Raw genomic sequence first — 115343 nt, 5'->3', positions numbered from 1 at the left:
GGCGCGCGAAGATCCGCAGGAGTTTCAGGAATTGGCCATCTCGGCCGGTGCCGATACCGTTGCGTTTATCAACGTGCCGCGTCATCGGCCTTCGGCCAAGTATCTGATCGGCTCTGGCAAGGTCGAAGAGCTTCGCGATCAGGTCAAGGCCGAACAGGCCGATCTGGTCATCTTCAATCACACCCTCACGCCCAGTCAGGAACGCAACCTCGAACGCGTTTTCGAGTGTCGTGTGCTTGATCGCACCGGTCTGATTCTCGATATCTTTGCGCAACGGGCGCGTACTCACGAAGGCAAGCTTCAGGTCGAACTGGCCCAGCTTGAGCACATGAGTACCCGTCTGGTCCGTGGCTGGACCCACCTTGAGCGACAGAAAGGTGGTATCGGCCTGCGCGGTCCGGGTGAAACCCAGCTCGAAACCGACCGACGTCTATTGCGGGTTCGCCTGCGGCAGATCAAGGGACGGCTGGAGAAGGTTCGCAGCCAGCGTGATCAGGCCCGTCGCGGGCGTCGTCGCGCGGATATTCCATCGGTTTCACTGGTGGGGTATACCAACGCCGGCAAATCGACCCTGTTCAACTCGGTAACCGATTCGGATGTGTTTGCGGCAGACCAGTTGTTCGCCACACTCGATCCGACCCTGCGTCGTCTGCAACTCGATGACCTGGGCCCTATCGTGCTGGCCGATACCGTGGGCTTCATTCGCCACCTGCCGCACAAGCTGGTCGAGGCTTTCCGTGCGACGCTTGAAGAATCGAGCAACTCCGATTTACTCCTGCACGTGATCGACTCCCACGAGCCGGATCGCATGTCGCAGATCGAGCAGGTCATGGCGGTGCTTGGCGAGATCGGCGCCGAGGGCTTGCCGATCCTCGAGGTCTATAACAAACTCGATCTGCTTGAAGGCGTAGAGCCTCAGATACAGCGCGATGCCGATGGCAAGCCGCAGCGTGTCTGGGTTTCTGCCCGTGATGGTCGAGGGCTTGATCTGCTCAAACAGGCTATCGCCGAATTGCTCGGCGACGACCTGTTCGTCGGCACGCTGCTTCTGCCTCAGAGTCTTGCCCGGCTGCGTGCCCAGTTCTTTGAGCTGGGTGCGGTGCAGAGCGAAACGCATGATGAGGAAGGTGCCAGTGTGCTGGCCGTACGACTGCCGCGCGTTGAACTCAATCGACTGGTGAGTCGCGAAGGATTGCAGCCGCTGGAGTTCATCGAGCAACACACTTTGCAATAAAAGCACGAGAAAGCCGTTGTACGGCTTTCCCGAGCATTCTGTAGCATTGGTCGGCGCGCCGCGGGCGCGTCTTTGCTTTATCAGATGGAGAGCGCTATGGCTTGGAATGAGCCGGGTGGCAACTCGAATAATCAAGATCCCTGGGGTGGCAAACGCCGTGGCGGCGACCGCAAGGGACCACCTGATCTCGACGAGGCCTTCCGTAAGCTGCAGGAAAGCCTGAAGGGGTTGTTCGGCGGCGGTAACAAACGCGGCAGCGATGGCGGCGGCAGTGGCAATGGCGGCGGTTCAGGCAAGGGCGGCGGCTTCGGCCTGCTCGGCATCGGGCTTGTCGTGCTCGTCGCTTTCTGGCTTTACAGCGCTATCTATGTGGTTGACGAGCAAGAGCAGGCTGTCGTGCTGCGTTTCGGTCAGTACCACGAGACCGTGGGCCCGGGTCTTAACATCTACTTCCCGCCGTTCGATCGCAAGTACATGGAGAACGTGACTCGCGAGCGTGCCTACAGCAAGCAGGGCCAGATGCTCACCGAAGACGAGAACATCGTCGAAGTGCCGCTGACCGTGCAATACAAGATCAGCGATCTTCAGGCCTTCGTGCTGAACGTCGATCAGCCTGAAATCAGCCTGCAGCACGCGACTGAAAGTGCGTTGCGCCATGTCGTGGGTTCCACGGCGATGGATCAGGTGCTGACTGAAGGCCGCGAACTGATGGCCAGCGAAATCAAGGAGCGTCTGCAACGCTTCCTGGATACCTACCGCACCGGCATCACCGTGACCCAGGTGAACGTACAGAGCGCCGCCGCGCCGCGTGAAGTGCAGGAAGCCTTTGATGACGTGATCCGCGCCCGTGAAGACGAGCAGCGTGCACGCAACCAGGCTGAAAGCTACGCCAATGGTGTGATCCCGGAAGCCCGTGGTCAGGCTCAGCGTATTCTCGAAGATGCCAACGGTTACCGCGATGAAGTGGTTTCGCGTGCCAAGGGTGAGGCGGATCGCTTTACCAAACTGGTTGCCGAGTACCGCAAGGCTCCTGAAGTCACCCGTCAGCGTCTGTATCTGGACACCATGCAGGAAGTCTTCAGCAATACCAGCAAGGTGCTCGTGACCGGCGACAAGGGGCAGAACAATCTGCTTTATCTGCCGCTCGACAAGATGATCGAGAGCAGCCGCAGCAGTAACGGCAATGGCTCCAATTCAGGTACGCCATCGCAGTCGGCCAATGATGCTGCCGCTGCTGCCGCCGCTGCCCGGGCGAATGAGGCTCAGCAGCGTGGTGAAGTACGTACCAGGGAGACTCGCTGATGAGTAACAAATCGCTGATCGCCCTCATTGTTGGCGTGATACTGGCCGTCATTGCCTGGAACAGCTTCTACATCGTGTCCCAGACAGAGCGTGCGGTCCTGCTGCAATTCGGTCGTGTGGTCCAGGCTGACGTTCAGCCGGGTCTGCATGTGAAGGTTCCTTACGTGAACCAGGTGCGCAAGTTCGACGGTCGTTTGCTGACCCTCGATGCACCGACCCAGCGCTTCCTGACACTGGAAAAGAAAGCGGTCATGGTCGATGCCTACGCCAAGTGGCGTGTGAAGGATGCGGAGCGTTTCTACACCGCGACTTCCGGCCTCAAGCAGATAGCCGACGAGCGTCTTTCGCGTCGTCTGGAATCCGGCCTGCGTGACCAGTTCGGCAAGCGCACCCTGCACGAAGTCGTGTCGGGTGAGCGAGATGCGCTGATGGCGGATATCACCGGCTCGCTGAACCGCATGGCCGAGAAAGAACTGGGTATCGAAGTCGTCGATGTCCGGGTCAAGGCCATCGATCTGCCGAAGGAAGTGAATCGCAGCGTTTTCGAACGTATGAGCACCGAGCGTGAGCGTGAAGCGCGCGAGCACCGTGCCAAGGGTAACGAGCTGGCTGAAGGCATCCGTGCCGACGCCGATCGTCAGCGTCGTGTGCTGCTGGCCGAAGCCTATCGCGAGTCGGAAGAAGCGCGTGGTGATGGTGATGCCCAGGCTGCCGCGATCTACTCCAAGGCGTATGGTCAGGACCAGGAGTTCTACGCGTTCTATCGCAGCCTGCGTGCCTACCGCGAAAGCTTTGCGAACAAGAGCGACGTGATGGTGCTTGATCCGAACAGTGAATTCTTTCGCTACATGGAAAAAGCCAAGCCGTAATTAATCATCCGCCGGGCGGCAAAACCGCCCGGTGGGGTGAACGTACGGTGAAACGTGTGTATCATGCGGCAGCCGGGAAATTCCCGGCTTTTTTGCGTCTGCACGATTGATTGGCCGTATCTGAATCGGAACGCGGCAAGATTTTTCGAGGAAAGTGGTCTGCAAGGCCTGTCTCGGGCATTTGTCGTGCCCGTCATACGGCGCACCACTTTCTGCTTCACTCAAGGTCGGCCCTTAGGCTGGCCGCCTGGATCACAGGGGAATGGCGTAATGGCAACGGTCGACCGCTGGCTGCTACCAGATGGCATCGAAGAAGTACTGCCACCGGAAGCGGCGCGCATTGAAGTAGCGCGCCGTCAGGTGTTGGATCTGTTTCAGAGCTGGGGCTATGAGTTTGTCGTCACCCCGCATATCGAGTATCTCGAGTCCCTGCTGACTGGCGCGGGTTCGGATCTGGATCTGCGCACCTTCAAGGTTATCGACCCGCAATCGGGCCGGCAGATGGGCTTTCGCGCCGACATCACGCCGCAGGTTGCACGCATCGATGCGCACACCCTGAAACGTGAAGGCCCGAGCCGTCTGTGCTACGCGGGCAGCGTTCTGCATGCCCAGCCGCGCGCGCTGTCGTCCTCGCGCAGCCCGATACAACTGGGTGCCGAGTTGTACGGCGATGCGAGCCCGAGCAGCGACGTCGAAGTCATCAGCCTGATGCTGGCCATGCTGCAACTGGCCGATGTGCCGGATGTGCACATGGACCTCGGGCATGTCGGTATCTACCGTGGTCTGGCGCGTGCCGCCGGCCTGTCGGGTGAAGTCGAGCAGCAGCTGTTCGATGCGCTGCAGCGCAAGGCCATCGATGAGGTGATTGCCCTGACCGCCGATCTGCCGCCAGAGCTGGCAACGATGCTGCGCGCACTGGTCGATCTGTGCGGTGGTCGTGAGGTGCTGGACGCCGCACGTGATCGTCTGGCCGGCGCACCTGCGCCGGTGCTGGCCGCGCTGGATGACCTGCTGTCGATCGCCGAGCGTCTGACTGCGCGTTTCCCGCAGTTGCCGCTGTACTTTGACCTGGGCGAACTGCGCGGCTACCACTACCACACCGGTGTGGTGTTCGCGGTATTCGTACCGGGCGTGGGCCAGTCGATCGCTCAGGGCGGTCGTTACGATGACATCGGCGCCGACTTCGGTCGTGCCCGCCCGGCGACCGGCTTTTCCACCGACCTGAAAACCCTGGTTACCCTGGGGCAGGCAGAAATCGTCCTACCGTCTGGTGGCATCTGGGTGCCGGACAGTACGGATGCGGCACTCTGGCAGATGGTTTGCCAGTTGCGCAGTGAAGGTCAGCGTGTGGTTCAGGCCTTGCCTGGGCAGCAGGCGAGCGCCGCGCGTGAAGCCGACTGTGACCGGCAATTGATTCAGCATGGCGAGCACTGGCAGGTAATGCCGCTGGCTTCTTGAGTATTCCTGCCGGCCGCCGCCGGCACCAAGTTTGCGTGAATGAGGACAAGTGTTATGGGTAAGAATGTCGTAGTCCTGGGCACTCAATGGGGTGATGAGGGCAAAGGCAAGATCGTTGATCTGCTGACCGAACATGCTACCGCCGTAGTTCGCTATCAGGGTGGCCACAACGCTGGCCACACACTGGTGATCGACGGTGAGAAAACCGTATTGCACCTGATTCCGTCCGGTGTGCTGCGCGAAGGCGTGCAGTGCCTGATCGGTAACGGTGTGGTGGTTGCTCCCGACGCGCTCCTGCGCGAAATCATCAAGCTGGAAGAGAAAGGCATTCCGGTGCGCGAGCGCCTGCGCATCAGCCCGTCCTGCCCGCTGATCCTGTCGTATCACGTGGCACTCGACCAGGCGCGTGAAAAGGCCCGTGGCGAGTTCAAGATCGGCACCACCGGTCGCGGCATCGGCCCCGCTTACGAAGACAAGGTTGCACGTCGCGGTCTGCGCATCGGCGACCTGTTCCATCGCGAGCGTTTCGCCGCCAAGCTGGGCGAACTGCTCGACTACCACAACTTCGTGCTGGTCAATTACTACAAAGAGCCTGCCATCGACTTCCAGAAGACACTCGACGAGTGCATGGAATACGCTGACATGCTCAAGCCGCTGATGCTTGACGTCACCGCTGCGCTGCATGAAATGCGTCGCGACGGCAAAGACATAATGTTCGAAGGTGCCCAGGGTTCGCTGCTGGACATCGACCACGGTACCTACCCGTACGTCACCAGCTCCAACACCACTGCGGGCGGCATTGCCACCGGTTCCGGTTTTGGTCCGATGTACCTGGATTACATCCTGGGCATCACCAAGGCCTACACCACGCGCGTGGGTTCGGGTCCGTTCCCGACCGAACTGTTTGACGATGTCGGTGCCTTCCTGGCCAAGCGCGGTCACGAGTTCGGTGCTACCACCGGTCGAGCCCGCCGTTGCGGCTGGTTCGATGCGGTCATCCTGCGTCGCGCTATCGAAATCAACAGCATTTCGGGTCTGTGCCTGACCAAGCTGGACGTGCTCGACGGTCTGGAAACCATCAATATCTGCATCGGCTACGAGAACGAAGAAGGCGCGGTCATCGACGCGCCTACCGACGCTGACAGCTACCTCGGCCTGCGTCCGGTCTACGAAGAAATGCCGGGCTGGAGCGAGTCCACACTGGGTGCCAAGACCCTTGAAGAGCTGCCGGCCGCTGCACGCGCCTACATCAAGCGCGTCGAAGAGCTGGTCGGTGCGCCTATCGATATCATTTCGACCGGTCCTGACCGCAACGAAACCATCGTACTGCGTCACCCGTTCGGCTGATCCATCGCCGAGCACCACAAAGAGGGCCGCATTTGCGGCCCTTTTTGCGTTCAGCGTCGGGTGGATTCAATCCGGCAAAAAGTGAGACTTGTGTCACGGCACGGCGCTTGCTACAAAGATGACAGAAAAGTGCCATCATTTTAATGGCGCTGTGGGTGGAAGGATTCTCCTGTGTCTGCAGTCTTGTCTCTCTTGCAAAGTCGTCTGCTGCGCCCGGTCTTTATTGCGCTGGGCATTGCCCTTTTGGTGCAGGTCATCGTGGCGGTTGCGCTTACCCGGAGCACGGTCACCGCGCTTGAGGCTGATCTCGCCAACCGTCTCGGGGTAGATTCGCAACATCTTTCCGCAGAGCTGGAGTCGGCGAGTAGCGAAGTGACATCGAGCCTCGATGCGTTGTCATCCAGCACTCGTCAGCGCCTGAGTGTCGGGCTTTCTACCCGCCTGAAGGACGAGCAGGCTCAACTGCGTGCCACGCTGGAGAAAGACCTTCGCGAGTCCGCGACCGACATGGCCGAACTGCTGGCTGCCGTCGCTCCGCGCGCCATGTGGGACAACGACACTCCGACGCTTTCCGAATTCGCACGCCGTGCCCAGCGCAATCCCAACGTACTGTTCGTCGTTTATGACGACGCCGCAGGTGAGCACCTTACGCGTTACATGAATCGCGACAATCCGCTGGTCAAGGCCCTGCTGGCCAAGGGTGAGGGCGAGCGGGCGATGGACAAGGTCCTCAATGCGGCGAAAAACGATCCTTCCGTGTATTACGTTGAAGCGTCCATCAGCCCTAACGGTGTAGAGATCGGCAAGGTGCGCATGGGTGTGTCAACGGCAACGGTCGAAGAGAACCTTGCCGCGCTGGACAAGCGTTTCGCGACCCTGATCACCAGTGGTGAACAGTTGGTGTCTGACAGCCTTGCCAGTGCCTCGAAAGACAGCTCGACTGCCTTGCGCACGCGTCTGCAGTCGGCTCAGGCGGCAGCGACTGCGATGACCGCCAACACGCGTGTTGCGGTTCAGGAAGCTGCCGAAACACTGCGCTGGAGAATCGGCATGGGTCTGGCGCTGGTCGGCCTGTGTGTCTTGCTGTTACTGGCGGTGGTGCTCGGACGTCGGGTTGTCAGCAAGCTGCATCTGCTGATCGCGGCACTCAATGACCTGGCGGCGGGCGAGGGCGATCTGACCAAGCGCGTCAAGCTGGACAGCAATGACGAGATTGGTGATATGTCGGCGGCGGTCAACCGCTTCATCGACAAGCTGCAACCTATCGTCCGCGAGGCAGGCGAAGTGGCGCAGCGCACCGGGCAGGAAATCGGTGTCATGAGCGAGCGTAACGCCGGTGCCGATGCGGCGGCCGAATTGCAGCGGGACGAAGTGGCGGCCAGCCTCAAAGCGCTGGAGCAGATGGCCGACGAGGCGCAGTCGGAAAGCCATGCGATGCAGGCAGCCCTGCGTCAGGTGATCGATATCAAACAGGCAACCGATGAAAACACCCGTACCTCCAGTCAGGTTGGCGGGTTGATCGAAGCGCTGGCTGGGCAGGTTGAGACGGGGGCGCAAGTGATCGAGCGTCTGGCGCAGCAAAGCCAGCAGATCGAGGTGGTGCTGGAAGTCATTCATGGTATTGCCGAGCAAACCAACCTTCTGGCGTTGAACGCAGCCATCGAAGCGGCTCGCGCAGGTGAGACGGGCAGAGGCTTTGCCGTGGTGGCTGACGAAGTGCGTGCGCTGGCCAGCAAGACCCAAAGCTCGACGGGCGATATTCAGGAGCACATCGTGGCCTTGCAGCGCGGCGCGAAAGAGGCGGTCGCAGCCATCGGCATCGCCGGGCGTCAGGCCAAGGAAGGTCTTGAGGTGCTGCGCGACAGCGCCAAGCGGCAGCAGACGGTGCAAGCTTCCGTGGAGCAGGTGCATGCGGCCATTGGTCTGGCGACCAGGGCGGCCGTTCATCAGGCTGAAGGCGCTCAGGCGGTGCGTGGTCGAGTCGAGGTGATCCATGCTCAGGCCGAGCGTGCTGCCAAGGCGGTGGTGGAGACGACTGCCAGCGGCAAGGTGCTCGATGGGCTGGCTGCACAGTTGAAGGCGAGCCTGGGGCAGTTTCGGGCTTGAGGTGTTGAGCGTTTTTGGGAAAAGGCCTTCGCTTACACTTTGGTTTGCGAGGCGCTCAGCAGGATGTTTGACACAGTGCTGACATCGTAGCGAAGCGTCGTGTACTCATTTCAAAGGCACAAGGCGGGCTGTGTCTGGATAATCGCAAAAAGTTTATTTTTAAAATGTCTACCTGTTACTTCTGATAGTAATCCTATAAGCAACGATCCTCTACAGTGAGCAAGAACTCATGATGACTGATGAGTACTCTGTACTGTGCTGGCCTCAGAACGTACAGCCGGATATATAATTTTATTTCTATGGAAGGAATGAATATGACTGTCTTATGGGATGTTCCTCTTGCCCCGGTAGGTGTTGGGGGTGTCTGGAGAACTGATGCGGTTACAGGAGTAAAATATGTTCAACTGGGCTACCCCGACAAGCCTTCATCGCCCCCCTCGCCGTCGGATATGTCCTACCTTGCAGGGCGGGGGCTCGGAGTCAGGCTGTCGTCGTTATGGAACAATTATTACGTGAGTTTTGCTCCTGGCGAGCACGTTCAGATTAATTTCAAGGGTAAGTCTCAGAGTGGATCGCTGATTAGTTGGAGTACGTCTTACATAGCGCGATCTGTCGTTGGTGGTGATGTACTTACCGTGACGGTGCCGTCTGATATTGTGAAAGCGCTCGCCGGTCAAACAGCGACTATTCAGTATGTCGTCAGGCCCGCAAGCAACATGACTGGCAAGATTCGCACATCGCGACCTCTTGAGTTTCAGATTCGAGGTCTTTATCTGCCTGCTCCCGAATTGTTGGAAGCCGTCAACGACTCTATCGACCCGGACCACATCAGTGCCAAGGCAGCAGTCAATTTTGTAACGGTCAGTCTCGATTACCCAGGTATTCAGCTTGGGGACACTGTCAAACTTGTCAGGGAAGGCGTGGACGCCAAGCAGAATGCAATTAACTTTACTGACAAAGACCGGCCCATCAGTGCCAGCAATCTACAGCGTCGTCCAATGAAAATTACCTGGACAGATGCCGATATCAAGCCGCTGGTCAATGGGGTCATGAGTATCTACTACAAGGTTTATAGAGATGGCGTCTGGTATACCTCGCCCAAGCGCAATATCTATGTCGGACCAAGCCTTGCGAGTTTGCCGCCATTTATCAACGAAGTTTCTGATAATCGTCTCGATCCGGACAAAATTGCTGACTCTATCAATGTTCATATTCCTTCCGCTGGAACACTGGTAAAAGACAAGATCACGCTATTCTGGAGTGACTCGTCAAAACAGAAGACGTTTACCGATGAGGGGGTTGTTACCCAGCAGAATGTCGATGGCGACATGTCATTTGATGTGTATCTGGATAACCCCATTGAATTCAACCGAGGCAAGGTTGTGACGGTTTTTTACCTGCTTGAGCGTGTCCTGCCAGATGGACGTAAAGTCAGTTTTCGTTCTGCTGACTATCAGTTTTTTGTCGGCAGCCAGAAGGATCAGGAGGCTGCAGATGCCAGGGTTTTGACCGGCGCTGTGGTGGACGGTGTCAAAGACGGCAAAATGGATGCTGCTCTTGCGAGCGTTGGAACAAAACTCACCGTGCCTTCCGCCGAAACTCAGGTGGGAGACAGTGTTGCGGCTTATTGGCAGCCGGCCGAGGGTGGTGATCCGGTCGTATTGGGTGTTCAGGCTGTTGATGCAGCCAACGTGAATATCGACCTGGTATTCAATATTCCCGCGGCCTCCGTCAGCACAGCGCTCAACAAAAAGGCCATTGTCTATTACGTTATTGAGCGAAGAGGGTTTGGCGGCAAGACTCAGAAGTTCAGGTCTCAGGAAGAACTGTTTTCGGTAGGCACTCAGGTGGCTGGTCTATTGCTTCCTGCTCCTGAGGTTCCGGCGTCTGTTGACTGGGTCCTTGATCCGATGGCCGTGCAAAATGGCACAACAGTGGTTGTTCAGCCTTACCCCACCATTGCTGTTGGCGACAAGGTCCGGCTCTTCTGGATCGGTACTGACGGCCCCGGAACGCCAGCTATAGCCGAACAAACTGTCGGCAGTGTGAGCAATGCATTGGAGTTCGTTATTCCAGCCTCGGCAATTGGTTCCAATACCGGGGCAGAGGTCTGGGTCTATTATCAGGTCACGCGCAACGGGCTGATCAATCCGATAGATTCTGACGACACCATCATCGATGTCGATCTACTTGGTGGGGATAACCTGTCTCTGCCAGTGGTCGGCCAGGCACCCGCAGATCTGCTGGATCTGGCCTCGGTAAAAACCGACATCGTGGTGACGCTCAAGAAGTGGCCATTCATGGCAGCCGGTCAACGGGTGTGGTTGCGGCTGGAAGGTACTGCCCAGGATGGTAGTGCGGTGGAGATCAACGTCTGGACAGCCAGAATATTGACCGATGCCGATGCAAAGCAGGACTTGGCTATTACTATCACTCGGGCCCAGTTCGATAATTTGGCGGCGGGCAGTCAGTTGCAGGTATTTGCAAAGGTTACGTTCGATGGTGACTTCAGTGACACCTACGCTGAAGGCTTTCCGACGCTGAGTTTGACAATCAAACCGCAAGGCAACTTGCTGAGTGTCAAGTTTTCAGATGTTTCTTTAAGCGCTGCGTACCCGAAGCCAGGCAGCACTGCTGCAGTGCCGCCCGGCTCAAGTCAGTTGATGGTTGTTAGTGGCGGTAAAGGTCCCTATACGTTCGAGTCCGGGGAATCGTCTATCGTCGAGGTCGATGCTAAAGGCCTGTTGATGGCCAGGAAGAACGGATCTGTATATGTCCAGGTGCGAGATTCCCTTGGCCAGGTTGTGTACGTAACGGTCACTGTCCAAGGTATTTCCACGTTGGAGTACCTGAATGTCGATACCTACACGGAGTGTAAAAAAATCGCCGACAGCAGAAACAAAGGTCTTGTCATCCCGGATCTGGCAACCTGGCGCAGGTTGCGTGCTGAAGGTGGTGGGAAGCTGGATATCGATTTTCCGGCAGCGCCCGCGGGGCAGCAGTGGGCGCGCAGGGTCTGGGCAAGTGACGGTGGTTTGTTGACCAGAAAGTGCTATTACCCTGATAACGACACAGATAAAGATCTTTCAGACATAAAAATCGGCGGAGAGGTGGCCTATGGCTTCGCTTTGAAGCCCTAACGGAGTGTGTCCGTTATGGACTTGGCTTGCTCAGTCGCCAGGATGAGCAAGCCAAAAAGCAAAAAACCGAGCCATTGGCTCGGTTTTTTTGAATTGGTGCCCAGAAGAAGACTCGAACTTCCACGACCTTGCGGTCACCAGCACCTGAAGCTGGCGTGTCTACCAATTTCACCATCTGGGCAGCATCAGCAGCGTGTACGCCGTTGATGGGGCGCACTATACGGCGATCGTTTTACTCTGTAAACCCCTGTTTTGATTTAATAATCAAACCCTGAAAATGCAAAAACCCGCTTTCGCGGGTTTTTGTGAGGCTTGAGACTGTTGTAGTCTGTCGCCTGAATTGGTGCCCAGAAGAAGACTCGAACTTCCACGACCTTGCGGTCACCAGCACCTGAAGCTGGCGTGTCTACCAATTTCACCATCTGGGCAGTATCGACAGGCATCAACCTGTCGATGGCGCGCACTATACGGAGCGTCTTTTAGGCTGTAAAGCCCGTCAGTGCAAAAAGCTCGAAAAAAATCGCGGACGGCGTGTTTCGGGTGTTTCAGCGGAGTCCAAGAGGCTTTTTGTCCAGCGGATTGAGCGTGAAATTTCCCGTTTCATGAGGTCTATGCCAAACTAACCCCTATATATACAAGGTGAAAACTATCTAATGGCCGATTGGCAGTCCCTCGATCCCGAGGCCGCTCGTGAAGCGGAAAAATACGAAAACCCTATTCCCAGCCGCGAGCTGATCTTGCAGCACCTTGCCGAGCGCGGTTCGCCGGCCAGTCGCGAGCAACTGGTCGAAGAGTTCGGCCTGACCACCGAAGATCAATTCGAGGCTCTGCGCCGCCGCCTTCGGGCGATGGAGCGTGACGCCCAGTTGATCTACACGCGTCGCGGCACTTATGCACCGGTAGACAAGCTTGACCTGATCCTGGGTCGCATCTCCGGGCATCGTGATGGCTTCGGCTTTCTGGTGCCGGACGACGGCTCCGACGACCTGTTCATGAGCCCGGCGCAAATGCGCCTGGTGTTCGATGGTGACCGGGCACTGGCCCGTGTTTCCGGTCTTGACCGTCGCGGCCGCCGCGAAGGTGTGATCGTCGAAGTGATCTCGCGTGCTCACGAAAGCATCGTGGGTCGCTATTTCGAAGAAAGCGGCATCGGCTTCGTGGTGCCCGACAACCCGAAAATCCAGCAGGAAGTGCTGGTGACGCCGGGTCGTAACAACGGCGCCAAGATCGGCCAGTTCGTCGAGGTGAAAATCACCCATTGGCCGACGCCGCGCTTCCAGCCGCAAGGTGACGTGATCGAAGTGGTGGGCAACTACATGGCGCCCGGCATGGAGATCGATGTAGCGCTGCGTACCTACGACATTCCGCACGTGTGGCCCGAAGCTGTCCTCAAGGAAGCTGCCAAGCTCAAGCCGGAAGTCGAAGAGAAGGACAAGGAACACCGCGTCGATCTGCGCCATCTGCCGTTCGTGACCATTGACGGCGAAGATGCTCGTGACTTCGACGATGCGGTCTACTGCGAAGCCAAGCCGGGCAAACTGCGTTTGTTCTCTGGTGGCTGGAAGCTCTACGTGGCGATTGCCGACGTATCGAGCTACGTGAAGATCGGCTCGGCGCTGGATGCTGAATCCCAGGTGCGCGGCAACTCGGTGTATTTCCCCGAGCGCGTCGTGCCCATGCTGCCTGAGCAATTGTCCAACGGCCTGTGCTCGCTGAACCCGCATGTCGATCGTCTGGCCATGGTCTGCGAGATGACCATCTCCAAGACCGGCGAGATGACTGACTACGTGTTCTACGAAGGCATCATCCACTCCCACGCTCGCCTGACCTACAACAAGGTCAGCACGATTCTGGAGCAGCCGAAAACCGCCGAGGCGAAAAGCCTGCGCGGCGAATACGGCGATGTGGTGCCGCACCTCAAACAGCTTTATGCCATGTACAAGGTATTGCTGGGCGCGCGTCATGTGCGTGGTGCGATCGATTTCGAAACTCAGGAAACCCGGATCATCTTCGGTTCCGAGCGCAAGATTGCCGAAATCCGTCCGACCACCCGTAATGATGCCCACAAGCTGATCGAGGAATGCATGCTGGCTGCCAACGTGGCCACCGCGCAGTTCCTGAAGAAGCACGAAATTCCTGCGTTGTACCGCGTTCACGATGGTCCGCCACCAGAGCGCCTGGAAAAACTGCGTGCGTTCCTCGGCGAGCTGGGTCTGACGTTGCACAAAGGCAAGGAAGGCCCGACACCGAAGGATTATCAGGCGCTGCTTGAAACCGTTCGCGATCGTCCTGACTACCACCTGATCCAGACCGTGATGCTGCGTTCGTTGAGCCAGGCGGTCTACAGCTCGGACAACAACGGTCACTTCGGTCTGAATTACGAAGCGTACACGCACTTCACGTCGCCTATCCGTCGTTATCCGGACCTGCTGACCCATCGCGCGATTCGCAGTGTCATTCGCTCCAAGCAGGATACGCCGCATGTTCGTCGTGCCGGCGCGGCCACGATTCCGAAGGCGCGCATCTACCCGTACGACGACGCGCTGCTCGACCAGTTGGGCGAACAATGTTCGATGAGCGAGCGCCGTGCCGACGAGGCCACGCGCGACGTGGTCAACTGGCTCAAGTGCGAATACATGAAGGATCGCGTCGGCGAGTCGTTCCCGGGCGTGATCACCGCTGTAACCGGCTTTGGCCTGTTCGTCGAGTTGACCGACATCTATGTCGAAGGCCTGGTCCACGTGACCGCCTTGCCGGGTGACTACTACCACTTCGATCCGCTGCACCACCGCCTTGCCGGCGAGCGTACCGGGCGTAACTTCCGCTTGGGCGACACCGTTGAAGTGCGGGTCATGCGCGTCGATCTGGACGAGCGCAAGATCGATTTCGAGATCTCCGAAGCGGCAGCGGCTGCGAAGCCGACGGCTCGCAAGCGTCGTGGTAATGACACCGCGGCACCTGCTGCCACAGCCACGGCTGAAAAGGACAAGGCACCTGCCAAGTCCGGACGCCGTAGCGCTTCGACCAAGGACAGCAGTCCCGAAGCGTATCGCCCGAGCGATGCCGCCGCGAAAAACGCAGAAGTGCGTAAAAGCCGCGAGCTGAAAAAAGCGCTTCTGGCAGACGCGAAGGGTGGTAGCAAGGCATCGTCGGGAAAGTCTGACAGGTCGGGCTCTGCGCCTTCATCGGGCAAGCCGGCCAGCAAGCACCGTAAAGGCTCGTCAAAAACGGGCTCCGCGCCAGCTGCGAAAAGCAGTGGCGCTCGTAAACCCAAGGCCAAGTCATGAGTCAGCTGGAAAAAATCTACGGCGTTCACGCCGTAGAAGCGTTACTTCGTCATCATCCGAAACGCGTCAAGCACATCTGGCTGGCCGAGGGTCGTAACGACCCTCGCGTCCAGACGCTGGTGGCACTGGCCGCGGAGAATCGCGTGACCATCGGGCAGGCCGAGCGCCGCGAAATGGATGCCTGGGTCGAGGGCGTGCATCAGGGCGTTGTTGCCGATGTCAGCCCGAGTCAGGTCTGGGGCGAGGCGATGCTCGACGAGCTGCTGGACCGCAGTGAAGGCTCGCCGCTGCTGTTGGTGCTGGACGGCGTGACCGATCCACACAACCTCGGCGCTTGCCTGCGTACCGCCGATGCGGCGGGTGCACTGGCGGTCATCGTGCCCAAGGACAAGTCCGCAACCCTGACGCCAGCCGTGCGAAAGGTCGCCTGCGGTGCCGCCGAGGTTATCCCGCTTGTGGCAGTGACCAACCTGGCGCGTACCCTGGAAAAACTGCAGCAGCGCGGATTGTGGGTGGTAGGTACTGCGGGCGAGGCCGAGGTCGAGCTGTATCAGCAGGACCTGACCGGGCCGACCATCATTATCATGGGCGCGGAAGGCAAGGGCATGCGCCGCCTGACCCGTGAGCATTGTGATTACCTGGTGCGCTTGCCAATGGCGGGCAGTGTCAGCAGTCTCAACGTGTCGGTCGCGACCGGCGTGTGTCTGTTTGAAGCGCTGCGCCAGCGCAGTGTCAAGGCTGCCGGCAAAAAGGCCTGATTTCGGCGCCTGGTCAGAGCGAGCAGGTCGCGCCATGCGATCTGCTCATTAATTCACCAATTGCCTTGCGCCTCCCTCGACCCTTCTCTACAATTGCGCCCCTTGCTGTCACGGCAGGCGCGCATGTGCCTGTCCCTGAGCAAGACCAACAGTGTCATTCACTCCTTGTCTGACCGCTATTTGAGCGGCAGGCTACAACCCGTAAGGAGCATTCATGCGTCATTACGAAATTATCTTTTTGGTCCACCCGGATCAAAGCGAGCAAGTCGGCGGCATGGTAGAGCGTTACACCAAGCTGATCGAAGAAGACGGCGGCAAAATCCACCGTCTGGAAGATTGGGGCCGCCGTCAACTGGCTTACGCAATCAACAATGTTCACAAGGCTCACTACGTGATGCTGAACGTTGAGTGCACTGGCAAGGCTCTGGCCGAGCTGGAAGACAACTTCCGTTACAACGATGCTGTGATCCGTAACCTGGTCATCCGTCGCGACGAAGCCGTAACCGGCCAGTCCGAGATGCTCAAGGCTGAAGAGAACCGCAGTGAGCGCCGTGAGCGTCGTGACCGTCCTGAGCACTCCGACAGCGCCGATGGCGATGACGGCGACAACAGCGACGTTAGCGATAACGCTGACGAGTAATCCACGGACCTTTTGAGGAGCCAATTACATGGCACGTTTCTTCCGTCGTCGTAAATTCTGCCGCTTCACCGCTGAAGACGTCAAAGAGATCGATTACAAAGATCTCAACACTCTGAAAGCCTACGTATCCGAGACCGGCAAAATCGTTCCAAGCCGTATCACTGGTACCAAAGCACGTTATCAGCGTCAGCTGGCCACCGCTATCAAGCGTGCCCGCTTCCTGGCCCTGCTGGCCTACACCGACAGCCACGGCCGCTGAGACCAGGTAGTCGACAAAACGTAACAAAGGATAGAAAGCATGCGTGCCCTGGCTGAATTCATCATGCGCGGCCGTATGCAGGCCACTCTCGTAGTGGCTGGATGTGCGGCATTGCCGCTGTTGTTCTGGTTGAGTGCTGCCGCAGGGTGCCTTGTGCTCCTGCGACGCGGGTTCAGTGATGCCGTTGGTGTCCTGTCCTGGGCTCTGCTGCCGGCTTTGGTCTGGTGGTATTTCGGTGAACCTCGTACAGCCATGGTGCTGGCGGGTTCACTGAGTTTGGCAATGGTTTTGCGTGCCAGCGAGTCCTGGGTCCGTGTGCTGCTGGTCAGCGTGGCGTTGGGTGTGGTGTATGCAGTAATTCTGGGCACGGTTTTTCGCGAACCTCTGGAAGCAATGTCGCAGGAGTTGCAGAAACATCTGCCGACAATGCTGGCCGGGCTCTACGAGCAGTTGAACGTAGAAGAGCGAGCGCGTCTGGGGGCACTGATTGCACCCGTCCTGAATGGCCTGATAGCGGCTGTGCTGCAAATCGTCAGTGTGCTGTGCCTGATTCTTGGGCGGTACTGGCAAGCGATGATGTACAACCCTGGTGGTTTCGGGCGTGAGTTTCGCGCCGTGAAACTCCCGCTGGTGCCTGCGTTGGTGCTGGTGGTGTGCATGCTGGTGGGGCCGAATTTCGGTCCGCAGATAGCGATGCTTACACCGCTGTGCAGCGTACCGCTGGTCTTTGCGGGCCTGGCCCTGATTCACGGACTGGTCGCTGAAAAGCGCCTGTCCAGGTTCTGGCTGGTGGGGATGTACATCACGCTGCTGGTGTTCATGCAGCTGATTTATCCGTTGCTCGTGGTAATTGCCATTGTCGACAGCCTGATTGATTTTCGCGGTCGCCGGAGCTCGAAAGATTCCGGCAATGGTCCTGCGAACGGTGAAGGTTAAAAGTTAAGAGGATTTCCACATGCAACTGATCCTTCTGGAAAAAGTCGCCAACCTGGGCAACCTGGGCGACAAAGTAAACGTTAAGGCCGGCTACGGTCGTAACTATCTGCTGCCTTACGGCAAAGCAACCGCTGCAACCGCTGCCAACGTGGCTGCGTTTGAAGAGCGTCGTGCCGAGCTGGAAAAACTGGCTGCAGACAAGAAAGCATCTGCCGAAACTCGCGCTGCCCAACTGGCTGAGCTGGAAGTGACTATCACTGCCACCGCTGGTGACGAAGGCAAGCTGTTCGGTTCGATCGGCACCCACGACATCGCTGATGCACTGACCGCCTCTGGCGTTGAAGTTGCAAAAAGCGAAGTTCGTCTGCCGAACGGCACTATCCGCAACGTTGGTGAATTCGACGTAGCCGTGCACCTGCACAGCGACGTAGAAGCGACCGTACGCGTTGTCGTAGTGGCTGCTTAAGCAACACGTAATCGTCTGGTGACATTGTCGTCAGAGGATTAACATCGGGCACGATCCTGTTTACAGGTCGTGCCCTTTGTCTTTGTGCCATCCCCATTCTGCAAACCTCGAATTGAAGTGGCCATGAACGATATTTCCGCCCCCGAACAATACGATCTGCAAACCGCTGCCCTGAAGGTGCCGCCACATTCCATCGAGGCCGAACAGGCTGTACTCGGTGGACTGATGCTGGACAACAACGCCTGGGAGCGGGTGCTCGATCAAGTTTCCGATGGTGATTTCTATCGACATGACCACCGCCTGATATTCCGCGCCATCGCCCGGTTGGCCGATCAGAACAGCCCGATCGACGTGGTCACCCTGGCTGAGCAGCTGGACAAGGAAGGGCAGACCTCGCAAGTAGGCGGCCTGGGCTACCTCAGTGAGCTCGCAAAAAACACGCCTTCTGTCGCCAACATCAAGGCCTATGCGCAGATCGTCCGGGCCCGGGCCACGCTGCGGCAATTGATCGGCATCAGTACCGAAATCGCCGACAGTGCGTTCAACCCAGAAGGCAGGACCGCTGAAGAGATTCTTGACGAGGCTGAACGGCAGATCTTCCAGATCGCCGAAGCGCGCCCCAAGACCGGCGGTCCGGTCAGCGTCAACGACCTGCTGACCAAGGCCATCGACCGTATCGACACGCTGTTCAACAGCGACAACGCCATTACCGGCCTGTCGACCGGGTATACCGATCTCGATGAAAAGACCAGCGGACTGCAACCCTCCGACCTGATCATCGTTGCCGGACGTCCGTCGATGGGTAAGACCACCTTCGCCATGAACCTGGTCGAGAACGCGGTGCTGCGCAGTGACAAGGTGGTGCTGGTCTACTCGCTGGAGATGCCAGGCGAATCGTTGATCATGCGTATGTTGTCCTCGCTGGGGCGCATCGACCAGACCAAGGTGCGGGCCGGCCAGCTTGACGACGATGACTGGCCGCGCCTGACATCGGCGGTCAATCTGCTCAATGACCGCAAGCTGTTCATCGATGACACGGCCGGTATCAGCCCGTCTGAAATGCGTGCGCGGACACGGCGGATCGTGCGTGAGCATGGCGACATCGCCATGATCATGATCGACTACCTGCAGCTGATGCAGATCCCCGGTTCCAGCGGTGACAACCGTACCAACGAGATTTCCGAGATCTCGCGCTCTTTGAAAGCGCTGGCCAAGGAATTTAACTGCCCGGTCATTGCCCTGTCGCAGCTCAACCGTTCCCTTGAACAGCGTCCCAACAAGCGCCCGATCAACTCTGACCTCCGGGAATCCGGAGCGATCGAGCAGGACGCCGACGTCATCATGTTCGTTTACCGGGACGAGGTGTATCACCCGGAAACCGAGCACAAGGGGATTGCCGAGATCATCATCGGCAAGCAGCGTAACGGCCCCATCGGCACCACGCGTCTGGCGTTCATCGGTAAATACACGCGCTTCGAGAACCTGGCGCCGGGCAGTTACAACTTTGACGACGATTGACTTCGGGTCGAGCCGATCAAATCCGACCACTGTGGTCGGACTTGATCAAAAAATGTGCTATATTCCGCGCCCGCGATTTTTCCAACGTGCAAACGTAGGTCCTGAACATGCAATCAGCCAAGCCGTTATTTGACTATCCCAAGTACTGGGCCGAATGTTTCGGACCAGCACCTTTCCTGCCCATGAGCCGGGAAGAAATGGATCTGCTTGGCTGGGATTCCTGCGACATCATCATCGTTACCGGCGATGCGTACGTGGATCACCCGTCTTTCGGCATGGCGATCATCGGTCGTCTGCTCGAGTCCCAGGGCTTTCGGGTCGGGATCATTGCGCAGCCCAACTGGCAGTCCAAAGACGACTTCATGAAGCTCGGCGAGCCGAATCTTTTTTTCGGTGTCGCTGCCGGCAACATGGACTCGATGATCAACCGCTATACCGCGGACAAGAAGATTCGCTCCGATGACGCCTATACCCCGGGCGGCATGGCCGGCAAGCGTCCGGACCGCGCAAGTCTGGTCTACAGCCAGCGCTGCAAGGAAGCCTACAAGCATGTACCAATCGTGCTGGGTGGTATCGAAGCTTCGTTGCGCCGCATTGCGCACTATGACTACTGGCAGGACAAGGTTCGCAACTCGATCCTGATCGACGCCTGCGCCGACATCCTGCTGTACGGCAACGCCGAGCGTGCGATTGTCGAAGTTGCCCAGCGTCTGTCCTACGGCCACAAGATCGAAGACATCACCGACGTGCGCGGTACGGCGTTCATTCGTCGTGACACGCCGCAGGGCTGGTATGAGGTCGATTCCACGCGTATCGACCGTCCGGGCAAGGTCGACAAGATCATCAACCCGTACGTCAACACCCAGGACACCGAGGCCTGCGCCATCGAGCAGGAAAAAGGCAACGTCGAGGACCCCAACGAAGCGAAGGTGGTGCAGATTCTTGCCAGCCCGCGCATGACCCGTGACAAGACGGTCATCCGTCTGCCATCGGTAGAAAAGGTCCGTAACGACGCTGTGCTGTATGCCCACGCCAACCGCGTGTTGCACCTTGAAACCAATCCGGGCAACGCTCGCGCGCTGGTGCAGAAGCATGGCGAGGTGGACGTCTGGTTCAACCCACCGCCCATTCCGATGACCACTGAAGAAATGGACTACGTGTTTGGCATGCCTTACGCGCGCGTCCCGCATCCTGCGTACGGCAAGGAAAAGATCCCTGCCTACGACATGATTCGCTTCTCGGTGAACATCATGCGTGGCTGCTTCGGTGGCTGTACCTTCTGCTCGATCACCGAGCACGAAGGGCGGATCATTCAGAACCGCTCCGAAGAGTCGATCATTCGCGAAATCGAAGAGATCCGTGACAAGGTGCCAGGCTTTACCGGGGTCATTTCCGACTTGGGCGGGCCGACCGCGAACATGTATCGCATCGCCTGCAAAAGCCCGGAGATCGAGTCGGCCTGCCGCAAGCCGTCCTGCGTATTCCCGGGTATCTGCCCGAACCTGAATACCGATCACTCGTCGCTGATCCAGCTGTATCGCAGCGCGCGCGCCTTGCCGGGCGTGAAAAAGATCCTGATCGCCTCTGGCCTGCGCTACGACCTCGCGGTCGAGTCGCCGGAGTACGTCAAGGAACTGGTTACTCACCACGTAGGTGGTTACCTGAAGATCGCCCCGGAACACACCGAGGAAGGTCCGCTTAATCAGATGATGAAGCCGGGCATTGGCAGCTATGACAAGTTCAAGCGCATGTTCGAGAAGTACACCAAGGAAGCCGGCAAGGAGCAGTACCTGATTCCTTACTTCATCGCCGCCCACCCGGGCACCACTGATGAAGACATGATGAACCTGGCGCTGTGGCTCAAGGGCAATGGTTTCCGCGCGGACCAGGTGCAGGCGTTCTACCCGTCGCCGATGGCCACGGCCACGGCCATGTACCACTCGGGCAAGAATCCGCTGCGCAAGGTCACCTACAAGAGCGATGCGGTCACCATCGTGAAGAGCGAAGCGCAGCGTCGTCTGCACAAGGCTTTCCTGCGCTATCACGACCCGAAAGGCTGGCCGATGCTGCGCGAGGCACTGGAGCGCATGGGTCGTGCCGATCTGATCGGGCCGGGCAAGGATCAACTGATCCCGTTGCATCAGCCGGTTACTGACAGCTACCAGAGTGCGCGCCGCAAGAACTCGACGCCGGCGGGCAGCCACAAGGTTGCGAAAACTGCCAAGACCACGCTGATTCAGACCCAGCACACCGGCCTGCCGCCACGTGGAAGCGATGGCAGCAAGCCGTGGGACAAGCGCGAAGAGGCCAAGGCTGCCGCAATGGCGCGCAACAAGCAGGCCGCCAAGGAGCGCATGGATGCAGCCAAAGGCAAAGGCACCAAACCGCCCAAGCGCAAGCCAGTGGTGCCACGCTAACGCTCAGCGATAGCGCCGCCTGCTCGTAGAGGGGCGGACGCAGAGCGTCCAGAACGGCATGTCGACGCGGAGCGTCGCACGATAGTTGAGATCATCGTTCCTCACGCTCCAGCGTGGGAATGCCGTTCGTGACGCTCCGCGTCACACCACTTGCGCCGCGCCGCTCTATCTATAAACGCCACCCACCCACACCGCTCACAATTCTTTACCCCCCATTCAATCCCTCTGCCACACTGTCTGCCTTATTACTGTGCGACCCTTGCACCGTTGGCTTCGGCCGGCACGATTTTGGTGCTGCGCCTGTTCAGGCGGGGAATGCCACTCTTGTTGGCGCACGACTTTGACCGGATGGCATAAGTCTTGCGCGGCTCAATTACCGTTCAGGCTCGCAGGAGGCACGCCGTGTCGATTCATATTGCCTTGCACCATGTCACGCACTATCGCTACGACCGCGCGGTCGAACTGGGTCCTCAGATCGTTCGCCTGCGCCCGGCCGCCCATAGCCGCACACGCGTGCTGTCGTATTCGCTGAAAGTCCTGCCTGAAAACCACTTCATCAACTGGCAGCAGGACCCTCAAGGCAATTACCTGGCGCGCCTGGTCTTCCCGGAAAAGACCGATGAGTTTCGCGTCGAAGTCGATCTTGTCGCCGAGATGGCGGTGTTCAATCCGTTTGACTTCTTCCTCGAACCCTACGCCGAGAACATCCCGTTCACCTACGCCAGCGAAGAGCAGCGCGAGCTGGCGCCGTACCTCGAAAAACTGCCGCTGACCCCGAGGTTTCAGGCGTACCTGGACAGCATCAGTCGCGAGCCGATTCCGGCCATCGACTTTCTGGTCGGCCTCAACCAGCGCCTGAGCCAGGACGTCGCTTACCTGATCCGCATGGAACCGGGCGTTCAGACCCCGGAATTCACCCTGCAAAACGCATCGGGTTCGTGCCGTGACTCCGCGTGGCTGCTGGTGCAGCTGTTGCGTCATCTGGGCATGGCGGCGCGGTTCGTGTCGGGCTACCTCATCCAGCTCAAGGCCGATGTCGAGGCGCTCGACGGGCCGTCGGGTACGGATGTCGACTTCACCGACCTGCACGCCTGGTGCGAGGTCTATCTGCCAGGCGCGGGCTGGGTCGGGCTGGATGCCACCTCCGGTCTGTTCGCTGGCGAAGGACACATTCCTCTGGCGTGCAGCCCCGAGCCTTCCTCGGCAGCGCCGATCAGTGGACTGGTCGAACCGTGCGAAACCGATTTCAGCCACGAAATGTCGGTCGAGCGCATCTGGGAGGCGCCGCGCGTCACCAAGCCTTACACCGAAGCGCAATGGCAGGACATACAGGCCCTGGGCCGACAGATCGACGCCGATCTGCTGCGCGACGATGTGCGGTTGACCATGGGCGGCGAGCCGACCTTCGTGTCCATCGACGACCGTGATGGCGCTGAATGGAACACCGCTGCGCTGGGGCCGCGCAAGCGTGAGCTGTCCGCCGAGCTGTTCCAGCGCATGCGCGGGCATTACGCGCCGCTGGGCATCGTGCATTTCGGGCAAGGCAAATGGTATCCGGGTGAGCAGTTGCCGCGCTGGTCGCTGAACTGCTTCTGGCGCAAGGACGGCCAGCCGGTGTGGCGCAATAACACGCTGATCGCCGATGAGACTCGTGACTACGGCGCTACCGGCGAACTGGCGGGGCGTTTTCTGGCCAGTGTTGCCGAGCGCCTGAAGCTGCCGGCGCGCTTCGTTTTCCCGGCTTACGAAGACAATTTCTACTACTTGTGGCGCGAAGGTGCGTTGCCGGTCAACGTCACGGCCGAAGATTCGCGACTCGGCGACGAGCTGGAGCGTGCACGCCTGCGCAAGGTCTTCGCCCAGGGGCTGGACAAGATGATCGGTCAGGTCCTGCCGCTGGCTCGCAACGCGGACGGTGACAGCTGGCAGAGTGGCCGCTGGTACCTGCGTGACGAGCATTGCCGTCTGGTGCCAGGGGATTCTGCGCTGGGCTATCGATTGCCGCTGGCGTCGCAGCCTTGGGTCAAGGCGGCGGAATACCCGTTCATTCACCCGACCGACCATAACCAGGACTTCCCCGAACTGGCCGACAGCGACTCGTTGGCCTCGGCGCTCAAGTCCACAGACACGGACGCCGAGCGCGCGCCGAAGATCGATGAATCGGCCGACTGGCTGACCCGCACGGCGTTGTGTGCCGAAGCGCGCGAAGGGCGGCTGTACCTGTTCATGCCGCCGCTGCAAAAGCTTGAGGAATACCTTGAGCTGGTGGCCGTGATCGAAGCGACCGCCGAAGAGCTGCAGTGCCCGGTCCTGCTGGAAGGCTACGAGCCGCCAAGCGATCCGCGGCTGTGCAATTTCCGGATCACCCCGGACCCTGGTGTGATTGAGGTGAACGTGCAGCCTTCGGCGAGCTGGGACGAACTGGTCGAGCGTACCGAGTTTCTCTATGAACAGGCACGCCTCACGCGTCTGACCACCGAGAAGTTCATGATCGATGGCCGTCACACCGGCACCGGCGGGGGCAACCATTTCGTCCTGGGCGGCGCGACGCCGGCAGATTCGCCATTTCTGCGGCGTCCGGACCTGCTGCGCAGCCTGATCAGCTACTGGCACAACCATCCTTCGCTGTCGTACCTGTTTTCCGGCCTGTTCATCGGCCCGACGTCCCAGGCACCGCGCATCGACGAGGCGCGCAACGACTCGCTCTACGAGATGGAAATCGCTTTTGCGCAGATGCCGGCACCAGGCGAGGAGGTTGCACCTTGGGTGGTGGACCGTCTGCTGCGTAACCTGCTGATCGACGTCACCGGCAATACCCACCGTGCCGAGTTCTGCATCGACAAGCTTTACTCGCCCGATGGCGCGACCGGACGTCTGGGGCTGCTGGAGCTGCGTGCGTTCGAGATGCCGCCGCATGCGCGCATGAGCCTGGCGCAGCAGTTGTTGCTGCGCGCGCTGGTGGCGCGCTTCTGGCGTGAACCCTATGCACCCGCCAAGCTGGCGCGCTGGGGCACGCAACTGCATGACCGCTTCATGCTGCCGCACTTCATCGAGCAGGATTTTGCCGATGTGGTCGCCGACCTCAACGCGGCAGGCTACCCGGTGCAGGCCGACTGGTTCTCTGCGCACCTGGAATTCCGCTTTCCGAAAGTGGGCGATTACGCCGTCAACGGTATCGAGCTGGAACTGCGTCAGGCGCTGGAGCCCTGGCATGTGCTGGGTGAAGAGGGCTCGGCCGGCGGCGCGGTACGCTACGTCGATTCATCGCTTGAGCGTCTGCAAGTGCATGTCCGCGGGTTGCCGCCGCAGCGCTACGTGCTGACCTGTAACGGCGTGGCAGTGCCTTTGCAGCCGACCGGGCGGGCCGGTGAGTTCGTTGCCGGAGTGCGTTATCGCGCCTGGCAGCCGGCCAACTGCCTGCAACCGACCATCGGCGTGCATGCGCCGCTGGTTTTCGATCTGCTCGACACCTGGATGCACCGCTCGCTGGGCGGCTGCGAGTATCATGTCGCCCATCCGGGCGGCCGTAATTACGAAACCTTGCCGGTCAACGCCAACGAAGCGGAAAGCCGTCGTCTGTCACGTTTCTTCCGCATCGGCCATACCCCCGGCAAACTGGACGTTCCGTCGCTCAACATTAACGACGAGCTGCCGATGACGCTGGATATGCGTCTGCAATAAAAAACAGTGGCTCTGTGCGTCAGATGCACACGGACGTGACATCTGACTGCACTAATCTGAAGTCCTTACGTTGCCTGCCGAGCCTTCCATGCCCGACCTGCTTGACCACTACCCGCTGTCCGAGGGTACTTACCACGAAATGCTCGACGCTGAGGGAGCCGTTCGCCCGCACTGGCGTCGTCTGTACGAGCACATGCGGCGCAGCAGCGCGGCGCAACTGATCCAGCGTCAGGCCCTGCTGACCCGGCAGATTCAGGAAAACGGTGTCACCTACAACGTGTATGCCGACCCCAAGGGCGCTGACCGCCCGTGGGAGCTGGACCTGTTGCCGCACATCATTGCAGCGGATGAATGGCAGCACGTGGCGGCAGGGATTGCCCAGCGTGCACGGCTGCTCAACGCAGTGCTCGCGGACCTTTACGGCCCGCAGACGCTGATCGCCAATGGCCTGTTGCCCGCCGAACTGGTGTTTGGCCATAACAATTTTCTCTGGCCATGTCAGGGCGTGAAGCCCCCTGAAGACACGTTCCTGCACATGTATGCCGTCGACCTGGCGCGCACCCCGGACGGGCGCTGGTGGGTCACTGCCGACCGTACCCAGGCGCCCTCGGGTGCCGGTTATGCACTGGAAAACCGCCAAAGCGTCGCGCGCGCCCTGCCGGAAACCTATCGCGACCTGCAGGTCCGGCACCTGTCGGGTTTCTTCGACGCGTTGCAGCAAACGCTGGCCCGTCAGGCGCCGACCAGCAACGAAGCACCGCTGATCGTCCTGCTGACGCCGGGCCGTTTCAACGAGAGCTACTTCGAACACTTGTACCTGGCGCGGCAACTGGGCTATCCGCTGGTCGAGGGTGGCGATCTGACGGTGCGCGATGCCACGGTCTACCTGAAAACCCTCAGCGGCTTGCGTCGGGTTCACGCCATCATGCGCCGGCTGGACGATGACTTCTGCGACCCTCTGGAATTGCGTACCGACTCTGCGCTGGGTGTGCCGGGGCTGCTTGAGGCAGTGCGTCAGGGCAACGTGCTGGTCGCCAATGCGTTGGGCAGTGGTGTGCTGGAGTCGCCGGGGCTATTGGGCTTTTTGCCGAAAATCAGTCAATACCTGTTCGGCGAGGATCTGATTCTGCCCTCGGTAGCGACCTGGTGGTGCGGAGAGCCGCCGGTGCTGGCCCAGGCGCTGGAAAAGCTGCCGGATCTGTTGATCAAGCCGGCGTTCCCCTCACAACACTTCGCGCCGGTGTTCGGCCGTGATCTGAATGAGGAGCAGCGCCTCTCACTTGCCCAGCGCATGCAGTCGCGGCCCTATGCCTACGTCGCTCAGGAGCTGGCGCAGTTGTCCCATGCTCCGGTGCTGCAGGCCGATGGCACCGGTTTGCAGCCGCGCGCCATCGGCATGCGGGTGTATGCAGTGGCCAGCCTCGACGGCTATCGCGTGCTGCCGGGCGGCCTGACCCGTGTGGCCGCCGAAGCCGATGCCGACGTGGTTTCGATGCAGCGTGGTGGGGCGAGCAAGGACACCTGGGTGCTGGGCGAGCGCTCGCACCTCGGCGAGCCGTGGAAGGGCCAGCGTAAGCTGGGTGTCTACGACTTGATCCGTCGCGACCCTTATCTGCCGTCACGGGTGGTGGAAAACCTGTTCTGGTTCGGACGTTACTGCGAGCGCTGTGACGACAGTGCGCGCCTGCTGCGCATCATGCTGACGCGCTACGTCGACGATGATGACCCTCTCGCGCTGCAAGCCGCCGTCGCGCTGGCCGAGAGCCTGGGCATGCTGCCCGAGGCGCAGGAGGGTGAAGAGCTGAAGGATCGACTGCTTGTCGCGCTGCTGGGCGACGAGTGGCCGTTCAGCCTTCGGGCCAATTTGCAGCGTCTGCAATGGGCCGCTTCGCAAGTGCGTGGCAAGTTATCCAAGGAAAACTGGCAGGCGCTGGTCGAGTTGCAGCGCGAAGCCTTGAGCCTGGAAAGCGAAGAGCCGGATTTCGGCGAGCTGCTGGATTTTCTCAACCGTCTGGTGATGTCGCTGGCGGCGCTGTCCGGTTTTGCACTGGACGACATGACCCGTGACGAAGGCTGGAATTTCCTCATGATCGGGCGACGGATCGAGCGCCTGAAGTTTCTCAGCACCAGTCTGTCGGCGTTTTTGCGCGGGCTGGTGGTTTTCGAGCGGGCCGGGCTGGAGTGGTTGCTGGAGTTGGGCAACAGCAGCATCACCTATCGCTCGCGCTACATGGCCGTGCCGCACCTGATTCCGGTGCTCGACCTGTTGCTGCTCGACGATCAGAACCCGCATGCGGTGCTGTTCCAGCTCAAGCTGGTGCAGCGCTCGTTGCGCCGCTTGAACGACGAGTTCGATGCGCCACGCGACAGCAGCCTGTCGGTGTTGGCGCAGCGTCTTGCCGCGTTCGACCTGGGCAGCCTGGAGAACCCTTTATTTGGCCAGAGCAGTATCGATGCCGTGCTCGACGGGCTGGCGGACTTGCTGCAAAGCATTGGCGACAGCAGTGGCCTGGCGTCCGATCGCCTGGCGTTGCGCCATTTTGCCCACGTCGATGATGTCAGCCAACGCACGGTGTCTGTCTGATGAGCGCTTTCTACCAGATTTTCCATGACACGCATTACAAGTACGACAGCCCGGTTTCGCTGGCCCAGCAACTGGCGCACCTGTGGCCGCGCAGCAGTCCCTGGCAGCGTTGCACCGAGCAGGCGCTGGAGATTCTTCCTGAACCCACTACGCGTCGCGATGAGCTGGATGTGTTCGGCAACCCGCTGACTCGTCTGGCCTTCGAGCGTCCGCACGATGAGTTGCAGGTCAATGCGCGGTTGCGTATCGAGGTCATGGAGAAGCCGTTTCTGGACTTCAATCTGTCGCCGGAATGGGAAGTGACCCGCAGTGCGCTGACGTACAGCGCCAAGCCGATGACCGAGGACATTCTGGAGGCCTGCCGCTATCGCTTCGAATCCCCCTACGTTCACCTGAAGCGCTCGTTCGTCGAATTCTCGCAGGTCTGTTTCCCGCCTGGCCGCCCGTTGTTGCTGTGCGTACAGGCCTTGATGGAGAAGATTTTCGAGGAGTTTACCTTCGATGAAGAGGCCACTCAGGTCGCTACGCCGCTGGTGGAAGTGCTGGAGCGGCGGCGGGGCGTGTGCCAGGACTTCGCCCATTTGATGCTGGCGTGTCTGCGCTCCCGGGGCCTGGCAGCGCGCTATGTGAGCGGCTATCTGCTCACCCAGCCGCCACCGGGCCAGCCCCGGCTGATCGGTGCCGATGCCTCGCACGCCTGGGTCTCGGTATTCTGCCCGGCCTCTGGCTGGGTCGACTTCGACCCCACCAACAATGTGCAGCCTGCGCTGGAGCACATCAGCCTGGCCTGGGGGCGCGATTTCTCCGATGTCTCGCCGTTGCGTGGCGTGATTCTGGGCGGTGGCACGCATGATCCGGATGTGCGGGTCACGGTGATGCCGGTCAGCGGCTAATTACCGGGTCCCGTGAATCGTTCTTCAAAAGGGCGCTCTCTCGCGAGCGTCCGCGGGACCATTTGACGCACGTTCTTGGAACCCCGGCCCTGATCGGGCACTCTCTTCTTACATCAGTTTTACGTTAATCAAGTCCTGCCCTGGAGATTCAAATGATTCGCAAGCTTGTAGCGATTTCGCTGTTGTCATTGGCCAGTGGTCAATTGCTGGCTGCCGAGTGCTCGGTCACAGTCGATTCGACCGATCAAATGATGTACGACACCAAAGCCATTGAGATCGACAAGAGCTGCAAGGAATTCACCGTCAACCTGACTCACTCCGGCAGCCTGCCGAAGAATGTCATGGGCCATAACTGGGTGCTGGGCAAAAAAGCCGACACCCAGGCAATCGTTACCGACGGCATGGCGGCGGGCATCGACAAGGACTATTTGAAGCCGGACGACAGCCGCGTCATCGCCCACACCAAAGTGATCGGCGCTGGCGAAAAGGATTCGGTGACCTTTGACGTGTCGAAGCTCGACCCGGCACAGGAATACCAGTTCTTCTGCACATTCCCCGGGCACATCAGCATGATGAAAGGCGCTGTGACGCTGAAGTAACGGCAGGTCTCCGGAGCGTCTGAGAGTGTCGTTCCTCACGCTCCGCGTGGGAATGCCGTTCGTGACGCTCTGCGTCACAGATCTGAGCCGCTGCGCAGATTCAGGATCGGACGCGGAGCGTCCAGAACTGCATGCCGACGCAGAGCGTCGGCACGATAACCAGCAATGAGCGTCACAAATCCGTGCCGCGCAGATCACTCACGGCGCGTACGGCAACTCGCGTTTGTGCTGGGTCTTGGCGTAGGTTTCGCAAATGATCCGGAAGGCTTCCTCGCGTACCGGCTCGCCGTGCAGGAAGGCGTCGATCTCGGCGTAGGTCACGCCGTGCGAGGCTTCGTCCGGTTTGCCGGGTGACAGGTCTTCGAGGTCCGCAGTCGGCACTTTCTCGACCAGTGATTCCGGCGCGCCGAAATGGCGGGCGATGGCGCGTACCTGGTTTTTCACCAGACCGCTCAACGGTGCCAGATCGCAGGCGCCGTCGCCGAACTTGGTGAAGAAACCCATCACCGCTTCGGCCGCGTGATCGGTGCCGATCACCAGCCCATGGTAAGCACCGGCGACGGTGTACTGCGCGACCATGCGCATGCGCGCCTTGGTGTTGCCGAGCACGAAGTCCACCGAGGTCGCTGGAAGCCCGTCGAAGGCCTTCACCTCGGCGGCCAGGGCCTTGACGCTGCTGCCGATGTTGATGGTATGGCGCTCGTCCGGCTCGATGAAGTCGACAGAGGCCTGGGCTTCGTGCTCATCGGCCTGCACCACATAAGGCAGACGCACGGCGATAAAACGGTAGGCGTTGTCACCCGTGCTTTCACGCAGTTCCTTGACCGCACGCTGGGCGAGCAGACCGGACGTCAGCGAGTCGACCCCGCCGCTGATGCCGAGCACCAGGGTCTTGAGCCGTGCGTTCTGCAGGCACTCCTTGATGAAGTTGACGCGGCGGGCGACCTCGGCCTGCAGCGCGTTCTGGTCCGCGAAAGGTGGCTGGACCTTGAGCTGTTCAGCAATCTGGCGCTGTACGGCGTGCATGATTCACTCCTCGTAGATAGGACAATTCAAGCGGGTTTTTCCGGGCTCGGCAAATTCGGCACCTTGAACACATGCCGCAGGTAGGCGACAAAGTTCGGGTCCTTGCACTGCGTCTTGCCGGGCTCGTCAGAGATTTTCGCCACGGCCTGACCGGCGCACGCCGTCATTTTCAATACCATGTTCATCGGCGCAATGCCCGGGATGTCGGCCGTCAGGTTAGTGCCGATCCCGAAGCTGACATTGATGCGTCCGCGCAATGCGCGAAAGATATCGAGCGCCTTGGGCAGGTTAAGCCCATCGGAAAACACCAGGGTCTTGCTCATCGGGTCGATACCGAGCTTCTGGTAATGCGAGATGCATTTTTCGGCCCACTTCACCGGGTCGCCCGAATCATGGCGCAGACCGTCGAACAGCTTGGCGAAGTACAGATCGAAGTCGTTCAGGAAAGCATCGGTGGTGATGCAGTCGGTCAGCGCGATCCCCAGCAGGCCGCGATATTCGCGGACCCAGCAATCGAGCGCGGCAATCTGACTGTCGATCAGGCGCGGTCCCAGCTGCTGATGCGCCATGATCCATTCGTGGGCCATGGTGCCCAAGGGCTTCAGGTCCAGCTGACGGGCCAGATGCACATTGCTGGTGCCGACGAACTGACCTGGGAAGTCGTTTTTCAGGACGCCAAGCATTTCTTCCTGCACGCGGTAGGAAAACCGCCGGCGCGTGCCGAAGTCCGCCACTTTCAGCTCGGCCAGTTCGTCCGTCGTGGCATGCGTGGTCAGCCATTCGAACTTGTCATATAGACGATCCCGCGCCTGACTGAGCAGGGTGTCCGGGTAACGATGCCGGTTGCGCACTTCGCTGACGATGGCCAGCAGCGGCACCTCAAACAGGATGACGTGCAGCCACGGCCCGTGCAGGCGAATGCACAGTTCATCATTCTCGATGGTGGTTTTCACGTAGCGGGTATTGAAGCGGAACAGCCCGAGAAAGCGCAGGAAATCCGGTTTGATGAAGGTAATGCGTTCCAGAAAAGCCAGGTGTTCGGGGCTCAGCGACAGCTCGCACAACAGCTCGATCTGGTGTTTGATTTCATCCAGATAGGGGCGAAGGTCCTCCCCGTTGCGGCAACGAAATTCCCACTCGACGTCCACGTTCGGGTAGTTGTGCAGGACGGCCTGCATCATGGTCAGCTTGTAGAAATCGGTATCGAGCAGGCTTTGCACGATGCGATTGGAAAAGGCGCTCTCGCTCATTGAATCAGGCTCTCCAGAGCAGCCGGATAAAGTGGGGCGCGTGACTTCCTGTCTGTCACCATGGAAGGCTCACGGCCGGATGGGTGTGCATTGTCGCCCTTAAGCGGGGGGTTGATCCAACTGTTCCAGCATCCACTGCAGAAAAACCCGGATTTTGGGCACGTCGGCGGTGTGTTCCGGATAGGACAGGTAGTAGGCGCTGTTAGTGCTGGGTAATGCGTAATCCCAGGCAATCACCAGTTTGCCCTCGGCCAGTTCCTCCTCGACCAGAAAGCGCGGCAGCAGCGCAACACCGCAGCCGACCTGGGCTGCGCGGATACACATATAGAAGGTTTCAAAGCGCGGCCCGTGATAGCTGTGGTCGGTGTGATAGCCCTGGCTTTCGAACCATTCATGCCAGGCTTCGGGGCGGAAGGCATTCTGCAGCAGGACCAGATCGCTCAGTTGGGTCGGGTCGCTGAGCGGCTCGTCCGGCAGGCTTTCAGGGGCGCACACCGGCACCAGTTCCTCGCCGAACAACTTCACGCTTTCGGCACCGGGCATGGCCGCCTGGCCGAAATAGAACGACACGTCGCAGCGGCCCTTGATCAGGTCATCGGACTCCTGTTCGTTGATCAGGTCCAGGTGAATGTGCGGGTGACGCAAGCGCCAGCCCTTGAGGCGCGGCACCAGCCAGCGGGCGCCGAATGTCGACGGGGTGGAGACCCGCAGCACCTCGGTTTCCCCGCCGTAGGAGCGCAGGAAGTGGGTGGACATCTCGATCTGGGTCAGGATCTTGCGCACTTCGGCCAGATACAGCGCCCCGGCTGGCGTCAGTTGCAGACGGCGGCGCACGCGCTGAAACAGCAGGTGCTGAACCAGCTCTTCGAGTTGCGCGACCTGCTTGCTGACAGCGCTCTGGGTCAGGTTGAGTTCCTCTGCTGCGCGCGTGAAGCTCAGGTGCCGGGTCACTGCCTCAAAGCATTGCAATGCGGCTATCGAGGGCAGATGACGTTTGTTCAGCATGATGACTTCTCTGTTTGCGGCGCGAAGGGGCTGGCGTAAGCAATATGAATTATCGGAATGATATCTCGCTTAAAGGTCGTTTGTCGGGCGTATGCAGGGACGTTATTACTGGCGTCGCGTGACGCGCGTTTCAGAATCTGACGATGGCTGCGGCAGGCCGCGTTTAATCCGCTAGCCTCAAATGGTGCGTCTCGTAGCGTTCGCGCACCGGGCGTGTGCAATTCGGTGACGTGGGCTGTTACAGGTGGGTTGCCCATCATGGCATGTGCTGGTTGCTACTCGAGTGCGCACGGGTTGCTCTTTTTTATTCCGGGGTTGCACCTTGCGCGCTCGAAGCAACCAGAGTGCCCTGTTGCGCGGCGTTGCATGATGGATCGACACGAAAAACGCGACATCTTCCTCAACTAAAAAGCGATGGCACGCGCCTTGCTCTGAGCAACTCTGTATCTGTTCGATCATGAAAGTGCCAACTAAAAAAATATCCTCAGGAGCACCACTTATGTCGCATACGTTTTACAGGAAAGGTTTTCTGGCAATCGCAGTGGCTACTGCATTGGGCGTGTCTTCGTTTGCACAGGCGGACGTGAAAATCGGCGTAGCGGGCCCGATGACCGGCGCGAACGCGTCGTTTGGTCAGCAGTACATGAAGGGCGCGCAGGCAGCAGCCGACGCGATCAATGCGGCAGGTGGTGTCAACGGGGAGAACATCGTACTGGTCGCGGGCGATGACGCCTGTGAGCCCAAGCAGGCCGTGGCGGTTGCCAACCGCCTGGTGGATCAGGACAAGGTGATTGGCGTGGTCGGACACTTCTGTTCATCGTCGACCATTCCGGCTTCGGATATCTACAGCGATGCAGGGGTGATTGCCATCACGCCAGGCTCGACCAACCCGACCGTGACCGAGCGAGGCATGAAAGAAATGTTCCGCATGTGCGGTCGTGACGATCAGCAGGGTATCGTTGCCGGTGACTACATCGTCGACGTGCTCAAAGGCAAGAAAGTCGCTGTTATCAACGACAAGGACACTTACGGTAAGGGCCTCGCTGACGCAACGGCCAAGCAACTGACCGCGCGTGGCGTCAAGCCGATCCTCGAAGAGGGTCTGACCCGTGGCGAGAAGGATTTCAGTGCGCTGGTGACAAAGATTCGCTCGGTAGGCGCTGATGTCGTGTACTTCGGCGGTCTTCACCCGGAAGCCGGTCCACTGGTTCGGCAGATGCGCGAGCAGGGCCTCAAGGACGTCAAGTTCATGTCCGATGATGGCGTCGTGACCGACGAACTGGTCACCACTGCGGGTGGCGCACAGTACGTCGATGGCGTGTACATGACCTTCGGCGCTGACCCGCGCGCATTGCCAGACAGCAAGGCTGTCGTGGAACAGTTCCGCAAGGCCGGTTACGAGCCTGAAGGTTACACGCTGTACGCTTACGCTTCGGTACAGGCCCTGGCGGCCGGGTTCAATGGCGCCAAGTCCAACAAGGGTGACGCAGCCGCCGTCTGGCTCAAGGCCAACCCGGTCAAGACTGTCATGGGTGAAAAAGCCTGGGATGCCAAGGGTGACCTGAAAGTCTCCGACTACGTGGTTTACCAGTGGGACGCCGCCGGCAAATACAAGCAACTCGAAAAACAGAAGTGAGATAGACCTCGCGTCGGCCCTGCGCGTCAGGCGCTGACCCGATGATGGGCTCGCCCAAGAGCGAGCCTGCATCTCTTCTATCGTTTTCGGACCTGTCGGTCATGCCTCACGAGGGTGTGACTGGCGGGGTGCTGAGCTGCCTTTTTGTGTGAGTGTGCGTGATGGATGGAATCTTCCTGCAACAAATGGTCAACGGACTCACTCTCGGGTCTGTCTACGGCCTCATCGCCATCGGTTATACGATGGTCTACGGCATCATCGGCATGATCAACTTCGCCCATGGCGACGTGTACATGATTTCCGCCTACCTGGCCGCCATCGGCCTCGCGGTTCTGTCTTTCTTCGGAGTGGAATCCTTTCCATTCCTGATTCTCGGTACGCTGATCTTCACCATTGTGGTCACTGGCGTTTACGGCTTCGTCATCGAGCGTGTGGCGTACAAGCCACTGCGCAACTCGACCCGTCTGGCGCCGCTGATCAGCGCCATCGGCATTTCCCTGATCCTGCAGAACTACGCACAGATCAGCCAGGGCGCGCGCCAGCAAGGCGTGCCGACGCTGCTCGAAGGTGCGTGGCGCTTTGAAGTCGGCAGCGGCTTCGTGCAGATCACCTACACCAAGATCTTCATCCTCATTGCCGCCTTCGTCGGCATGGGCGTGCTGACCTACATCATCAAGTACACCAAGCTGGGCCGCATGTGCCGGGCCACGCAGCAAGACCGCAAGATGGCCTCGATCCTCGGCATCAACACCGACCGGGTCATTTCCTATGTGTTCATCATCGGCGCTGCCATGGCTGCGCTGGCCGGTGTGCTGATCACCATGAATTACGGCACGTTCGACTTCTATGCCGGCTTCATCATCGGCATCAAGGCGTTTACTGCGGCCGTGCTGGGCGGGATCGGTTCGTTGCCGGGTGCCATGCTGGGCGGTTTGATCCTGGGGGTTGCCGAGTCGCAGTTCTCCGGTCTGATCAACTCCGATTACAAAGACGTGTTCAGTTTCGGCCTGCTGGTGCTGATTCTGATCTTCCGTCCCCAAGGCCTGCTGGGTCGCCCACTCGTGGCGAAGGTATAAGTATGTCCGCTCCTGTTGCTGTTCCAGTTTCCAAACCTGTTGAAATCAAGAAGAGTCTGATAGACGCCGTGGTCGCCGGGTTGCTGGCGCTGATCGTGTTCGGCCCCATCGTCGGGATCGTGCTCGATGGCTACAGCTTCAACCTGCAGCCGACCCGCGTGGCCTGGCTGGTGGGCGTGGTCATGATCGGTCGCTTTCTGATCAGTCTGTTTCTGCAAACACCCAGAGGCCTGCGTGTTTCCCAGAGCTTCGAAAGCTCCGACTCCGGCGTGCATGTGCTCAAACCGGATCATCGATCGAGCCTGTACTGGATCATTCCGCTGCTGATCGTGATTGCCATCGTGTTCCCGATCTTCGCCAACAAGTACATTCTGACCGTGGTCATCCTTGGTCTGATCTACGTGCTGCTCGGCCTGGGTCTGAACATCGTGGTCGGTCTGGCGGGGCTGCTCGACCTTGGCTACGTGGCGTTTTACGCCATCGGTGCTTATGGTCTGGCGCTGGGCTATCAGTATCTGGGCCTGGGCTTCTGGTCGGCCTTGCCGCTGGCGGCGATTGCGGCGGCGCTGGCCGGATGCATTCTCGGCTTCCCGGTGTTGCGCATGCATGGCGACTATCTGGCCATCGTGACTCTCGGGTTCGGCGAGATCATTCGCCTGGTGCTGAACAACTGGCTGTCGTTCACCGGCGGCCCGAACGGTGTGCCGGTGCCCGCGCCCACCTTCCTCGGGCTGGAATTCGGCCGACGCGCCAAGGATGGCGGTGTGCCGATCCATGAATATTTCGGCTTCGATTACAACCCGGACCTGAAATTCATCTTCATCTACGCCGTGCTGTTCCTGGTCGTGCTGGCGGTGTTGTTCATCAAGCATCGCCTGACGCGCATGCCGATCGGGCGTGCCTGGGAAGCCTTGCGCGAGGACGAGATCGCCTGTCGTTCGATGGGCCTCAATCACGTGCTGGTCAAACTGTCGGCGTTCACGATTGGCGCATCGACCGCAGGCCTTGCCGGGGTGTTTTTTGCCAGCTACCAGGGCTTCGTCAACCCGACCTCGTTCACCTTTTTCGAGTCGGCGCTGATTCTGGCGATTGTGGTGCTGGGCGGCATGGGCTCGACCGTCGGTGTGGTGATCGCCGCGTTCGTGCTGACCGTTGCGCCTGAACTGCTGCGCAGCTTCTCCGAGTACCGCGTGCTGCTGTTCGGGATTCTGATGGTGCTGATGATGATCTGGCGACCACGCGGCCTGATTCGCATCAGCCGCACCGGGGTGAAACCGCGCAAAGGCGCGCTGGTAACAGAGGGGGCTGCGCGATGAGCACTGAAGTGATTCTCTCCGTCGAGCACCTGATGATGCACTTTGGCGGCATCAAGGCCCTCAGCGACGTCAGCCTCAAAGTCCGTCGCAATTCGATCTTCGCCCTGATCGGCCCCAACGGAGCGGGCAAGACCACGGTCTTCAACTGCCTGACCGGTTTCTACAAGGCCACTGGCGGACGCATCGAGCTGCATACCCGTGGCAAGACCACCAACGTGATCAGGCTGTTGGGGGAGCCGTTCCAAGCGACTGACTTCGTGTCGCCGAAAAGCTTCCTCAGCCGGGTGTACTACAAGATGTTCGGCGGCACCCATCTGGTCAACAGGGCAGGGCTGGCGCGCACGTTCCAGAACATTCGTCTGTTCAAGGAAATGTCGGTGGTCGAAAACCTGCTGGTCGCCCAGCACATGTGGGTCAACCGCAGCCTGATCAGCGGGATTCTGAATACCAGGGGCTATCGCAAGGCCGAAGAGGACGCGCTGAATACCGCGTTCTACTGGCTGGAGGTGGTCGATCTGGTGGACTGCGCCAACCGTCTGGCTGGCGAGTTGTCCTACGGGCAGCAACGCCGTCTGGAGATTGCGCGAGCCATGTGCACGCGGCCGCAGGTGATCTGCCTGGATGAGCCTGCTGCCGGCCTCAACCCGCAGGAAACCGAGGCACTCAGCGGCATGATTCGTCTGCTGCGTGACGAGCACGACATGACCATCGTGCTGATCGAGCACGACATGGGCATGGTCATGGGGATTTCCGACGATATTGTGGTGCTCGACCATGGCAACGTGATTGCGATGGGCGGGCCGGAACAGATCCGTAACGATCCCAAGGTGATCGCCGCGTATCTGGGCGCTGATGAAGAGGAGCTGGTATGAGCAAGCCGATCCTCGAACTGAAAGAGATCGATGTGTTTTACGGGCCGATTCAGGCCCTGAAGAAAGTCTCGCTGCACATCAATGAGGGCGAAACGGTGAGCCTGATCGGCTCCAACGGCGCGGGCAAGTCCACGCTGCTGATGTCGATCTTCGGTCAGCCGCGCGCGGCCAGCGGGCAGATCATCTATCAGGGCACCGACATCACCCAGAAGTCCTCGCATTACATCGCCTCCAACGGCATTGCGCAGTCGCCGGAGGGGAGGCGGGTCTTTCCCGACATGTCGGTCGAAGAAAACCTGATGATGGGCACCATCCCGATTGGCGACAAGCATTCGGCCGAAGACATGCAGCGCATGTTCGAGCTGTTCCCCAGGCTCAAGGAACGTCGCAATCAGCGCGCCATGACCATGTCCGGAGGCGAGCAGCAAATGCTCGCCATCGCCCGCGCGCTGATGAGTCGTCCGAAGCTGCTGTTGCTCGATGAGCCAAGCCTGGGCCTGGCACCGATCATCGTCAAACAGATCTTTTCGACCCTGCGTGAACTGGCAGCCACGGGCATGACGATATTCCTGGTCGAGCAGAACGCCAACCATGCGCTCAAGCTGTCTGACCGGGCCTATGTCATGGTCAATGGCGAGATTCGACTGTCCGGCACCGGGAAGGAATTGCTGGTAAATGAAGAGGTAAGAAACGCTTATCTGGGCGGGCACTGAATTCGTCAAAACCCTGCCGTTTTCTTCGCGCGCCCCGGATGCTCAAGCATCTGGGGCGCGGTCGTATGGAATTGTGGAAAACAATTTTGGCGCGTCTCATAAGTGCGACATAAAACCGCTGCAAATGATTGTTTTGTCACCGTTTTGACTTGTTCAGGTTTACTGTGGAACTGGCTGTTAATAACTTGGGAGTATTTGCCTGCAGCCCTTTATGAATAAGGCCTGTAGAAGAGTGGTTAAATTTCGCACAGAGGTTTTCGGCCAACTTTACGGGGCGTTTGTCAACAGCATAGAGGCTGGTCGTTCATACAGCTTTTTCAGGTTAACAGCCTGTGGATAAGTCTGTTAACAAGCCTTGGAAAGACTGCTCCGGACGTTATAGGGTCTGGGCTACAGGCCATCACCGTTTTCTGACGCTTGGCGACCTCTTGACGGTGTTGGGCAAAGTCAAGGAAAAAACTTCGCCTGATACGCTGCAGGCCCCGAAACACGTGACGTGCAGCGTCACTGACTTGCCCCCAGAGATTGTGGGTCTGACTGTGGATAAGGTGGGCAAAAGTGTCTGTGAGGCCCGTGGCGCACGGCTTGCTTCGGGTTGGTTGTTTTTTGTACAAATACACTCGGTTGTTGCATCGATGTCCCGCTGACGGGCATTCTGCTGCCCTTGCCAGAAACTTATTAACAGGCAGCGCTGTTTTTGCGCCATGTCAGGAGAATGAAATGACTTCCACTGTATTCATCACGGGCGCCACTTCCGGTTTTGGCGAGGCGTGTGCCCGCCGTTTCGCCGAGGCAGGCTGGTCGCTGGTGCTGACCGGTCGACGCAAGGACCGTCTGGATGCCTTGAGCGCCGAGCTGTCGAAGCAGACCAAGGTGCATACGCTGGTGCTGGATGTGCGTGACCGCAAGGCGATGGAGAGCGGCATCGCAGGTTTGCCTGAAGAGTTCGGCAGCATTCGCGGGCTGATCAACAATGCCGGCCTGGCGCTGGGAATCGATCCTGCACCCAAGTGCGATCTGGATGACTGGGACACCATGATCGATACCAACGTCAAAGGTCTGGTCTACACCACGCGTCTGCTGCTGCCACGCCTGATCGCGCATGGTCGCGGCGCGAGCATCGTCAACCTGGGGTCGGTCGCCGGTAACTACCCGTATCCGGGGGGTAACGTCTACGGTGGCACCAAGGCCTTTGTCGGGCAGTTCTCGCTGAACCTGCGCAACGATCTGATCGGCACGGGCGTGCGAGTCACCAACCTTGAGCCGGGGCTGTGCGAGAGCGAGTTTTCGCTGGTGCGTTTCGGTGGCGATCAGGCCAAATACGATGCCACCTACGCAGGTGCCGAGCCGATTCAGCCTCAGGACATCGCCGACACCATCTTCTGGATCATGAACACGCCAGCCCACGTCAATATCAACAGCCTGGAACTGATGCCGGTCAGCCAGACCTGGGCCGGCTTTGCGATTGATCGCAACCGCGGTTGATTGACGTGCTGATCGGGTCGCGCAGTTTCGGCCCGATCAGTTGTCTGCCGGCGTTGGCGGCGGGAATGCGCTAACGAAGCGGTTTTCGACGAAATCCGCCAGGCCGATGTAGCAGGTGGCCAAGTGGTAGGGCGTGGTCGACGGCATGTCGCTGCGGCTGACCCTGCCATCGGGCTCGACGCACTCGTTCCAGCCCCTGGCATGCAGGAAGCGCTGCTCGAAGGCCGACAACTGCTGAGTCAAGGCCAGCTCGCAGTCCGGGCGCAGGGCCATGGCCCGCAGGTATTCCGCCTGGGCCCAAATACGCTGGGTGGCATCGCGCACCGTACCATCGAGCGCGAGCATCGCCGTCACAGCCCCGCTGTGTGGATCGACACCCTGCGCCTGGGCGTAGGCGAACGCGCGGGTCATGGATTCATGCAGCTCGCACCCGTGCAGTTCCGGCGACGATTGCAGCAGGAAGAACCATTCGAATTGATGACCTGGCTCGTACCAGTTATCCACAGCGCCCAGAGGCTTCTCCAGCATCACGCCGGTTGCCGTATCGACGAAACGGCGCTGCATGTGGATAACCAGCGCGTCCAGTGCCGCTTGCGTGGCAGGGTCGGCACGCACCGACAGGGTGGCCAGAAAGGCCTCTGCCAGATGCATCAAGGGGTTTTGCAGCGGGCCGGTGCCCAACACCGACCAGTCTTCATCGAGCTGCGCCTCGTACAGTCCGTCGTCGTCGGCAAAGCGTTCTGCCACAACGTTAAGCGCTGCGTTGAGCACCGACTCTGCCAGCGGGTCCTGCACTTTCGCCCAGTAATGCGCGCAGGCAAAAATAATGAAGGCGTGGGTGTAGAGGTCCTTGCGGCGATCCAGCGGCTTGCCCTGTGGATCGATGCTGTAGAACCAGCCGCCATGCTCGGCATCGTGGAAGTGCTGTTGCAGGGAACGGAACAACTCACCGGCCCGCGCCCGCGCATCTGGCACTTGTGCGTGATCGATGAGGCTGGAGAACAGAAACAGCTGACGCGCACAGGCCATGGCGCGATAGCGTTGCGGCGGCAACGGTTGATCGCCGGCGTCGAGTGCTTCGTAGGGCAATGCCAGTTGCGCGTTCCAGCCAGGACCCTGCCACAGCGGAACGACGACCTGCAGGAAGTGCTGCTGCAGGGTGGCGAACAGCGAGGTCAATTCAGGCGTGGAGGCGGAACGGGTCACATGAGGCATCGGCTGGCATCGCGGCAGTGTCGAAGTGCGCAGCATGTTATCAGGATTGCTGCACGAAGACGGGTGATGATCGTTCCTCACGCCAGGCGCGTGAGGAACCTCTGGCAGTCAGCCAATCAGGGCCAGTCGCTCGTTGATCGCGGCTTCGATCCCTTGGGCATCCAGGCCGCACTCGGTGAGCATCTGCGCAGGCTTGGCGTGCTCGACGTAGACATCCGGCAGGCCCAGGTGCAATACCGACTTGAGGATATTAGCGCGTGCCAGGAACTCGCTGACCGCAGCACCGGCACCGCCCATGACGGCGTTTTCTTCCAGTGTGACCAGCAACTCGTGATTGGCGGCAGCTTCGCTCACCAAGGCTTCGTCCAGTGGTTTGACGAAGCGCATGTCGATCACCGTTGCATCGAGCTTCTCGGCCACCACCAACGCCTCGGCCAGTTGCACGCCGAACGCCAGTATCGCAACGCCCTGGCCTTGACGCCGCACAACGCCCTTGCCGATCTCGACCGGTTCAAGATTGGCCTCGATCACCGCATTAGGGCCGGTGCCGCGTGGGTAGCGTACTGCCGCAGGGCCGGTATGCAGGTAACCGGTGCTGAGCAGCTTGCGCAGTTCGTTTTCATCGCTCGGCGTCATCACCAGCATGCCGGGGATGCAGCGCAGGTAGGAGAGGTCGAAGCTGCCTGCGTGAGTCGGGCCGTCTTCGCCTACCAGTCCGGCGCGGTCGATGGCGAACAGCACGTCGAGGTTCTGTACCGCGACGTCGTGGATCAACTGATCGTAGCCACGCTGCAGGAAGGTCGAATAGATCGCCACCACCGGCTTGCTGCCTTCGCAGGCCATACCGGCTGCCAGGGTCACTGCGTGTTGCTCGGCAATGGCCACGTCGAAGTAGCGCTCGGGGAAGCGTTCGCTGAACGCGACCAGATCCGAACCTTCCTTCATCGCAGGCGTGATGCCGACCAGCCGTGCGTCAGCGTCGGCCATGTCACAGATCCACTGGCCGAACACGCCGGAGTATTTCGGTGCGCTGATCTTTTTCTGCGCGGCAGGCGCATTCAGCGGCTCGAGCTTGGTGATGGCGTGATAGCCGATCGGATCGACTTCGGCCGGCTCGAAACCCTTGCCCTTTTTGGTCACCACATGCAGAAACTGCGGGCCCTTCAGGTCACGCATGTTGCGCAGGGTGGCGATCAGGGTCGGCAGGTCGTGGCCGTCGATAGGACCGATATAGTTCCAGCCCAGCTCTTCGAAGAGCGTGCCCGGGACCAGCATGCCTTTGGCGTACTCCTCGGTGCGCCGCGCGATTTCCCAGGCACCGGGAAGGCGCGAAAGCACCTTTTTGCTGCCTTCACGCATGCTGCTGTAGGTGCGGCTGGAAAGAATCTTGGCCAGGTAATTCGACAGCCCGCCGACATTGCGCGAGATCGACATGTCGTTGTCGTTGAGGATCACCAGCATGTCGGCGGCCACTTCCGGCGCGTGGTTCAGCGCTTCGAAGGCCATACCGGCAGTCAGCGCTCCGTCGCCGATCACGGCAATCGATTTGCGCTCGCTGCCCTGCAGGCGCGAGGCAATCGCCATGCCCAGCGCGGCGCTGATCGAGGTGCTGGAGTGCCCGACACCAAAGGTGTCGTACTCGCTTTCGCTGCGACGCGGAAAGGCCGCAACCCCGTCCTTCTGGCGCAGGGTGGACATGCGCGCGCGACGGCCGGTGAGGATCTTGTGCGGATAGGCTTGATGACCCACGTCCCACACCAGACGGTCGTCCGGGGTGTCGAAAACGTAATGCAGCGCGATGGTCAGCTCGATGACCCCGAGACCGGCACCAAAATGCCCTCCGGTCTGGCCAACGGAATACAGCAATTCCAGGCGCAGCTCATCGGCCAGGGTTTCCAGCTCGGCTTCGCCCAGACGGCGCAGGCCGTGCGGGGTATCGGCTCGGTCGAGCAACGGCGTGACCGGGCGCTCGCGGGGGATCTCTTTGAACGTCGTGGGCATCAGGCGAATCGTTATAAGTAAAAGAGGCGGCAGTTTACCTTATGCATCGTACGCTGCCCATGAAGTGAGTCGGCGGATGATCTGCCGACTGACATGTGTAATGACTGAGACCACGATGAAGCGTGGTTGATTCAGCGGATTTTCCGGTCCGGTGACAGTGATCAGTGGCGACGTTCGACGATGTAGCGTGCCAACTGGCGCAACGGCTCCGCCGCGGCATCGAACGGGCTCAGCGCCTGCAGCGCCTGATCACGCAGTTCCAGTGCGTAGTGTTTGGCCGCTTCCAGGCCCAGCAGCGCCGGGTAGGTCGGCTTGTCGCGGGCGATGTCGGCACCCTGGCGCTTGCCGAGGGTCGCGGTATCGCTTTCGACATCGAGAATGTCGTCCTGAACCTGAAAAGCCAGGCCGATTGCACGCGCGTAGACCTGCAGAGCATCGAGTCGCGGCTGATCGGCGTGACCGCTGGCCAGTGCGCCCAGCCGGACGCTGGCTTCGATCAATGCGCCGGTCTTGTGGCGATGCATGTATTCCAGCGCGGCCTGATCGAGCTTCAGCCCCACTGAACCCAGATCGATAGCCTGACCACCCACCATGCCTGCAGGTCCGGCCGCAGTCGCGAGGGCGGTAACCATCTGCAGACGCGTCTCGGCATCGCGTGACGTCAGGTGGGGGGCGAGCAGGGCCGTGAAGGCCAGGCTTTGCAGGCCGTCACCGGCGAGGATTGCGCAGGCTTCATCGAAGGCCTTGTGCGTGGTCGGCTGGCCGCGACGCAGGTCGTCGTCGTCCATTGCCGGCAAATCGTCATGTACCAGCGAGTAGGCATGAATCAGTTCAACGGCACAGGCGGCGCCGTTGGCATCCTCGGCTACACCGCCCAGTGCTTCGCAGGCGGCATACGCGAGCAGCGGGCGCACGCGCTTGCCGCCGTTCATCACGCTGTAGCGCATGGCTTGGTAGAGGCGTTCGAGCTCAGGGCCCGGAGCCTTGAACAGCCCGTCGAGTGCTGCGTTGACGCGAGTCTGGCTTTGCGCTTGATAGCTCGCGATCATTCGGGGAGTTCCGCATCGTCGAACGGCTCTTCGCTCAGCTCGCCATCGCGTTCCAGCAGCACCTGAACCTTCTGCTCGGCCTGGGTGAGGGCGCTCTGGCAGTCGCGGGTCAGGCGTACACCTTGCTCGAAGGCGGTCAGGGAGTCTTCCAGCGACAACTCGCCATTCTCCAACCGCTCTACCAGCGCTTGCAGATCAGCGAGTGACTGTTCGAAATCCAGTGCAGCTTTCTTGCGGGCCATGGGGCATTTCCGGTAGAGGTTAAACCGCGCGACACTAGCAGAGCGAGGGCGTCTGGGCAAATTGCGACGACGGAGCCGCGCTCTTCAAGCGCCTATCGGGTTCAACCTGCCGCGAATCCGTTGCGCAGGTCTGCGATCAGGTCTTCCGGGCTTTCCAGGCCGACCTGCAGCCGCAGCATCGGGCCAGCGCCGCGGTCAGGCCCGTGTTGTTCGACTTCCGTGATGAGGCTTTCAAACCCACCCCAGGAGTAGCCGACGCCGAACAGTTTCAACGCGCCGGTAAAGCGATCCAGCACCTGCCGGTCGGTGGTATTGAATTCGAAACTGAGCAAACCGTTGCAGCCGTGAAAATCGCGCTTCCAGATCGCGTGCCCCGGATCGTCCGGCAACGCAAGATAGAGCACGCGGGCAACCTGAGGCTGGGCCTGCAGCCATTGTGCGATCTGCAGCGCGTGACGCTCATGCATGGCCATGCGCGCCGCCAGACTGCGGGCGCCACGCAGCACCAGATAGGCATCATCGGGGCTGACGGTATTGCCCACGGCGGTGTTCATGGTTTTCAGGGCATGCCAGTGCGCTTCGGTGGTGCTGACGCTGCCCATCATGACGTCGGAGTGGCCGGCCACGTACTTGGTCAGGGCCATCAGCGAAATGTCCGCGCCCAGCTCCAGCGGCTTGAACAACACCCCCGAGCCCCAGGAGTTATCCACAGCCAGCAGCAGATTCCTTGCTTTGCACAGCTGTGACAGGGCAGGCAGGTCACACATGTCGAATGTCAGCGAGCCGGGCACCTCGGCATAGATCATCCGGGTGTTGGCCTTGATCAGCGATTCCACGTTACTGCCGTCGGCCGCGTAGAAATCGAACTGGATGTCGAAGGCCGTCAGCATGGTTTTCGCCAGCCGCCGAACAGGGCCATAGACCGATTCGGTCATCAGGACATGATCGCCGGGACGCAGAAACGATTGAAACATCTGCGCCACTGCGGCCAGCCCGGTCGGGTACAGGCAGGTGCCGTGTGCGCCTTCGAGCTCGGAGATCAGGTCTTGCAAGGCAAACGCAGTCGGGTTGCCGTTGGCACCGTAAGTCAGCGAGCGCTCAGGCCCCGCGGTGCGAATTTCCGCCTGCCGCAAGCTTTCCAGACTGTCGAACAGCACTGTACTGAGGCGTACGACGGGTGGGTTGACCGCAATCCCGGGCCCGCTGCTGGCACTGCGTCCGCTTTGCGACAGGGCGGTGTGGGCACGAGGGTCTTTGTCTTGCGGCATTGGAGGCTCCGGGTGGAAAAGGCTTGCAGGCTGCGGCGCTGGTACCCGCAAGCGTAATGCATCGTGCGCCTGGCAGGTATCACTGATCGTTCAACATAGCGCTCGCGTAGAACTCATGCAGTTTCGCTTGCAGTAACTGTCTGTCCGGCAGGCGGGTCTGGTACTCGGCAATCAACGCGGGTGAAAGCGAGCGGTTCAGAGCGTACTCGACGACTTCGTCGTTTTTGCTGGCGCAGAGTAAGACGCCAATGGCCGGGTTTTCATGGGGTTTGCGTTCGTTGCGGTCCAGCGCTTCCAGGTAGAAGTCCAGTTTGCCGAGGTATTCGGGCTCAAAGCGGCCGACCTTGAGCTCAATGGCAACGAGGCAATTGAGGCCTCGATGGAAAAACAGCAGATCCAGAGCAAAGTCCTGGCCGCCGACCTGCAACGCGTACTCGGAGCCGACAAAACAGAAATCGCGGCCTAGCTCGATCAGAAAGTCCCTCAGGCGTTTCAACAAGCCGCCATGCAGGTCCGCCTCGGCGTGCCCCGGTGGCAGCTCCAGAAACTCCACCATGTAGGCATCACGGAATATATCCAGTGCGGCCGGCCGGGTTTCCTTGAGCATCGCCGAGGCTTTGGCTGGCTGGGTGACAGTGCGCTCGAATAGAGCGTTCTTGAATTGGCGCTCAAGTTCGCGACTGGACCACTTTTCCCTGATTGCCATACGCAGATAAAACTCACGCTCTTCGGGGCGCTTGCTTTGACTGAAGATGATCAGGTGATGGGTCCAAGGCAATTGTGTCAGCACCGCTGACACTACCTCATCGTCGCGGTAGACCTCAAAGAATTGGCGCATGCGAAACAGATTACGACGTGTGAAACCACGCAGTCCTGGCTGGGTGGTGGCCAGATGCTCGGCAAGCTGGGTGACCACCGCGTCACCCCATTCAGCGTTTTCAAGCTTGCGACTGATGTAAGCGCCGACTTGCCAGTAAAGCTCGATCAATTGGGTGTTCACCGCTTGTGCGGCCTGCTGTCGAGCGCTCCGGATCATGGCGAGCACTTCATCAAAGCGATCATGTACAGGCGTATGCGGTGTGTTGGGAGTACTCATACTGAAAGTACTCCACTGCGTGGCAACCTGATGGCCGATTGCAAGCGAAAGTCTGGAAGAACAGTTGTTCGGCTCATAAAGGCGCGTCCTTGGGCGGTGGCTAAGGTCGGCTACTTTACGTGCAGATCAGGACGTTCTGTTCCAGAGTTTCCTGTGGGTTTGTAGCATCAGGTTTCTGTCCGCGAAGGACTTGACGTGTGCCTTATTTATCCAGATCGGACGCCTGATGCCGCTCCGGAACCTGATCGGCTTCTTCGCCCCAGGTGCGATTGACCTTCTGGCCTTTGATAACGGCAGGGCGTGCGGCGATTTCTTCTGTCCAGCGAATCAGGTTCGGGTATTCGTGTACCGAGAGGAATTCGGCAGCCGAATACACTTTGTTCTGCACCAGCGCGCCATACCATGGCCAGACCGCGATATCGGCAATCGTGTAGGTGTCGCCAGCCAGGTAGCGGTGCTCGCCCAGGCGACGGTTCAGCACATCGAGTTGGCGCTTTGCTTCCATCGCGAAGCGGTTGATGGGGTATTCGAGTTTTTCGGGCGCATAGGCGTAGAAATGCCCGAAACCACCACCCAGATACGGCGCAGCGCCCATCTGCCAGAACAGCCAGTTCAGCGTTTCGGTGCGGCCTGCCGGGTCGGCGGGCAGGAAGCTGGAAAACTTCTCTGCCAGGTACAGCAGGATAGAGCCGGACTCGAATACCCGAACAGGTGTTTCATGGCTTCGATCCAGCAATGCCGGGATCTTGGAATTGGGGTTGATCTCGACAAAGCCGCTGGAGAACTGATCGCCCTCGGAGATGCGGATCAGCCAGGCATCGTATTCCGCGCCGCTGTGCCCGAGCGCCAGCAGCTCTTCGAGCATGATCGTGACCTTCACGCCGTTGGGGGTGGCCAGCGAATAAAGCTGCAGCGGGTGCTTGCCGACCGGCAGCACCTTGTCGTGCGTGGGGCCGGCGACGGGCCGGTTGATGCTGGCGAACGTGCCGCCCGCTTTTGTTTCCTGCTGCCAGACCTTCGGCGGGGTGTAGGACGTTTGGGTCATGAGTAGCCTCGCTTGTTCAAGGGTGATCGCTGGAGCGGTCGTGTTGCAAAGGACCATTGACGTTATAGATCAACGCGCGTGCAGGGAAGTGCCTTGCGATCGTGAACGGGTGTGGCGAGGGGCTCATTTCGCTACCGCTGGGAGTTTGTGGAATATTCCTACAGCAACTAAGGCGGCGTCCTATAGCTGTGGCTGGGTAAAAGAAGAGAACATGTGTTCGCAGCATGAGGCCATAAGGTTAGCCATTTATGATCTTGGTTGTCAAAGTCGCTCTCTCTGATTTACCTATTAATAGCTGGATACCGTATGCCGTCTTTTTGCAGTCCGGGCGTTATGAAGTGGCGTGACCTGATCATCAATCTTGTTTCCAAGGAAATAAAAATCCGTTACATGGGCGCAACGTTGGGCTTTGTCTGGTCATTGGGCAATCCGCTGGTTGTAACACTCACGTATTACACGGTGTTCACCTATATTCTGCCCAGTAGTCAGGATCGCTTCGCGCTGCACCTGGTGACCGGTGTTGTCCACTGGATGCTTCTGGCACAAATTGTTTCGCAAAGCGGAGAGTGGCTGATCAATAACGGCAACCTCATTCGAAAGTTGCGTTTTCCCCGTTTGTTACTACCCGTGTCCGGTGCGCTGGCAATCGTTGTTTTCTGGGCCGGCTGCATGCTCGTCTATGCATCGCTATTTGCCATGCTCGGTGGCGTCTTTTCGCGTGCGCTGTTGTTTTATCCGATTGTGCTGATCGCATTCATGGCATTGATCATGGGCTTTGGTCTGGCGCTCAGTGTCATTCAGGTCACCGTACGGGATGCCAAGCACTTCATCGACGTGTTTCTACCCTTGCTGTTCTGGCTCACACCCATCGTATGGGTGACCTCATCGCTGCCCGACGGTATCGCCCGCATTGCGGCCTATAACCCGATAGGCCTGTACTTCAACACTTTCACCAGCATTCTGCATACCGGAGTCGTTCCGGAGACCCGTGATCTGCTGCTGTGCGTGTTCATGGGCGCTGCGTCGTTGCTTGTGGGCCTGTTGATGTTCAGGAAGGTGGACAACGTGGTGGAGTATCTATGAATCGCGTCGTCATCAAGGCAGAAAACCTCACCAAACAGTTTGTTCTGCGCCACAACAGGGGTGGTTTGAAGAAGAAGTTTCTGGGGCTGTTTGACGCTCAATATCGTGAGCGTGCCGAAACATTCACGGCAGTCAGCGATGTATCGTTCACCTTGCACAAAGGTGAGTCGCTTGCACTGGTGGGGCATAACGGTTCAGGTAAAAGTACCTTGTTGCAATTGGTCTCACGCATTCTTGTGCCCACCAGTGGGCGTCTGACCAGCGTGGGTCGGGTGGCACCGCTAATCGAAATAGGGGTGGGTTTTCACCCTGAACTGACCGGCGAGGAAAATATCTACCTCAATGCCAGCCTGTTTGGATTGAGTAACAAGGAAGTGCGTTCGCGTTTCAACGAGATTGTCGATTTTTCCGGGTTGGGAAACTTCATCGATACGCCGGTAAAGAACTATTCGTCAGGCATGTACATGAGGCTGGGTTTTTCAGTCGCCGTTCATGTAGAGCCTCAGACATTACTGGCTGACGAAGTTCTTGCGGTAGGGGACGAAGAGTTCAAGCGCAAATGCCACGAACGAATTCGCATGATGCAGGATGACGGGATGGCCTTGATTCTTGTTACCCACGCAGTAGAAGAAGGTAAAGAGTTTTGCCAGCGTTACTTGACGCTCGAGCGTGGCCGGATGACCGAGCACGGTTACTACTGATTCATTGTTTCGCGATGCCATGCTTCCAATCAACTTTGCCATCACCCCATTCATAAAGGTATTTCCATGTTGCAAATTATCGTTCCGATGGCTGGGGCCGGGAGTCGCTTTGCGGTTGCGGGCTACATCGATCCCAAACCGTTGATTCCTGTACATGGTGTACCGATGATCAAGGTCGTGATCGACAACCTGACGCCGGAGTGCCCGCACAGATTCATCTTTATCTGTCAGGCGGAACAGGTCGCCCGTTACGGGCTGAGGGAAAAACTGAATGCCTGGGCGCCCGGCTGCGAGATCGTCGAACTCGGTGGCCTGACCGGGGGCGCTGCGTGCTCGGTGTATGCAGCGAGGCACCTGCTCGACGACAGCCAGCAAGTGATGATTGCCAACAGCGACCAGTACGTCGATGTGGATATAAACGCCTATCTGCAGGCAATTAACGAGAGCGATGCAGAGGGCTTGATCATGACCATGAAAGCCAGCGATCCGAAATGGTCGTTCGTTGGCTTCAGTGCAGCAGGCCTGATCGACCGTGTGGTGGAAAAAGAGGTTATCTCTGACGAGGCCACTGTCGGCATCTATAACTTTCGCCGTGCAGGTCAACTGATATCGGCCATCGAGGCGATGGTCGCGAAAGATCTTCGCGTCAATGGCGAGTTCTATGTCGCACCGGTTTACAACGAGCTCATCGGGCAGGGCGCCAGGGTCATTCATTACAGCATTGGTGCAGAAGGTCATGGCATGTATGGCCTGGGCATCCCGGCAGACCTCAACCAGTTCCTGTCGTTGCCGCTGAGCAGGCAGGCAGCCTCGGGAAAAGAGGCCTGACATGCAGATCATCAGCCATCGCGGCTATTGGCTGCAAAGGCCAGAGCGCAATCTGCCCGAAGCTTTTCATCGATCATTCGACCTTGGCTTCGGCACCGAAACCGATGTCCGTGATGTGGCTGGCCAGCTGGTTATTTCCCACGACATGCCCGCAGGCGGCGAGCTGACGCTGGACGGCCTGCTCGACATCATGGCGGGCCGCAACCTGCCTCTGGCCATCAACGTCAAGGCGGATGGCCTGGCGCAGGCTCTCGCTGAAACCTTCGCGCGGTACGGCCATACCAACTGGTTCGCCTTCGATATGGCGGTTCCGGACATGCGCAGTTACCTCAACGCCAATCTCATCACTTACACCCGTCTCAGCGACGTTGAGCCTTCGCCTGCCTGGCTTGAACAGGCTGCAGGCGTCTGGCTTGACGGTTTTGAGGGTGAGTGGTTCTCCAGCCAGGTCATTGGCGATCTTCTTTCCCTGGGCAAGCGGATTTGTGTGGTGTCACCCGAATTGCACGGGCGTGGTCATGACGCCCTGTGGCAGCAATTGCTTGAGTTCAGGTCGCAGGACCGTTTGATGCTGTGCACTGATCTTCCCGCAGACGCAGCCACTTTCTTCACGTGAGGCAATCATGATCAAGGCAGTGATTTTCGATATGGACGGTGTCCTTATCGACGCCAAGGAATGGCATTACGACGCACTGAACAAAGCGCTCAGCCTGTTCGGTTACAACATCAGTCGCCACGAACACCTCACCGCCTACGACGGTCTGCCCACCTCGCGCAAACTCGACATGCTGAGTGTCGAACGCGACCTGCCGGTTGCGTTGCACGCCTTCATCAACGAGATGAAACAGCAGTACACCATGGAGATCGTTTACGCCCAGTGCAAACCGACCTTTGTGCATCAATACGCGTTGTCATCACTGAAAACGCTGGGTTACAAGCTGGCAGTGGCGTCCAACTCCATTCGCAACACCGTGGAGGTCATGATGAACAGGGCAGATCTCGACCGATACCTTGATCTGCGGCTCTCCAACGAAGACGTCAGGCATGCCAAGCCAGCGCCGGACATCTATACCAAGGCTATCAGCCAGCTGGGTCTTCGGCCTGAAGAATGCCTCATCGTCGAGGACAACGAGAATGGCATCAAGGCCGCCAGAGACTCTGGTGCTCATGTTCTGGTCGTGGCTGAAACATGCGACGTAAACCTCAATAACATTCTTGGCAAAGTCGAACAGATCAACTTCGAAAAGGCGGCAGTCCTGTGAGCGCGTTGAACATCATCCTTCTGACCGGCAGGCAGTCAGAGGCGCCGCACGATGAGGGCGAGTACCCGCACTACCTGTGCGAATACAACGGCAAGCCACTGATTCATAAACTGATAGATAACTGCGCAGTACTTCAGCCGCGCAGGATGATCTGCACATTCTCGAACCACGATATCGCCCGGCTGCACCTTCGCAACATGGTCCCGCAGATGCACCCGTCGGCCAGTGTTCTGCCGGTTCACAACATCACCCGGGGCGCGGCGTGCACGGCGCTTCTGGCGAGTGAAGAAATCGACAACGATGACGAACTGCTGATTCTCAGTGTCAGCGATTTTCTGGATATCGAGCTGCAGGATGTAGTGCGCGCGTTTCGGGAAAGTCATGAGGATGCCGGAGTGGTCATCTTCAATTCTCTGCACCCTCGTTATTCATTCGCGCGCCTGGATAGCGACTGCCGGGTCATCGAAGCTGCCGAAAAAAATCCGATCAGCTCAAACGCCATTGCCGGTGTGTACTGGTTCAAGTCCGGCTCGCTGTTCGTATCGGCGGCCAAAGAAATGATTCGCAAGGACGCCAGGGTCAACGACAACTTCTACATAGCCCCCGCTCTCAATGAGCTGGTGCTCTTGCAGAAGAGGATCGGCGCCTACCGGATCGAACCGAATCAGTACCGGCCACTGAAAACCGACAGTCAGCTCCACGCTTTCGAAGCAGGAGAAATGCGATGAAAACGGCCAGACTGGAAGACATGGTCAAAGGCTGGTTCGTGGGCGGATTCGAACCTGCAGTTTTCAGTACCGAGTCCTGTGAGGTCGGGGTCAAGACCTACAAGGCAGGTGAAAAGGAAGCGGCTCATTACCACAAGGTCGCCACCGAGATAACCGTGCTCATCGCCGGGTCAATCAACATGCGCGATCAGGTCTGGCATGCCGGTGACATCATCGTTCTGGAGCCGGGCGACATCACGGCGTTTGAAGCGCTCACCGATGCGACCACCGTTGTCGTGAAGGTGCCGGGTGCGCTTGCTGACAAGTACGTCGTCTGACCATGAAAACGACCCATCTGCAGCATCACCCAAGCCTCGGTTACATAGCGGCTGGCAGTTTGCGCAGCCTCCCGGTGGGGCTACTGCTGCCCCATGACTGTTCCAGCTTGATCTCATTTCGCGCGCATCCCTTTCGCAAGCCTGAAAGGGTGATCAGGAAACTACATGCCGCGCAGCGTCCGCTGCGTATGTATGGCGCGGGTAGCTATTGTTTTTATGGTGTCCAGAGTGATTCACCGCTGGCTCCGCTGTTGCTTTGGGATGGTGCGCACTTTCTGAATGTTGGCGAAAAAATCACGGTCATCGAAGACTCGCCTATCGAGTGTTATCTGGATCGTGATTACTTCGCCGGCTCGCTCAAGGTCATTGCGCGTTCGGCCAACTCGGTCACTTACAAGAAAGTATCCAGGCTGACTGCGGAATCGAACGACGATCTCGACAGCTGGACCTTTGGCATTCCTGTCGGTCCAGGCGACGCCACCGTTCTCAATGCCGTCGTGAAGCGCATTCTGGAAATTGACATCCCGCACAAGGAGATACTGCTGTGCGGCACGCCGGGAAGTAACTTCGCCTATTTCGACAAGGTCCGCATCGTGGGGGAGGACATCACGGCCCCGCCCGTGCAGATATGCAAGAAGAAAAACCGTCTCGCGCTGGAGGCCAGACACAGCAATCTGGTGATCCTGCATGACCGCGTCTTTTTGCCAAAACACTTCGGGGAAGTTGTCCGCCGCTTTGGTCCGCGCTATCCGTTGATGACCTTGCAAAGCATGTTCTTCGATAACCGAATCAGCATGCATCCGCGGCGTTACTCGGATTACGGCATGGCTATGGACGAGGTCGCGCAGGGGCTGCTGGGGCTGCACCGCACCAGCGGTAATGCCCAGTCCATTGCGCCTTCAATATTCCCGGACGTCGACCGGACCGGGTTCTGTTTCGCCAGCCCGATGCGCTACAACAACGATGCAAGTTACCCGACAGGCAGTCTCTACATTTGTCGCAAGGACGTATGGAATGCCTGCCCGCTGGACGAGTCCCTGCACTGGGTGGAATACGAAGACATTGAGCATGCATTGCGAGCGTCTCGCGCGGGTATTCCGAACCGGATCAACCCTTTCGGCATCACTCAGTCAGTGACCTCCCGGGCGCTGCTGGGTGGCAATGCTCCGGTCGAATCCGTTGACGGATGTCTCGGCGTATCGGGGCCTTGTTATGTGTCCCTGCTGGAAAAGAAACCTCTTTTGAACCTGTCTGCCGAGACCGCGCTGGCCAGATTGCGGCAATTTGCTGACAAATACCTGGCCAACCCGTCGGCGGTCGTCATTCCAACCGGTCTTGATCACGTCTCTGTTCGAGCCTGGATCGAACTGATCGATAACGTAGTTCAGCAGTCCACCTTCAAAAACGACAGTGAGACGGTCAGAGAGTTTATCGGCGACTTCGAGAGGCTCGTCTTGCTCGACCAGCTACCGAGTACGCGTCAGGAGTTTCTGGTCAATCGCTTCCTCACAGACCCTGCGCTGGCCAAACAGACACTGATCACGCAGAGCTGCGAAGTGCGCAATATGTTGCGTCAACGCGGCACGCAGACCTGGTTTGCTCGTCAGCAGGATGATTACTTTCACCACAACCTTCTGTCACTCCCTGGCATTTTGATTTCGGCCGTTCGTGCTTATCGAAATAACGGGAAAAGTTTCTATTTTGAAAGCCTGTGGGCTGCTGTGAAAGCCATCTACAACTCGACGCCCTTCATGTCCTACAGCAAGGGGGCGAAGTGAAGGTATTCGTCGTTTCTCAGTTGAGCTCCAGTACCGCCAGCCATCAACTGATCTGTCAGCTGGCGCGCATCCAGCACGAGCACAGGAAGACTGTTCCCGTCCTTGTGATTGATGACCGCTACAACCTCTCCGAACTACCCGTCAGCGATTCATCGACCGAACACGCTTTGTTCTGCCTGGATGATTTTCTTCACGACAATGGTGTAAGCGGCATTGTGGCGAACAGAATTGCCCAGCACATGGATAAAGTCGAAAGCGACTGGGTGCTGATTGATTTTGGCCAGCATGACTCGGCTACCTGCATGGACTTCATCCAGAAAATTGCTCGTTACAACTATCTGAGCGCCAGGCTGCGAAAGCGAAATCTCGTGATCATGGTGCCCGCCATGCACCTGGGCATTTATTCGCGAACCCTCAATGCCTCGTTCAACAATTTACCGGCAAGCACAACAGCCTCAGTCCGTTCCGTTCAGATTGGCAGGCTGCTCATGGTCACCCGTCTTGAGAGAGTGCTGATGAGTATTCCAAGGCTGGCCGGCGTCTTGCGCCGAATGAGGCGTGTTGCTCTGCGCGTCTTTCGGCGTGTTCCAAGATCCCATTGACCGATCTGCCGTTAGCCGTCGGTAGCAGGCGCTTCTTATTACAAGGTTAAACACATGCCTCATCTTGTGGCCGTTGATTCCAGAAAAATCAGCGTGGTTATTCAGGGCCCTCTGTATCGCAACCTGAGTTCCAAACGAAATATCTTCGCCTGCATCGCATCGATCCGTACGCACCTGCCACAGGCCGAAATCATCGTTTCGACCTGGCGTCATGAAGATACTTCCGATGTGAAGGCGGACCAGATCGTCATGTCGGATGATCCGGGTGCCTTCGTCGATGACGCCGGAAATCAGATCAACATCAATCGCATGCTGCTATCGACGTTATGCGGTATTCAGAGCGCTTCAAGACCCTATGTCATGAAAATGCGCGCCGACCACAACCTGACCAGCGCGGCACTGGCTGTCATAGGCCAGTCTGATGATACCGAGCCGGGCGAGACACAGCTGTTCGACACGCCCATCACCACCACGACGCTTTATATTCGCGACCCTGAACGGTTGCCGATGTTGTTCCACATATCGGATCTCGTTCAATTCGGCACGCGCGACGCGATGCTCGCCATGTGGGAGCAACCCCTGTTCGAAAGGGACGCGCTTTTCAACGCCAGGCCGTCTCGCAACCCGTTTGGCAACTTCATTGGCTACACGTCCGCGCGCATGGTGAGCGAGCAGGCACTCATGCTGGGTGTCATGCGCAGGAAGGGCATTGAGGCCCGGCTCGCGCGACCCTGCGAGGTAGGGCTGAGCAACCTGAAGTTATGGGACAACATCTTGAGGCGCAACTTCAGAGTCCTCAACCACTGCGAGGCTGGCGTCGACTTCCCGGAACGCTTTCTGACCAGCCGCCGCGTACTGACGACGCTCTACAAGGCCTCTGCGATAGAGCAATTGCAGAGGCTCGACCCGCAGGGCTACAGGCTGAGGATCGCCCGCATCTGGCTCAATCAATACCTGCTGACCTGCCTGCGCCCCGGCTGGTGGGTGTCCTTTGCGACCATTGTACTGTTCAGCACCTCACCGACCCTTGCCAAGCGCATCCGCTCGTACTGGCGCACGCTGAGGAAGGTCGCGCATGCGGAGTCTTATCGGGTTTGAGGGCTGGGCGTGTGTAGGTATCGAAATACGTCACGCGTTACGCAAGCGTTCATCCAGCTTGCTGAGCAACGCATATGGATCAGTCCCGATCCCCCGACAGACATCCATGAACTCGATGACATCGAGCCTGCGCTCGGCATTCTCTGTCTTCGAGATAAACGACTGCGGTCGCCCTAGCCTGACGGCTAATTCTTTTTGCGTCATACCGGCTGCATTGCGCGCCTCCAGCAAAAGATCAAGCAACGCCTGGTAGCGAGCGTTATGGATGGTTTTCACTTGGCAAACCCTCTAATAGTCCGGTTACCTGAATAAACCTGACTTGGGATTATCCTAAAGTGGGTTTTCGACCGGGATAGCCAGCAAAGTGCTGCCAGCGGCTGATTTGGCTGGAAGCTTCTCAAGCAGATGATATCCACTGATCGGCCGCGGGAAGAAAGCTGGAGACATTAAAAAGCCGGCTTGTGGCCGGCTTCTCGTAGGCGGTTCTGATCTATTTTTGATAGACCGCAATCGCCTTCAACAGATGCGCCTCTTGAAGAAGCGCGAATAGGCAACAGGGCAAACGGATCACATGCCCCGTTCAAGCACCGCATCGCATGACTGCGTCAGGTGCTCTGGATGGCGAACAGGATACTGAACTTCGCCTTCCATGCCCAGCCCGAATGCCTTTCAGCCGCAAACACCTCATAACAGCAGCATGGCATTGCGTCGGCTGTTCAGGGTCGACCACCAGAATATCCAGCCCAGAATCCGTATTTTTTCCCGGTCGATGTCTTCGGCGCTGAACAGTTCGTCCGGGTATTCGGCGTCGTTGTGGCTGCGCAGGCGCAGGCCGCCGTTGGGGAGGCGGTAGAGGTAGCGGACGCGCAGGATGCCGCCGTGTTCGAGGGCGTAGATTTCGCCGTCGATGACCTGGGTCAGCTCGCGGTCGACGCCGAGGATCGAGCCGTCCTGGATCTTGTCGGCCATGCTGTTGCCGACCATGGCGACGCACATGCAGTTTTTCGGGTCGATGCCCATGTTCTGCAGGACTTGCAGGGGCAGGCGGATTTTCTGTCCGGGGGCTTCGGCGAGGACGGTCTTACCGACGCCGTGGGTGGATTCCGCTTCCATGAAGATCTGGATTTCCACGTCGCCGCGCGACACGTTTCTGGCCTGATGAATGATGACGCGGGTGTCGCCGCCAGTGTTTTCATTGGCGCATTCGTTAGGGTGTTTGGGGCCTTCGCCGGTGCGCAGCCAGCGGGCGTTGACGGTCAACAGTTCAGCCACCTCGTCAATCCGCGCCATGGGCACGCCGCGCTTGAACCAGTTATTGACGTGTTGCGGCGTGATTTTGCGGTTGGCGGCAAAATCAGTCGCTGTGAGATGGCACTCCCGAAGGAGGATGCGGAGTCGATCACCTGATGTATTCATAGTGGCGAAGTCTACGGGCGTCGCCGGGGCGTTTAAATGAACGAGGTGTTGACGTCGACGTTATCCCAGGGTGGGCGTGGCTATCCGGACTACGGATGGAATGAATGTCGTGTAGGTGGATTCCGTAATAGCGCTTTTGGCGCTAAACGAGGTATTGCGCGTTTACCCCCGCTATACGGGCATTAACGAACTGTTCATTGAATGTCTAAAAGCCGGGCGTATTTTTAAACGTGCGTGCTGCAAAAAAGATGGATTGGGTTTCAGCGAGCGAGGTATGCGGGGAGGTGCAGCGAGGAGGGGCGGGAAGCGTGTTTCAGGGCACGGGTGTGGCGTGCCCTGAAACGCCAATCGATGATCAGCCTTTGTAAGCTGCAACCGATTTGGTGATCTCGGCACGGGCAGCGTCAGCATTGCCCCAACCTTCGATCTTCACCCATTTGCCTTTTTCGAGATCCTTGTAGTTCTCGAAGAAGTGCTTGATCTGCTCGAGCAGCAGCGGCGGCAGGTCGGTGTACTCTTTCACGTCGACGTACAACTGGGACAGCTTGTCGTGTGGCACTGCGATAACTTTGGCATCGCCGCCGCCGTCGTCAGTCATGTGCAGGATGCCGACCGGGCGTGCGCGGATAACCGAACCTGGGGTAACCGGGTATGGGGTTACCACCAGCACGTCCAGCGGGTCGCCGTCGTCAGCCAGGGTGTTGGGGATGAAACCGTAGTTGGCCGGGTAGAACATTGGGGTGGCCATGAAACGGTCAACGAACAGGCAATCGGAATCTTTGTCGATTTCGTATTTGATCGGCGCGTGGTTGGCCGGGATTTCGATGGCGACGTAGATGTCGTTCGGCAGGTCTTTACCAGCCGGAATCTTGCTGTAGCTCATTGGGCATTGCCCCCCTGGTTGAACAGACAGATTGTGGCGGGAACCGCCATAAAGTGGTCCGGATTATAGGCATATTCTGTTTTGGTTGCCACGCATGGCCTTGGAGGCCGTCAGCTGTCCCGGTAAGCCGGGGCCTGTTGACGCAGCAGGTCGAGCCGCGCCAGGGTGTCCTGACGGTAGAACGCTTTCAGTTGTTCGTAGACGGCCGGGTAACTGCCGTGCAGCAGGTCGGGCGCGCTGAAGAAGTATTCGCTGGTCACGGCGAAGAACTCGGCGGGGTCTTCGGCGGCATAGGGATCGATGGCGGGTTCGGCGTCGGGGTTATGGTCCAGTTGTCGGTTGAGATCATCGAACGCGTTTTGCATGACGCGAGCCCATTCGGTCACCTGCATGTCACTGTGCAGCGGCGGCAGGCCATTGGCGTCGCCGTTGAGCATGTCGAGCTTGTGCGCCAGTTCATGAATCACCAGGTTGTAGCCATCCCAGTCGCCGCTGCTCAATACGCCGGGCCAGGCCAGAATCACCGGGCCCTGCAGCCAGGCTTCGCCGCTGTGCTCGCCATCCCACTCGTGTTCGACGCCGCTGGCATCGCGATGGCGCTGCGGGCTGACGAAGTCGTCGGGGTACAACACGATTTCATGAAAGCCCTGATACCAGTTCAGTTCGCCGAGGTTCAGCAGCGGCAGCTGCGCCTGGGCGGCGAGAAACAGCCGCTGCTCGTCATCCAGATCAACGCCCGGCAGCGCGCTGAGGTGTTTGTCATGCAGAAACAACACGCAGGCGTCACGCAGTTGCGCGTGTTGCACGCTGCTCAGGCCATCGAGGATCGGCAGACGTGCGCAGACGTTCTGCCATAGTTCTTCAGCAACCGGGTGTCGGGCCAGCGTGCGCTGCCTGCGCCAGTTGCTGAATGACCACATGATTCAGCGCGCGTCGACCGGACGCGCGGTGCGGCTGCGCACCACGCCGATGACCATAGGCACCAGTGACAGCAGGATGATTGCCAGTACCAGAAAGGTCAGGTTGTGCTTGATGAATGGCACGTTGCCGAAGAAGAAGCCCAGTGTCACCAGGCTGCCGACCCACAGCACCGAGCCCAGCACGCTGAAGCCCACGAAGCGCGGATAGGACATCCTGCCGACGCCCGCGACGAAGGGCGCAAAGGTACGGATGATCGGCAGGAAGCGCGCGAGCGTGACGGTCTTGCCGCCGTGGCGTGCGTAGAAATCCTGGGTACGCAGCAGGTAATCGCGGCGGAAGATTCGCGATGACGAGTTGCTGAACAGTTTTTCGCCGACCGTGCGGCCAATCACGTAATTGGTGCTGTCGCCCAGAATCGCTGCGAGCATCAACAACCCGGCCAGCAGGACCGGGTCCATGCCGCCACCGGCAGCCACGGCGCCGGCGATGAACAGCAGCGAGTCACCCGGCAGGAAGGGCATGATCACCAGTCCGGTCTCGCAGAAAATCACCAGAAACAGGATCGCGTAGACCCATGTGCCGTAGTTGGTCACCAACAGGTCAAGGTAAACGTCGAGATGCAGAATAAGGTCGAGCGGGTTGAATTCCATTAAGGCACCTGAGGCGAGAACCCTGTCCGGGGTCGCATGCGGAAGAAACGACTGCGCGGCATTATAGAAGCAGAATGCGCAGAAGGGGCTTCGGAATAAGCGGCGGGGTTGAATGGGGTGTGAGCGGTATAGCCTTGAGGAGGGAAGAGCAGTCCGCAGTGTTCATCCGGGCTTATGCCGCAAGCCGGGATGATGACGCGAATCTGCCCGGCGGCTGTGAACGACATAAGCCAGTGTGGAGCCTATTGTGGCGCGGCAGGGCCGTCGAGCAGGAAGTTGCCGATGGGTTTGCCTGAGTGATCATCAGTGCCGTCTGATTCAAGAGTCTGCAGTTCCGCCTCGTCTTTCAGGTTGACCCCGGAAATCTGCCGCCTGCAGGCCTCGCGCATCAGGTACAGCAGCCGATGAGCGGCCATGCCGTAGCTCAAGCCTTCCAGGCGCACATTGGAAATACAGTTGCGGTGCGCATCGTTCAGCCCGACCTTTGGCGCGTAAGTGAAGTACAGGCCCAGGCTGTCCGGGGAGCTGAGACCGGGGCGTTCGCCGATCAGAATGACCACCATCTTCGCACCGAGCAATTCGCCGACCTCATCGGCCACGGCGACGCGGCCCTGTTCGACCATGATCACTGGCGACAGCGACCAGCCCTCGGCGCTGGCCTGTTCTTCCAGGCGAATGAGGAAAGGCACCGCATGTCGATGCACCGCCAGGGCGGACAGGCCGTCGGCGACCACTACCGCCAGATCGAGACCGCCCGGATGAGCCGCGGCGTAGTCGCGCAACGTCTGCGCTGATTCATCATTAAGGCGACGGCCCAGGTCCGGGCGCTGCAGGTAGCTGTTCCGGTCGGCGGCGGCGCTGTGCAGCAGCAGGGTTTCACGACCCTTTTCCGTCAGTTGTGCGCTGATCGCGGCATGGTCGAAGGCCAGATGCACCGCGTCGCGTGCCTGCGCATGGGCGGCTTGAAAGTCCAACTGCGCAGAGGTCGGCAGGCTGGTCCCGGTACGCCCCAGCGCAATGCGCGCAGGGGTCAGGCGGCGCAGCTCCAGCCATGGATTGGCGGGGGCGGCGCTGTCTTGTAGTTCGTTCATCGGCTCGTCACTCATGCTAGATGCGCCAGCGCCTGACGGAAGGCAGGCGGCAGGCTGTCGCCGAAGCGCACACGGCCGTCGGCCTGGGTGAAGATGCCCATTTTTTCCAGCCAGGCTTCGTATTCCGGCGCAGGACGCAGGCCCAGGCTTTGCCTGGCGTACAGCGCGTCGTGGAACGAGGTGGTCTGGTAATTGAGCATGATGTCGTCGGAGCCGGGGATGCCCATGATGAAGTTGATCCCCGCGACGCCCAGCAGGGTCAGCAGGGTGTCCATGTCGTCCTGATCGGCCTCTGCGTGGTTGGTGTAGCAGATGTCACAGCCCATCGGCACGCCCAGCAGCTTGCCGCAGAAGTGATCCTCCAGACCGGCGCGGATGATCTGTTTGCCGTTGTACAGGTACTCGGGGCCGATGAAACCGACCACGGTGTTGACCAGAAACGGATTGAAATGCCGGGCGACGGCGTAGGCGCGGGTCTCGCAGGTCTGCTGGTCGACGCCATGATGCGCGTTGGCCGACAGCGCGCTGCCTTGCCCGGTCTCGAAATACATCAGGTTTTGCCCGAGGGTGCCGCGGTTCAGGCTCAGACCCGCCTCATAACCTTCCTGCAATAGCTTGAGGCTGATGCCGAAGCTGGCGTTGGCGGCTTCAGTGCCGGTGATCGACTGAAACACCAGATCGACCGGCACGCCACGGTTGATCACCTCAATGGAGGTGGTGACGTGGGTCAGCACGCAGGACTGGGTCGGGATTTCATAGCGCTGGACAATGGCGTCGAGCATTTCCAGCAGGGCGACGATGGACGAAGTGCTGTCGGTGGCCGGGTTGATGCCGATCATGGCATCGCCATTGCCGTACAGCAGACCGTCAAGCACGCTGGCGGCAATGCCGGACGGGTCGTCGGTGGGGTGATTGGGTTGCAGGCGTGTCGACAGCCGGCCGCGCAGGCCCATGGTGTTACGGAAGCGCGTGACCACGCGGATTTTCTGCGCTACCAGCACCAGATCCTGCACGCGCATGATCTTTGAAACGGCAGCGGCCATTTCCGGGGTCAGGCCGGGGGCCAGCGCGCGCAGACTGGTTTCGTCGGCCTTGTCGCTGAGCAGCCAGTCGCGAAAGCCGCCGACTGTCAGATGACTGACCGGGGCAAACGCCAGTTTGTCGTGGGTGTCGATGATCAGCCGGGTGACTTCGTCCTGTTCGTAAGGGATCAGGGCCTCTTCAAGAAAGTGCTTGAGCGGAATGTTCGCCAGCGCCATCTGCGCGGCGACTCGCTCGCCGTCATTCTGCGCCGCGACTTCGGCCAGATAATCACCGGAGCGCGCAGGACTGGCCTTGGCCATGACTTCTTTGAGGCTGTCGAAGCGGTACGTCTGCGCACCGACAGAATGGGAAAAGCTCGCCATACAGATTCTCCATGACGTCGCGCTGCTTGCGTCGGACGTAGTCTTTCGCTGAACCGGGTACGTCCCGGTTCAAACGACTGTGGGAAGCGATGCAAGCAATTAATACTCCATCCTGACCGGGAGTGCGAGTTTGCAGGCGTAAGCGGATTAGTCCAGGGCAGGATGCATCACGCCGCAGCAATAAGCCGGGGCGTGATGCACAGGGTTGGTGCGTGATGTGTTTCTTGTTACCGCGCAATAGGGCCCGGTGCTACACACAAGTCCGCTTTTGATTCTGGCCGAAGGCCGTGGGAGCGAACGTGTTCGCGAAAGGGCCAGTACATTCTCCGGGAAGGTATCGTCTGAACTACCGTCTTCGCGGACAAGTGAAGCGTCGCCCGGTCCGCTCCCAAGGGTGCGTGTTCCAACCTGAACAGGGGACCTAAATACCTAGAAGAAACCCAGCGGGTTGGTGTCGTAGCTCACCAGCAGGTTTTTGGTCTGCTGATAATGCTCAAGCGCGATTTTGTGGGTTTCGCGGCCGACGCCGGATTTCTTGTAGCCACCGAACGCGGCGTGTGCCGGGTACAGGTGGTAGCAGTTGGTCCACACGCGTCCGGCCTTGATCGCCCGGCCCACGCGGTAGGCGCGGTTGATGTCGCGGGTCCACAGGCCAGCGCCCAGACCAAATTCGGTATCGTTGGCGATGGCCACGGCTTCTGCTTCGTCCTTGAAGGTCGTGACGCTGACCACCGGGCCGAAGATCTCTTCCTGGAAAACGCGCATTTTGTTGTTGCCTTTGAGCAGCGTCGGCTGGATGTAGTAGCCGGTGGACAGGCTGCCCTCGAGCTTCTCCACTTTGCCGCCGGTCAACAGTTCGGCGCCTTCGCCCTTGGCGATGTCCAGGTACGAAAGAATCTTGTCGAATTGTTGCTCGGATGCCTGGGCGCCGACCATGGTGTCGGTGTCCAGCGGGTCGCCGCGCTTGATCTTCTCGACCTTGCGCAGCACCGCTTCCATGAACTGCGGATAGATCGACTCCTGCACCAGCGCGCGGGACGGGCAGGTGCAGACTTCGCCCTGATTGAAGAACGCCAGCACCAGGCCTTCAGCGGCCTTGTCGATGAACTCCGGCTCGGCGCTCATGATGTCTTCGAAGAAGATGTTCGGCGACTTACCGCCCAGTTCCACGGTGGACGGGATGATGTTGTCCGCCGCCAGTTTCATGATATGCGAGCCGACCGGTGTCGAGCCGGTGAAGGCAATTTTGGCGATGCGTTTGCTGCTGGCCAGCGCTTCACCCGCTTCGCGGCCATAACCCTGCACGATGTTCAGCACGCCGGGAGGCAGCAGGTCGCCGATCAGTTCGATCAGCACGCTGATGCCCAGCGGCGTCTGCTCGGCAGGTTTGAGCACGATGCAATTACCGGCAGCCAGCGCAGGGGCGAGTTTCCAGGCCGCCATCAGGATCGGGAAGTTCCACGGGATGATCTGCCCGACTACGCCCAGCGGCTCATGAATGTGATAGGCCACGGTATTGCCGTCGATTTCGGCGGCGCTGCCTTCCTGCGCACGCAGCACGCCAGCGAAGTAGCGGAAATGGTCGGCGGCCAGCGGGATATCGGCGTTGAGGGTTTCGCGGATTGCCTTGCCGTTGTCCCAGGTTTCGGTGATGGCCAGGACTTCCAGATTGGCTTCGATGCGATCGGCAATCTTCAGCAGAACCAGCGAGCGGGCCTGCACCGAGGTCGAGCCCCAGGCAGCAGCGGCGGCGTGCGCAGCGTCGAGTGCCTTGTCGATGTCTTCGGCGGTGGAGCGCGGAAATTCAGCGATGGCCTTGCCGGTGACCGGCGAGGTGTTGGTGAAATACTGGCCTTTGACCGGCGCGACGAACTCGCCGCCTATGTAGTTACCGTAGCGTTCCTTGAAGTTGACGATGGCGCCTTCGGTACCGGGATGAGCGTAACGCATGGTATGTCTCCTGGTTCTTGTTGTGAGGGAGTCTGAGTCGATTCTGCTTTCGGGTAGCTGGCAATGAGCGTTCAAGAATAGGCCATTTGCATTCGGCCGTGGCTAGGACTTTAGGCTTATCTGCCGGGCATTGAAATGGGGCGTGTGCGCAAGACGACGGACAAACTCAGGGTGCCATTTCACCGCCCCTACGTTAACCTGCGCAGATGTTCTGAGAGGTTGGTCATGCATATTCATATCCTTGGTATCTGCGGCACGTTCATGGGGTCTCTGGCGGTGCTCGCCAAAGAGTTGGGGCACCGGGTCACTGGCTCCGACGCCAATGTCTATCCACCGATGAGCACCCAGCTCCAGGCGCAGGGCATAGAGCTGACCCAAGGCTATGATCCCGTGCAACTGATCCCGGCGCCGGACCTGGTGGTGGTCGGCAACGCGCTGTCGCGTGGCAACCCGGCGGTTGAATATGTGCTCAACACAGGTTTGCCGTATGTGTCTGGCCCGCAGTGGCTGGCGGACCATGTGCTGCAAGGCCGCTGGGTACTGGCCGTGGCCGGCACACACGGCAAGACCACCACCAGCAGCATGCTGGCCTGGGTGTTGGAGCACGCGGGCATGAGCCCCGGCTTCCTGATCGGAGGCATCCCCCAGAACTTCGCCGTGTCGGCGCGTCTGGGCGAGACCCCGTTCTTTGTGGTCGAGGCCGATGAATACGACAGCGCCTTCTTCGACAAACGCTCCAAGTTCGTCCACTACCGTCCGCGGACTGCGATTCTCAACAATCTTGAGTTTGATCATGCCGACATCTTCCCCGATCTGCCGGCCATCGAACGTCAGTTTCACCATCTGTTGCGTACCATCCCCAGCGAAGGCCTGGTAATCCACCCGACTACCGAGCCGGCGTTGTCGCGGGTCATCGAGATGGGCTGCTGGACGCCGGTACAGACCACGGGCCAGAACGGTCAGTGGCAGGCACGACTGTTGAGCGAAGACGGCTCGCGTTTTGAAGTGCTGTTCGAAGGCGAGCTTCAAGGCACTGTCGAGTGGGACATGACCGGTCAGCACAACGTGGCCAACGCCTTGGCGACGCTGGCAGCCGCTCGCCATGTGGGCGTCGTGCCGTTGCTGGGCGTGCAGGCGCTCAGTGCGTTCAAGAGTGTCAAACGGCGTATGGAAAAGGTCGCCGACGTGCGCGGCATCACTATTTATGATGACTTCGCTCACCACCCAACGGCTATCGCCACCACGCTGGACGGCCTGCGCAAAAAGGTCGGTGATGCATCGATCATTGCGGTCATCGAGCCGCGCTCCAACTCGATGAAGCTTGGCGCGCATCGCGATGGCTTGCGGGAAAGCGTGAGTCAGGCGGACCAGGTGGTCTGGTATGCCCCGCCCAATCTGGGCTGGGACCTGGCGGCAACAGTCGCGGGAGGCACTGTGCCTGCGTTGGTCTGTGATTCCCTTGAGGCAATCATCGCCCAGGTCAAAAGCCAGGCGCAGCCCGGTACGCACATCGTGATCATGAGCAACGGCGGCTTTGGCGGCCTGCATGGCAAGCTGGCGGAGGCGCTTAAATGAGCGGCCCGGAGCGCGTTACGGTTGCCATGACTGGCGCTTCTGGCGCGCCATATGGCCTGCGCCTGCTGGATTGTCTGGTGCGTGAGGACCGGGAAGTACATTTCCTGATCTCCAAGGCGGCGCAATTGGTGATGGCCACCGAGACCGATGTGCGCCTGCCGCCCAAGGCGATGATGATGCAGGCGTTTCTGACGGAGTACACCGGTGCGTCTGCCGGGCAGATTCGCGTCTATGGGCGCGATGACTGGATGTCGCCAGTGGCCTCCGGCTCGGGGGCGCCCAGCGCGATGGTGGTGGTGCCGTGTTCCACCGGTTCGCTGTCGGCGATCGCCACCGGGGCCTGCAACAATCTGATCGAGCGTGCCGCTGACGTGACGCTGAAGGAGCGGCGCCAATTGATTCTGGTGCCGCGCGAAGCGCCGTACTCCAGCATTCATCTGGAACACATGCTCAAACTGTCGAACATGGGTGCAGTGATTTTGCCGGCGTCTCCCGGCTTTTATCACCAGCCGCAGACCATCGACGACCTGGTGGACTTTGTCGTCGCGCGGATCCTCAACCTGCTGAATATTCCTCAGGACATGTTGCCGCGCTGGGGTGAGCACCATATTGGCGGCGATGAATAAGCTGCTGATGGTCGCGCTTGCGCTGGCGCTGACCGGCTGCGCAACGGCTCGCACGCTCAATGCGGCCAAACCGGGCGCGCCGGTGGTGTATGCCGGTACGCGCTTGAATATGTATGCGCTGCAGGGCGGCTGCTGTGCTGCCGACCGATTCGGCGCAGAAGCTCCCAGCTACCCGGGCTTGGACCTGCCGGGCAGTGCGCTGCTCGACACCCTGCTGCTGCCACTGTCATTGCTGACGGCAGCGGGGCTAGGGGTTCAGGCTACGGGCGGGCTTTAGTGTGACGCAGATCATTCCCACGCGGAGCTGATCGTTGTATACAAATCTGCTTTTGATTCTGGCCGCAGGCCGTAGGAGCGAGTCGGGCGACGCTTCGCTTGTTCGCGAAAGGGGCGGTATGATCGCCGAAAATGTACCGTCTGAAACATCGCATTCGCGAACAAGCGAAGCGTCGCCCGGTTCTCCTACGGCCTCTGGCCAGAACCAAAATCGGACTTGTGTTTAAAGATGAGCGCGGAGCATGGCGACGATGATCTTGGCTGTGCTCCGGCGAGCATCACCTACTTGCCCAACTTGCGCAGCTCATCCGATTCGACGATTCGTTCGCCGTTCTGCTCTTCCAGCGCCAGTCGCCACAGGGCGCGGGCCAGGTGGCAGGCTTCGATGGCGCCGTATTTGCCGGGGATCAGTTTGGCGATGGGCGCCGCCAGTTGCTCGACCCAGCGGGTTTCAGGACGGCTGCCCACCAGCAGGGAAGGGCGGGCGATGGTCAGTTGCGGCCAGCCTTGCGCACGAAGCGCCAGTTCCATTTCGCCTTTGACACGGTTGTAAAAGGTACTGGACTGCGGATCTGCGCCGACTGCGCTGATCACCAGCAAGTGGCGAGCACCGAGTTCGCGGGCCCGGCTGGCGAACGCTGTGACCATGTCCAGATCAACCGCCTTGAAGGCGTCCTGCGAGCCCGCTTGTTTGATCGTGGTGCCCAGGCAGCAAAATGCGATGTCCACCCGGCCAGACAGCGTTGGCAGCAAGGTCGCCAGCTCGCCGACCGGGTTTTCCAGATGCGAGTGTTCGGCCAGCGGTTTGCGGGTCGGTGCCAGCACGCGGGTGACGGTCGGCTCGCTGAGCAGCCTGTCCAGCAAATGCTCGCCTGTCAGGCCCGTGGCTCCTGCGAGCAGGATGTGTTGCGGCGTCAGGTACATATCGTTCTCCTTGATACGGCTAAGCCTAGCGGCTACTCGAAGTCTTCGCTTCCGTGCGGTTCAACGCCGTACTCAACGCGCGTTCGGCCTGGCTCTTGCGCAACTGCTGCCAGCGCGCCAGGACTCCTTTGGGTGCCCATATCTGCGGTTCGGAGGCTTCGAAGTTGTCTTCGGTCTCACGTTGCGCAACATAGGCCTTCGCTTCGTTGAAAGCGTGTTGCAGGTCATCGGTTTCGACCAATGCCCTGGCAAATAGTGCATCGCCAAAATAAGTGAAGTCCGCTTCTTCCGAACAGCCGAACGAGACGCGGTCGGCGCGTGAGGCGGTCATGATCAGTGTGCGCTCATCTTTCAGGTCAGGAATGAATCCGCCGGAATAACAGGCTGAAATCACCACGACCTTGTCACGGTTCTTCAGCGGCGCGAGGGCCGCTGCCAACGCGTCGGCGGGCAGGTCTGCCAGCGACAGGCGCGGCTGGTCAAGCACCAGTTCGTGATCCTGAGTGCCATGGCTGGTCAGGTAAATGAACACCAGGTCTTCAGGCCCGGTGCGCTGGGCGAGTGTCTGCACCGCGCGGGTGATGGTCTCACGCGTCGCCATCGGCCGGTCATCCATGTGATCGCGATGATTGACCAGGCTGACTTGTCCGACGGCACCAAAACGCGACTTGAGCAGATTGCTCACGTAGTCCGCCTCGCGCATGAACACGCTCTGCTTGCCGTCGCCACCCACGACCAGCGTGTACAGCTCGGTGGCGGGTGTCGACGCTGGCACTGCCGCCAGTGCCTTGTCCAGCAGCGAACCCTGGACCAGCAGCCCGGCTTCAAGTGGGTCCGGCAGCAACTTGCCTTTGGCATCACGGATTCGCTCGCCGTTGGCCCAGATGCCGCGCTGCTCCTTGCCATCGGCGGAAATCAGCACGCCGTCGCCATGGTAGGTGTCATCGGCGAACTGGCCGATGTAGCGGCTGCCATCGGCCAGTAGCAACTGGCCCTGACCCATGAAGCGCCAGTTGTCGAAATCACCCTGGTAGCGGCTGCCGTCAGAGCCGATCAACTCGCCTTTGCCGGTCAGCGCGCCTTCCTTGAACTCGCCGCTCCAGACGTCGCCGTCGCTGTTTTCGTAGCGACCCTTGCCGTCCAGCTGGCTGTTGCGGAAATTGCCGACGTACTGATCGCCGTCGGTGCTGGTAAAGCTGCCGGTGCCCTGCAATTGACCGTCGATGAAATTGCCGCTGTATTGGTTGCCGCTGGCATCACTGCGCGAACCCTCACCATTGGCCTTGCCATTGGCGAACATGCCCTGATGCTGGCTGCCGTCTTCCAGTTCCAGGCGACCGGGGCCGTCGTACACGCCGGCCTTGAACTGGCCACGGTAAAGCACACCCTTGTCTTTCTGGGTACCTTCACCGTCACGCATGCCAAGTTTGAAGCTGCCGACATAACTCGCGCCAGCGCGGGTGGTCAGTCGGCCCTGGCCATTGAACAGACCTTGCTCGAAACCGCCCTTGTAGACGTCGCCGTTGCTGGAGTGCCATTCGCCCTGGCCTTGCCGCAGGCCGTTTTCGAACTGACCTGCGTACCAACTGCCGTTGGGGTAATCGATGCGCCCCTGGCCCTGCAGGACGCCGTTGACCAGATCGCCCCGATAGCGTCCGCCGTCGGGCAGGCGACCGTCGGGTGGCAAAATTGATTCGCCATCACCGCAGCCTGCGATCAAGAGTGTCAAAGCCAATGGAGCGAGCGCGCGCATGTGAGATCCCGGAAGAATGATTCAGGGGCGAGCCCGGCTCCGCTTGAGCAGATGTTATGGGTCACGACCGCAGGGGAGTATGCCGCAGCGAGTCAACGGGATGAAACAGTCTGTTACGACTGTTTCATGTTTTAAACGCTTTACACGAAACACAACGTTAAAGGTTCGGCCACAAATGCGGGTTTTTCCTGACCTTCTATCTCCAGCGTGGCCGTTGCCTTGAGCAACCACTGTCCGGTTTTTTTCTCACTCACGTCGGTCAGCTGGACCTTGAGGCGCACCCGCGAGTTAACCGTCACCGGTTGAACAAAGCGCACGCTGTCCATCCCGTAATTGACCGCCATCTTCAAGCCTTCGGGCAGTACCATGATGCCCTCCATGAGTTGGGGGATCAGCGACAACGACAGAAAGCCGTGTGCAATGGTCGCGCCGAACGGCGTCTGCGCCGCTTTGACCGGGTCGACATGGATGAATTGGAAGTCCCCTGTGGCGTCGGCGAACAGGTTGATACGCTGCTGGTCGATGGTCAGCCAGTCTGAATAGCCTGCGTCCTTGCCGATGTGTTGCTTGAGTTCTGCGACGGGTACAAAAGGCATGCTGCTCTCCTTGTCTGATGAGGGGCTATTGAGCTGCCTGCCCGCATCGGCTCATGCCTGCAGGCGAATGATCAGATCAGCAGAGGGCGGCTGGCCGGTCAAGCAACTGCGGCAATGCGAATACCCACTCATGACCTCTGGCGCAGCGTGTTTATAATGACGCCGATCGTTCGCCGGGTTCGTTTATCTGCTGGAGTCTTCATGCTGTTAAGGGGTTTGACATGGCTGGTGCTGTTCCAATTGCTGGGGACCGCACTCAACCACCTGTTTCTGTCGATTTTGCCGGGGCCGATCATCGGCCTTGTGCTGTTGATGGCCTATCTGATGTGGCGCGGTGAAGTCAGCGAGCCGATCAGCATGGCGGCCAGCAGTCTGCTGCGCTATCTGCCGTTGCTGCTGGTGCCGCCTGCGGTCGGGGTGATGGTGTACGCGTCGGCCATCGCCGAGGACTTCTGGGCGATCTTCGGCACGCTGACCCTGTCGCTGATGATTTCCATGGTCTTTGTCGGCTGGCTGATGCAGACACTGATCAGGCGTCAGGCCCGGCGCCGGGAGTTGCCATGAATCTTGACTGGCACGGTGCATGGTTGTCGGTGATTCACCACCCGCTTTTCGGCATCGCGATAACCCTGGGCGCCTATCAACTGGCGATGGCGGCCTACGAAAGAACCCGCTGGCTGTTCCTGCAGCCCGTGCTGGTCTCGATGGTGGTGGTGATCGGGATTGTGCTGTTCTGCGACCTTGAATACACCGAGTACCGCAAAAGCACCGAGATTCTGGGCACGCTGCTGGGGCCTGCAACCGTCGCGCTGGCGGTCCCGCTCTATCTGAATATGCGCCGGATCCGCCAGTTGTTCTGGCCGGTCTTGACTACGCTGGTAGTCGGCGGGGTGTTTGCCACCGGTTTGTGCGTGGGCTTCGGGGTGCTGTTTGGTGCCGACCACATGATTCTGATGACCATGGCACCCAAATCAGTGACATCGCCCATCGCCATGCTGGTCGCCGAGCAGATCGGCGGGGTTGCCGCACTGGCGGCGGTTTTTGTGTTGATTACTGGCGTATTTGGTGCAATTTTCGGCCCCGGTCTGTTGTCACTGATCGGGGTGGATAATCCTGCTGCCCGAGGCATGGCGCTGGGGCTCACCGCGCATGCGGTGGGCACATCCGTGGCATTGCAGGAGGGCGAAGAATCGGGGGCTTTTGCTGCGTTGGCAATGAGTCTGATGGGCGTTGCAACGGCATTGTTCCTGCCGCTGGCAATGTCGCTGGCCATTTAAAAGGAGGCTTTTCTATGACGCTGCCATTGTTTCCGCTGAATGCTGTGCTGTTTCCGGGGTGCGTGCTTGATCTGCAACTGTTTGAAGCCCGCTACCTGGACATGATCGGCCGCTGCATGAAGCAGGGGGAAGGGTTCGGTGTGGTGTGTATCACCGAGGGAAGTGAAATCGGCTCAGTGCCGGGCGGCTACTCGATGATCGGCTGTGAAGCGCTGGTCACGGATTTTCAGCAGCAGGAAAACGGCTTGCTGGGCATTCGTGTCGTCGGCGGGCGTCGCTTCCGGGTTGTCGCTGCTGAGGTTCAGCGCGATCAACTGCTGGTGGCCGAGGTTGAATGGCTGGAAGAGCCCGTGGAGCGCCCGCTGCAGGAGGAAGACGCCGACCTCGTGGCCCTGCTCGAAGCGCTGGCCGAGCACCCGATGGTGGCTTCCTTGAACATGGGCGTGTCTGCCGGTGGGCAATACGCGTTGTCCAACCAGCTTGCCTATCTGCTGCCGTTCACCGAAAAAGACAAAGTGGAGCTGCTGGAAATCGACGATCCCGAAGAGCGCCTCGACGCGATTCAGGAATTGCTCGATGAAATGCAGGGCGATCTGCAGGCCTGAGCCTCGCTCGACCTTTTCATTGCGCAACACGTCAGGCGGGCTTAGCGCGGTGGATACTGCTCCAGGATTTTCGCCACGGTGGTGCGCATGGCCTGATCGCGCTCGGACGGGCTGCCGGCGTTGTCGTTGAGGATGCGCTCGGTGCTGCCACGCCAGACCAGTTTGCCGTCCTTGCCGTCGAACATATCGATCTGCACGGTGCCGACCTTGTAATCGACGCTGCGGGTTTCGGTGTTCATCGGCCCGTTCCAGTAGCCATAACCACCCCAGGGGCTCCAGCCGCCGCCATAGTTGGTGCTGACCGTCTGCTGACGGTTTTCGACAATCAGCCAGGCCTGCACTTTCAAATCCGGCCTGGCACCGGCTGTTGCCATGCGCAGACCGCGCTGGTCCAGCTGCTCGCCGATCGACTGGCGAAGGCGTTGCTCGGTCAGGTCGCTCTTGAGCCTTGGATCATTGTCGGGCTGATACTGAACGGCGGGCTCTTTCCAGCTCCAGCTGCGATAGCCGCCGAAATCCCGCTGGGCATCGAAGTCGCGATTGATCGAGTTACTCTGACAGGCCGTCAGCAACAAGGCACAGGTCAGCAGAACGATACGGCGAAACATGGCAGTTCTCCGAAAGGGTTACGAAGGCGGGTAGGCCGCCAGAGCCTGTTGCACGGCCTGACGCAACGCACTGCTGCGGTCGGCCAGATTATTGCTGGCGCGCGCATCGGCGCTGGCGCTCCATACCGGCTGGCCGCTGCGCGCGTCGATCAGGTTGATCTGCACCACCATGACCTTTTCCTGGTAGGTGCGCACCACCGGCACACTGGCGTAGCCGCCATAACCGGGCCGGTATCCATCGTAGCGACCATAGCCCATGCCGCCCCCATAGTAGGGATCGTAATCTTCACGCACCTGACGCAGTCGGGTTTCCTGCCGGGTCGTGGTCGTGACGTACAGGTCTGCCGGCTGATTGCCGCGAGCCGGTCGCAAGCCACGCTGGTCCAGGCCGTTGCTCACGGCTTCGACCACCTGCGCCGAATCCACCCACGCCGTTCCGGGCGGCAGCTGGCCGTTGAGCCAGCCCCAGGATCGATAACGTCCATAGTCACGCGGCGGCGCAGGGTAGGCGCTCATGTCCAGCGTCTTTGCCGCCTGCGCAGGGGCGGGTGGCATGGGCAGAGAGCTGGCGACATACGGGTTGTCGCTCTGGCAGGCGCTGATCCCGAGCAGAGCTGTTCCAAGCAGCACGGCAAACAAGGCAGAACGGTGTTTCATAGTGGGCTCCGCAGTGATGTCAGACCGGACGGCACATCCAGTGAAGGTATCGACCCAGCCCGGCAAAGGCTGGATGACGCCGGTGCGCCAGTTCCATTTCCAGCAGATCCGTCAGCTCGGCCCGAGCCTGGAATTCAACCGGCATGTAATCGTGAAATACCCGCACCCCGCTACGGGTTTCGACTTGCCACAGGCCTTCAAGTTGCGTCGCTAGCTCCCGAGGGTCGAGCGGTTGCTGGGGCGTCAGGCTCTGTTTTTCCCCGGCCATGTCATTTTTGCGCATCTTGCGGAAGTGGCCCTTCAGCAGGTTGCGATAGATCAAGGCATCGCGGTTGTAAAACGCCAGCGACAACCAGCCATCGTCCTTGGTCAACTGGCGCAGCACCGGGAGGATGCTGTGCGGCTCGGCCAGCCACTCCAGCACCGCGTGGCACAGCACCAGATCATAAGTGTCGCTCAGTAAATCGGGCAGCGCCTGCCACGGAGCCTGAATGAAGGTTGCCGTCTGTCCGGCATCGGCGAAGCGCTGACGTGCGCCTTCGAGCATCGGCTCGGCGGGTTCAGCCAAGGTCACCTGATGACCCTGTTCGGCCAGCCACAGTGACATGTGGCCCAGCCCGGCGCCGATATCCAGTACCCGAAGCGGTCGCGCCGGCAGGGTCTCGGTCAGGTCGGCCTGCAGCACCGCCAGACGAATGGCCCCCTTGGCACCGCCATAGATCTTTTCCGCAAAGCGGGTCGCCAGCTGGTCGAAATGCCTATCACTCACTTGGCAAATCTCCGCTCGCTGTCAGCCAGCTTGTTACGCACCACCGTGTCCATGTCCAGGCCCAGTTCGCTGCACAGCAGCAACAGGTAGAGGACGATGTCGCCGACTTCCTGGCCGGCGTGCTCCAACTGGTCGGCAGGCAGCTCGCGGGACTGGTCTTCGCGCAGCCACTGGAATATTTCCACCAGCTCGGCCATCTCCACACTGGCAGCCATGGCCAGGTTTTTCGGGCTATGGAATTGCTTCCAGTCGTTCTGGTCGCGGATGCGGTGCAGGCGTTGGGTCAACTCGTCGAGGTTCATCGTGCTCTCCTGAAGACGCATAGCTTCAGGGGGAACGGGTCGCCAGGCAAGTGGGCGTTGAGGTTTGTTCAGCCGTCGATGGGAGCAGGGCTCCCGTCAGAGGTGTTCATCAGCCTGTACGTCACTCGCTGAGAGGCTGCCAGCTGCCGACCATATGCACGATGCCCTCCTGGCCTTCGACACGGAACTGGCCTTGCGAGCCAGCGGCACTGGCCGACAGCGTCACGTCTGCAGGCAGGCGTACAGGCTTCTGGAACTGCACGCTGATCTCGACATTCGAGGCCGGCAAATGCTCGCCCAGCGCCGCGAGCGTACGGGCCTTGAGCCACATGCCGTGGGCGATGGCGCGAGGGAAACCGAACAGCCTGGCGCTGGGGGCGCTGAGGTGAATCGGGTTGTAGTCGCCCGACACCTTGGCGTACTCGCGGCCTATCTGCGCCGTTGCCCGCCAGCCTTGCAGCTCGCTGAGTGGTAGTGGCGCGGCTTCGGGATAGCTCACCGGGCTGTCTTCCAGATGCACGGCGGTGCACAGCAGGGTGCTTTCTTCTTCCCACAACAGCCCCATGCCGTCTTCGGCCTGAGTGACCAGCGTGAACGTTGCACCCTTGGCGTGCGGGCGCAGATCAGTGGCCTGAACACTGATGTACAACTGGCTCACCCCGCCCAGTGGACGATGCGTACGGGTTCGATTGGCGAGGTGAATCAACCCCAGCAGCGGAAACGGAAATTCCTCGGAGGTCATCAATTGCATTTGCAACGGAAACGCCAGCACGTGCGGATAGGTCGGAGGCAGCAGGCTGCTCTCTTCGAATCCGCAGACCTTGCGGTACGCTTCAAGCTTGTAGGTATCGACCGCGATCCAGCTGCGCAAGCCCAGATCGGGTAGCTGCATCCCGGTGACCTTGCGCCTGAGCGCTGCCTGGATGAACAGGTTGGACAGGGGCTGCAGGGAATTGAGGTAGCGCCAGTGAGCCGTCATCATCCATCTCCTTGAATTCGATGCGGGTGCTTAAGCCCCGATCACGTTTTGACCACATACACGTAGAACCTGACCGCTCACCGCGCCGCTGCCTGGCTGGCTGAACCACGCCACTGCTTCGGCAACGTCCTGGGGCGAACCGCCCTGACCCAGCGAACTCATGCGCCGCCCGGCTTCACGCAGGGTGAACGGCATGTGCGCGGTCATTTTGGTTTCGATGAAGCCCGGCGCGACGGCGTTGATGCTGATGCCGCGTGACTTGAGCCCGGGGGCCATGGCCCGTGCAAAGCCGATCAGACCGGCCTTGCTGGTGGTGTAGTTGGTTTGCCCGCGGTTACCGGCGATACCGCTGATCGAGGCCATGAGCACGATCCGGGCGTTATCCTTCAAGGCTCCCGCATCGAGCAGCACCTGAGTCAGTACTTGTGGCGCATTGAGGTTGACCGCCAGTACCGAGTCCCAGAAATCTTCCGGCATGTTGACCAGCGTCTTGTCGCGCGTGATGCCGGCGTTGTGCACCAGTATGTCGACGCCATCGGGCAGGTGTTCGAGCAACTGTGCCGGGGCATCTGCAGCACAGATATCCAGTGCCAGAGCCTGACCGCCAAGCCGCGAGGCCAGTGCTTCCAGCTCGTTTTTGGTCTGCGGTACATCCAGCAGAATGACCTGCGCGCCATCACGGGTCAGCGTTTCGGCGATCGACGCACCAATGCCGCGTGCCGCGCCCGTCACCACGGCCTTGCGCCCGGCCAGCGGGCGGGTCCAGTCCTGCACCTTGCTCGGGCAGGCACTCAGGTGGACGAACTGGCCAGAGATGAACGCTGCCTTGGGCGTGAGGAAGAAGCGCAGGGCACCCTCCAGTTGATCCTGCGCGTCGTCATCCACCTGCAGCAACTTGACCGTGGCGCCGTTGCGCACTTCCTTGGCCAGTGAGCGGCTGAAACCTTCGATGGCCTGTTGAGTGCTGGCCGCCAGCGGATCAGCGAGTGTCTCGGGGGATTTGCCGAGGATGACCACATGCGCGCAGTGATCGAGGTTGCGTAGCAGCGGCTGAAAGAAATCCCGCAACTGCCTGAGCTGATCGGTGCGCAGGATCTGGCTGGCGTCGAAAACCACTGCTTTGAGGTGCGGTCCCTGGTTGGACACCCACGTCGTGGCGCCGGGCATGTCGCTGCCGAAACTGTACAGCGAGTCGGTCAGACGGCTGGCGAACTGGCGCACCTGATCGCCCAGCGGTCCTGCGCTGATCAGCAATGTCCCTTCGACGGGCCGAAGACGCCCGGCCTGCCAGCGCTCCAGGTGAGTGGGGGCGGGCAGACCGGCGGCCTTCACCAGGCGCCGACCCATGTCGGAGTTGGCGAAATCAATATAGCGATCTGACGGCATGGAACACTCTCCTGAAGTCGGGGTTCAAAGGAATGGACCACGGTGGCATGACGTTTGTTCTTGCGATCGACACGGCTCATTCATTCGCTTGAAGAAAGGGAGTTTTCCATGACGCATCCTCGTCGGGTCGCCATCGTCGGCGGTAACCGCATTCCGTTCGCGCGCTCCAATGGCCCTTATGCCACGGCCAGTAATCAGGACATGCTCACGGCTGCTCTGGAAGGGCTGATCGAGCGCTTCAATCTGCACGGGCTGCGCATGGGCGAGGTGGTGACGGGCGCGGTGCTCAAACACTCCAGAGACTTCAACCTGACCCGCGAATGCGTGCTCGGCTCGCGGCTTTCGGCACAGACCCCGGCTTACGACATTCAGCAAGCGTGCGGTACGGGGCTTGAAGCGGCGTTGCTGGTGGCCAACAAGATCGCTCTGGGGCAGATCGAGTGCGGCATTGCCGGCGGCGTGGACACCACGTCCGATGCGCCGATCGGCGTCAACGAGGGGCTGCGCAAGATCCTGCTGCAGGTAAACCGCAGCAAGACGCCCGGTGACAAACTCAAGGCCCTGATGCAGTTGCGGCCACACCACCTCAAGCCGGAGCTGCCCCGTAACGGCGAGCCACGCACGCGCTTGTCGATGGGCCAGCATTGCGAGCTGATGGCGCAGACCTGGGGCATAGAGCGCGGGCCGCAGGATCAGCTGGCGCTCGAGAGTCACCTGAAAATGGCGGCAGCCTACGCCGAGGGCTGGCAGGATGATTTGATGACGCCGTATCTTGGGCTGATCCGTGACAACAACCTGCGTCCGGACCTGACGCTTGAAAAGCTGGCCAGCCTCAAGCCCGCGTTCGAGCGCAGCGCCAAGGGCACCTTGTCGGCGGGCAATTCGACACCGCTGACCGATGGCGCGTCGGTGGTGTTGCTGGCCAGCGAGGAATGGGCTCGCGAGCGGGGCCTGCCGGTGCTGGCCTACTGGCGCGATGGCCAGGCCGCAGCGGTGGATTTCGTCAACGGTGCAGAAGGGCTACTGATGGCGCCGGTCTACGCCGTTCCGCGTCTGCTGGCCCGCAATGGCCTGACCCTTCAGGACTTCGATTACTACGAAATCCACGAAGCCTTCGCCGCGCAGGTGCTGTGCACCCTCAAGGCCTGGGAAGACGCCGACTACTGCAAGACCCGTCTGGGCCTGGACGCGCCGCTGGGGTCGATTGATCGTAGCAAACTGAACGTCAAGGGCAGCTCACTGGCTGCCGGCCACCCGTTCGCTGCGACCGGAGGCCGCATCGTCGCCAACCTGGCCAAGCTGCTGGACGCGGCAGGCAGCGGACGCGGATTGATTTCGATCTGTGCCGCAGGCGGCCAGGGCGTGACGGCGATTCTGGAGCGTTAGGCAAATGGCTGGGGTCATGGGCATAATCCACAACTGACTTACGCAGAGCATGGGCACGATCGCGGTCTACCTGACGACTATCGTTCCTCAGCGTGGGAATGCATGTCGTGACGCTCCGCGTCACACCCGTGCGCGGGATGATCGATCAGCATTATTGGCCTGTAACGTCGAGGTAAGGCATGGGGTTCATCATTGGGGTATCGGTACTTCTGATTCTGATCGGCACCGTGCTCTATCTGTTCGACAAAGGCGCGCAGACTCGTTGGCTCAGGCCGTATATCGGGCTGATGCTGATCGGTCTGCTGATCGGCGGGATGGGCTTGCTGGTGGGGTTGGTCTCCGATGAAATAGAGGTTTATTTCCTGCTGGTGGCCAAATGGGTCATCGCGGTGACCGGTATCATGTTCTGCCTGCGACTGATCGTACTGATCGCCAAGCGCTTCATCGCCAGCAATTGAGCGTGCAATCCGCCGATGTGTGACAGGACAACGTGGAAAATCATTTCAAGTTTCTGACCCTGCCCAAGACCTCGGGAGAGGTCGCCAACGTCTTCATTCACGGCTATTCGTCAGGGCATGATCTGGATGACCGACGCCTGTTGGCCAACAGCATCCCCGGCGCTTTGCGCCAGAGTGTGAACATTCTGGCGTTCTGGCCATCCAGCCATTTCACCCAGATGGACAACCGTTCCCGTGGCTTGCTGATGGCTGCTGCCCGTGTGCACCCGCTCGCGGGTGCGGCGGCGCTGGCGGGGGACCGGGTCGTTCACTTTGCGCGTATCCGCAACCGTGCCCGCGACATGGGCAAGGTGCTGTTGGCGCAGCTGGATCGCTACCTGTTCGAGCATCATCCCGACGTCAAGCAGGTCAACCTGATCGGCCATTCACTGGGCGGCCGGCTGCTGGTCAGCGCGCTCAAGGAGCTGCAGCAGCCACCCGAACACGGGCTGGTGGTGGGCGATGTATTGCTGATGGCCGCTGCCGTGCGTATCGATGCCGCCGAGGCCGAACTGCTCAAGCAGAGAATCAGCGGACGGCTGATCAATGCGTATTCCACGGAAGATCATGTGCTCTTGCTGAATCTGGGCGAGAAGAGCCTGGGGCGCACGCCGGTCGAGCACTTCGAGAATGTGCGCATGCAGGGTTATCGCCATCACCATTACTGGCAGCGCTTGCAGGAAGTATTGATTGCCACTCGCTTCAGTGGCTGTGAAGGGCTGGAAACCGGCATTACGGTGCTACCGACAATGACCCGCGACCCGGTCCTGCAGGACGTCTGGCTGCACAGCGTTCTGGCCCGCTCGCCGGACTACGTGCTGGAGGCGGCCATCAAGCATTTGCGCAGCAGCCGCTGGACGCGCCTCAAGGCCACTGAAGCGGACCGCACTTACGCCTTCGTGCGTGAATTCCAACTGGTCGCCGGGCATTTTCTGATCAATGCCGCCCGGCGTCGCGGCGTACCCTACACGCGAGTGCTGGGCATGCTGGCGAGGCAATACGGCCTGGCAGAAGCGCTGCACCAGTGCGCGACGGTAGTTGAAGTGGAGGAGCTGCTGCTCAGAACGTTCTTTCGCCATGCGTTCAACAGCGCGCACCCGCTGGTGCAGATGCCGCGTGCCAGTGTCCGCGCGATGAGCTGGGATATCTATGCCGCGCATGTCGATGCCCTGGCCGAGCGCCTGACCGTGGCGGCATTTTTCAAGACCGCCCAGCCCGACGAGGCGCCCGGCGCGGTCAAGGGCTTGCTGGGTGCAATTCGCCAGGCCCCGGTGCAACGCTTGCTGACGCACTTCGGCACTGCGCTGCGGCCGGGTTATTCCGCACTGATCCCAACGGTGGCAATCGTCTTCTACGCGCGCGTCACGCTGGATGATGACGCGCTGATGTAAGCCGTATTCACGCGGCTTGAGCTTCTTCCAGGGCAGCGGCCGAAAGCTGCTGGCGATGGCGACTGGCGTAGCTCTCGGCGATGATCGAGCACACGATCAACTGCATCGGGTGGTAGATCATGATCGGCAACAGAATCAGGCCAAGCCCCGGATTGCTGCCGAAAATCAGTGCGGCCATCGGCGCGCCCGCAGCGAGGGACTTCTTGGTGGCGCAGAACACCGCCGCGACCTTGTCGGCATGATCGAACTTGAGCACCCGCGCCGTGCGGGTCGTCATCAACAGGATCACCGCCAGCAGCAGCGCGGTGCCGATGAACGCCGTCAGGATCACGCTGTTGCCCTGGCTTTGCCACATGCCGGAGATCATCGAGTTGCAGAACGCCGCATACACCAGCAGCAGAATCACCAGCTTGTCGATCAGGTTGGTGTATTTCTTGTGGCGGGCGAAGAACTTGCCCAGCAACGGCCGCATTAACTGGCCAAGCACCAGTGGCAGCAGGAGCATGGCGCACAGGTCGAGCAGCGTATCGCCCAGATCGATCCCGCCAGCACCGGTGCCGACCACCAGGCTGACCAGCCACGGGGTGATAAAAATCCCGATGACGCTGGACATGCTGGCGTTGAGAATCGCTGCCGGGACATTGCCGCCTGCGCTGCCGGTCAGCGCCACCGAGGAGGAAATGGTCGAGGGCAGGGCGCACAGGTAAAGGAAGCCCAGCATCAGCAGCGCCGGCACCTGTGAGCCCAGCAGCTTGTTGCACGCCAGCCAGATCAGCGGGAACACCACGAACGTGAAGACCTGGATCATCACGTGCAGACGCCAGTTGGTCAGGCCTTTCTTGATCTGCTCGCTGGACAGGTTCACGCCATGCAGAAAGAACACCACGAACACGCCGACCTTGATGACGTATTCAGCGTGCATGTTGCCGCCGGTAGCGCCGAAACGCGGAAAGAAGTAGGCCAGCACCGTCGCCAGGACCATGCCCCAGAGGAACCAGTCGGTGGCGACGCGTTTGAAGTGTTTGAGTGATTGCATGCGGGGTCCGGAGAATTTTTGTAAACAGAGATGCGTGCAGGCTACTCTGTTGCTCCATAGCCGTCTTGCGACATAAGGCCATAAGATGCCGAGTAACGGACAGATCAATCAGCGGCAGCTCACGGGCGAACGGCAGATACCGGCATTGTCCGGCCTGCCGCGCCCGCTGTATGCCCGTGCCGAAAGCCTCAGCGCCGGTTCGTGGACGCCGCCCCATCGCCACGACTGGGTGCAGTTTTCCTACGCGATCAGCGGGGTTCTGGGGGTGCATACCGCCGAGGGCAGTTTCTTTGCGCCGCCTCAGTGGGGCGTCTGGGTGCCTGCCGGGCTTGAGCATGAGGTGGTGACCTCCATGCGCGCCGAAATGCGCAGCCTGTACATTCGCACGGCTGATTCGGGGTGGGCACCGCAGCGCTGCCGGGTACTGGAAGTCACGCCGCTGGCCCGCGAGCTGATCAAGAGCTTCTGCCTGTTGCCCGTGGATTATCCTGAGCAGGACAGTCATGAGGCGCGGCTGGTGCAGGTCCTGCTGGATCAACTGGCGCAGCTGCCCGAAGTCGGCTTTTCACTGCCGTTGCCGCGTCATCCGCGTTTGCTGGGGCTGTGCAACGAGTTGATCGAGGAGCCAGGCCGGTTGATCACCCTGCATGACTGGGCTGCCCGTCTCGGGACCTCCGAGAAAACCCTGATGCGAATGTTTCAGCGCGAAACCGGATTGAGCTTTCGCGGCTGGCGGCAGCGGGCACGGCTGCTGTCTTCGCTGTCTGCACTGGAAGAGGGCGCCAGTGTGACGCATACCGCGCTGGCCTGCGGTTATGACTCGACGTCAGCGTTCATCGCCGCGTTCAAGGGTTTGTTCGGCCATACCCCCGGTGACTTGTTCAAGTAAGGCCTGGATGCCTTGTGCACTAACGAGTGCAGCCAACGGTGTTTTTTCTGTTTTTACATGTTTTGTCCCGGAATATCTTTCACCGGCTGTACGGCACGAAAGGTGCTTTAAACCGGGGGATTGCGTGGTTTTTTCTTAAAAAACCTTTCAATCCACAGGGGGTTACCCCTACTCGCTGGCGGAGGATTGCCGTATAACGGCAACAATCGCGTATCTGGCAACAAAGGACCCACAATAAAAGCTGATGAAAACTCCTAAACGCATTGAACCCCTGATCGAAGACGGTCTGGTCGACGAGGTGCTGCGCCCGCTCATGAGTGGTAAAGAGGCAGCTGTTTATGTGGTGCGTTGCGGCAATGAGCTGCGGTGTGCCAAGGTTTACAAGGAGGCTAACAAACGCAGTTTCCGTCAGGCGGCCGAGTATCAGGAAGGCCGCAAGGTACGCAACAGCCGTCAGGCCCGCGCCATGGCCAAGGGCTCGAAGTTCGGGCGCAAGGAAACCGAAGACGCTTGGCAGAATGCCGAAGTGGCTGCGCTGTTTCGTCTGGCTGGCGCAGGTGTGCGGGTGCCCAAGCCGTACGACTTCCTGGAAGGCGTGCTGCTCATGGAACTGGTGGCTGACGAGTATGGCGATGCAGCGCCGCGTCTGAACGACGTCGTGCTGGAGCCGGATCAGGCGCGCGAGTATCACGCATTCCTGATCGAGCAGATCGTGCTGATGCTGTGTGCCGGTCTGGTGCACGGTGACCTGTCCGAGTTCAACGTGCTGCTGGCGCCGTCCGGTCCGGTCATCATCGACTTGCCGCAAGCGGTCGATGCCGCGGGCAACAACCACGCGTTCAGCATGCTGGAGCGCGACGTCGGCAACATGGCGCTGTACTTCGGCCGCTTCGCGCCGGAGCTCAGAAAAACCAAGTACGCCAAGGAAATGTGGTCGTACTACGAGGCAGGCACCTTGTCGCCTGCCACGGTGCTGACTGGTGAATTCGATGAGCCGGAGGACGAAGCCGATGTGGGCGGCGTACTGCGCGAAATCGAAGCCGCCCGCCTCGACGAAGTCCGCCGCCAGGCAGCGCGTGCGGCAGACGATGCGCCACCGAGCAAATCCACCGAAGAACCGCCACCGCCGTGGATGCAGTAAGGCCCTTTCGCGAGCAAGCTCGCTCCCACAGGGAGTGCGTGTGGCAGGCGCTCCGTGGAGTGATGCAGTAAGTAAGACCACTGTGGGAGCGAGCTCGCTCGCGAAGGCGATGGATCAGGCGCACTGTTTTCGGAGCCTGTACGGGCCCTTTCGCGAGCAAGCTCGCTCCCACAGGGAGTGCGTGTGGCAGGCGCTCCGCCGATTGAATGCAGTAAGGCCCTTGTGGGAGCGAGCTTGCTCGCGAATGCGATGGATCAGACGCACTGTTTTCGGAGCATTTACGGGCCCTTTCGCGAGCAAGCTCGCTCCCACAGTGAGTGCGTGTGGCAGGTGCTCCGCCGATTGAATGCAGTAAGACCCTTGTGGGAGCGAGCTTGCTCGCGAATGCGATGGATCAGACGCACTGTTTTCGGAGCCTGTACGGGCCCTTTCGCGAGCAAGCTCGCTCCCACAGGGAGTGCGTGTGGCAGGCGCTCCGCCGATTGAATGCAGTAAGACCCTTGTGGGGCGAGCTCGCTCGCGAAGGCGATTGATCAGGCGCGCTGTTTTCTGAGCATTTACGGGCCCTTTCGCGAGCAAGCTCGCTCCCACAGGGAGTGCGTGTGGCAGGCGCTCCGTCGAGTGATGCAGTAAGTAAGACCACTGTGGGAGCGAGCTCGCTCGCGAAGGCGATGGATCAGGCGCGCTGTTTTCGGAGCCTGTACGGGCCCTTTCGCGAGCAAGCTCGCTCCCACAGGGAGTGCGTGTGGCAGGCGCTCTGTCGATTGAATGCAGTAAGCCCCTTGTGGGAGCGAGCTTGCTCGCGAAGGCGATGGATCAGGCGCGCTGTTTTCGGAGCCTGTACCGGCCCTTTCGCGAGCAAGCTCGCTCCCACAGGGAGTGCGTGTGGCAGGCGCTCCGCCGATTGCATGCAGTAAGCCCCTTGTGGGAGCGAGCTTGCTCGCGAAGGCGATTGATCAGACGTACTGTTTTCGGAACATTTACGGGCCCTTTCGCGAGCAAGCTCGCTCCCACAGGGAGTGCGTGTGGCAGGCGCTCTGCCGATTGCATGCAGTAAGCCCCTTTCGCGAGCAAGCTCGCTCCGGCAGGGAGTGCGTGTGGCAGGCGCTCCGTAGAGTGATGCAGTAAGTAAGACCACTGTGGGAGCGAGCTCGCTCGCGAAGGCGATGGATCAGGCGCGCTGTTTTCGGAGCCTGTACGGGCCCTTTCGCGAGCAAGCTCGCTCCCACAGGGAGTGCGTGTGGCAGGCGCTCCGCCGATTGCATGCAGTAAGCCCCTTGTGGGAGCGAGCTTGCTCGCGAAGGCGATTGATCAGACGTACTGTTTTCGGAACATTTACGGGCCCTTTCGCGAGCAAGCTCGCTCCCACAGGGAGTGCGTGTGGCAGGCGCTCTGCCGATTGCATGCAGTAAGCCCCTTTCGCGAGCAAGCTCGCTCGCGAAGGCGATTGATCAGACGCGCTGTTTTCGGAGCCTGTACCGGCCCTTTCGCGAGCAAGCTCGCTCCCACAGGGAGTGCGTGTGGCAGGCGCTCCGCCGATTGCATGCAGTAAGCCCCTTGTGGGAGCGAGCTTGCTCGCGAATGCGATGGATCAGACGCACTGTTTTCGGAGCCTGTACGGGCCCTTTCGCGAGCAAGCTCGCTCCCACAGTGAGTGCGTGTGGCAGGCGCTCCGTCGAGTGATGCAGTAAGGCCCTTGTGGGAGCGAGCTTGCTCGCGAATGCTATGGATCAGACGCACTGTTTTCGGAGCCTGTACCGGCCCTTTCGCGAGCAAGCTCGCTCCCACAGGGAGTGCGTGTGGCAGGCGCTCCGTCGAGTGATGCAGTAAGTAAGACCACTGTGGGAGCGAGCTCGCTCGCGAAGGCGATTGATCAGACGCACTGTTTTCGGAGCATTTACGGGCCCTTTCGCGAGCAAGGGCGCTCCCGCAGGGAGTGCGTGTGGCAGGCGCTCCGCCGATTGCATGCATTAAGACCCTTGTGGGAGCGAGCTTGCTCGCGAATGCGATGGATCAGACGCACTGTTTTCGGATCCTGTACGGGCCCTTTCGCGAGCAAGCTCGCTCCCACGGAGCGCGTGCAGGCGCTCCATCGAGTGGATGCGGTGAGACCCTTGTGGAAGTGGCTAGCAACACCCGCCTGATGCCAGGTCCTTGAGGATCGGGCAGTCGGGGCGGTCGTCGCCTTGGCAGTGTTCCACCAGTTCCTGAAGCGTGTCGCGCAGGCTCGCCAGTTCGTCGATTTTGCGGTTCAGCTCGGCGATATGCTGACGGGCCAATGCCTTGACGTCGGCGCTGGCCCGCTGGCGGTCCTGCCAGAGGGTCAGCAGTTTGCCGACCTCTTCCAGAGAAAACCCCAGATCCCTTGAGCGCTTGATGAACGCCAGTGTGTGCAGATCGTCCGCGCTGTACAGGCGATAGCCGCTGTCGCTGCGATGGGCCGCCTGCAACAGGCCGATGGACTCGTAATAGCGGATCATCTTCGCGCTCAAGCCACTGGTTTTCGCCGCCTGACCGATATTCATGGTGCGTCCTCCAGGTCGCGGGGTTTCCAGGTTTTCAGCAGCAGCGCATTGCTCACCACGCTGACACTCGACAGCGCCATGGCCGCGCCCGCCAATACCGGATTGAGATAGCCCAGCGCCGCGAGCGGAATGCCGATCAGGTTGTAGACGAACGCCCAGAACAGGTTCTGGCGGATTTTCGCGTAGGTCCTTCGGCTGATGTCCAGCGCCGCCGGAACCAGTCGCGGGTCGCCGCGCATCAGGGTGATACCCGCTGCATGCATGGCGACATCGGTCCCGCCGCCCATCGCGATACCGACATCCGCTGCCGCCAGCGCCGGGGCATCGTTGATGCCGTCACCGACCATCGCCACCACATGGTGGCTTTTCAGTTGAGTGACAGTGGCCGCCTTGTCGGCAGGCAGTACTTCGGCATGCACGTCGTTTATCCCCAGTGCCCTGGCGATAACCTGAGCACTGCCACGGTTGTCGCCGGTCAACAGATGGCTGGTGATGCCACGCGCATTCAGCGCTTTGATCGCCTGATCGGTTCCGGGCTTGAGCGTGTCACCAAAGGCAAACATACCGATCACCTTTGGCTCCGGAGCCTGCTCGATGAGCCAGGACAGCGTGCGCCCCTCGGCTTCCCAGATGCGCGCGGACTCGGCCAGATCGCCCATTGGCAGGCCGCTTTCCTCCAGCAAACGTCGATTGCCCAACGCCAGCTCAAGGCCCTCAACGGTGCCAGCGATGCCCCGGCCGCTCAGGACGCGGCTGTTTTGCGCGGCATCAGGCGTGAGTTGCCATTCATGACAGACATCCAGCACCGCTCTGGCCAAGGGGTGTTCACTGCCGCGTTGCAGCGCGCCCGCCAGTTGCAGGAGGTGTTCTTCATTGCCCAGCACCGCGCTCATGTTGGTGATACGCGGCGTGCCCGAAGTCAGCGTGCCGGTCTTGTCGAACACCACTGCATCGACCTCGTGAGCCCGTTCCAGTGCCTCGGCGTCCTTGATCAGAATGCCGTAACGCGCTGCCACACCGGTCCCGGCCATGATCGCTGTCGGTGTCGCCAGGCCCAGGGAGCAAGGGCAGGCGATTACCAGTACGGCGACGGCATTGATCAGCGCGACTTCAAGCGAAGCACCGACCAGCAGCCAGCCGGCCAGTGTGAACAAGGCAATCACCAACACGGTGGGCACGAACACCTGGCTGACTTTATCCACCAGTTTCTGGATTGGAGCCTTGCCTGCCTGTGCGTCTTCGACCAGACGAATGATGCGCGCCAGCACCGTTTCCGCGCCCAGCGCCGTGGTCCTGATCAGCAACTGGCCTTCGCCATTAATTGCCCCACCGGTGACCTTGTCGCCCGGTTGCTTGACCACCGGCAGGCTTTCACCGGTGATCAGCGCTTCGTCGGCATGGCTGCGGCCTTCGACCACTTCGCCGTCCACCGGAAAACGTTCGCCGGGTTTGACCAGCACCCGATCATCGAGCTGCAGCGCGCTGATCGCCACGTCCTGTTCAAGGCCGTCGACCACCCGCAGGGCGCGCTCCGGGCGCAGTGCTTCAAGGGCGCGGATGGCACTGGCGGTCTGGCGCTTGGCGCGGCTTTCCAGGTATTTGCCCAACAGCACCAGCGCGATCACCACCGCCGATGCTTCGAAGTACAAGTGCGGCGTCGTTCCGGGCGCAGCGTGCAGCCATTGATAGACGCTCAGGCCATAGCCGGCGCTGGTACCGATCGCGACCAGCAGGTCCATATTGCCGGCACCTGCGCGCACGGCTTTCCAGGCGGCCATGTAAAAGCGTGCGCCAAGGATGAACTGCACCGGCGTCGCCAGTGCAAATTGCACCCACGCGGGCAGCATCCAGTGCACGCCCAGCGGTGACAGCAACATCGGCAGGATCAACGGCAGCGCCAGCAGGATGGCCAGCAGCAAGGCCCAGCGCTCGTGGTGCAGGTGACGGGCTTTCTGGTCGGCTTCGGCGTGACGATCCTGGCTCAGGGTGGCGCCATAACCGGCACGGCTGACGGCGTCGATCAGGGTTTGCGGATCGGTGTGCGCTGCGGTGTCTACATGGGCGCGTTCATTGGCCAGGTTGACCGTCACGCTGTTGACTCCCGGCACTTTGGCCAGGGCACGCTCGACCCGACCTGCGCAACTGGCGCAGGTCATGCCGCTGATCGGCAGATCGAAGGTGGTGGTGTCTGGCATGTGAATCACTCCCTGAGGCTGGCTACCTGCAAGGATCAACCTTGCCATACGGGCAAGGTCAAGCGCGAATCAATAGTTCAGGTCGGCTTTCTTGAGGTACATCCCGTTCAGGTCGGCTGCGATGCGGTACTTGAGGATGTCCCCCGCGCGCAGCTGGATCTTGGTGCTGCGCGGCGCTTCCATGCCGGGCTCACAGCCCACGACGTTGCCGCGCAGGGTGCTCAGCCGCACGGAGACTTCACCGGCAGGCAGGTTGAAGGACACCGAGTCTTCCTGAAACAGCCTCCCGGCCAGGCGGTCCTGAACGTAGATGCCGATCTCGCAGGAAGTCGCGACTTCCAGGCGCTCTCGGGAAATGATCAGGATGCCGTAGTCCTGAGCCGCCTGAGTGGCAGGTGTGATAGCCAGGAAACCGAGAATGCTGAAGAGGCTGACTGCTGACCAGCGCATCGCTGATACTCCTGATGTAAATGTGGCTGACGATAGAGGTGTCGATAACCCAGCTTGGCTCACGATTACGCCGAATGCCAGCCCGGCAGCAATGGCAGAAACTTGACCTTGCCATCATGACAAGGTTGAAGATGCTCGCTGTTCATTACTGAAGGAGTGACCCCATGCAGTTATTCAACGTTCAAGGCATGACCTGCGGCCATTGTGTTCGTGCGGTGACCGAGGCAATCAAACATGAAGATCCGAGCGCCGAAGTTCAGGTCGAACTGGCCAGCAAGCAGGTCAAGGTGCAAAGCAGCCTGTCGCCCGAGCGTATTGTCAGTTTGATCAGCGAAGAGGGCTATCAGGCGCAGCCGGCATGACCCAGAACCGGGAGATCGACGCGGTCTCCCGGTCTGTAAACGTTGAAAATTTTTGAATTAATTCCCCCGTTCGTCGTTCTCTGCAAGGTAAGCCGGGTAAACTAGCCCGTTGCTCTGCATCTGTGAATGGACACCCGATGAATCTACGAACGATCCTTATCCTTGGCTCATTGAGCGCCTTCGGCCCTCTGGCCATCGACTTCTATCTTCCTGGCTTTCCAGCCATGGCCTCGTATTTCGGGACCGATGAAAAACACGTACAACTGACCCTGGCCGCCTATTTTTTGGGGCTTTCCCTGGGGCAACTGGCCTATGGCCCGGTGGCTGACCGGTTCGGTCGGCGCATTCCGCTGCTGGTCGGTGTGACCCTGTTCATGCTCGCCTCGGTCGCCTGTGCCTTTGCGCCGAGCCTTGAGTGGCTGATTGCCGCGCGCTTCGTACAGGCGCTGGGCGGCTGTGCCGGGATGGTCTTGTCACGCGCCATCGTCAGCGACAAGTGCAACGCCGTCGAGTCGGCCAAGGTCTTCTCGCAACTGATGCTGGTCATGGGGCTGGCACCGATACTGGCTCCTATGCTGGGCGGTGTGCTGGTCAGCACCTTTGGCTGGCAATCGATCTTCGTCAGCCTCTCCCTGTTCAGCGGCGCCTGCCTGGTGGCGGTTGCACTGGGGTTGCCGGAAAGCATGCCGGCCACCACACCGCGCCAGCCATTGAGCGGCGCGCTGGGGCAGTACCTCAATCTGTTCAAGGACAGTGTGTTCATCGGTCATGCGCTGACCGGTGGCATCGCCATGGCCGGGATGTTCGCCTACGTCGCAGGCTCGCCGTTCGTGTTCATCAAATTGTATGGCGTGCCGGCCGAGCACTACGGCTGGTTGTTCGGGATGAATGCGGCGGGCTTCATTCTGGCGGCGCAGATCAACGCGCGTATTCTGCGCAAGACCGGTCCGGCGTTTTTGCTGTCGCGCATGGTCTGGGTCTATCTCGCTGCGGGGCTGGTGTTGCTGGCGATCAGCTTGCTGCGCACCGAGGCGCTTTGGCCGCTGCTGGTGCCGCTGTTCATCTGTGTGGCAAGCCTGGGCTGCATCATCCCCAATGCGTCGGCCTGCGCCATGAATGGCCAGTGGGCACGCGCGGGCAGTGCCTCGGCGTTGCTGGGTTGTCTGCAGTTCAGCGTCGCCGCCGTCGCCGCCAGTCTGGTGGGCTTGCTGCACGACGGCACGGCCACTCCGATGGCGTTGGTCATCAGCCTGTGCGGCGTGCTGACCGTGGGCCTCTCGGTGCTGACGCGACGTGCACAGGCCCGGCGCGACGCATCGCTTCAGACCGCCTGATCGCCAAAGCGATGATGTCAGTCGCGCCGGGCGTGACTGACATCATCGACTTCATACGGCGCAGACCTCTACGGCTCAGAAGCCTTCCAGTACGATCTTGCCCTTGGCCTTGCCGCTTTCCAGCAAGGCATGAGCGCGGCGCAGGTTTTCGGCATTGATGGTGCCGAAGTGCTCACCGAAGGTGGTTTTCAATGTTCCGGCGTCGATCAGCTCGGCAACTCTGTTGAGCAGATTGTGCTGCTCGATCATGTCCTCGGTTTCGAACATCGACCGCGTGTACATGAACTCCCAATGCAGCGACAGGCTCTTGCGCTTGAGTTTCGACACGTCCAGCGACTTGGGATCGTCGATCAGCGCCAGCTTGCCTTGAGGCTTGAGCGCCTCGACGAGCTGATCCAGATGCTGTTCGGTCTGGGTCAGGCTCGCCACATGAGTCACGTGTTTGAGGCCGACGCGTTTGAGTTCTTCGCTCAGCGGCTTGCTGTGATCCAGCACGTGGTGCGCACCCAGTTCATTGACCCAGCTTTCGGTTTCGGGCCGCGAGGCGGTGCCGATGACTTTCAGCGATGTCAGTTTGCGCGCCAGCTGGGTCAGTATCGAACCCACGCCACCGGCGGCGCCGACGATCAGCAGGCTGTGTGCGCCTTCACCTTTTTGCTGCGGGATCTGCAGTCGCTCGAACAGCAGTTCCCAGGCGGTGATGGCTGTCAGCGGCAGCGCCGCCGCATGGGCGAAGCTCAGGGTCTTGGGCATGTGGCCAACGATGCGTTCATCCACCACGTGCAGCTCGCTGTTGGCACCCGGCCGGGTCAGGGAACCTGCGTAGAACACCTTGTCGCCCGGCTTGAATAGCGTGACCTGGCTGCCGACGGCCTTCACCACACCCGCCACGTCCCAGCCGAGCACCTTGCCTGCACCGTCTTCAGGCTGGACGTTCTGGCGGATCTTGGTGTCCACCGGGTTTACAGAGATGGCCTTGACCTCGACCAACAGATCGCGATCGCCAGCAGTCGGCTCGGGCAGTTCGATATCCTGCAATGATTTTACGTCGCTGATGGGCAGGGGCTGGTAGTACGCAATGGCTTTCATGTCAGGGCCTCTCCGAAGAAAAAAGTGATGAAGAGATCATTGGCTATTTCCAGTAAAGATAAAACCCGCTAAAACGGCAGGCTCTTTCAATTTTATTTTGATAATACGAGGGCATGATGCTGCGTTTTGATGACTTGCAGTTGTTCGTACGTGCTGCGGATCTGGGCAGCCTTTCTGCCGCAGCGCGGGTCATGGACATGTCTGCGGCGGTTGCCAGCGCGGCGCTCAAGCGTATCGAACGGCAACTGGGGACGCGCTTGCTGGCTCGTTCGACGCGCAGCCTGCGCCTGACTGCCGAAGGCGAGGGGTTTCTGGAATACGCGCGCGCTGCACTGGGCAGCCTCGAGGAGGGGCGGCGCTTGCTGGCCAGCAGTCAGGACCGTTGCGAGGGCGTGCTGCAACTTTCGGCGCCGTCGGACCTGGGGCGCAACGTGCTGTTGCCGTGGCTCGACGAATTTCAACAGCAGCACCCGCAACTGACTGTGCGTCTGCTGCTGGGTGATCGTATTGCCGATCTGTTCCGCCAGCCTGTCGACGTGGCGCTGCGCTACGGCGAGCCGGAAGATTCCAGCCTGGTCGCCCTGCCGGTGTTGCCTGACAACCGCCGGGTATTGTGTGCGGCGCCGAGTTACCTGCAGCGTCATGGCGAGCCGCATCAGGTCGAGCAACTGGCGCAGCATAACTGCCTGCTGTTCATGCTCGGTGATCGTGTTCATGACCGCTGGACGCTGAACGACGGCAAGCGCGAAATCAGTCTGACAGTCAGCGGCAACCGGTTCAGCGACGATGCCGACGTCGTGCGCCGTTGGGCGGTTGCGGGCGAAGGTGTGGCGTACAAATCCTGGCTGGACGTGGCTGCAGATGTACGGGCCGGGCACCTGAAAGTGTTGATGCCTGACCTGATCGGGGAGCGGGCGCCATTGAACCTGTTGTGCGCGCATCGGGCGCAACTCAGCAAGCCTGTCATTCTGTTATTGGAAATGCTCAGGTCACGGTGTAAGCAACATGCTGTAAGTCTGTCGTCCGCGAGCGTGTTTTAATCGCCGCGCCCCAGTAGGAAATGGCCTTCGGAAGTGTCGGAAAATATAATTTTCGAAGGCCGTTCAATAACGCGAAGTTTCGCTGCCGGAATAAAGTTGAAACTGACTGTTGTTGAGTGGATTTGGCATTTTTGTCATAGCCATTACGCTTGTCTTTTTAATCCTCTTTTGAAGTGTCGCTGCAAACCCCTTGTATAGAGGGGTTGCGGCGTAGCCGCGGTAACAACTTGGTGTTCAAGGCGCGCTCTACAGTCAGGCGTTTTTTTGCGTCGTGGTGTGCCCACCGTTTGTAAGAGGCGTTTTTCACCCACCGGGGGCGCAGGGCATAGAGTTTATACTTGTCATGACATATAAGAGCCACGTTCAACTCTATCGAGGCGTGATTGCTTTCACCCAGTCATCACCATAGATGAATGTTTCAACAGGGAGTGAACACATGGAATACGGACCTTGCATCAGCCAGATCGCAACCTTGCTGGCCGACCCCAAGCGCAGCGCAATGATCTGGGCACTGATGGATGGTACTGCTCGCCCTGCCGATGAATTGGCAATCCTGGCGGGACTCTCGACTTCTTCTGCTGGCGCCCATCTGGCGCGGCTGACCAGTGGCGGTCTGTTGAAACAGGAGGTCCGCGGCCGCAAGCGCTTCTTTCGCCTCGCTGCGCCGGAAGTGGGGGCGGCGGTCGAGGCCTTGGCCTGTGCTTCGCTGGCCAGTGCTGAACAGATCAATCGTCGCTTTGCCCAGCCCACGCCGCCCTTACCGCTACGCCGCGCAAGAATCTGCTCCGATCATCTGGGTGGCGAAATGGCTGCCGAGCTTTATCAGCGGCTGCTGGAGGCCGGCTGGATAGAACAGCAGGAGAAGCGCGTCGAGGTCACCAGCAAGGGGGTGGCCAGATTTGCCGAACGCGGCATCTATATACCCGCGCTGGCGCACCGCAAGCGTGAAACGGTCTGTGTCTGTCCGAAATGGAACGATCGCAACCCGCATCTGGGCGGCGCGCTGGGGGCGGGGTTGTTGCAGCTGTTCATTCAGATGGGCTGGCTGCGCACCACTGAAGAGTCCAGCACCTTGCAGGTCTCATCCAGTGGGCAGCGGGAAATCAGCAAGATCGCAGCGGCGGCCTGACGGAGCGACAGGTGTGGCGCGCTCCTCCCCTATCGTGCCAATGCTCCGCGTTGGCATGCAGTTCCGGACGCTCTGCGTCCTCTGCGGCGCGGAGCGTCAGGAACGATGGGGGTAGCCGCTCAATCACTCTCTAGGGCTTGACCAGTCGTGCATCCAGGCTGTTTTGCGCCAGGCGTCTGGCCTGATCTTCGGTCATGCCCAGGTGGGTGTATAGCGCGTGGAAGTTCTCGGTCACGTAGCCACCGAAGTAAGCCGGGTCGTCTGAATTGACGGTGACCTTCACGCCGCGCTCGAGCATGTCGAGGATGTTGTGCTGGGCCATGTCGTCGAACACGCAAAGCTTGGTGTTGGACAGCGGGCAGACGGTCAGCGGGATCTGTTCGTCGATGATGCGCTGCATCAGCCGCTCGTCTTCGATGGCGCGCACACCGTGGTCGATGCGCTGGATCTTCAGCAGGTCCAGTGCTTCCCAGATGTATTCGGGCGGACCTTCTTCCCCAGCGTGGGCCACGGTCAGGAAGCCCTCGTTGCGCGCGCGATCGAACACACGCTGAAACTTGCTCGGCGGGTGGCCCATCTCCGAGCTGTCGAGGCCCACGGCGACGAACGCATCACGGAACGGCAGCGCCTGATCGAGGGTTTTTTCGGCTTCTTCCTGGGACAGGTGACGCAGGAAGCTCAGGATCAGGCCGCTGTCGACGCCGAGCTTCGACTTGCCGTCTTTCAGCGCACCGGTAATCCCGGCCAGTACCACTTCGAACGGGATGCCACGGTCGGTGTGGGTTTGCGGATCGAAGAACGGTTCGGTGTGGATAACGTTCTGTGCCTTGCAGCGCAGCAGGTAGGCCCAGGTCAGGTCGTAGAAGTCCTGCTCGGTGCGCAATACGTCTGCGCCCCGGTAATACAGATCGAGGAATTCCTGCAGGTTGTTGAAGGCATACGCCTTGCGCAGGGTTTCGACGTCATCCCACGGCAGGGCAATCCTGTTGCGCTCGGCCAGGGCGAACAGCAACTCGGGTTCCAGCGAGCCTTCGAGGTGCAAGTGCAGTTCTGCCTTGGGCAGGGCGTTCAACCAGTCGTACATATTCTTTTCTCATCAGGTGCAGATCCCGGGCATTCTACAGATGCACGTCGCTGCGCAGGGTAAAACCTGACCGAACGTTCAACTTGCCTCCTGTTCGCGGCGATAAGCGTAGGTATCCGCGAAGCGCGACAGCAGAAATTCGGCGCAGGTGGTCACCGGATAGCGGGCCGGATGATCGTCGCTTTGGCAGCCGGGCAGGCATTCGATGCGCGTGTCGGGGTGCGGTTCGGCAAAGAACGGCATGGAGTAGCGATCAACCCCGAGCGGGCTGATGACCCGGTGCGGCGTGGACAGATAACGGTCATTACTCCAGCGCGCCATCATGTCGCCCAGATTGACCACGAAGGTACCGTCAAGCGGTGGCGCGTCGATCCATTCGCCACGCACATCACGCACCTGCAAGCCGCCCGCCGTGTCCTGATACAGCAGGGTGATGCAGCCATAATCGGTATGCGCGCCTGCGCCTTGTTGCTCGGCCGAGGTCGCCGTACCACGCGGCGGGTAATGAATCATGCGCAGCACGCTGACCGGGTCCTTGAAGCGCTGATCGAAGAAATCGCGCTCGATGCTCAGTGCCAGGGTCATGGCGCGCAGCAGGGTTTGCGCCAGCGCCTGCATGTCCAGATAGTGTTGTTCCATCAGGGCTTCCCAGCCGGGAATGTCCGGATGCCGGTTTGGCCCACGCAGCGGTTTACCCGCCAGCACGTCGGGATGACGGGCATCCAGGTGCAGGCCCATGTCGAAGGTTTCCTTGAGGTCGCTCGGCAGGCTGGGGTCCAATTGTTCGGTGGCGATGGCGCCGTAGCCGCGATGGTGCGTGCTTTGGGTGATATCGATCAGGAGCTTTTCAGCTGCCGGCCTGGCAAAGAAATCCTTCGCTGCCGATTGCACTTGCTCGATGCGTTGCGCGCTGATCGGGTGGCCCTTGATGTAAAAGAAACCCCACGCCCGACAGGCACTGTCGATTTGCCGGGCGACATCCTGCCAGGCCTGAGTGTCCGTGCCGTAGAGCGGGGCGATGTCGATGACGGGAAGCTGGTCCATTAACCGGTCCTGAAAGGGAAGTGTCGATGATCGTGCCTGGCGCGGCAGGCACGATGGTCAGGCAGCTGACGGGCTGATTACTTCGGCAGCTCGGCCTTGATGCCTTCGACGTAGTAGTTCATCGACGCCAGCTCGGCGTTGGTCGCGACCACGCCGTCAGCAATTTTCACAGTGCCGTTCTGGTCCTTGATCGGGCCGGTGAACGGGTGGAATTCGCCGCTTTCGATGCTGGCGATGATCTTCTGCGCCTCGGCCTTCACGTCAGCAGGCACCACGTCGCTGATCGGCAATTCGACCGTTCCTTCCTTCAGGCCGCCCCAGTAATCCTGTGGTTTCCAGGTGCCCGCGATGGCGCCTTCGGCCGCCTGGATATAGTGCGGGCCCCAGTTGTTGACGATGGAGGTCAGCACTGCTTTCGGTCCGAAGTGAGCCATGTCCGAGGCATAACCTACGGCATACACGCCACGACGCTCGGCGGTCTGGATCGGCGCAGGACTATCAGTGTGCTGGAATACCACGTCCACGCCCTGATCGATCAACGCGTTGGCCGCATCGGCTTCCTTGCCCGGATCGAACCAGGAGTTGACCCACACCACCTTGATCTCGGTACCCGGGTTGTACTTGTTCAGCGCCAGCTGGATGGCGTCGATGTCGCGCAGCACTTCAGGAATCGGGAACGAAGCGACATAACCGATCTTCTTGGTCTTGGTCATCTTCGCCGCGATGTAGCCGCTCACGTAGCGACCTTCATAGGTACGGGCCAGATAAGTGCCCATGTTCTTGTCCTGCTTGTAGCCGGTCGCGTGCTCGAACTTCACCTTGGGGAACTGCTTGGCGACTTTCAGCGTGGGGTTCATGTAGCCGAACGAGGTACTGAAGATCAGGTCGTAACCGCCCTTGGCCATGTTACGGATAACCCGCTCGGCGTCTGCACCTTCCGGCACGTTTTCCACGTAGCTGCTGGTGACCTTGTCACCCAGCGCCTTGACCATCGCCTGACGGCCCTGTTCATGCTGATAGGTCCAGCCGTGATCGCCGATAGGGCCGATGTAGACGAAGCCGACTTTCAGCGGATCGGCTGCCGAGGCGAGCAGGCTGGAGCCGAGGCCGACAACGGCGGCGACGGCGCACAGCAGTTTTTTCAGGGGACGACGTGGGTTGGTCAGGTGCATCGGGTCTAGCTCCTTGCGGTCTTGTTGGAATGCCTACCCGAGCAATGCAATTAACTGACCAACAGGACAACTTACGATGCGGGCTTGCTCCCTGCGCAGCGCGCCTATTGTTGTACATAGGTTTCGATGAGCCTGGAATATGTGACTTTCAGGTTCCTGCGGCCTTCGGCCAGAATCAAGAGCAGTTTTGTGTATAGCCAGAGTGCGGCGGGAAGGTGCAGACGCGGTGGGCTGCGCCGCTAACTGGTGCAACGCGTGCTGCGCTCGACGATGCACATCGGCGTGCCTGCCACGGGTTCGCGCATGATCTGCACTTGCACATCGAACACCTGGCAGACCAGCTCGGCCGTCAGCACATCGCTCGGCGCGCCGCAGGTCACCATGCGTCCGCCCTGCATGACCGCCAGATGGTCGGCGTAGCGGCAGGCCTGATTGATGTCGTGCAGCACGGTAATCACCGTCTTGCCTTCGGCGCTCAGTTCGCGCATCAGGTCCAGCAGTTCGACCTGGTGGCTGATGTCCAGATAGGTGGTCGGCTCGTCGAGCAGGACGATGGCCGCGTCCTGCGCAAGGATCATCGCCAGCCAGGCGCGTTGTCGTTGTCCGCCGGACAGATCGGACAGCGGGCGATCGGCCAGTGTGTCCAGCTCCATGCGCTGCAAGGCCTGATCGACACTGTGCTGATCGACGCCACTCAGACGTCCCCACAGGCTGTTGTGCGGACTGCGGCCGTACGCCACCAACTGGCGTACGCTGACGCCTTCCGGAATCGGCAGCACTTGCGGCAGAAAAGCCACCTTGCGCGCCAGCTCGTTGGCCGACAGCTTGCCGTAGGCTGTGCCGTCCAGACTGAGACTGCCCGATTGCGGGGTGAGAATCCGTGCGAACGCCTTGAGCAGGGTGGATTTCCCGCAACCATTGGGGCCGATCAGCGCAGTGACCTGCGCAGGCGGCGGGCTGAACGACAGGTCTTGCACGATGCGCGTCGCGCCGTAGCCGATGTCGAGTTGCTGCGCCTTCAGAATAGTCATGGGATCAACCTTTGAATCGGGCCAGCAGCCAGAGGAAATACGGAGCGCCGATCACCGCCGTGAGAATCCCGGCCGGAATTTCGCTGGGCGCGATCAGCGTGCGGCCTAGCGTATCGGCCAGCACCAGCAATAACGCACCCAGCACCATCGAGGCGGGCAGCAGGTACTGATGATGACCGCCGACCAGACGGCGGGCCATGTGTGGTGCGACCAGGCCGACGAAGCTCACCGGGCCAATAATGCCCACCCCCAGGCTGGTCAACAGCACGGCACTGCCCATCGCCAGCCAGCGCGTACGCGTGAGGCCGGTGCCCAGGCTCTGTGCCGCCTCGTCACCCAGGCCGATCAGGTTCAGCGGTTTGGCCAGCAGCAGGCTGAGCGGGATCAGCAGCAGAAGCGGCGTGGCCAGCAAGACGTGGTGCCAGTTGCGGCTCCACAGGCTGCCGGTCAGCGCCAGCAGGGCGGTGTTGATATCCAGCGGGTTGGACAGGATCAGAAACTCGGTGATGCTCGACAACGTCACTGCAATCGCGACCCCGGACAACGCGAAACGCACGCCGGAAAACTGCACGCCGGTGTTGTACAACCCCAGCAGCAGCGCTCCCGCCGCGCCGCCCAGACACGCCACAAACGGCAGCGCCGACACCGGTAACTGCGGCAGGCCGATAATCGCGATGGTCAGCGCCAGCCCGGCGCCCTGAGTGACGCCGAGGATTTCCGGCGAGGCCAGCGGGTTGCGAATCACGCCTTGCACAATGGCGCCAGCCAGGCCGAACGCGCAGCCGGTCATGATTGCGATCAAGCCACGCGGCAGGCGATGATTCCAGACCTCGAAGTCCTTGCTGTCGTGGGCGATCAGGTGATCGAGCACGGCGTCGGGTGTCAGCCATACGGTGCCAGCGCTGAGGCTCAGCAGCAGGGCGAGTGCCAGCAGGGTCATCAGCAGCAACAGCCTTGCGCGCGGGTGGTTCATAGCGCACGCCTCGCCAGAAACAGAAAGAACGGCGCGCCGATCAGTGCCGTCACCACCCCGGCCGGTGTTTCCACCGGGAAGGCCACGGCACGGCTGATCAGGTCCGAGGCCAGCACGATGGCCGCGCCCAGGCCGGCGCTGATCGGGATCAGCCAGCGGTAGTCATTGCCCAGCCATTGGCGAGCGATGTTCGGCGCGATCAGGCCGACAAAGCCGATCGGCCCGACCGCACAGACACTGGCGCCGACCAGCAGCAGGCTGACCACGAATACCAGCAGACGCAACGCGCCGATACGCACGCCCAGCGAACGCGCGGCGTCTTCGCCGAGGTTGATCAGGTTAAGGCGTGGCGCACAGACCACCGCCAGCACCACGCCGATCAGCGTGCACGGCCAGAGCAGTTGCAATTGTGCGGCACCGACATTGGCCAGCGACCCAGCCAGCCAGTTGAGGACACTTTGCGCCTGCGCCTCGACGAGAATTACCGTGAGGCGGGTCAATGCGGCGCACAGTGCTGCGACGGCAACGCCTGCCAGCACCAGTCGGCCCTGAGCTGTGGCGGGTGACCAGGCGCCGCCAAGACTGAACACGGTGATCCACGCCAGCGCACCGCCAAGGCAGGTCATCAGCAGTGCGCCACCGGGGAAGGGCAGGGCGACCAGACCGGTGGAAAACAGCGCCAGCCCTAATGCTGCGCCTGCGGTAACGCCAAACAATGACGGGGAGGCCAGACGGTTGCGGGTGATGCCCTGCATCAACGCGCCGGCCACGCCCAGGCAGGCACCGACCAATGCCGCGCACAAGGCACGTGGCACGCGCAGTTGCGCGACGATGTAAGCGATATGACCGCCCTCTCGGCCCTGCGTGATCAGCCCGTTCCAGGCATCTACCTGGCGAATGCTGAACGACGACAGGGCGAACAGCGACACCCAGAACAGTCCCAGGCAGGCCGCTATGATCACGCCCGCCATCAGCCAGCGGCGCATTTACGGGTTCAGCACGGCCTTGCCGCCCTTGAGCACGGCAAGCGCATCGTCGGCGATCTGCTCGGAGGCCATGATCCCGCGATTGCGCGCCCAGCTGTCGCCATCCACTTCAGCCACCTGCTTGTTACGCACCGCGCCCAGCACCTGCCATAGCGGCTGCTTGCTCCAGCTGTCGACGATGCTCGGATGGCGATAATGGCCGACCAGCAACCAGCCCGGGTCCAGGGCCAGCAGTTGCTCCAGGCTGACGAATTCGGTGGGCGCGGCGTTTTTGCGTACTTCCGGGACTTTCAGACCGATCGCCTGCAACACACTGCCTGCGTAAGAGTGCGGGCCGTGTACCGAGAAGCTGTCTTCGCGGGCGACGCCGAACAGCACGTTGGTGTTGGCCGGAATCTGCTCGGCGATAGTCTTCAGGTGCTGTCGGTTTTCCTCGATGCGCGCTTGCATCTGCGGCCCCTTGCCCAGCGCGACGCCGATCAGTTCGGCAGACTTCAGGCTGCCTTGATAATCCTCACCGCGTGACGGCAGCATCAGGGTCGGCGCCAGGCTGGCCAGATCGTTGTACAGCGCCTGATGGCGACCGAGGTCGGCAATGATCAGGTCCGGCTTGAGCCGCGCGATAACCTCTATATTGGGCTGCGAACGCAGGCCCACCGACTGCCATTCGCCGACGGCCTTGCGCACCTTGGGCAGCACGCGGTTGGCATCGCCATCGTCCGCCGCGCCGACGGGTGTCACGCCGACCGAGGCCAGCCCGTCGAGAAACGAAAACTCCAGCACCACCACGCGCTTGGGGGTGTCAGGCAGGTGGACTTTGTGTTGGCCGTCATCAATGTCGATAGGCGCGGCCTGGGCGACGCTCGCCATCAGGGTCAGCAGGCCGCAAGCCAGCAGATGCGGAAGTCGAAAAGCACGCATGGCAAAGGTCCTTTCTAACAAAGCGGAATCATGAAAAACAGGCGCGCCCTGAAGGCCGCGAAGAAAACGGCGGGCGCTATTGATGAAAACGGCGGGCACTATTTCACATCGCGGCGACGGGATCAAAAGTCATTTACGCGTGAGTGCCGTTCTCATTCGGGCTATTTTATGAAACCTTTTGTCACACACGCTACTCTGACAGCCTTCACTGTTGGCCACCTTCATGTACATCCGCGGCGATGTCGCAAGGTTTGGGGAATAAAAATGGGCGCATTGCTCAAGCAAGAAAAGTTTCTGTTGCTGGCAATCATTGCCATGTTCGTCGCTTATCCACTGGAGCATGTGCTGGTAGGCAATGGTCAGGTGGTTGCGCTGGTGTCGGGGCTGGCGCTGGTTGCGTTCATTATCTGCGCCTCGATGCGCGTTGCGCATCACGCCGAGATGCTGGCGGAAAAGGTCGGCGATCCTTACGGCACGATGATCCTCACGCTGTCGGCGGTAACGGTCGAAGTGGTGATCCTGGCGATCATGATGAGCAACGAGCCGTCGCCGACGCTGGTGCGCGATACGATTTATTCGGCGGTGATGCTCGACATCAACGGCATCCTCGGTCTTGCGGCGCTGATGGGCGGTATCAAGCATGGCGAGCAGTCGTACAACGACGATTCGGCGCGCACCTACAGCGTGATGATCCTCACCGCGATGGGTGTGTCGATGGTCGTACCCGAGTTCATTCCCGAGGGGGACTGGAAGATCTATTCGGCGTTTACCATCGGCGCGATGATCCTGCTCTACACCCTGTTCCTGCGCATGCAGGTCGGGCCGCACAGTTATTTTTTCAGCTACAGCTACCCGGAAAAGAAGAAGCGCCAGAGCCAGGGCTCCAATCCGGCTGAAGAGCACGCAGAGCCGGTCAATCTGACCCGCTCAATTGCCACACTGGTTGTCGGCGTGGTGGTGATCGGTGCGCTGGCTGAAGTGATGTCGAAGACGGTTGACCTGGGCCTGGAAGGTACTGGTGCACCGCCGGTGATGACCGCCATCCTGGTCGCCGCCATCTCTGCCGCGCCCGAGATCCTCACGGCCCTGCGTGCCGCGTTGGCCAACCGCATGCAGTCGGTGGTCAACATCGCTCTGGGTGCGTCGCTGTCGACCGTGATCCTCACCGTTCCGGTCATGGAAGCCATGGCACTTTACAGCGGCCAGCCCTTCCAGATGGCCATGACTCCGGTGCAGACCGTGATGATCCTCATCACCCTGCTGGTGTCCGCCATCAACCTCAACGACGGCGAAACCAACGCCATCGAAGGCATGACCCACTTCGTACTGTTCGCGACGTTCATCATGCTGTCGTGTCTGGGGCTTTAGGGCCTATCGCTCCCACGCTCTGCGTCGCAAGAGGACGCAGAGCGTCCTGAACGGCATGCCGACGCCGAGCGTCGCACGATAGTTGAGATTATCGCCCCGCACGTTCAGCCCTGAATCAATTCCCGCGCGGCCTGGCTGTGATCGGCAATCAGTTGTTTGATATCCAGGCCTTCGACCTGGCCGTCGATCACTCGCCATTGCCCTGCAATCATCACCCGGTCGGCACGGTCCGCGCCGCACAGCAGCAGGGCTGACAGCGGATCATGGCTGCCGGAAAAGCGCAGTTCGTCCAGCTTGAACAACGCCAGATCAGCCTGTTTACCCACCGCCAGTTCACCGAGGTCAGTGCGTCCGAGCAATTGCGCCGACCCCTTGGTGGCCCAGCCCAGCACGAGCTGTGGGGTGATTTTTTCGGCGCCGTAGCGCAGGCGTTGCAGGTAAAGCGCCTGGCGGGTTTCCAGGATCATGTTCGATGCGTCGTTGGACGCCGAGCCATCGACCCCAAGCCCCAACGGCGCGCCAGCAGCGAGCAGGTCCAAGGTCGGACAAATGCCGGAGGCCAGGCGCATGTTCGAGCTCGGGCAGTGGCAGACACCCGTACCTGCTGCGCCGAGACGGGCGATTTCGTCGGGGTTGAAGTGGATACCATGGGCCAGCCAGGTACGCGGTCCCAGCCAGCCGACACTGTCCAGATAATCCACGGTGCGCAGGCCGAAGCGTTGCAGGCAGAAGTCTTCTTCGTCGAGGGTTTCGGCCAGATGGGTGTGCAGGCGCACGTCGAGTTTTTCGGCCATGGCCGCACTCTCGGCCATGATCTGCGGCGTGACCGAAAACGGTGAGCAGGGCGCCAGAGCGATCTGAATCTGCGCGCCGTCGCCACGCTGATGGTAGGTCTCGATCAAGCGCTGGCTGTCGGCCAGAATCACTTCGCCCTGCTGCACGGTTTGCTGGGGCGGCAAGCCTCCATCCGCTTCGCCCAGGCTCATCGAGCCGCGTGTCAGCATCGCGCGCATGCCCAGTTCCCGGACGCTCTGCACCTGTACATCGATAGCGTGCTCCAGCCCGTCGGGAAACAGATAGTGGTGGTCGGCAGCGGTCGTACACCCGGACAGCAACAACTCGGCCAGCGCCACCTTGCTGGCGACCGCAAGCTTGTCCGGTGTCAGGCGCGCCCATACCGGGTACAGGGTCTTCAGCCAGGGGAACAACGGCTGATTGACCACTGGAGCCCAGGCCCGCGTGAGGGTTTGATAGAAGTGATGGTGCGTGTTGATCAACCCCGGCAGCAGCACATGCTCACGGGCATCGAACGTTTGATTGCAGTGCTTTGACGGGAGCTGCCCGGCGGCCAGCACTTCAGTGATGACGCCGCCTTCAATGACCAGACCGCCACGGGCGTCCAGGTCATTGGCAGTAAACACGGCAAGGGGATTTTTCAACCAGATACGGATCGCGGGCATGGGCCGGCTCCTCTGAAAGACAGGTTCAGGTTAGCCAGCTCAGTGTTGCCCTGTCTGCTGATCCAGGGTCGCCGGGGTCAGGTGCGCCCCGGCGAAGGACGGCGATTCTAGTCGAGCGGCCGGTTACCAGGCAATCGTCTTGCCCTGGTAGTCGATGAAGTGATGGCCGCCTTTGCCGGCGTAGGCATTGAGCTGTTCGACCAGCCCGGTGGTGCTGGTCATGACGTCGATGGCGGCATTTTCGCCGCCCATGTCGGTCTTCACCCAACCCGGATGCATCGACAGCACGGTAGGACGGTTCTCGCCCAGCTCTGTAACGAAGGTATTGGTCATCGAATTGAGCGCGGCTTTGCTGGCCTTGTACAGCGCAAGGTTGGCGCCATCCGGGCAAGTGACGCTGCCCAGCCACGAACTCATGAACGCCAGGACGCCCGTGCCGGGACGAATTTGATCGACGAAGCGCTCGGCCAGACGAATCGGTGCCACAGCGTTGGTCAGGAACAATTGCCCGAGCTCGGCAGCGGTCGACTTCGCAGCGCTCTGGTGTGCCGCGCCGCTGATGCCGGCATTGACGAACAGCACGTCGAACACCTCACCGCGCAGCTTCTGGACCAGCACTTCAAGCGAGGCGGTTTCGTCCAGATCCACCGCTTCGATGCGCACGCCCTCGACTGCTTTCAGGTTTTCGGCATTTTGCGGATCACGTACGGTGGCGGTGACTTGCCAGCCCTGTTCGGTCAAGCGCTGCACCAGCCCTAGCCCCAGGCCACGCGAAGCACCGATGATCAGAGCGGTTTTCTTGGTAGTGGTCATGAATGATTCCTTGGCAGATTGAGAGACAGACTCCATGGCAGTGCCAGCAAGGTCTCTCGAAAGTTTCGACCTTGCAGCGTACTCCTGCCCATGACCTGTTGGAATCTTCGCGAGCCGAAAACGTTCAAGGTAGATGCCTGACGCGGAGCATTGGCACGATAGTCGGGATTATCGTTCTGCACGCTCCAGCGTGGGAGTGCCGTTCGTGACGCTGTGCGTCAACCCTCTGCGCCGCTAGCTTCCTCAATGCCCCGCACGCCAGGGCTGGCCCAGCGATACCGGCGCATACAGCCGGGTGCGCAGGGCGTCGCGGGAGAGCAGGACGAGGACGATGATGGTGGCCACATACGGCAGCATCGCCAGCAGGTTGGATGGGATGGCCAGGCCGATGCCCTGCGCGACCAGGTGCAGAATGCTGGCCAGCCCGAACAGGTAGGCACCCAGCAGCAGACGCCACACGCGCCAGCTGGCGAAAACCACCAGTGCCAGGGCAATCCAGCCACGTCCGGCGCTCATGTTTTCTGCCCACATCGGCGTGTAGGCCAGTGACAGATAAGCCCCGGCCAGCCCGGCCATCGCGCCGCCGAACAGCACCGCGAGGGTGCGCACGCGCAACACCGGCAAGCCCATGGCGCTGGCGGCATCGGGGTTTTCGCCGACGGCCTGGATGATCAGCCCGACGCGGCTTTTCAGCAGTGCCCAGGCGACCAGCGCGAACAAGGCGAAGGACAGGTAGACCAGCAGGTCCTGAGCAAACAGCATGCGGCCGATCAGCGGAATGTCGCTGAGCAGCGGGATGGCGACCGGCTCGAAACCGTTCAACGGTTTGCCGACCCAGGCGGCCCCGACGAAGCTGGAAAGGCCGACACCGAAGATGGTCAGCGCCAGCCCGGTCGCGACCTGATTGGCGTTGAACACCAGTGCCACCAAGGCAAACAGTGCCGAGAGCAGCATGCCTGCAAGCATTGCCAGCAGCACGCCGAGCCAGAGGTTTCCGGTGTTCAGGGCGACGATGAAACCGATCACTGCGCCAAACAGCATCATGCCTTCCTGACCGAGGTTGATGACGCCGCTTTTTTCACAAATCAGCTCACCCAGCGCCACCAGCAGCAAGGGGGTTCCGCAACGGACCATGGCGTAGAAAATGTTGCTCAGCAGGTCGATATCCATCATGCGGCTCCTGTGACGGGTGTCATCTGGCGCTTGGCCCAGTGCAGTTTCAGACGTGGGCGGTAGAGAATTAGCACATCACAGGCCAGCAGGAAAAACAGCATCATCCCCTGAAACAACTGAGTGATTGCCAACGGCAGGTTCAAGGTCATTTGCGCGCTTTCCCCACCCAGATACAGCAGGGCGATCAACAGGCTGGAGAACAGAATGCCGATGGGGTTGAGGCGGCCGAGAAAGGCCACGGTGATCGCGGCATAGCCATAACCGGGCGAGACCTGCGGCACCAGTTGGCCAATCGGCCCGGTCACTTCCGATACGCCCGCCAGCCCGGCCAGCGCGCCACTGATCAACAGGGCCAGCCAGACCAGGCGTTTTTCACGGAAGCCGACAAACCCGGCAGCACGCTTGTCCAGGCCCAGCACCTTGATCTGAAAACCGACGAAACTGCGTTGCAGCAACACCCACACCGCGACCAGCGCGAACAGGGCGAAGTACACCCCAATGTGCGCGCGGCCATCCTCCATCAGCAGTGGCAGACGGCTGGCGTCGCCAAAGGTCGCTGACTCCGGGAAGTTCATGCCGGCAGGGTCCTTGAGCGGCCCGTGGACGAAGTACAGCAGCAAGTTGAGGGCGATGTAATTGAGCATGATGCTGGTGAGGATTTCATTGGCGTTGAAATGCGTGCGCAGCCAGGCGGTCACGCCCGCCCAGGCAGCGCCGGCGAGGGTGCCGGCCAGCAACACCATGACCAGCGCCCAACGACTTTCCATCTCGATGATATTTACCGCCACGGCACTGCCCGCCAATGCGCCGAGCAGCAACTGGCCTTCCGCACCGATGTTCCAGATGCGCGCCTGATAGGCGACCGCCAGACCCAGCGCGCAGAGCAGAATCGGCAGGGTCTTGACCATCAATTCCGACAGGCCGTACCAGTCGCTGACCGGCGCGATCAGCAAGGTGTGCAGTGTCACCACAGGGTTCAGGCCCAGACCGATGAACAGCAGCGAACCGCAGACCAGGGTCAGCACCGCAGCCAGTAAAGGGGAGCACCACAACATCGCGCGCGATTGCTGGCCGCGCGGTTCCAGAGAAAGCAGCATGTTTTGCTCCGTTAACCAGGCACGTGGGCTTGGGTTTGAGAATGATCGAACTGTCCCGCCATCCAGCCGCCGATTTGCACGGTGCTGGTCTGTTCAGTAGGGATAAGGTCGGAAAGCTGACCGCCGCTCAGGGCGGCGAGTCGGTCGCTGATCTGGAACAATTCGTCCAGGTCTTCGGAGATCACCAGAATCGCGGCCCCGGCGTCGCGCAAGGCAATCAGCGCCCGATGGATCGCCGCCGCAGCGCCGACATCCACGCCCCAGGTGGGATGCGCGGCAATCAATAGTTTCGGCTTTTGCAGAATTTCCCGACCGAGAATGAATTTCTGCAGGTTGCCGCCCGACAGACTGCGCGCCGGGGCCAGTGCATCCGGCGTCTTGACTGCAAAGCGCCGAATGATTTCGTCAGCCAGTGCGCGCACCTTGCTGCGCTGGATCAGGCCATTGCTCACCAGCCCTTGCTGGAAGGCGGTAAGCAGCGCGTTGTCGGCAAGACTGAGTTCCGGCACTGCGCCATGTCCCAGGCGCTCGGCCGGGACGAATGCCAAGCCACGCTTGCGCCGCGCATCGGGGCGCAGGTTGCCGACCGGGGCATCCTCAAAACGCAGGGTCGCCGCCTGGGCGTGCGGCAAGGTCTGTTCGCCGCTGAGCAGCGCCAGCAATTCATCCTGACCATTCCCGGCTACACCTGCGATACCGACGATTTCGCCGCTGCGTACTTCCAGACTGAGGTCTTTGAGTGAGCAGCCGAACGGGTCCGGGTTGTGCCAGGACAGTTTGTCGATGCGCAAAAAGGCTTTGCCGCCGCTGGCTTTCTCATACTGCGCGGTCAGCCCTTCGGCATCACCGACCATCAAGCGCGCCAGTTCCAGATCGGAACATTCAGCGGGAATGCAGTGCCCGGAGACCTTGCCGTTGCGCAGCACGGTTGCGCTGTGACACAGCGCGCGCACCTCGCCCAGCTTGTGACTGATAAACAGAATGCTGCAGCCTTCTCGAGCCAGATGGCGCAGGGTCACGAACAGCTCCTCGGCTTCCTGGGGCGTCAACACCGACGTGGGTTCGTCGAGGATCAACAGGCGAATGTCCTGCATCAGGCAGCGAATGATCTCGACTTTCTGCCGCTCGCCAATCGACAGGCTGTGGACCAGCCGCTGGGGTTCAACCGCCATGCCGTAGCGTTGAGAGACCTCGCGGATGCGCGGCTCCAGTTGTTTGGGCGTGCCTGCCGCTGCGCCCATGGCCAGCGCGATGTTTTGCGCGACGCTGAGGGTTTCGAATAGCGAAAAATGCTGGAACACCATGCCGATGCCCAGGCTTCTGGCCTGTGCCGGATTGCGCATGGTCTGCGCCTGGCCTTGCCAGATGATCGTCCCGGCGTCGGGCTGCGTCACGCCGTAGATGATCTTCATCAGCGTGCTTTTGCCCGCACCGTTTTCACCCAGCAGGGCGTGAATCTCTCCGGGCTGAATCGTCAGGTCGACAGCGTCGTTGGCCAGGCAGCCGGGATACCGTTTGGTGATGTGGCGCAGTTGCAGGCGCGCAGGTATCGCGTGGTTTGACATGAAAGGCTCTGAGGCAGAAGTGGGTCGCGTGTGGATAAAGCAAAATCCTGGCCAAGGAGTCAGGATTCGCGTCCGGCACGCGGAATCAAGGCCAGGCACGGAGTTTTCGGCCCTGTCACCGGCCTTCGCCCATCGAGCGCGCTCGTTTCAGCACCAGTTCGGGGCGTGCAGGTTGAACGCGGGCCAATGTGGCTCTTTGATTTGAACAAAAAATGTACAGCGGACGTGGAAGGCGGTGCGCTGAACCAATGCGCGACCCTTGCACCTGTTATCCACAGGTTCTTCCACAGATACTGTGCGCAAGCAGGTTGAGTGAGAATAATGCGGCGACGGTTAACATCCAAAGGCACTAAGAAGCGCTAACAGGCTGTTTTTGCACTCTTTATGGATCCACGCACGGCAATTGCTCAAAAAACGATCATTCGCCTGAAACGCAAGCCCGGCAAGGCTCGCGGTGGAGTGTGCTCAGCTTATCCACAGCCGGATGCACAGTAGATGTGGGCAGTTTTGACATGTTGCGCAAAGGCTCCGGCTACTGCTCCGGCGCTGCGTGCAGAAGGATTCTGCCGCGACTCAAGTCAGCCAGTTGGCGCTGCAGGGTGTCGGTGTGCTCAGGGCCGATGGCGATGGACATCTGCACACCGTTGGCCATGAAGTTTTCGCTTTCCACAAGACCGTTCAATTCGCCGAGACGCAGCTTGACCAGCGCCAGCTCACTGAAGCTGCATTCAAGATGGAACGACGCGCGCTGGATCAGCGGCAGACGCTCGGCCTGTTGCAGACATTTGTTGGCACCGCCGCCATAGGCGCGGGCCAGGCCGCCTGTCCCCAGTTGAATGCCGCCGTACCAGCGGATCACCAGCACCACGACCTGATCGAACGCCTGCGCTTCGATGGCGGCCAGAATCGGCCTGCCTGCAGTGCCGCCCGGTTCGCCGTCATCGTTGCTGCGATACTGCCCGCCGAGCTTCCATGCCCAGCAATTATGAGTGGCGTTCAAGTCACTGTGCTGCTCGATGAACGCCTGTGCGTCGGCCGGGCTGGCGATGGGGGCGGCGAGGGTGATGAAGCGGCTCTTACGAATTTCTTCACGAAACTCGCAAGGGCCGACCAGGGTAAAAGGCATGCGTGTGTCCAGCTGACGTCAAGGCGACGATTCTACAAGGCTGGCGGCGTGAGCCCACAACCTTTGAGGATGATTCGAATGAGATTGTTGCTGGCCTGATCCATGTCCTGGCGCGTCAGTCGGGAGCGACCGGTGACGCGACAGATCTGCGAGGCGAAGTCGGCATAGTGCTGGGTGCTGCCCCATAGCAGGAAGATCAGGTGCACCGGGTCAACGGGGTCCATCTTGCCGGCGTCGATCCAGGCTTGAAAGACCGCGGCCCGGCCCTGGAACCACAGGCGGTAATCCTGGCTGAAGTACTCGCTCATGCATTCGCCACCGCTGATGATTTCCATGGCGAAGATCCGCGAGGCCTGTGGCTGGCGGCGCGAGAACTCCATCTTGGCGCGAATATAGCGGGCCAGCGCCTCTGCCGGGTCGTCTTCGACGCTGAGGTGGTTGAAGGTGCTGTCCCACAAATCGATGATGTTGCTGAGCACCGCGACATACAGGCCGAGTTTGTTGGTGAAGTAGTAATGCAGATTGGCTTTTGGCAGCCCGGCCTTGATCGCGATGGTGTTCATGCTGGTGCCCTTGAAACCGTGGCGGGCGAATTCATCTTCGGCTGCCTGGATGATCGCTTCTTCGTTCTTCTGACGAATACGGCTTGCAGGCTTGGTGACGTGAGCGCTGTGTGCGGGGACTTCAAGGGTCATGGGCAATTCCGGACAGGTCGTAGGGCGCGACGGATGAACAGATAGCGCACCGGCGAGCATCTCGCAAGCGTCGGTGCGGGCGCGGCATGCAAAGTTATCGTGGTTGCTCCACAGGTTCGGGTTCCGGCACGTCGTCGGTCGTAGCGGCGGCGACTTTGCTTTCCGGAATCAGCAGGCACATGACAATGGCCGTGATACCGCCGCTGGTGATGGCCGAATCGAACAGGTTCTGCACCAGTTTCGGCAATTGATGCAGCAGCGCAGGCTGCGACGCAATGCCCAGACCGACACCCAATGACGTCGCAATGATCAGCATGCTGCGTCGGTCGAGCGGCGACTGGGCCAGAATGCGCACACCGGCCGCCGCGACGCTGCCGAACATGACCAGCGTTGCGCCGCCGAGCACCGGCTTAGGGATCTGCTGAACGATGGCACCAATGTGTGGAAAAAGCCCGAGCACGAACAGCACCGCGCCGATGTACAGCCCGACATAGCGACTGGCAACGCCGGTCAACTGGATCACACCGTTGTTTTGCGCAAAGGTGGTATTGGGAAATGCGCTGAAGGTCGCGGCGATCATGCAGCTGACGCCATCGCCCAGTACGCCGCCCTTGAGGCGTGCCAGGTAGCTCGGGCCGCTGATGGGCTGGCGCGCGAGCATGCAATTGGCGGTCAGGTCGCCGACCGTTTCGATGCTGCTGATCAGATAAATCAGCGCGACAGGCAGGAAAGCGCTCCAGTCGAAATTGAAGCCGAAGCGGAAGGGCATCGGAACGCTGATCAATGGCAGGTCGTGAAAGGGTTGCGGCACCAGTTTGCCGCTGAACCACGCGGCCAGACTGCCGACCGCCAGGCCGATAATGATGGCTGACAAACGTACCCAAGGCGTATTCGAGCGATTGAGCACGATGATCACGGCCAGCACGAACGCGCCCAGCGCCAGATTAACCGGGGCGCCGAAGTCCGGCGCGTTGAAGCCGCCGCCCAGGTCTGTCACGCCCACCTTGATCAGGCTCACACCAATCAGCGTGATGACAATACCGGTCACCAGCGGCGTGATGACCCTTCGCAATTGGCTAATGCAGCGACTCAGTGCGATCTGCACCAGCGCACCGAAAAAGCACACGCCGAAGATCATCGCCATGATGTCCTCCGGGCTGCCGCCGCGCTGTTTGACCAGAAAGCCTGCGGACAACACGGCGCCCAGGAACGCGAAGCTGGTGCCTTGCAGACAGATCATGCCCGCGCCGATGCCGAACGGGCGGCGCGCCTGGATGAACGTACCGGTGCCCGAGACCATCAAGGCCATGCTGATCAGGTACGGCATGTATTGGGTCAGGCCGAGGGTCGAGCCGATGATCAGGGGCGGGGTGATGATCCCCACGAAGCTGGCGAGAACGTGCTGGAACGCTGCCAAAATGGCCGTCCAGGGTTTTGGTCGATCGTTCAGGCCGTAAATCAGATCATCGTTGTCGAGTGTTTCAGGCTGCATGGCGAGTTCTCGGACGGGGAAATGCCATGTGCTGGCGTGTCGTTGTTCGGGACTACTGCAAAAAACTGTCCAGTTGCTCAGGTTATTTTTATTTGAGTCCGGTTATTTCAATAAATATCAGCCTCATAGCGCTTTGAAGGCGCGCTGCAGCGTCGGCGAGCCGGCCAGGTGTCGGACAGAAATGTGTCATCGGGTAGCGGCAAGTGTTTCCAGAAAGCTCTCGAGCACCAAATGAGGGCGCCGGCCTTTGCGGGTGACGGTCACCAGGTTGAGGTCGTAAAACTTCGAATCCGGTTTCAATGCGCGCAGCCTGCCTTCCTGCACCCAAGCGTTGGCGTAATGATCGGGCAGATAGCCTATATAGCGGCCGGTCAGAATCAGGAAGGCGATGCCCTCCCGGTCGGACGCGCTGGCCGTGCAGGTCAGCGCCTGATAGTGGTCCTGAACATCGTTGGGCAGGCGAAAGGTCGGAGCGATGGCTTCCTGTTGTGCGAGGCGTGCGTCATCCAGCGTGGCATTGTCGGCGTAAAACAGAGGATGCCCGACCGCGCAATAGAGCAGCGAACGCTCGCTGTACAACGGATGATACTCAAGCCCCGGCAAGGCACTGGCCTGTGGAACGACACCGACATGCAGGCCGCCGTCGAGTACACCGCGCTCGACTTCGGCGGGGGCGATCATGCGGATGTTGATGTGCACGCCCGGTCCGCGCTCTTTCAGCCGGGCAAGGGCATGGGTGATGCGCATGTGGGGCAGGGTGACCAGATTGTCGGTCAGGCCGATGTTCAGTTCGCCGCGCAGGTTCTGGTGCAGGCCGTTGACCTCTGTCCTGAAACTTTCCAGGGCGCTGAGCAGTTGCAGCGACGACTGATAGACCTCGCGCCCTTCGTCGGTCAGCGAAAAACCGGCGCGTCCTCGCTGGCACAGGCGCAGGCCGAGGCGTTGTTCCAGGTCACTCATCTGCTGGCTGATCGCGGATCGGCCAATGCCGAGCACGCTCTCAGCCGCAGAAAAGCCACCCGCTTCGACAACGCTTTTGAATAGGCGCAGCAAGCGGATATCAAAGTCACTGACCTGCGACACCGGATCGGAACGACGGATATTCATTGTTTAGTGATTACCAAACCAAAGATCGTAAAAGTCGGGTTTTATGAACTTTATCCGCGTGGCACCTTAGCTGCAATGACTGATCGTTCAGCGCCTGCGAGGCTTGCTCCCATGAATATGTTCGAAGTGTCCGATGTGCCTGTCACCCGTCAGTTGAAGCTCGATGCTCACTGGATGCCTTACACCGCGAATCGAAATTTCCAGCGCGACCCGCGCATGGTCGTGGCCGCGCATGGCAGCTATCTGACAGACGACAAGGGACGCAAGATCTACGATGCACTCTCAGGCCTATGGACATGTGGCGCCGGGCACACTCGCAAGGAAATTCAGGAAGCCGTGTCCCGGCAACTGGGTGTGTTGGATTACTCGCCGGGCTTTCAGTTCGGGCATCCCCTGTCGTTCCAGCTGGCAGAACAGATTACCGACCTGACGCCGGGCAATCTCAACCACGTCTTCTATACCAACTCGGGTTCCGAGTGCGCGGATACGGCGGTGAAGATGGTGCGCGCCTACTGGCGGCTGAAAGGCCAGGCGACCAAGACCAAGATGATCGGTCGGGCACGCGGCTATCACGGCGTGAATGTGGCGGGTACCAGCCTGGGCGGAGTGAATGGCAACCGCAAGATGTTCGGCCAGTTGATGGACGTCGACCACTTGCCGCACACCCTGCTGGCCAGCAATGCGTACTCGAAGGGCATGCCCGAGGCGGGCGGTATCGCGCTGGCTGACGAGATGCTCAAGCTGATCGAGTTGCATGATGCGTCGAACATCGCTGCAGTGATCGTCGAACCCATGTCGGGCTCGGCCGGTGTGATCGTTCCGCCGCAAGGCTATCTCAAGCGGCTGCGTGAGATTTGTGATCAGCACAATATCCTGCTGATCTTCGATGAAGTCATCACCGGCTTCGGTCGTACGGGCTCGATGTTTGGTGCCGACAGTTTCGGTGTCACGCCTGACCTGATGTGCATCGCCAAGCAGATCACCAATGGCGCTATCCCCATGGGCGCGGTAATCGCCAGCAGCGAGATCTATCAAACGTTCATGAATCAGCCGACGCCGGAGTACGCCGTCGAATTCCCTCACGGCTACACCTATTCCGCTCACCCCGTAGCGTGTGCTGCCGGGCTGGCGGCGCTTGAACTGCTGCAACGGGAGAATCTGGTGCAGCAGGCCGCCGCAGTCGCGCCGCATTTTGAACGTGCGCTGCACGGTATCAAGGGCGCGAAAAACGTGGTCGATATCCGCAATTACGGTCTGGCGGGTGCCATCCAGCTCGCACCGCGTGACGGGGATGCCATCGTGCGCCCCTTCGAGGCGGGCATGAAGCTGTGGAAAGCCGGTTTCTACGTGCGCTTTGGCGGTGACACCCTGCAATTCGGACCGACCTTCAACAGCCAGGCGCAGGATCTGGATCGATTGTTCGATGCCGTCGGCGAAACCCTGAATCTGATCGACTGACCGCGCTGGCAGCACTCTCTTCTTATATGCGTGCCTTTATCGCATCGGGTGTGAGCTGACTCACGCCCGCTGCCTTTATCCGGAGTTTTCCATGAGCAGCATTCAACACCTGATCCACGGCGAGTTCGTTTCTGCTGAAGGTCGTAGCGCCAATGTGTTCAACCCGTCGACCGGGCAGGTTATCCACACCGTAGCGCTGGCCGATCGCGAAACAGTCCAGAAGGCAATCGACTCGGCCAAGGCTGCCTTTCCGGCGTGGCGCAATACGCCACCGGCCAAGCGTGCTCAGGTGATGTTCCGTTTCAAACAACTGCTCGAGCAGAACGAGGCACGCATTGCCCAATTGATCAGTGAAGAACACGGCAAGACCCTGGAAGATGCGGCGGGCGAGCTGAAGCGCGGCATTGAAAACGTGGAGTACGCCTGCGCCGCGCCTGAAGTGCTCAAGGGTGAATACAGCCGCAACGTCGGGCCGAACATCGATGCGTGGTCTGACTTTCAACCGCTGGGTATCGTTGCCGGTATTACCCCGTTCAACTTCCCGGCGATGGTGCCGCTGTGGATGTACCCGCTGGCCATTGCGTGCGGTAACTGCTTCATCCTCAAGCCTTCGGAGCGCGATCCCAGTTCAACGCTGTTGATTGCCGAACTGCTGCATGAGGCGGGGCTGCCGAAGGGTGTGCTCAATGTGGTTCACGGTGACAAGGTCGCGGTCGATGCGCTGATCGAAGCGCCGGAGGTCAAGGCGCTCAGCTTCGTCGGTTCTACGCCTATTGCCGAGTACATCTATAAGGAAGGCGCAGCGCGGGGCAAGCGCGTTCAGGCCCTCGGTGGCGCCAAGAATCATGCGGTGTTGATGCCGGATGCCGATCTGGACAATGCCGTGAGTGCCTTGATGGGCGCAGCTTACGGATCCTGCGGCGAGCGTTGCATGGCGATCTCGGTCGCGGTGTGCGTTGGTGATCAGATCGCTGATGCATTAGTGGCCAAGCTGGTTCCGCAAATCCAGAGCCTGAAGATCGGTGCGGGCACGACCTGTGGCCTGGACATGGGGCCACTGGTCACCGGGCAGCATCGCGACAAGGTCGGCGGCTATATAGAAGACGGTGTGCAAGCGGGCGCGACCTTGGTGGTCGACGGGCGCAATCTTCAGGTTGCCGGGCACGAACAGGGCTTCTTCATGGGGGGCTGCCTGTTCGATCGCGTGACGCCAGAGATGCGTATCTATAAAGAAGAGATTTTCGGGCCGGTGCTGTGCATCGTGCGTGTGGACAGCCTTGAGCAGGCCATGCAACTGATCAACGATCACGAATACGGCAACGGCACCTGCATCTTTACCCGCGATGGCGAAGCGGCGCGTCTGTTCTGCGACGAAATTGAAGTGGGGATGGTCGGGGTCAACGTTCCGCTGCCAGTACCGGTGGCTTATCACAGCTTTGGTGGCTGGAAGCGTTCCCTGTTCGGCGACCTGCATGCGT

General features: G+C 60.2%; 101 protein-coding genes and 2 tRNA genes (2 of these 103 cut by a window edge). 53 read left to right on the top strand and 50 right to left on the bottom strand.

The features are described 5' to 3' along the window. The 7 genes from hflX to JOE29_RS21725 form a co-directional block, all read left to right on the top strand. Window positions 1–1234 carry the 3' portion of a ribosome rescue GTPase HflX gene (gene hflX, locus JOE29_RS21755; RefSeq protein WP_002551820.1) on the top strand. Its footprint begins 68 nt before the window's first position, so 1234 of the gene's 1302 nt are visible here — the last part of the coding sequence; the start codon falls outside the window, past its left edge; it ends in the stop codon at window positions 1232–1234. 96 nt (window positions 1235–1330) lie between these two features. Then, window positions 1331–2536, top strand: a complete 1206-nt coding sequence (gene hflK, locus JOE29_RS21750) for an FtsH protease activity modulator HflK (protein ID WP_003422345.1) — start codon at window positions 1331–1333, stop codon at window positions 2534–2536. Continuing rightward, window positions 2536–3405, top strand: coding sequence for a protease modulator HflC (gene hflC, locus JOE29_RS21745; RefSeq protein WP_003393535.1), 870 nt, complete (start codon window positions 2536–2538; stop codon window positions 3403–3405). Before hflK ends, hflC begins: the two co-directional genes overlap by 1 nt. A gap of 270 nt (window positions 3406–3675) precedes the next feature. Next, window positions 3676–4863: an ATP phosphoribosyltransferase regulatory subunit gene (locus JOE29_RS21740; RefSeq protein WP_016567069.1), complete on the top strand. Its 1188-nt coding sequence runs from the start codon at window positions 3676–3678 to the stop codon at window positions 4861–4863. A 54-nt stretch (window positions 4864–4917) separates the two neighbouring features. After that, complete coding sequence (locus JOE29_RS21735; protein ID WP_003422343.1) at window positions 4918–6210, top strand: adenylosuccinate synthase; 1293 nt, start codon at window positions 4918–4920, stop codon at window positions 6208–6210. A gap of 171 nt (window positions 6211–6381) precedes the next feature. Beyond that, window positions 6382–8316, top strand: coding sequence for a methyl-accepting chemotaxis protein (locus JOE29_RS21730; protein WP_103365082.1), 1935 nt, complete (start codon window positions 6382–6384; stop codon window positions 8314–8316). 314 nt (window positions 8317–8630) lie between these two features. Continuing rightward, entirely contained in the window at window positions 8631–11456 is a 2826-nt protein-coding gene (locus tag JOE29_RS21725; protein WP_057407570.1) for a hypothetical protein, read from the top strand. 94 nt (window positions 11457–11550) lie between these two features. On the opposite strand, the gene JOE29_RS21720 is transcribed toward JOE29_RS21725, so the two are convergent. Both JOE29_RS21720 and JOE29_RS21715 read right to left on the bottom strand, forming a co-directional pair. Continuing rightward, window positions 11551–11637: transfer RNA gene (locus tag JOE29_RS21720), tRNA-Leu, on the bottom strand. 160 nt (window positions 11638–11797) lie between these two features. After that, window positions 11798–11884, bottom strand: a tRNA-Leu gene (locus JOE29_RS21715). A 225-nt stretch (window positions 11885–12109) separates the two neighbouring features. Between JOE29_RS21715 and rnr the strand changes: the two genes are divergently transcribed. The 12 genes from rnr (at window position 12110) to azu (ending at window position 29494) form a co-directional block, all read left to right on the top strand. Then, on the top strand, window positions 12110–14743 hold the full coding sequence (rnr, locus tag JOE29_RS21710) for a ribonuclease R (RefSeq protein WP_003393525.1): 2634 nt from the start codon (window positions 12110–12112) through the stop codon (window positions 14741–14743). Next, window positions 14740–15501, top strand: a complete 762-nt coding sequence (gene rlmB, locus JOE29_RS21705; protein WP_003317206.1) for a 23S rRNA (guanosine(2251)-2'-O)-methyltransferase RlmB — start codon at window positions 14740–14742, stop codon at window positions 15499–15501. Before rnr ends, rlmB begins: the two co-directional genes overlap by 4 nt. A 214-nt stretch (window positions 15502–15715) precedes the next feature. Beyond that, on the top strand, window positions 15716–16141 hold the full coding sequence (rpsF, locus tag JOE29_RS21700; protein WP_002551828.1) for a 30S ribosomal protein S6: 426 nt from the start codon (window positions 15716–15718) through the stop codon (window positions 16139–16141). A 28-nt stretch (window positions 16142–16169) separates the two neighbouring features. After that, a complete protein-coding gene (gene rpsR, locus JOE29_RS21695; RefSeq protein ID WP_002551829.1) occupies window positions 16170–16400 on the top strand; it encodes a 30S ribosomal protein S18 in 231 nt (76 codons plus the stop codon). A gap of 39 nt (window positions 16401–16439) precedes the next feature. Further along, the gene (locus tag JOE29_RS21690) at window positions 16440–17336 is read left to right on the top strand and encodes a hypothetical protein (protein WP_003422339.1); all 897 of its coding nucleotides are present in this window, start codon (window positions 16440–16442) and stop codon (window positions 17334–17336) included. Between the two features lie 19 nt (window positions 17337–17355). After that, window positions 17356–17802 carry a 50S ribosomal protein L9 gene (rplI, locus tag JOE29_RS21685; RefSeq protein ID WP_003317208.1) on the top strand — a complete coding sequence of 149 codons (447 nt, stop codon included), beginning with the start codon at window positions 17356–17358 and terminating at the stop codon, window positions 17800–17802. Window positions 17803–17925: 123 nt separating this feature from the next. Next, window positions 17926–19320 carry a replicative DNA helicase gene (gene dnaB, locus JOE29_RS21680; RefSeq protein WP_003317209.1) on the top strand — a complete coding sequence of 465 codons (1395 nt, stop codon included), beginning with the start codon at window positions 17926–17928 and terminating at the stop codon, window positions 19318–19320. Between the two features lie 107 nt (window positions 19321–19427). Continuing rightward, complete coding sequence (locus JOE29_RS21675; RefSeq protein ID WP_003422338.1) at window positions 19428–21737, top strand: YgiQ family radical SAM protein; 2310 nt, start codon at window positions 19428–19430, stop codon at window positions 21735–21737. A 402-nt stretch (window positions 21738–22139) separates the two neighbouring features. After that, window positions 22140–25418, top strand: coding sequence for a transglutaminase family protein (locus JOE29_RS21670; RefSeq protein ID WP_210079853.1), 3279 nt, complete (start codon window positions 22140–22142; stop codon window positions 25416–25418). Between the two features lie 88 nt (window positions 25419–25506). After that, window positions 25507–28002, top strand: a complete 2496-nt coding sequence (locus JOE29_RS21665) for a circularly permuted type 2 ATP-grasp protein (protein WP_210079852.1) — start codon at window positions 25507–25509, stop codon at window positions 28000–28002. Next, the gene (locus tag JOE29_RS21660) at window positions 28002–28895 is read left to right on the top strand and encodes a transglutaminase family protein (protein ID WP_003393517.1); all 894 of its coding nucleotides are present in this window, start codon (window positions 28002–28004) and stop codon (window positions 28893–28895) included. The genes JOE29_RS21665 and JOE29_RS21660 overlap by 1 nt, the downstream gene beginning before the upstream one ends. 152 nt (window positions 28896–29047) lie before the next feature. Continuing rightward, window positions 29048–29494, top strand: a complete 447-nt coding sequence (gene azu / locus JOE29_RS21655; protein WP_210079851.1) for an azurin — start codon at window positions 29048–29050, stop codon at window positions 29492–29494. A 198-nt stretch (window positions 29495–29692) separates the two neighbouring features. Here the strand turns inward: azu and nadE are convergent, their stop codons facing one another. The 3 genes from nadE to JOE29_RS21640 all read right to left on the bottom strand — a co-directional run bounded on the left by nadE (window position 29693) and on the right by JOE29_RS21640 (window position 32775). Next, window positions 29693–30520: an ammonia-dependent NAD(+) synthetase gene (nadE, locus tag JOE29_RS21650; protein ID WP_003414496.1), complete on the bottom strand. Its 828-nt coding sequence runs from the start codon at window positions 30518–30520 to the stop codon at window positions 29693–29695. A gap of 26 nt (window positions 30521–30546) precedes the next feature. Continuing rightward, entirely contained in the window at window positions 30547–31770 is a 1224-nt protein-coding gene (gene pncB, locus JOE29_RS21645; protein WP_004409500.1) for a nicotinate phosphoribosyltransferase, read from the bottom strand. 99 nt (window positions 31771–31869) lie between these two features. Further along, entirely contained in the window at window positions 31870–32775 is a 906-nt protein-coding gene (locus JOE29_RS21640) for a LysR substrate-binding domain-containing protein (protein WP_210079850.1), read from the bottom strand. Between the two features lie 499 nt (window positions 32776–33274). Between JOE29_RS21640 and JOE29_RS21635 the strand changes: the two genes are divergently transcribed. From JOE29_RS21635 to JOE29_RS21610, 6 genes are all read left to right on the top strand, one after another. Beyond that, on the top strand, window positions 33275–34411 hold the full coding sequence (locus JOE29_RS21635) for a branched-chain amino acid ABC transporter substrate-binding protein (protein WP_210079849.1): 1137 nt from the start codon (window positions 33275–33277) through the stop codon (window positions 34409–34411). 161 nt (window positions 34412–34572) lie between these two features. Further along, the gene (locus tag JOE29_RS21630) at window positions 34573–35487 is read left to right on the top strand and encodes a branched-chain amino acid ABC transporter permease (RefSeq protein ID WP_003317221.1); all 915 of its coding nucleotides are present in this window, start codon (window positions 34573–34575) and stop codon (window positions 35485–35487) included. A 2-nt stretch (window positions 35488–35489) separates the two neighbouring features. Continuing rightward, a complete protein-coding gene (livM, locus tag JOE29_RS21625; RefSeq protein WP_161421774.1) occupies window positions 35490–36803 on the top strand; it encodes a high-affinity branched-chain amino acid ABC transporter permease LivM in 1314 nt (437 codons plus the stop codon). After that, on the top strand, window positions 36800–37675 hold the full coding sequence (locus tag JOE29_RS21620) for an ATP-binding cassette domain-containing protein (protein WP_003317225.1): 876 nt from the start codon (window positions 36800–36802) through the stop codon (window positions 37673–37675). The genes livM and JOE29_RS21620 overlap by 4 nt, the downstream gene beginning before the upstream one ends. After that, window positions 37672–38388: an ABC transporter ATP-binding protein gene (locus JOE29_RS21615; RefSeq protein WP_003317226.1), complete on the top strand. Its 717-nt coding sequence runs from the start codon at window positions 37672–37674 to the stop codon at window positions 38386–38388. Before JOE29_RS21620 ends, JOE29_RS21615 begins: the two co-directional genes overlap by 4 nt. 720 nt (window positions 38389–39108) lie before the next feature. Next, window positions 39109–39873: an SDR family oxidoreductase gene (locus JOE29_RS21610; protein ID WP_003317227.1), complete on the top strand. Its 765-nt coding sequence runs from the start codon at window positions 39109–39111 to the stop codon at window positions 39871–39873. 36 nt (window positions 39874–39909) lie between these two features. Here JOE29_RS21610 and JOE29_RS21605 read toward each other — a convergent pair whose 3' ends face one another. The 7 genes from JOE29_RS21605 to yghU all read right to left on the bottom strand — a co-directional run bounded on the left by JOE29_RS21605 (window position 39910) and on the right by yghU (window position 47789). After that, entirely contained in the window at window positions 39910–41124 is a 1215-nt protein-coding gene (locus tag JOE29_RS21605; protein WP_057445838.1) for an AGE family epimerase/isomerase, read from the bottom strand. Window positions 41125–41196: 72 nt separating this feature from the next. Continuing rightward, a complete protein-coding gene (gene dxs, locus JOE29_RS21600; protein WP_003422330.1) occupies window positions 41197–43089 on the bottom strand; it encodes a 1-deoxy-D-xylulose-5-phosphate synthase in 1893 nt (630 codons plus the stop codon). A gap of 161 nt (window positions 43090–43250) precedes the next feature. After that, a complete protein-coding gene (locus JOE29_RS21595; protein WP_004407877.1) occupies window positions 43251–44138 on the bottom strand; it encodes a (2E,6E)-farnesyl diphosphate synthase in 888 nt (295 codons plus the stop codon). Beyond that, window positions 44135–44380: an exodeoxyribonuclease VII small subunit gene (locus tag JOE29_RS21590; protein WP_002551852.1), complete on the bottom strand. Its 246-nt coding sequence runs from the start codon at window positions 44378–44380 to the stop codon at window positions 44135–44137. Before JOE29_RS21590 ends, JOE29_RS21595 begins: the two co-directional genes overlap by 4 nt. A gap of 101 nt (window positions 44381–44481) precedes the next feature. Then, window positions 44482–45648 carry a cystathionine beta-lyase gene (metC, locus tag JOE29_RS21585; RefSeq protein WP_003317232.1) on the bottom strand — a complete coding sequence of 389 codons (1167 nt, stop codon included), beginning with the start codon at window positions 45646–45648 and terminating at the stop codon, window positions 44482–44484. A gap of 79 nt (window positions 45649–45727) precedes the next feature. Continuing rightward, window positions 45728–46744, bottom strand: coding sequence for a PDDEXK nuclease domain-containing protein (locus JOE29_RS21580; protein WP_003422326.1), 1017 nt, complete (start codon window positions 46742–46744; stop codon window positions 45728–45730). Between the two features lie 202 nt (window positions 46745–46946). After that, complete coding sequence (yghU, locus tag JOE29_RS21575; protein ID WP_003317234.1) at window positions 46947–47789, bottom strand: glutathione-dependent disulfide-bond oxidoreductase; 843 nt, start codon at window positions 47787–47789, stop codon at window positions 46947–46949. A 306-nt stretch (window positions 47790–48095) separates the two neighbouring features. On the opposite strand from yghU, the gene JOE29_RS21570 reads away from it, so the two are divergent. The 10 genes from JOE29_RS21570 to JOE29_RS21525 all read left to right on the top strand — a co-directional run bounded on the left by JOE29_RS21570 (window position 48096) and on the right by JOE29_RS21525 (window position 56186). Continuing rightward, the gene (locus JOE29_RS21570) at window positions 48096–48872 is read left to right on the top strand and encodes an ABC transporter permease (protein ID WP_016567081.1); all 777 of its coding nucleotides are present in this window, start codon (window positions 48096–48098) and stop codon (window positions 48870–48872) included. Next, entirely contained in the window at window positions 48869–49573 is a 705-nt protein-coding gene (locus JOE29_RS21565; protein WP_003393498.1) for an ABC transporter ATP-binding protein, read from the top strand. Before JOE29_RS21570 ends, JOE29_RS21565 begins: the two co-directional genes overlap by 4 nt. Before the next feature lie 66 nt (window positions 49574–49639). Next, window positions 49640–50401 (top strand): glycosyltransferase family 2 protein, encoded by a 762-nt coding sequence (locus tag JOE29_RS21560; protein WP_003393497.1) that lies wholly within the window; start codon window positions 49640–49642, stop codon window positions 50399–50401. Between the two features lies 1 nt (window position 50402). After that, window positions 50403–51017 carry a hypothetical protein gene (locus JOE29_RS21555; protein WP_057407562.1) on the top strand — a complete coding sequence of 205 codons (615 nt, stop codon included), beginning with the start codon at window positions 50403–50405 and terminating at the stop codon, window positions 51015–51017. Window positions 51018–51024: 7 nt separating this feature from the next. Continuing rightward, window positions 51025–51663: an HAD family phosphatase gene (locus tag JOE29_RS21550; protein ID WP_003422306.1), complete on the top strand. Its 639-nt coding sequence runs from the start codon at window positions 51025–51027 to the stop codon at window positions 51661–51663. After that, the gene (locus JOE29_RS21545; RefSeq protein ID WP_003422304.1) at window positions 51660–52391 is read left to right on the top strand and encodes a glycosyltransferase family 2 protein; all 732 of its coding nucleotides are present in this window, start codon (window positions 51660–51662) and stop codon (window positions 52389–52391) included. Before JOE29_RS21550 ends, JOE29_RS21545 begins: the two co-directional genes overlap by 4 nt. Further along, a complete protein-coding gene (locus tag JOE29_RS21540) occupies window positions 52388–52708 on the top strand; it encodes a hypothetical protein (protein ID WP_024665263.1) in 321 nt (106 codons plus the stop codon). Before JOE29_RS21545 ends, JOE29_RS21540 begins: the two co-directional genes overlap by 4 nt. Window positions 52709–52710: 2 nt before the next feature. Beyond that, window positions 52711–54486, top strand: a complete 1776-nt coding sequence (locus JOE29_RS21535) for a hypothetical protein (protein WP_122233666.1) — start codon at window positions 52711–52713, stop codon at window positions 54484–54486. After that, window positions 54483–55088, top strand: a complete 606-nt coding sequence (locus JOE29_RS21530; RefSeq protein ID WP_003317243.1) for a hypothetical protein — start codon at window positions 54483–54485, stop codon at window positions 55086–55088. The genes JOE29_RS21535 and JOE29_RS21530 overlap by 4 nt, the downstream gene beginning before the upstream one ends. Before the next feature lie 54 nt (window positions 55089–55142). Next, a complete protein-coding gene (locus JOE29_RS21525; RefSeq protein ID WP_210079848.1) occupies window positions 55143–56186 on the top strand; it encodes a WavE lipopolysaccharide synthesis family protein in 1044 nt (347 codons plus the stop codon). A 30-nt stretch (window positions 56187–56216) separates the two neighbouring features. On the opposite strand, the gene JOE29_RS21520 is transcribed toward JOE29_RS21525, so the two are convergent. The 8 genes from JOE29_RS21520 to JOE29_RS21485 all read right to left on the bottom strand — a co-directional run bounded on the left by JOE29_RS21520 (window position 56217) and on the right by JOE29_RS21485 (window position 64503). Then, window positions 56217–56462 carry a helix-turn-helix transcriptional regulator gene (locus JOE29_RS21520; RefSeq protein WP_096114272.1) on the bottom strand — a complete coding sequence of 82 codons (246 nt, stop codon included), beginning with the start codon at window positions 56460–56462 and terminating at the stop codon, window positions 56217–56219. A 408-nt stretch (window positions 56463–56870) separates the two neighbouring features. Then, entirely contained in the window at window positions 56871–57602 is a 732-nt protein-coding gene (locus tag JOE29_RS21515) for an XRE family transcriptional regulator (RefSeq protein ID WP_004409537.1), read from the bottom strand. A gap of 355 nt (window positions 57603–57957) precedes the next feature. After that, a complete protein-coding gene (gene ppa / locus JOE29_RS21510; RefSeq protein ID WP_003317259.1) occupies window positions 57958–58485 on the bottom strand; it encodes an inorganic diphosphatase in 528 nt (175 codons plus the stop codon). Between the two features lie 110 nt (window positions 58486–58595). Beyond that, window positions 58596–59405: a M90 family metallopeptidase gene (locus JOE29_RS21505; RefSeq protein ID WP_210079847.1), complete on the bottom strand. Its 810-nt coding sequence runs from the start codon at window positions 59403–59405 to the stop codon at window positions 58596–58598. A gap of 3 nt (window positions 59406–59408) precedes the next feature. Further along, window positions 59409–60056 (bottom strand): DedA family protein, encoded by a 648-nt coding sequence (locus JOE29_RS21500; protein ID WP_003366404.1) that lies wholly within the window; start codon window positions 60054–60056, stop codon window positions 59409–59411. Window positions 60057–60298: 242 nt separating this feature from the next. Beyond that, window positions 60299–61147, bottom strand: a complete 849-nt coding sequence (eutC, locus tag JOE29_RS21495) for an ethanolamine ammonia-lyase subunit EutC (RefSeq protein ID WP_210079846.1) — start codon at window positions 61145–61147, stop codon at window positions 60299–60301. Between the two features lie 11 nt (window positions 61148–61158). After that, on the bottom strand, window positions 61159–62553 hold the full coding sequence (locus tag JOE29_RS21490; protein ID WP_004407936.1) for an ethanolamine ammonia-lyase subunit EutB: 1395 nt from the start codon (window positions 62551–62553) through the stop codon (window positions 61159–61161). Between the two features lie 429 nt (window positions 62554–62982). After that, window positions 62983–64503, bottom strand: a complete 1521-nt coding sequence (locus JOE29_RS21485; protein ID WP_003422285.1) for an aldehyde dehydrogenase family protein — start codon at window positions 64501–64503, stop codon at window positions 62983–62985. A 225-nt stretch (window positions 64504–64728) separates the two neighbouring features. Between JOE29_RS21485 and mpl the strand changes: the two genes are divergently transcribed. From mpl to JOE29_RS21470, 3 genes are read left to right on the top strand one after another with little or no spacing between them, the layout of a single operon-like run. Continuing rightward, entirely contained in the window at window positions 64729–66078 is a 1350-nt protein-coding gene (mpl, locus tag JOE29_RS21480) for a UDP-N-acetylmuramate:L-alanyl-gamma-D-glutamyl-meso-diaminopimelate ligase (protein ID WP_137983789.1), read from the top strand. Next, window positions 66075–66704: a flavin prenyltransferase UbiX gene (gene ubiX / locus JOE29_RS21475; protein ID WP_011266526.1), complete on the top strand. Its 630-nt coding sequence runs from the start codon at window positions 66075–66077 to the stop codon at window positions 66702–66704. The genes mpl and ubiX overlap by 4 nt, the downstream gene beginning before the upstream one ends. Further along, window positions 66697–66981, top strand: coding sequence for a YceK/YidQ family lipoprotein (locus JOE29_RS21470; RefSeq protein ID WP_032697789.1), 285 nt, complete (start codon window positions 66697–66699; stop codon window positions 66979–66981). The genes ubiX and JOE29_RS21470 overlap by 8 nt, the downstream gene beginning before the upstream one ends. A gap of 281 nt (window positions 66982–67262) precedes the next feature. Here the strand turns inward: JOE29_RS21470 and JOE29_RS21465 are convergent, their stop codons facing one another. The 3 genes from JOE29_RS21465 to JOE29_RS21455 all read right to left on the bottom strand — a co-directional run bounded on the left by JOE29_RS21465 (window position 67263) and on the right by JOE29_RS21455 (window position 70253). After that, entirely contained in the window at window positions 67263–67904 is a 642-nt protein-coding gene (locus tag JOE29_RS21465; protein ID WP_016567093.1) for an NAD(P)H-binding protein, read from the bottom strand. Window positions 67905–67929: 25 nt separating this feature from the next. Continuing rightward, window positions 67930–69657 carry a C13 family peptidase gene (locus tag JOE29_RS21460; RefSeq protein WP_004394027.1) on the bottom strand — a complete coding sequence of 576 codons (1728 nt, stop codon included), beginning with the start codon at window positions 69655–69657 and terminating at the stop codon, window positions 67930–67932. 140 nt (window positions 69658–69797) lie between these two features. Continuing rightward, complete coding sequence (locus JOE29_RS21455; protein WP_074955203.1) at window positions 69798–70253, bottom strand: MaoC family dehydratase; 456 nt, start codon at window positions 70251–70253, stop codon at window positions 69798–69800. 201 nt (window positions 70254–70454) lie between these two features. On the opposite strand from JOE29_RS21455, the gene JOE29_RS21450 reads away from it, so the two are divergent. From JOE29_RS21450 to JOE29_RS21440, 3 genes are read left to right on the top strand one after another with little or no spacing between them, the layout of a single operon-like run. Beyond that, a complete protein-coding gene (locus JOE29_RS21450; RefSeq protein ID WP_210079845.1) occupies window positions 70455–70817 on the top strand; it encodes a CidA/LrgA family protein in 363 nt (120 codons plus the stop codon). Next, window positions 70814–71530 carry an LrgB family protein gene (locus tag JOE29_RS21445; RefSeq protein ID WP_100072762.1) on the top strand — a complete coding sequence of 239 codons (717 nt, stop codon included), beginning with the start codon at window positions 70814–70816 and terminating at the stop codon, window positions 71528–71530. The genes JOE29_RS21450 and JOE29_RS21445 overlap by 4 nt, the downstream gene beginning before the upstream one ends. A 14-nt stretch (window positions 71531–71544) precedes the next feature. Further along, window positions 71545–72135 carry an LON peptidase substrate-binding domain-containing protein gene (locus JOE29_RS21440; RefSeq protein WP_044313632.1) on the top strand — a complete coding sequence of 197 codons (591 nt, stop codon included), beginning with the start codon at window positions 71545–71547 and terminating at the stop codon, window positions 72133–72135. Between the two features lie 41 nt (window positions 72136–72176). Here JOE29_RS21440 and JOE29_RS21435 read toward each other — a convergent pair whose 3' ends face one another. The 6 genes from JOE29_RS21435 to JOE29_RS21410 form a co-directional block, all read right to left on the bottom strand. Continuing rightward, a complete protein-coding gene (locus JOE29_RS21435) occupies window positions 72177–72743 on the bottom strand; it encodes a DUF4136 domain-containing protein (protein ID WP_024648581.1) in 567 nt (188 codons plus the stop codon). Between the two features lie 18 nt (window positions 72744–72761). Further along, entirely contained in the window at window positions 72762–73400 is a 639-nt protein-coding gene (locus JOE29_RS21430; RefSeq protein ID WP_003393446.1) for a DUF4136 domain-containing protein, read from the bottom strand. Between the two features lie 19 nt (window positions 73401–73419). Beyond that, window positions 73420–74169 (bottom strand): methyltransferase domain-containing protein, encoded by a 750-nt coding sequence (locus tag JOE29_RS21425; RefSeq protein WP_003318664.1) that lies wholly within the window; start codon window positions 74167–74169, stop codon window positions 73420–73422. Continuing rightward, the gene (locus tag JOE29_RS21420; protein ID WP_003318663.1) at window positions 74166–74471 is read right to left on the bottom strand and encodes a MazG-like family protein; all 306 of its coding nucleotides are present in this window, start codon (window positions 74469–74471) and stop codon (window positions 74166–74168) included. Before JOE29_RS21420 ends, JOE29_RS21425 begins: the two co-directional genes overlap by 4 nt. Before the next feature lie 121 nt (window positions 74472–74592). Continuing rightward, window positions 74593–75450: a MaoC/PaaZ C-terminal domain-containing protein gene (locus tag JOE29_RS21415; RefSeq protein ID WP_210080029.1), complete on the bottom strand. Its 858-nt coding sequence runs from the start codon at window positions 75448–75450 to the stop codon at window positions 74593–74595. Between the two features lie 30 nt (window positions 75451–75480). After that, entirely contained in the window at window positions 75481–76836 is a 1356-nt protein-coding gene (locus JOE29_RS21410) for a 3-oxoacyl-ACP reductase (RefSeq protein WP_044313635.1), read from the bottom strand. Window positions 76837–76944: 108 nt separating this feature from the next. On the opposite strand from JOE29_RS21410, the gene JOE29_RS21405 reads away from it, so the two are divergent. From JOE29_RS21405 to JOE29_RS21395, 3 genes are all read left to right on the top strand, one after another. Further along, window positions 76945–78222, top strand: coding sequence for an acetyl-CoA C-acetyltransferase (locus JOE29_RS21405; RefSeq protein ID WP_210079844.1), 1278 nt, complete (start codon window positions 76945–76947; stop codon window positions 78220–78222). A 179-nt stretch (window positions 78223–78401) separates the two neighbouring features. Next, on the top strand, window positions 78402–78680 hold the full coding sequence (locus JOE29_RS21400; RefSeq protein WP_004414921.1) for a hypothetical protein: 279 nt from the start codon (window positions 78402–78404) through the stop codon (window positions 78678–78680). Window positions 78681–78712: 32 nt separating this feature from the next. Next, a complete protein-coding gene (locus tag JOE29_RS21395; protein WP_103694316.1) occupies window positions 78713–80110 on the top strand; it encodes a DUF726 domain-containing protein in 1398 nt (465 codons plus the stop codon). Between the two features lie 7 nt (window positions 80111–80117). On the opposite strand, the gene JOE29_RS21390 is transcribed toward JOE29_RS21395, so the two are convergent. Further along, on the bottom strand, window positions 80118–81146 hold the full coding sequence (locus JOE29_RS21390) for a bile acid:sodium symporter family protein (protein ID WP_004414924.1): 1029 nt from the start codon (window positions 81144–81146) through the stop codon (window positions 80118–80120). An 85-nt stretch (window positions 81147–81231) separates the two neighbouring features. Between JOE29_RS21390 and JOE29_RS21385 the strand changes: the two genes are divergently transcribed. After that, on the top strand, window positions 81232–82035 hold the full coding sequence (locus JOE29_RS21385; RefSeq protein ID WP_210079843.1) for a helix-turn-helix transcriptional regulator: 804 nt from the start codon (window positions 81232–81234) through the stop codon (window positions 82033–82035). A gap of 244 nt (window positions 82036–82279) precedes the next feature. Beyond that, window positions 82280–83176, top strand: coding sequence for a PA4780 family RIO1-like protein kinase (locus JOE29_RS21380; protein WP_003422260.1), 897 nt, complete (start codon window positions 82280–82282; stop codon window positions 83174–83176). 2126 nt (window positions 83177–85302) lie between these two features. Here the strand turns inward: JOE29_RS21380 and cueR are convergent. The 3 genes from cueR to JOE29_RS21365 form a co-directional block, all read right to left on the bottom strand. Then, window positions 85303–85701, bottom strand: a complete 399-nt coding sequence (gene cueR / locus JOE29_RS21375; protein ID WP_003393431.1) for a Cu(I)-responsive transcriptional regulator — start codon at window positions 85699–85701, stop codon at window positions 85303–85305. Then, entirely contained in the window at window positions 85698–87896 is a 2199-nt protein-coding gene (locus JOE29_RS21370) for a heavy metal translocating P-type ATPase (protein WP_210079842.1), read from the bottom strand. Before JOE29_RS21370 ends, cueR begins: the two co-directional genes overlap by 4 nt. Window positions 87897–87965: 69 nt before the next feature. Continuing rightward, a complete protein-coding gene (locus JOE29_RS21365; protein WP_003347985.1) occupies window positions 87966–88346 on the bottom strand; it encodes a hypothetical protein in 381 nt (126 codons plus the stop codon). A gap of 164 nt (window positions 88347–88510) precedes the next feature. Here JOE29_RS21365 and JOE29_RS21360 point away from each other — a divergent pair, with 164 nt between their 5' ends. Together JOE29_RS21360 and JOE29_RS21355 are read left to right on the top strand one after the other, a co-directional pair. Next, the gene (locus JOE29_RS21360; protein WP_003393427.1) at window positions 88511–88708 is read left to right on the top strand and encodes a heavy-metal-associated domain-containing protein; all 198 of its coding nucleotides are present in this window, start codon (window positions 88511–88513) and stop codon (window positions 88706–88708) included. A gap of 137 nt (window positions 88709–88845) precedes the next feature. Continuing rightward, complete coding sequence (locus tag JOE29_RS21355; RefSeq protein WP_024649767.1) at window positions 88846–90042, top strand: multidrug effflux MFS transporter; 1197 nt, start codon at window positions 88846–88848, stop codon at window positions 90040–90042. Between the two features lie 75 nt (window positions 90043–90117). On the opposite strand, the gene JOE29_RS21350 is transcribed toward JOE29_RS21355, so the two are convergent. Then, window positions 90118–91131: a zinc-binding alcohol dehydrogenase family protein gene (locus JOE29_RS21350; protein ID WP_103365290.1), complete on the bottom strand. Its 1014-nt coding sequence runs from the start codon at window positions 91129–91131 to the stop codon at window positions 90118–90120. Between the two features lie 116 nt (window positions 91132–91247). On the opposite strand from JOE29_RS21350, the gene JOE29_RS21345 reads away from it, so the two are divergent. Next, the gene (locus JOE29_RS21345; RefSeq protein ID WP_004414936.1) at window positions 91248–92171 is read left to right on the top strand and encodes a LysR family transcriptional regulator; all 924 of its coding nucleotides are present in this window, start codon (window positions 91248–91250) and stop codon (window positions 92169–92171) included. 436 nt (window positions 92172–92607) lie between these two features. After that, window positions 92608–93300, top strand: a complete 693-nt coding sequence (locus JOE29_RS21340; RefSeq protein WP_044313641.1) for a helix-turn-helix transcriptional regulator — start codon at window positions 92608–92610, stop codon at window positions 93298–93300. A gap of 130 nt (window positions 93301–93430) precedes the next feature. On the opposite strand, the gene JOE29_RS21335 is transcribed toward JOE29_RS21340, so the two are convergent. From JOE29_RS21335 to JOE29_RS21305, 7 genes are all read right to left on the bottom strand, one after another. Further along, window positions 93431–94384, bottom strand: a complete 954-nt coding sequence (locus tag JOE29_RS21335) for an adenosine deaminase (protein ID WP_024663943.1) — start codon at window positions 94382–94384, stop codon at window positions 93431–93433. A 78-nt stretch (window positions 94385–94462) separates the two neighbouring features. After that, a complete protein-coding gene (locus tag JOE29_RS21330) occupies window positions 94463–95428 on the bottom strand; it encodes a 2-oxoglutarate and iron-dependent oxygenase domain-containing protein (RefSeq protein WP_024649764.1) in 966 nt (321 codons plus the stop codon). A 77-nt stretch (window positions 95429–95505) separates the two neighbouring features. Beyond that, complete coding sequence (locus JOE29_RS21325; RefSeq protein ID WP_003347966.1) at window positions 95506–96600, bottom strand: BMP family ABC transporter substrate-binding protein; 1095 nt, start codon at window positions 96598–96600, stop codon at window positions 95506–95508. Window positions 96601–96839: 239 nt separating this feature from the next. Continuing rightward, window positions 96840–97631: a Fe(3+) dicitrate ABC transporter ATP-binding protein FecE gene (gene fecE, locus JOE29_RS21320; RefSeq protein WP_057405772.1), complete on the bottom strand. Its 792-nt coding sequence runs from the start codon at window positions 97629–97631 to the stop codon at window positions 96840–96842. Window positions 97632–97635: 4 nt separating this feature from the next. After that, window positions 97636–98604: an iron chelate uptake ABC transporter family permease subunit gene (locus JOE29_RS21315; RefSeq protein WP_074955177.1), complete on the bottom strand. Its 969-nt coding sequence runs from the start codon at window positions 98602–98604 to the stop codon at window positions 97636–97638. Then, on the bottom strand, window positions 98601–99590 hold the full coding sequence (gene fecC / locus JOE29_RS21310) for an iron-dicitrate ABC transporter permease FecC (protein ID WP_181004430.1): 990 nt from the start codon (window positions 99588–99590) through the stop codon (window positions 98601–98603). The genes JOE29_RS21315 and fecC overlap by 4 nt, the downstream gene beginning before the upstream one ends. Next, window positions 99591–100511 carry a Fe(3+) dicitrate ABC transporter substrate-binding protein FecB gene (locus JOE29_RS21305; protein ID WP_057405766.1) on the bottom strand — a complete coding sequence of 307 codons (921 nt, stop codon included), beginning with the start codon at window positions 100509–100511 and terminating at the stop codon, window positions 99591–99593. It abuts the gene before it with no gap. Between the two features lie 264 nt (window positions 100512–100775). Between JOE29_RS21305 and JOE29_RS21300 the strand changes: the two genes are divergently transcribed. Next, on the top strand, window positions 100776–101879 hold the full coding sequence (locus JOE29_RS21300) for a calcium:proton antiporter (protein WP_010416835.1): 1104 nt from the start codon (window positions 100776–100778) through the stop codon (window positions 101877–101879). Window positions 101880–101983: 104 nt separating this feature from the next. Here JOE29_RS21300 and JOE29_RS21295 read toward each other — a convergent pair whose 3' ends face one another. From JOE29_RS21295 to JOE29_RS21255, 9 genes are all read right to left on the bottom strand, one after another. Beyond that, window positions 101984–103339, bottom strand: a complete 1356-nt coding sequence (locus JOE29_RS21295) for an 8-oxoguanine deaminase (protein WP_103689925.1) — start codon at window positions 103337–103339, stop codon at window positions 101984–101986. A gap of 123 nt (window positions 103340–103462) precedes the next feature. After that, on the bottom strand, window positions 103463–104152 hold the full coding sequence (locus JOE29_RS21290) for an SDR family oxidoreductase (protein WP_003318635.1): 690 nt from the start codon (window positions 104150–104152) through the stop codon (window positions 103463–103465). 243 nt (window positions 104153–104395) lie between these two features. Next, window positions 104396–105322 (bottom strand): ABC transporter permease, encoded by a 927-nt coding sequence (locus JOE29_RS21285; RefSeq protein WP_198700306.1) that lies wholly within the window; start codon window positions 105320–105322, stop codon window positions 104396–104398. After that, the gene (locus tag JOE29_RS21280) at window positions 105322–106422 is read right to left on the bottom strand and encodes an ABC transporter permease (protein WP_004414954.1); all 1101 of its coding nucleotides are present in this window, start codon (window positions 106420–106422) and stop codon (window positions 105322–105324) included. The genes JOE29_RS21285 and JOE29_RS21280 overlap by 1 nt, the downstream gene beginning before the upstream one ends. Before the next feature lie 11 nt (window positions 106423–106433). After that, window positions 106434–107987 carry an ABC transporter ATP-binding protein gene (locus JOE29_RS21275; RefSeq protein WP_032663149.1) on the bottom strand — a complete coding sequence of 518 codons (1554 nt, stop codon included), beginning with the start codon at window positions 107985–107987 and terminating at the stop codon, window positions 106434–106436. A gap of 532 nt (window positions 107988–108519) precedes the next feature. After that, on the bottom strand, window positions 108520–109113 hold the full coding sequence (locus JOE29_RS21270) for a YigZ family protein (protein WP_003422231.1): 594 nt from the start codon (window positions 109111–109113) through the stop codon (window positions 108520–108522). Window positions 109114–109145: 32 nt separating this feature from the next. Then, entirely contained in the window at window positions 109146–109808 is a 663-nt protein-coding gene (locus tag JOE29_RS21265) for a TetR/AcrR family transcriptional regulator (RefSeq protein WP_003318629.1), read from the bottom strand. A 94-nt stretch (window positions 109809–109902) separates the two neighbouring features. After that, window positions 109903–111300, bottom strand: a complete 1398-nt coding sequence (locus JOE29_RS21260; protein ID WP_210079841.1) for a nucleobase:cation symporter-2 family protein — start codon at window positions 111298–111300, stop codon at window positions 109903–109905. A 186-nt stretch (window positions 111301–111486) separates the two neighbouring features. Continuing rightward, a complete protein-coding gene (locus tag JOE29_RS21255) occupies window positions 111487–112407 on the bottom strand; it encodes a LysR family transcriptional regulator (RefSeq protein WP_003414652.1) in 921 nt (306 codons plus the stop codon). 111 nt (window positions 112408–112518) lie between these two features. Between JOE29_RS21255 and JOE29_RS21250 the strand changes: the two genes are divergently transcribed. Both JOE29_RS21250 and JOE29_RS21245 read left to right on the top strand, forming a co-directional pair. Beyond that, the gene (locus JOE29_RS21250) at window positions 112519–113865 is read left to right on the top strand and encodes an aspartate aminotransferase family protein (RefSeq protein ID WP_003414655.1); all 1347 of its coding nucleotides are present in this window, start codon (window positions 112519–112521) and stop codon (window positions 113863–113865) included. A 91-nt stretch (window positions 113866–113956) separates the two neighbouring features. Beyond that, on the top strand, window positions 113957–115343 hold the 5' portion of the coding sequence (locus JOE29_RS21245) for a CoA-acylating methylmalonate-semialdehyde dehydrogenase (protein ID WP_003422228.1). It continues 107 nt past the right edge of the window; the window shows 1387 of its 1494 coding nt (coding positions 1–1387); its start codon is at window positions 113957–113959; the stop codon falls past the right edge of the window.

Source organism: Pseudomonas sp. PvP009 (assembly GCF_017832995.1).
Classification (GTDB): domain Bacteria; phylum Pseudomonadota; class Gammaproteobacteria; order Pseudomonadales; family Pseudomonadaceae; genus Aquipseudomonas; species Aquipseudomonas syringae.
Note: the sequence above shows the minus strand (reverse complement) of the source record. Positions and strands in the feature narration are given on the sequence as shown.

What these genes read in the sequence shown, in the direction of transcription:
- hflK (WP_003422345.1), top strand. Translation starts at nt 1,331, where the DNA reads ATGGCTTGGAATGAGCCGGGTGGCAACTCGAATAATCAAGATCCCTGG.
- hflC (WP_003393535.1), top strand. Translation starts at nt 2,536, where the DNA reads ATGAGTAACAAATCGCTGATCGCCCTCATTGTTGGCGTGATACTGGCC.
- JOE29_RS21740 (WP_016567069.1), top strand. Translation starts at nt 3,676, where the DNA reads ATGGCAACGGTCGACCGCTGGCTGCTACCAGATGGCATCGAAGAAGTA.
- JOE29_RS21735 (WP_003422343.1), top strand. Translation starts at nt 4,918, where the DNA reads ATGGGTAAGAATGTCGTAGTCCTGGGCACTCAATGGGGTGATGAGGGC.
- JOE29_RS21725 (WP_057407570.1), top strand. Translation starts at nt 8,631, where the DNA reads ATGACTGTCTTATGGGATGTTCCTCTTGCCCCGGTAGGTGTTGGGGGT.
- rnr (WP_003393525.1), top strand. Translation starts at nt 12,110, where the DNA reads ATGGCCGATTGGCAGTCCCTCGATCCCGAGGCCGCTCGTGAAGCGGAA.
- rlmB (WP_003317206.1), top strand. Translation starts at nt 14,740, where the DNA reads ATGAGTCAGCTGGAAAAAATCTACGGCGTTCACGCCGTAGAAGCGTTA.
- rpsF (WP_002551828.1), top strand. Translation starts at nt 15,716, where the DNA reads ATGCGTCATTACGAAATTATCTTTTTGGTCCACCCGGATCAAAGCGAG.
- rpsR (WP_002551829.1), top strand. Translation starts at nt 16,170, where the DNA reads ATGGCACGTTTCTTCCGTCGTCGTAAATTCTGCCGCTTCACCGCTGAA.
- JOE29_RS21690 (WP_003422339.1), top strand. Translation starts at nt 16,440, where the DNA reads ATGCGTGCCCTGGCTGAATTCATCATGCGCGGCCGTATGCAGGCCACT.
- rplI (WP_003317208.1), top strand. Translation starts at nt 17,356, where the DNA reads ATGCAACTGATCCTTCTGGAAAAAGTCGCCAACCTGGGCAACCTGGGC.
- dnaB (WP_003317209.1), top strand. Translation starts at nt 17,926, where the DNA reads ATGAACGATATTTCCGCCCCCGAACAATACGATCTGCAAACCGCTGCC.
- JOE29_RS21675 (WP_003422338.1), top strand. Translation starts at nt 19,428, where the DNA reads ATGCAATCAGCCAAGCCGTTATTTGACTATCCCAAGTACTGGGCCGAA.
- JOE29_RS21665 (WP_210079852.1), top strand. Translation starts at nt 25,507, where the DNA reads ATGCCCGACCTGCTTGACCACTACCCGCTGTCCGAGGGTACTTACCAC.
- JOE29_RS21660 (WP_003393517.1), top strand. Translation starts at nt 28,002, where the DNA reads ATGAGCGCTTTCTACCAGATTTTCCATGACACGCATTACAAGTACGAC.
- azu (WP_210079851.1), top strand. Translation starts at nt 29,048, where the DNA reads ATGATTCGCAAGCTTGTAGCGATTTCGCTGTTGTCATTGGCCAGTGGT.
- nadE (WP_003414496.1), bottom strand. Translation starts at nt 30,520, where the DNA reads ATGCACGCCGTACAGCGCCAGATTGCTGAACAGCTCAAGGTCCAGCCA.
- pncB (WP_004409500.1), bottom strand. Translation starts at nt 31,770, where the DNA reads ATGAGCGAGAGCGCCTTTTCCAATCGCATCGTGCAAAGCCTGCTCGAT.
- JOE29_RS21640 (WP_210079850.1), bottom strand. Translation starts at nt 32,775, where the DNA reads ATGCTGAACAAACGTCATCTGCCCTCGATAGCCGCATTGCAATGCTTT.
- JOE29_RS21635 (WP_210079849.1), top strand. Translation starts at nt 33,275, where the DNA reads ATGTCGCATACGTTTTACAGGAAAGGTTTTCTGGCAATCGCAGTGGCT.
- JOE29_RS21630 (WP_003317221.1), top strand. Translation starts at nt 34,573, where the DNA reads ATGGATGGAATCTTCCTGCAACAAATGGTCAACGGACTCACTCTCGGG.
- livM (WP_161421774.1), top strand. Translation starts at nt 35,490, where the DNA reads ATGTCCGCTCCTGTTGCTGTTCCAGTTTCCAAACCTGTTGAAATCAAG.
- JOE29_RS21620 (WP_003317225.1), top strand. Translation starts at nt 36,800, where the DNA reads ATGAGCACTGAAGTGATTCTCTCCGTCGAGCACCTGATGATGCACTTT.
- JOE29_RS21615 (WP_003317226.1), top strand. Translation starts at nt 37,672, where the DNA reads ATGAGCAAGCCGATCCTCGAACTGAAAGAGATCGATGTGTTTTACGGG.
- JOE29_RS21610 (WP_003317227.1), top strand. Translation starts at nt 39,109, where the DNA reads ATGACTTCCACTGTATTCATCACGGGCGCCACTTCCGGTTTTGGCGAG.
- JOE29_RS21605 (WP_057445838.1), bottom strand. Translation starts at nt 41,124, where the DNA reads ATGCTGCGCACTTCGACACTGCCGCGATGCCAGCCGATGCCTCATGTG.
- dxs (WP_003422330.1), bottom strand. Translation starts at nt 43,089, where the DNA reads ATGCCCACGACGTTCAAAGAGATCCCCCGCGAGCGCCCGGTCACGCCG.
- JOE29_RS21595 (WP_004407877.1), bottom strand. Translation starts at nt 44,138, where the DNA reads ATGATCGCGAGCTATCAAGCGCAAAGCCAGACTCGCGTCAACGCAGCA.
- JOE29_RS21590 (WP_002551852.1), bottom strand. Translation starts at nt 44,380, where the DNA reads ATGGCCCGCAAGAAAGCTGCACTGGATTTCGAACAGTCACTCGCTGAT.
- metC (WP_003317232.1), bottom strand. Translation starts at nt 45,648, where the DNA reads ATGCCGCAAGACAAAGACCCTCGTGCCCACACCGCCCTGTCGCAAAGC.
- JOE29_RS21580 (WP_003422326.1), bottom strand. Translation starts at nt 46,744, where the DNA reads ATGAGTACTCCCAACACACCGCATACGCCTGTACATGATCGCTTTGAT.
- yghU (WP_003317234.1), bottom strand. Translation starts at nt 47,789, where the DNA reads ATGACCCAAACGTCCTACACCCCGCCGAAGGTCTGGCAGCAGGAAACA.
- JOE29_RS21570 (WP_016567081.1), top strand. Translation starts at nt 48,096, where the DNA reads ATGCCGTCTTTTTGCAGTCCGGGCGTTATGAAGTGGCGTGACCTGATC.
- JOE29_RS21565 (WP_003393498.1), top strand. Translation starts at nt 48,869, where the DNA reads ATGAATCGCGTCGTCATCAAGGCAGAAAACCTCACCAAACAGTTTGTT.
- JOE29_RS21560 (WP_003393497.1), top strand. Translation starts at nt 49,640, where the DNA reads ATGTTGCAAATTATCGTTCCGATGGCTGGGGCCGGGAGTCGCTTTGCG.
- JOE29_RS21555 (WP_057407562.1), top strand. Translation starts at nt 50,403, where the DNA reads ATGCAGATCATCAGCCATCGCGGCTATTGGCTGCAAAGGCCAGAGCGC.
- JOE29_RS21550 (WP_003422306.1), top strand. Translation starts at nt 51,025, where the DNA reads ATGATCAAGGCAGTGATTTTCGATATGGACGGTGTCCTTATCGACGCC.
- JOE29_RS21540 (WP_024665263.1), top strand. Translation starts at nt 52,388, where the DNA reads ATGAAAACGGCCAGACTGGAAGACATGGTCAAAGGCTGGTTCGTGGGC.
- JOE29_RS21535 (WP_122233666.1), top strand. Translation starts at nt 52,711, where the DNA reads ATGAAAACGACCCATCTGCAGCATCACCCAAGCCTCGGTTACATAGCG.
- JOE29_RS21525 (WP_210079848.1), top strand. Translation starts at nt 55,143, where the DNA reads ATGCCTCATCTTGTGGCCGTTGATTCCAGAAAAATCAGCGTGGTTATT.
- JOE29_RS21515 (WP_004409537.1), bottom strand. Translation starts at nt 57,602, where the DNA reads ATGAATACATCAGGTGATCGACTCCGCATCCTCCTTCGGGAGTGCCAT.
- ppa (WP_003317259.1), bottom strand. Translation starts at nt 58,485, where the DNA reads ATGAGCTACAGCAAGATTCCGGCTGGTAAAGACCTGCCGAACGACATC.
- JOE29_RS21505 (WP_210079847.1), bottom strand. Translation starts at nt 59,405, where the DNA reads ATGTGGTCATTCAGCAACTGGCGCAGGCAGCGCACGCTGGCCCGACAC.
- JOE29_RS21500 (WP_003366404.1), bottom strand. Translation starts at nt 60,056, where the DNA reads ATGGAATTCAACCCGCTCGACCTTATTCTGCATCTCGACGTTTACCTT.
- eutC (WP_210079846.1), bottom strand. Translation starts at nt 61,147, where the DNA reads ATGAACGAACTACAAGACAGCGCCGCCCCCGCCAATCCATGGCTGGAG.
- JOE29_RS21490 (WP_004407936.1), bottom strand. Translation starts at nt 62,553, where the DNA reads ATGGCGAGCTTTTCCCATTCTGTCGGTGCGCAGACGTACCGCTTCGAC.
- JOE29_RS21485 (WP_003422285.1), bottom strand. Translation starts at nt 64,503, where the DNA reads ATGCGTTACGCTCATCCCGGTACCGAAGGCGCCATCGTCAACTTCAAG.
- mpl (WP_137983789.1), top strand. Translation starts at nt 64,729, where the DNA reads ATGCATATTCATATCCTTGGTATCTGCGGCACGTTCATGGGGTCTCTG.
- ubiX (WP_011266526.1), top strand. Translation starts at nt 66,075, where the DNA reads ATGAGCGGCCCGGAGCGCGTTACGGTTGCCATGACTGGCGCTTCTGGC.
- JOE29_RS21470 (WP_032697789.1), top strand. Translation starts at nt 66,697, where the DNA reads ATGAATAAGCTGCTGATGGTCGCGCTTGCGCTGGCGCTGACCGGCTGC.
- JOE29_RS21465 (WP_016567093.1), bottom strand. Translation starts at nt 67,904, where the DNA reads ATGTACCTGACGCCGCAACACATCCTGCTCGCAGGAGCCACGGGCCTG.
- JOE29_RS21460 (WP_004394027.1), bottom strand. Translation starts at nt 69,657, where the DNA reads ATGCGCGCGCTCGCTCCATTGGCTTTGACACTCTTGATCGCAGGCTGC.
- JOE29_RS21455 (WP_074955203.1), bottom strand. Translation starts at nt 70,253, where the DNA reads ATGCCTTTTGTACCCGTCGCAGAACTCAAGCAACACATCGGCAAGGAC.
- JOE29_RS21450 (WP_210079845.1), top strand. Translation starts at nt 70,455, where the DNA reads ATGCTGTTAAGGGGTTTGACATGGCTGGTGCTGTTCCAATTGCTGGGG.
- JOE29_RS21445 (WP_100072762.1), top strand. Translation starts at nt 70,814, where the DNA reads ATGAATCTTGACTGGCACGGTGCATGGTTGTCGGTGATTCACCACCCG.
- JOE29_RS21440 (WP_044313632.1), top strand. Translation starts at nt 71,545, where the DNA reads ATGACGCTGCCATTGTTTCCGCTGAATGCTGTGCTGTTTCCGGGGTGC.
- JOE29_RS21435 (WP_024648581.1), bottom strand. Translation starts at nt 72,743, where the DNA reads ATGTTTCGCCGTATCGTTCTGCTGACCTGTGCCTTGTTGCTGACGGCC.
- JOE29_RS21430 (WP_003393446.1), bottom strand. Translation starts at nt 73,400, where the DNA reads ATGAAACACCGTTCTGCCTTGTTTGCCGTGCTGCTTGGAACAGCTCTG.
- JOE29_RS21420 (WP_003318663.1), bottom strand. Translation starts at nt 74,471, where the DNA reads ATGAACCTCGACGAGTTGACCCAACGCCTGCACCGCATCCGCGACCAG.
- JOE29_RS21415 (WP_210080029.1), bottom strand. Translation starts at nt 75,450, where the DNA reads ATGACGGCTCACTGGCGCTACCTCAATTCCCTGCAGCCCCTGTCCAAC.
- JOE29_RS21410 (WP_044313635.1), bottom strand. Translation starts at nt 76,836, where the DNA reads ATGCCGTCAGATCGCTATATTGATTTCGCCAACTCCGACATGGGTCGG.
- JOE29_RS21405 (WP_210079844.1), top strand. Translation starts at nt 76,945, where the DNA reads ATGACGCATCCTCGTCGGGTCGCCATCGTCGGCGGTAACCGCATTCCG.
- JOE29_RS21400 (WP_004414921.1), top strand. Translation starts at nt 78,402, where the DNA reads ATGGGGTTCATCATTGGGGTATCGGTACTTCTGATTCTGATCGGCACC.
- JOE29_RS21390 (WP_004414924.1), bottom strand. Translation starts at nt 81,146, where the DNA reads ATGCAATCACTCAAACACTTCAAACGCGTCGCCACCGACTGGTTCCTC.
- JOE29_RS21385 (WP_210079843.1), top strand. Translation starts at nt 81,232, where the DNA reads ATGCCGAGTAACGGACAGATCAATCAGCGGCAGCTCACGGGCGAACGG.
- JOE29_RS21380 (WP_003422260.1), top strand. Translation starts at nt 82,280, where the DNA reads ATGAAAACTCCTAAACGCATTGAACCCCTGATCGAAGACGGTCTGGTC.
- cueR (WP_003393431.1), bottom strand. Translation starts at nt 85,701, where the DNA reads ATGAATATCGGTCAGGCGGCGAAAACCAGTGGCTTGAGCGCGAAGATG.
- JOE29_RS21370 (WP_210079842.1), bottom strand. Translation starts at nt 87,896, where the DNA reads ATGCCAGACACCACCACCTTCGATCTGCCGATCAGCGGCATGACCTGC.
- JOE29_RS21365 (WP_003347985.1), bottom strand. Translation starts at nt 88,346, where the DNA reads ATGCGCTGGTCAGCAGTCAGCCTCTTCAGCATTCTCGGTTTCCTGGCT.
- JOE29_RS21360 (WP_003393427.1), top strand. Translation starts at nt 88,511, where the DNA reads ATGCAGTTATTCAACGTTCAAGGCATGACCTGCGGCCATTGTGTTCGT.
- JOE29_RS21355 (WP_024649767.1), top strand. Translation starts at nt 88,846, where the DNA reads ATGAATCTACGAACGATCCTTATCCTTGGCTCATTGAGCGCCTTCGGC.
- JOE29_RS21350 (WP_103365290.1), bottom strand. Translation starts at nt 91,131, where the DNA reads ATGAAAGCCATTGCGTACTACCAGCCCCTGCCCATCAGCGACGTAAAA.
- JOE29_RS21345 (WP_004414936.1), top strand. Translation starts at nt 91,248, where the DNA reads ATGCTGCGTTTTGATGACTTGCAGTTGTTCGTACGTGCTGCGGATCTG.
- JOE29_RS21340 (WP_044313641.1), top strand. Translation starts at nt 92,608, where the DNA reads ATGGAATACGGACCTTGCATCAGCCAGATCGCAACCTTGCTGGCCGAC.
- JOE29_RS21335 (WP_024663943.1), bottom strand. Translation starts at nt 94,384, where the DNA reads ATGTACGACTGGTTGAACGCCCTGCCCAAGGCAGAACTGCACTTGCAC.
- JOE29_RS21330 (WP_024649764.1), bottom strand. Translation starts at nt 95,428, where the DNA reads ATGGACCAGCTTCCCGTCATCGACATCGCCCCGCTCTACGGCACGGAC.
- JOE29_RS21325 (WP_003347966.1), bottom strand. Translation starts at nt 96,600, where the DNA reads ATGCACCTGACCAACCCACGTCGTCCCCTGAAAAAACTGCTGTGCGCC.
- fecE (WP_057405772.1), bottom strand. Translation starts at nt 97,631, where the DNA reads ATGACTATTCTGAAGGCGCAGCAACTCGACATCGGCTACGGCGCGACG.
- JOE29_RS21315 (WP_074955177.1), bottom strand. Translation starts at nt 98,604, where the DNA reads ATGAACCACCCGCGCGCAAGGCTGTTGCTGCTGATGACCCTGCTGGCA.
- fecC (WP_181004430.1), bottom strand. Translation starts at nt 99,590, where the DNA reads ATGCGCCGCTGGCTGATGGCGGGCGTGATCATAGCGGCCTGCCTGGGA.
- JOE29_RS21305 (WP_057405766.1), bottom strand. Translation starts at nt 100,511, where the DNA reads ATGCGTGCTTTTCGACTTCCGCATCTGCTGGCTTGCGGCCTGCTGACC.
- JOE29_RS21300 (WP_010416835.1), top strand. Translation starts at nt 100,776, where the DNA reads ATGGGCGCATTGCTCAAGCAAGAAAAGTTTCTGTTGCTGGCAATCATT.
- JOE29_RS21295 (WP_103689925.1), bottom strand. Translation starts at nt 103,339, where the DNA reads ATGCCCGCGATCCGTATCTGGTTGAAAAATCCCCTTGCCGTGTTTACT.
- JOE29_RS21290 (WP_003318635.1), bottom strand. Translation starts at nt 104,152, where the DNA reads ATGACCACTACCAAGAAAACCGCTCTGATCATCGGTGCTTCGCGTGGC.
- JOE29_RS21285 (WP_198700306.1), bottom strand. Translation starts at nt 105,322, where the DNA reads ATGGATATCGACCTGCTGAGCAACATTTTCTACGCCATGGTCCGTTGC.
- JOE29_RS21280 (WP_004414954.1), bottom strand. Translation starts at nt 106,422, where the DNA reads ATGCTGCTTTCTCTGGAACCGCGCGGCCAGCAATCGCGCGCGATGTTG.
- JOE29_RS21275 (WP_032663149.1), bottom strand. Translation starts at nt 107,987, where the DNA reads ATGTCAAACCACGCGATACCTGCGCGCCTGCAACTGCGCCACATCACC.
- JOE29_RS21270 (WP_003422231.1), bottom strand. Translation starts at nt 109,113, where the DNA reads ATGCCTTTTACCCTGGTCGGCCCTTGCGAGTTTCGTGAAGAAATTCGT.
- JOE29_RS21265 (WP_003318629.1), bottom strand. Translation starts at nt 109,808, where the DNA reads ATGACCCTTGAAGTCCCCGCACACAGCGCTCACGTCACCAAGCCTGCA.
- JOE29_RS21260 (WP_210079841.1), bottom strand. Translation starts at nt 111,300, where the DNA reads ATGCAGCCTGAAACACTCGACAACGATGATCTGATTTACGGCCTGAAC.
- JOE29_RS21255 (WP_003414652.1), bottom strand. Translation starts at nt 112,407, where the DNA reads ATGAATATCCGTCGTTCCGATCCGGTGTCGCAGGTCAGTGACTTTGAT.
- JOE29_RS21250 (WP_003414655.1), top strand. Translation starts at nt 112,519, where the DNA reads ATGAATATGTTCGAAGTGTCCGATGTGCCTGTCACCCGTCAGTTGAAG.